The organism is Gemmatimonadota bacterium (genome assembly GCA_009692115.1).
Classification (GTDB): Bacteria; Gemmatimonadota; Gemmatimonadetes; order Gemmatimonadales; family GWC2-71-9; genus SHZU01.
Genome location: SHZU01000005.1, coordinates 1 through 114433, shown reverse-complemented (window position 1 = coordinate 114433; position 114433 = coordinate 1). Strand labels below are relative to the sequence as shown.

Annotated in this window: 108 protein-coding genes, 1 tRNA gene, 1 other RNA gene and 2 pseudogenes (1 of these 112 cut by a window edge); 59 read left to right on the top strand and 53 right to left on the bottom strand. The window is 63.8% G+C overall.

Translation table 11 applies throughout. From position 1 onward, the window contains the following. Positions 1–139 carry the beginning of an elongation factor P gene (efp, locus tag EXR94_07705; GenBank protein MSR02609.1) on the bottom strand. 428 nt of this gene lie to the left of the window's left edge, so only the first 139 of its 567 coding nucleotides appear in the window; the start codon lies at positions 137–139; the stop codon falls past the left edge of the window. 205 nt (positions 140–344) lie between these two features. Between efp and EXR94_07700 the strand changes: the two genes are divergently transcribed. Then, complete coding sequence (locus EXR94_07700; GenBank protein MSR02608.1) at positions 345–812, top strand: sel1 repeat family protein; 468 nt, start codon at positions 345–347, stop codon at positions 810–812. Continuing rightward, a complete protein-coding gene (locus EXR94_07695) occupies positions 809–2779 on the top strand; it encodes a hypothetical protein (GenBank protein MSR02607.1) in 1971 nt (656 codons plus the stop codon). Before EXR94_07700 ends, EXR94_07695 begins: the two co-directional genes overlap by 4 nt. A gap of 3 nt (positions 2780–2782) precedes the next feature. Here the strand turns inward: EXR94_07695 and EXR94_07690 are convergent, their stop codons facing one another. The 3 genes from EXR94_07690 to EXR94_07680 all read right to left on the bottom strand — a co-directional run bounded on the left by EXR94_07690 (position 2783) and on the right by EXR94_07680 (position 7638). Continuing rightward, positions 2783–4984, bottom strand: a complete 2202-nt coding sequence (locus EXR94_07690; protein ID MSR02606.1) for a TonB-dependent receptor — start codon at positions 4982–4984, stop codon at positions 2783–2785. Between the two features lie 32 nt (positions 4985–5016). Further along, entirely contained in the window at positions 5017–6300 is a 1284-nt protein-coding gene (locus EXR94_07685; GenBank protein MSR02605.1) for an MFS transporter, read from the bottom strand. Between the two features lie 69 nt (positions 6301–6369). Next, complete coding sequence (locus EXR94_07680) at positions 6370–7638, bottom strand: Gfo/Idh/MocA family oxidoreductase (GenBank protein ID MSR02604.1); 1269 nt, start codon at positions 7636–7638, stop codon at positions 6370–6372. 93 nt (positions 7639–7731) lie between these two features. Here EXR94_07680 and EXR94_07675 point away from each other — a divergent pair, with 93 nt between their 5' ends. The 4 genes from EXR94_07675 (at position 7732) to EXR94_07660 (ending at position 11881) form a co-directional block, all read left to right on the top strand. Then, the gene (locus tag EXR94_07675; protein MSR02603.1) at positions 7732–9228 is read left to right on the top strand and encodes a serine hydrolase; all 1497 of its coding nucleotides are present in this window, start codon (positions 7732–7734) and stop codon (positions 9226–9228) included. A 71-nt stretch (positions 9229–9299) separates the two neighbouring features. Then, a complete protein-coding gene (locus EXR94_07670) occupies positions 9300–10181 on the top strand; it encodes a sugar phosphate isomerase/epimerase (protein MSR02602.1) in 882 nt (293 codons plus the stop codon). A gap of 6 nt (positions 10182–10187) precedes the next feature. Beyond that, a complete protein-coding gene (locus EXR94_07665) occupies positions 10188–10856 on the top strand; it encodes a methylated-DNA--[protein]-cysteine S-methyltransferase (protein MSR02601.1) in 669 nt (222 codons plus the stop codon). A gap of 32 nt (positions 10857–10888) precedes the next feature. Continuing rightward, the gene (locus EXR94_07660; protein ID MSR02600.1) at positions 10889–11881 is read left to right on the top strand and encodes an aldo/keto reductase; all 993 of its coding nucleotides are present in this window, start codon (positions 10889–10891) and stop codon (positions 11879–11881) included. Here the strand turns inward: EXR94_07660 and EXR94_07655 are convergent. Beyond that, complete coding sequence (locus EXR94_07655) at positions 11748–12446, bottom strand: DinB family protein (protein MSR02599.1); 699 nt, start codon at positions 12444–12446, stop codon at positions 11748–11750. The genes EXR94_07660 and EXR94_07655 overlap by 134 nt on opposite strands. Before the next feature lie 56 nt (positions 12447–12502). On the opposite strand from EXR94_07655, the gene EXR94_07650 reads away from it, so the two are divergent. Next, positions 12503–12922 (top strand): hypothetical protein, encoded by a 420-nt coding sequence (locus EXR94_07650; GenBank protein ID MSR02598.1) that lies wholly within the window; start codon positions 12503–12505, stop codon positions 12920–12922. Beyond that, positions 12828–13316: a DUF393 domain-containing protein gene (locus EXR94_07645; GenBank protein MSR02597.1), complete on the top strand. Its 489-nt coding sequence runs from the start codon at positions 12828–12830 to the stop codon at positions 13314–13316. Before EXR94_07650 ends, EXR94_07645 begins: the two co-directional genes overlap by 95 nt. On the opposite strand, the gene EXR94_07640 is transcribed toward EXR94_07645, so the two are convergent. Next, positions 13313–14008, bottom strand: a complete 696-nt coding sequence (locus tag EXR94_07640; protein ID MSR02596.1) for a DJ-1/PfpI family protein — start codon at positions 14006–14008, stop codon at positions 13313–13315. The genes EXR94_07645 and EXR94_07640 overlap by 4 nt on opposite strands. Positions 14009–14278: 270 nt before the next feature. Between EXR94_07640 and EXR94_07635 the strand changes: the two genes are divergently transcribed. Beyond that, positions 14279–14497, top strand: coding sequence for an alpha/beta hydrolase (locus EXR94_07635; GenBank protein MSR02595.1), 219 nt, complete (start codon positions 14279–14281; stop codon positions 14495–14497). Between the two features lie 32 nt (positions 14498–14529). Next, positions 14530–15051, top strand: a complete 522-nt coding sequence (locus EXR94_07630) for a dihydrofolate reductase (GenBank protein ID MSR02594.1) — start codon at positions 14530–14532, stop codon at positions 15049–15051. On the opposite strand, the gene hrpB is transcribed toward EXR94_07630, so the two are convergent. From hrpB to EXR94_07605, 5 genes are all read right to left on the bottom strand, one after another. Continuing rightward, positions 15048–17534 (bottom strand): ATP-dependent helicase HrpB, encoded by a 2487-nt coding sequence (gene hrpB, locus EXR94_07625; GenBank protein ID MSR02593.1) that lies wholly within the window; start codon positions 17532–17534, stop codon positions 15048–15050. The genes EXR94_07630 and hrpB overlap by 4 nt on opposite strands. Further along, the gene (locus EXR94_07620; protein MSR02592.1) at positions 17531–18697 is read right to left on the bottom strand and encodes a class I SAM-dependent RNA methyltransferase; all 1167 of its coding nucleotides are present in this window, start codon (positions 18695–18697) and stop codon (positions 17531–17533) included. The genes hrpB and EXR94_07620 overlap by 4 nt, the downstream gene beginning before the upstream one ends. Before the next feature lie 69 nt (positions 18698–18766). Next, positions 18767–19777 carry a fatty acid desaturase gene (locus EXR94_07615; GenBank protein ID MSR02591.1) on the bottom strand — a complete coding sequence of 337 codons (1011 nt, stop codon included), beginning with the start codon at positions 19775–19777 and terminating at the stop codon, positions 18767–18769. An 87-nt stretch (positions 19778–19864) separates the two neighbouring features. Beyond that, the gene (locus EXR94_07610; protein MSR02590.1) at positions 19865–20065 is read right to left on the bottom strand and encodes a hypothetical protein; all 201 of its coding nucleotides are present in this window, start codon (positions 20063–20065) and stop codon (positions 19865–19867) included. A gap of 783 nt (positions 20066–20848) precedes the next feature. Then, positions 20849–20921, bottom strand: a tRNA-Phe gene (locus tag EXR94_07605). Between the two features lie 92 nt (positions 20922–21013). Between EXR94_07605 and EXR94_07600 the strand changes: the two genes are divergently transcribed. Then, entirely contained in the window at positions 21014–22243 is a 1230-nt protein-coding gene (locus tag EXR94_07600; protein ID MSR02589.1) for an alkaline phosphatase family protein, read from the top strand. A gap of 10 nt (positions 22244–22253) precedes the next feature. Here EXR94_07600 and EXR94_07595 read toward each other — a convergent pair whose 3' ends face one another. Next, the gene (locus tag EXR94_07595) at positions 22254–23072 is read right to left on the bottom strand and encodes a hypothetical protein (protein MSR02588.1); all 819 of its coding nucleotides are present in this window, start codon (positions 23070–23072) and stop codon (positions 22254–22256) included. Positions 23073–23306: 234 nt separating this feature from the next. On the opposite strand from EXR94_07595, the gene EXR94_07590 reads away from it, so the two are divergent. The 12 genes from EXR94_07590 (at position 23307) to EXR94_07535 (ending at position 33370) form a co-directional block, all read left to right on the top strand. Then, positions 23307–23948 (top strand): uracil phosphoribosyltransferase, encoded by a 642-nt coding sequence (locus EXR94_07590; protein ID MSR02587.1) that lies wholly within the window; start codon positions 23307–23309, stop codon positions 23946–23948. 12 nt (positions 23949–23960) lie between these two features. Next, positions 23961–24170, top strand: a complete 210-nt coding sequence (locus EXR94_07585; GenBank protein ID MSR02586.1) for a hypothetical protein — start codon at positions 23961–23963, stop codon at positions 24168–24170. After that, positions 24155–24769 (top strand): YdcF family protein, encoded by a 615-nt coding sequence (locus tag EXR94_07580; GenBank protein ID MSR02585.1) that lies wholly within the window; start codon positions 24155–24157, stop codon positions 24767–24769. Before EXR94_07585 ends, EXR94_07580 begins: the two co-directional genes overlap by 16 nt. A 7-nt stretch (positions 24770–24776) precedes the next feature. After that, on the top strand, positions 24777–25322 hold the full coding sequence (locus EXR94_07575) for an NUDIX hydrolase (protein MSR02584.1): 546 nt from the start codon (positions 24777–24779) through the stop codon (positions 25320–25322). A gap of 74 nt (positions 25323–25396) precedes the next feature. Then, positions 25397–26452, top strand: a complete 1056-nt coding sequence (gene holA, locus EXR94_07570) for a DNA polymerase III subunit delta (protein ID MSR02583.1) — start codon at positions 25397–25399, stop codon at positions 26450–26452. Then, entirely contained in the window at positions 26434–27309 is an 876-nt protein-coding gene (locus tag EXR94_07565) for a hypothetical protein (GenBank protein MSR02582.1), read from the top strand. The genes holA and EXR94_07565 overlap by 19 nt, the downstream gene beginning before the upstream one ends. Positions 27310–27311: 2 nt before the next feature. Beyond that, positions 27312–29915 (top strand): DNA mismatch repair protein MutS, encoded by a 2604-nt coding sequence (mutS, locus tag EXR94_07560; protein ID MSR02581.1) that lies wholly within the window; start codon positions 27312–27314, stop codon positions 29913–29915. Then, on the top strand, positions 29912–30319 hold the full coding sequence (locus tag EXR94_07555) for an energy transducer TonB (GenBank protein ID MSR02580.1): 408 nt from the start codon (positions 29912–29914) through the stop codon (positions 30317–30319). The genes mutS and EXR94_07555 overlap by 4 nt, the downstream gene beginning before the upstream one ends. Before the next feature lie 16 nt (positions 30320–30335). Next, positions 30336–31352, top strand: coding sequence for a D-alanine--D-alanine ligase (locus EXR94_07550; protein MSR02579.1), 1017 nt, complete (start codon positions 30336–30338; stop codon positions 31350–31352). Further along, on the top strand, positions 31346–32173 hold the full coding sequence (locus EXR94_07545) for a rhomboid family intramembrane serine protease (GenBank protein ID MSR02578.1): 828 nt from the start codon (positions 31346–31348) through the stop codon (positions 32171–32173). Before EXR94_07550 ends, EXR94_07545 begins: the two co-directional genes overlap by 7 nt. Before the next feature lie 50 nt (positions 32174–32223). After that, complete coding sequence (locus EXR94_07540; GenBank protein MSR02577.1) at positions 32224–33168, top strand: hypothetical protein; 945 nt, start codon at positions 32224–32226, stop codon at positions 33166–33168. A gap of 7 nt (positions 33169–33175) precedes the next feature. After that, positions 33176–33370 carry a CDGSH iron-sulfur domain-containing protein gene (locus tag EXR94_07535; protein MSR02576.1) on the top strand — a complete coding sequence of 65 codons (195 nt, stop codon included), beginning with the start codon at positions 33176–33178 and terminating at the stop codon, positions 33368–33370. Positions 33371–33392: 22 nt separating this feature from the next. On the opposite strand, the gene mnmE is transcribed toward EXR94_07535, so the two are convergent. The 5 genes from mnmE to EXR94_07510 are packed head-to-tail and all read right to left on the bottom strand — an operon-like array spanning position 33393 to position 37218. Beyond that, the gene (gene mnmE / locus EXR94_07530; protein MSR02575.1) at positions 33393–34733 is read right to left on the bottom strand and encodes a tRNA uridine-5-carboxymethylaminomethyl(34) synthesis GTPase MnmE; all 1341 of its coding nucleotides are present in this window, start codon (positions 34731–34733) and stop codon (positions 33393–33395) included. A gap of 12 nt (positions 34734–34745) precedes the next feature. After that, the gene (gene yidC, locus EXR94_07525; protein MSR02574.1) at positions 34746–36455 is read right to left on the bottom strand and encodes a membrane protein insertase YidC; all 1710 of its coding nucleotides are present in this window, start codon (positions 36453–36455) and stop codon (positions 34746–34748) included. A gap of 24 nt (positions 36456–36479) precedes the next feature. Then, on the bottom strand, positions 36480–36737 hold the full coding sequence (gene yidD / locus EXR94_07520) for a membrane protein insertion efficiency factor YidD (GenBank protein ID MSR02573.1): 258 nt from the start codon (positions 36735–36737) through the stop codon (positions 36480–36482). After that, positions 36707–37060, bottom strand: coding sequence for a ribonuclease P protein component (gene rnpA / locus EXR94_07515; protein MSR02572.1), 354 nt, complete (start codon positions 37058–37060; stop codon positions 36707–36709). The genes yidD and rnpA overlap by 31 nt, the downstream gene beginning before the upstream one ends. Further along, the gene (locus EXR94_07510) at positions 37057–37218 is read right to left on the bottom strand and encodes a 50S ribosomal protein L34 (GenBank protein ID MSR02571.1); all 162 of its coding nucleotides are present in this window, start codon (positions 37216–37218) and stop codon (positions 37057–37059) included. The genes rnpA and EXR94_07510 overlap by 4 nt, the downstream gene beginning before the upstream one ends. 132 nt (positions 37219–37350) lie before the next feature. Between EXR94_07510 and dnaA the strand changes: the two genes are divergently transcribed. Continuing rightward, complete coding sequence (dnaA, locus tag EXR94_07505) at positions 37351–38745, top strand: chromosomal replication initiator protein DnaA (GenBank protein ID MSR02570.1); 1395 nt, start codon at positions 37351–37353, stop codon at positions 38743–38745. A 232-nt stretch (positions 38746–38977) separates the two neighbouring features. Then, a complete protein-coding gene (gene dnaN, locus EXR94_07500) occupies positions 38978–40084 on the top strand; it encodes a DNA polymerase III subunit beta (GenBank protein MSR02569.1) in 1107 nt (368 codons plus the stop codon). Here the strand turns inward: dnaN and EXR94_07495 are convergent, their stop codons facing one another. The 4 genes from EXR94_07495 to EXR94_07480 form a co-directional block, all read right to left on the bottom strand. After that, positions 40085–40918, bottom strand: coding sequence for a monofunctional biosynthetic peptidoglycan transglycosylase (locus EXR94_07495; protein MSR02568.1), 834 nt, complete (start codon positions 40916–40918; stop codon positions 40085–40087). 132 nt (positions 40919–41050) lie between these two features. Beyond that, on the bottom strand, positions 41051–41839 hold the full coding sequence (locus EXR94_07490; protein ID MSR02567.1) for a hypothetical protein: 789 nt from the start codon (positions 41837–41839) through the stop codon (positions 41051–41053). Between the two features lie 100 nt (positions 41840–41939). Then, positions 41940–42327: RNase P RNA component class A (rnpB, locus tag EXR94_07485), an RNA gene on the bottom strand. A gap of 19 nt (positions 42328–42346) precedes the next feature. After that, a complete protein-coding gene (locus tag EXR94_07480) occupies positions 42347–42808 on the bottom strand; it encodes a hypothetical protein (GenBank protein ID MSR02566.1) in 462 nt (153 codons plus the stop codon). 71 nt (positions 42809–42879) lie between these two features. Here EXR94_07480 and EXR94_07475 point away from each other — a divergent pair, with 71 nt between their 5' ends. Further along, a complete protein-coding gene (locus EXR94_07475) occupies positions 42880–43809 on the top strand; it encodes an AraC family transcriptional regulator (protein ID MSR02565.1) in 930 nt (309 codons plus the stop codon). Here the strand turns inward: EXR94_07475 and pyrE are convergent. Together pyrE and EXR94_07465 are read right to left on the bottom strand one after the other, a co-directional pair. Next, the gene (gene pyrE / locus EXR94_07470) at positions 43799–44356 is read right to left on the bottom strand and encodes an orotate phosphoribosyltransferase (protein MSR02564.1); all 558 of its coding nucleotides are present in this window, start codon (positions 44354–44356) and stop codon (positions 43799–43801) included. The two genes, EXR94_07475 and pyrE, sit on opposite strands and share 11 nt — an antisense overlap. Then, a complete protein-coding gene (locus EXR94_07465; GenBank protein ID MSR02563.1) occupies positions 44353–45252 on the bottom strand; it encodes a serine/threonine protein kinase in 900 nt (299 codons plus the stop codon). The genes pyrE and EXR94_07465 overlap by 4 nt, the downstream gene beginning before the upstream one ends. Positions 45253–45352: 100 nt before the next feature. Between EXR94_07465 and EXR94_07460 the strand changes: the two genes are divergently transcribed. Both EXR94_07460 and polA read left to right on the top strand, forming a co-directional pair. After that, positions 45353–46717 carry a GWxTD domain-containing protein gene (locus EXR94_07460; GenBank protein ID MSR02562.1) on the top strand — a complete coding sequence of 455 codons (1365 nt, stop codon included), beginning with the start codon at positions 45353–45355 and terminating at the stop codon, positions 46715–46717. Between the two features lie 78 nt (positions 46718–46795). Beyond that, complete coding sequence (polA, locus tag EXR94_07455) at positions 46796–49600, top strand: DNA polymerase I (protein MSR02561.1); 2805 nt, start codon at positions 46796–46798, stop codon at positions 49598–49600. 2 nt (positions 49601–49602) lie between these two features. Here polA and EXR94_07450 read toward each other — a convergent pair whose 3' ends face one another. Further along, a complete protein-coding gene (locus tag EXR94_07450) occupies positions 49603–51870 on the bottom strand; it encodes an MMPL family transporter (GenBank protein ID MSR02560.1) in 2268 nt (755 codons plus the stop codon). Positions 51871–52013: 143 nt separating this feature from the next. Between EXR94_07450 and EXR94_07445 the strand changes: the two genes are divergently transcribed. From EXR94_07445 to EXR94_07435, 3 genes are all read left to right on the top strand, one after another. Further along, positions 52014–52430 (top strand): hypothetical protein, encoded by a 417-nt coding sequence (locus EXR94_07445; protein ID MSR02559.1) that lies wholly within the window; start codon positions 52014–52016, stop codon positions 52428–52430. After that, a complete protein-coding gene (locus EXR94_07440) occupies positions 52402–52614 on the top strand; it encodes a matrixin family metalloprotease (protein ID MSR02558.1) in 213 nt (70 codons plus the stop codon). The genes EXR94_07445 and EXR94_07440 overlap by 29 nt, the downstream gene beginning before the upstream one ends. A 96-nt stretch (positions 52615–52710) precedes the next feature. Next, on the top strand, positions 52711–53007 hold the full coding sequence (locus EXR94_07435) for a metal-sulfur cluster assembly factor (GenBank protein ID MSR02557.1): 297 nt from the start codon (positions 52711–52713) through the stop codon (positions 53005–53007). Here EXR94_07435 and EXR94_07430 read toward each other — a convergent pair. Beyond that, a complete protein-coding gene (locus tag EXR94_07430) occupies positions 53004–54155 on the bottom strand; it encodes a ribonuclease D (protein MSR02556.1) in 1152 nt (383 codons plus the stop codon). The genes EXR94_07435 and EXR94_07430 overlap by 4 nt on opposite strands. 113 nt (positions 54156–54268) lie before the next feature. On the opposite strand from EXR94_07430, the gene EXR94_07425 reads away from it, so the two are divergent. Next, positions 54269–55474, top strand: coding sequence for an alpha/beta fold hydrolase (locus EXR94_07425; protein ID MSR02555.1), 1206 nt, complete (start codon positions 54269–54271; stop codon positions 55472–55474). 162 nt (positions 55475–55636) lie between these two features. Here EXR94_07425 and EXR94_07420 read toward each other — a convergent pair whose 3' ends face one another. From EXR94_07420 to EXR94_07410, 3 genes are read right to left on the bottom strand one after another with little or no spacing between them, the layout of a single operon-like run. Further along, the gene (locus EXR94_07420; protein ID MSR02554.1) at positions 55637–55900 is read right to left on the bottom strand and encodes a ferredoxin family protein; all 264 of its coding nucleotides are present in this window, start codon (positions 55898–55900) and stop codon (positions 55637–55639) included. A gap of 25 nt (positions 55901–55925) precedes the next feature. After that, complete coding sequence (locus EXR94_07415) at positions 55926–56603, bottom strand: dienelactone hydrolase family protein (protein MSR02553.1); 678 nt, start codon at positions 56601–56603, stop codon at positions 55926–55928. Positions 56604–56649: 46 nt separating this feature from the next. Next, positions 56650–57210: a peptide deformylase gene (locus EXR94_07410; GenBank protein MSR02552.1), complete on the bottom strand. Its 561-nt coding sequence runs from the start codon at positions 57208–57210 to the stop codon at positions 56650–56652. Between the two features lie 187 nt (positions 57211–57397). Between EXR94_07410 and sufB the strand changes: the two genes are divergently transcribed. From sufB to EXR94_07315, 19 genes are all read left to right on the top strand, one after another. Beyond that, positions 57398–58834, top strand: coding sequence for a Fe-S cluster assembly protein SufB (sufB, locus tag EXR94_07405; GenBank protein ID MSR02551.1), 1437 nt, complete (start codon positions 57398–57400; stop codon positions 58832–58834). Next, a complete protein-coding gene (gene sufC / locus EXR94_07400; GenBank protein ID MSR02550.1) occupies positions 58779–59612 on the top strand; it encodes a Fe-S cluster assembly ATPase SufC in 834 nt (277 codons plus the stop codon). The genes sufB and sufC overlap by 56 nt, the downstream gene beginning before the upstream one ends. After that, positions 59609–60913, top strand: coding sequence for a Fe-S cluster assembly protein SufD (sufD, locus tag EXR94_07395; protein ID MSR02549.1), 1305 nt, complete (start codon positions 59609–59611; stop codon positions 60911–60913). The genes sufC and sufD overlap by 4 nt, the downstream gene beginning before the upstream one ends. Positions 60914–60918: 5 nt before the next feature. Then, on the top strand, positions 60919–62187 hold the full coding sequence (sufS, locus tag EXR94_07390; GenBank protein ID MSR02548.1) for a SufS family cysteine desulfurase: 1269 nt from the start codon (positions 60919–60921) through the stop codon (positions 62185–62187). Continuing rightward, a complete protein-coding gene (locus tag EXR94_07385; protein MSR02547.1) occupies positions 62184–62654 on the top strand; it encodes an SUF system NifU family Fe-S cluster assembly protein in 471 nt (156 codons plus the stop codon). The genes sufS and EXR94_07385 overlap by 4 nt, the downstream gene beginning before the upstream one ends. Further along, complete coding sequence (locus tag EXR94_07380) at positions 62644–63066, top strand: BrxA/BrxB family bacilliredoxin (GenBank protein ID MSR02546.1); 423 nt, start codon at positions 62644–62646, stop codon at positions 63064–63066. Before EXR94_07385 ends, EXR94_07380 begins: the two co-directional genes overlap by 11 nt. A gap of 6 nt (positions 63067–63072) precedes the next feature. Then, positions 63073–63360, top strand: a complete 288-nt coding sequence (locus EXR94_07375; protein ID MSR02545.1) for a hypothetical protein — start codon at positions 63073–63075, stop codon at positions 63358–63360. A gap of 228 nt (positions 63361–63588) precedes the next feature. Beyond that, positions 63589–64542, top strand: coding sequence for an ATP-binding cassette domain-containing protein (locus EXR94_07370; protein MSR02544.1), 954 nt, complete (start codon positions 63589–63591; stop codon positions 64540–64542). A gap of 4 nt (positions 64543–64546) precedes the next feature. Further along, positions 64547–65866 carry an ABC transporter permease gene (locus EXR94_07365; protein MSR02543.1) on the top strand — a complete coding sequence of 440 codons (1320 nt, stop codon included), beginning with the start codon at positions 64547–64549 and terminating at the stop codon, positions 65864–65866. A 91-nt stretch (positions 65867–65957) separates the two neighbouring features. Continuing rightward, positions 65958–67805: a tRNA uridine-5-carboxymethylaminomethyl(34) synthesis enzyme MnmG gene (gene mnmG / locus EXR94_07360; protein ID MSR02542.1), complete on the top strand. Its 1848-nt coding sequence runs from the start codon at positions 65958–65960 to the stop codon at positions 67803–67805. A gap of 224 nt (positions 67806–68029) precedes the next feature. Beyond that, positions 68030–68830, top strand: coding sequence for a ParA family protein (locus tag EXR94_07355; GenBank protein MSR02541.1), 801 nt, complete (start codon positions 68030–68032; stop codon positions 68828–68830). Then, entirely contained in the window at positions 68827–69708 is an 882-nt protein-coding gene (locus tag EXR94_07350) for a ParB/RepB/Spo0J family partition protein (protein MSR02540.1), read from the top strand. Before EXR94_07355 ends, EXR94_07350 begins: the two co-directional genes overlap by 4 nt. Further along, a complete protein-coding gene (locus tag EXR94_07345) occupies positions 69705–70496 on the top strand; it encodes a M23 family metallopeptidase (protein MSR02539.1) in 792 nt (263 codons plus the stop codon). Before EXR94_07350 ends, EXR94_07345 begins: the two co-directional genes overlap by 4 nt. 3 nt (positions 70497–70499) lie before the next feature. Beyond that, positions 70500–70901, top strand: a complete 402-nt coding sequence (locus tag EXR94_07340; GenBank protein ID MSR02538.1) for a polymer-forming cytoskeletal protein — start codon at positions 70500–70502, stop codon at positions 70899–70901. Then, positions 70852–71859 (top strand): BMP family ABC transporter substrate-binding protein, encoded by a 1008-nt coding sequence (locus EXR94_07335; GenBank protein MSR02537.1) that lies wholly within the window; start codon positions 70852–70854, stop codon positions 71857–71859. The genes EXR94_07340 and EXR94_07335 overlap by 50 nt, the downstream gene beginning before the upstream one ends. Beyond that, positions 71856–72641 carry a Nif3-like dinuclear metal center hexameric protein gene (locus EXR94_07330; protein MSR02536.1) on the top strand — a complete coding sequence of 262 codons (786 nt, stop codon included), beginning with the start codon at positions 71856–71858 and terminating at the stop codon, positions 72639–72641. The genes EXR94_07335 and EXR94_07330 overlap by 4 nt, the downstream gene beginning before the upstream one ends. After that, a complete protein-coding gene (locus tag EXR94_07325; GenBank protein ID MSR02535.1) occupies positions 72608–74038 on the top strand; it encodes an ATP-binding cassette domain-containing protein in 1431 nt (476 codons plus the stop codon). Before EXR94_07330 ends, EXR94_07325 begins: the two co-directional genes overlap by 34 nt. Further along, positions 74035–75057 carry an ABC transporter permease gene (locus tag EXR94_07320; protein ID MSR02534.1) on the top strand — a complete coding sequence of 341 codons (1023 nt, stop codon included), beginning with the start codon at positions 74035–74037 and terminating at the stop codon, positions 75055–75057. Before EXR94_07325 ends, EXR94_07320 begins: the two co-directional genes overlap by 4 nt. Before the next feature lie 10 nt (positions 75058–75067). Next, positions 75068–75934, top strand: coding sequence for an ABC transporter permease (locus EXR94_07315; protein MSR02533.1), 867 nt, complete (start codon positions 75068–75070; stop codon positions 75932–75934). On the opposite strand, the gene EXR94_07310 is transcribed toward EXR94_07315, so the two are convergent. Then, the gene (locus tag EXR94_07310; protein MSR02532.1) at positions 75935–77152 is read right to left on the bottom strand and encodes a S58 family peptidase; all 1218 of its coding nucleotides are present in this window, start codon (positions 77150–77152) and stop codon (positions 75935–75937) included. 78 nt (positions 77153–77230) lie between these two features. Between EXR94_07310 and EXR94_07305 the strand changes: the two genes are divergently transcribed. Continuing rightward, a complete protein-coding gene (locus EXR94_07305) occupies positions 77231–78145 on the top strand; it encodes an alpha/beta hydrolase (GenBank protein MSR02531.1) in 915 nt (304 codons plus the stop codon). Between the two features lie 3 nt (positions 78146–78148). Here the strand turns inward: EXR94_07305 and EXR94_07300 are convergent, their stop codons facing one another. Further along, a complete protein-coding gene (locus tag EXR94_07300; GenBank protein MSR02530.1) occupies positions 78149–79303 on the bottom strand; it encodes an aminotransferase class I/II-fold pyridoxal phosphate-dependent enzyme in 1155 nt (384 codons plus the stop codon). 87 nt (positions 79304–79390) lie between these two features. Here EXR94_07300 and EXR94_07295 point away from each other — a divergent pair, with 87 nt between their 5' ends. Next, complete coding sequence (locus EXR94_07295) at positions 79391–81715, top strand: hypothetical protein (GenBank protein ID MSR02529.1); 2325 nt, start codon at positions 79391–79393, stop codon at positions 81713–81715. A 206-nt stretch (positions 81716–81921) separates the two neighbouring features. Here the strand turns inward: EXR94_07295 and EXR94_07290 are convergent, their stop codons facing one another. After that, positions 81922–82920: an MBL fold metallo-hydrolase gene (locus tag EXR94_07290; GenBank protein ID MSR02528.1), complete on the bottom strand. Its 999-nt coding sequence runs from the start codon at positions 82918–82920 to the stop codon at positions 81922–81924. Between the two features lie 66 nt (positions 82921–82986). Here EXR94_07290 and EXR94_07285 point away from each other — a divergent pair, with 66 nt between their 5' ends. Continuing rightward, the gene (locus EXR94_07285; GenBank protein ID MSR02527.1) at positions 82987–83865 is read left to right on the top strand and encodes an alpha/beta hydrolase; all 879 of its coding nucleotides are present in this window, start codon (positions 82987–82989) and stop codon (positions 83863–83865) included. Positions 83866–83868: 3 nt separating this feature from the next. Here the strand turns inward: EXR94_07285 and EXR94_07280 are convergent, their stop codons facing one another. The 12 genes and pseudogenes from EXR94_07280 to EXR94_07225 all read right to left on the bottom strand — a co-directional run bounded on the left by EXR94_07280 (position 83869) and on the right by EXR94_07225 (position 96647). Further along, complete coding sequence (locus EXR94_07280; protein MSR02526.1) at positions 83869–85395, bottom strand: amidohydrolase; 1527 nt, start codon at positions 85393–85395, stop codon at positions 83869–83871. Between the two features lie 5 nt (positions 85396–85400). Further along, positions 85401–86999 carry a hypothetical protein gene (locus tag EXR94_07275; protein MSR02525.1) on the bottom strand — a complete coding sequence of 533 codons (1599 nt, stop codon included), beginning with the start codon at positions 86997–86999 and terminating at the stop codon, positions 85401–85403. Positions 87000–87139: 140 nt separating this feature from the next. After that, positions 87140–88156 carry a 2-oxoacid:ferredoxin oxidoreductase subunit beta gene (locus tag EXR94_07270; protein ID MSR02524.1) on the bottom strand — a complete coding sequence of 339 codons (1017 nt, stop codon included), beginning with the start codon at positions 88154–88156 and terminating at the stop codon, positions 87140–87142. A gap of 2 nt (positions 88157–88158) precedes the next feature. Further along, entirely contained in the window at positions 88159–90015 is a 1857-nt protein-coding gene (locus tag EXR94_07265) for a 2-oxoacid:acceptor oxidoreductase subunit alpha (protein ID MSR02523.1), read from the bottom strand. Between the two features lie 71 nt (positions 90016–90086). Continuing rightward, complete coding sequence (locus EXR94_07260) at positions 90087–90464, bottom strand: hypothetical protein (GenBank protein ID MSR02522.1); 378 nt, start codon at positions 90462–90464, stop codon at positions 90087–90089. A gap of 5 nt (positions 90465–90469) precedes the next feature. Then, positions 90470–90658 carry a hypothetical protein gene (locus tag EXR94_07255; GenBank protein MSR02521.1) on the bottom strand — a complete coding sequence of 63 codons (189 nt, stop codon included), beginning with the start codon at positions 90656–90658 and terminating at the stop codon, positions 90470–90472. Between the two features lie 10 nt (positions 90659–90668). Then, on the bottom strand, positions 90669–91193 hold the full coding sequence (locus EXR94_07250; GenBank protein ID MSR02520.1) for a DinB family protein: 525 nt from the start codon (positions 91191–91193) through the stop codon (positions 90669–90671). A gap of 1 nt (position 91194) precedes the next feature. Then, a complete protein-coding gene (locus EXR94_07245) occupies positions 91195–92592 on the bottom strand; it encodes a class A beta-lactamase-related serine hydrolase (protein MSR02519.1) in 1398 nt (465 codons plus the stop codon). A gap of 8 nt (positions 92593–92600) precedes the next feature. Next, positions 92601–95387 (bottom strand): insulinase family protein, encoded by a 2787-nt coding sequence (locus tag EXR94_07240; GenBank protein ID MSR02518.1) that lies wholly within the window; start codon positions 95385–95387, stop codon positions 92601–92603. Between the two features lies 1 nt (position 95388). Then, positions 95389–95793, bottom strand: a complete 405-nt coding sequence (locus EXR94_07235) for a hypothetical protein (GenBank protein ID MSR02517.1) — start codon at positions 95791–95793, stop codon at positions 95389–95391. A gap of 287 nt (positions 95794–96080) precedes the next feature. Next, positions 96081–96272 (bottom strand): annotated as a pseudogene (locus EXR94_07230) (DUF433 domain-containing protein). Positions 96273–96281: 9 nt separating this feature from the next. Next, complete coding sequence (locus EXR94_07225) at positions 96282–96647, bottom strand: hypothetical protein (GenBank protein ID MSR02516.1); 366 nt, start codon at positions 96645–96647, stop codon at positions 96282–96284. A 44-nt stretch (positions 96648–96691) separates the two neighbouring features. Here EXR94_07225 and EXR94_07220 point away from each other — a divergent pair, with 44 nt between their 5' ends. Both EXR94_07220 and EXR94_07215 read left to right on the top strand, forming a co-directional pair. Continuing rightward, positions 96692–97405 carry a copper homeostasis protein CutC gene (locus EXR94_07220; GenBank protein ID MSR02515.1) on the top strand — a complete coding sequence of 238 codons (714 nt, stop codon included), beginning with the start codon at positions 96692–96694 and terminating at the stop codon, positions 97403–97405. Between the two features lie 30 nt (positions 97406–97435). Further along, positions 97436–97702: pseudogene (locus EXR94_07215) on the top strand (carboxypeptidase regulatory-like domain-containing protein). Positions 97703–98152: 450 nt separating this feature from the next. Here the strand turns inward: EXR94_07215 and EXR94_07210 are convergent. The 3 genes from EXR94_07210 to EXR94_07200 are packed head-to-tail and all read right to left on the bottom strand — an operon-like array spanning position 98153 to position 100863. Next, a complete protein-coding gene (locus EXR94_07210; GenBank protein MSR02514.1) occupies positions 98153–98794 on the bottom strand; it encodes a gluconate 2-dehydrogenase subunit 3 family protein in 642 nt (213 codons plus the stop codon). Next, positions 98794–100566: a GMC family oxidoreductase gene (locus EXR94_07205; GenBank protein MSR02513.1), complete on the bottom strand. Its 1773-nt coding sequence runs from the start codon at positions 100564–100566 to the stop codon at positions 98794–98796. Before EXR94_07205 ends, EXR94_07210 begins: the two co-directional genes overlap by 1 nt. Before the next feature lie 12 nt (positions 100567–100578). Further along, positions 100579–100863, bottom strand: coding sequence for a hypothetical protein (locus tag EXR94_07200; protein ID MSR02512.1), 285 nt, complete (start codon positions 100861–100863; stop codon positions 100579–100581). Positions 100864–100923: 60 nt separating this feature from the next. Here EXR94_07200 and EXR94_07195 point away from each other — a divergent pair, with 60 nt between their 5' ends. Further along, a complete protein-coding gene (locus tag EXR94_07195) occupies positions 100924–102279 on the top strand; it encodes an amidohydrolase family protein (GenBank protein ID MSR02511.1) in 1356 nt (451 codons plus the stop codon). A gap of 83 nt (positions 102280–102362) precedes the next feature. Here the strand turns inward: EXR94_07195 and EXR94_07190 are convergent, their stop codons facing one another. The 3 genes from EXR94_07190 to EXR94_07180 are packed head-to-tail and all read right to left on the bottom strand — an operon-like array spanning position 102363 to position 109371. Further along, entirely contained in the window at positions 102363–104012 is a 1650-nt protein-coding gene (locus EXR94_07190; protein MSR02510.1) for an amidohydrolase, read from the bottom strand. Further along, positions 104009–106063 (bottom strand): penicillin acylase family protein, encoded by a 2055-nt coding sequence (locus tag EXR94_07185; GenBank protein ID MSR02509.1) that lies wholly within the window; start codon positions 106061–106063, stop codon positions 104009–104011. The genes EXR94_07190 and EXR94_07185 overlap by 4 nt, the downstream gene beginning before the upstream one ends. Beyond that, a complete protein-coding gene (locus tag EXR94_07180) occupies positions 106060–109371 on the bottom strand; it encodes a hypothetical protein (protein ID MSR02508.1) in 3312 nt (1103 codons plus the stop codon). The genes EXR94_07185 and EXR94_07180 overlap by 4 nt, the downstream gene beginning before the upstream one ends. A 138-nt stretch (positions 109372–109509) precedes the next feature. Between EXR94_07180 and EXR94_07175 the strand changes: the two genes are divergently transcribed. Together EXR94_07175 and EXR94_07170 are read left to right on the top strand one after the other, a co-directional pair. Beyond that, entirely contained in the window at positions 109510–109803 is a 294-nt protein-coding gene (locus EXR94_07175; GenBank protein MSR02507.1) for a hypothetical protein, read from the top strand. A gap of 40 nt (positions 109804–109843) precedes the next feature. After that, a complete protein-coding gene (locus EXR94_07170) occupies positions 109844–110662 on the top strand; it encodes a hypothetical protein (protein MSR02506.1) in 819 nt (272 codons plus the stop codon). Here the strand turns inward: EXR94_07170 and EXR94_07165 are convergent. From EXR94_07165 to EXR94_07150, 4 genes are all read right to left on the bottom strand, one after another. After that, a complete protein-coding gene (locus EXR94_07165) occupies positions 110521–110922 on the bottom strand; it encodes a DUF4440 domain-containing protein (protein ID MSR02505.1) in 402 nt (133 codons plus the stop codon). The genes EXR94_07170 and EXR94_07165 overlap by 142 nt on opposite strands. A gap of 167 nt (positions 110923–111089) precedes the next feature. Then, positions 111090–112058: an alpha/beta hydrolase gene (locus EXR94_07160; protein MSR02504.1), complete on the bottom strand. Its 969-nt coding sequence runs from the start codon at positions 112056–112058 to the stop codon at positions 111090–111092. Between the two features lie 225 nt (positions 112059–112283). Next, a complete protein-coding gene (locus EXR94_07155) occupies positions 112284–113168 on the bottom strand; it encodes an alpha/beta hydrolase (protein ID MSR02503.1) in 885 nt (294 codons plus the stop codon). Further along, positions 113165–114430, bottom strand: coding sequence for an amidohydrolase family protein (locus EXR94_07150; GenBank protein MSR02502.1), 1266 nt, complete (start codon positions 114428–114430; stop codon positions 113165–113167). Before EXR94_07150 ends, EXR94_07155 begins: the two co-directional genes overlap by 4 nt. Positions 114431–114433 lie beyond the last annotated feature (3 nt).

Genomic DNA, 114433 nt, shown 5'->3' with positions numbered 1-114433 from the left:
TCCTGAGCTTCCGAAGCTTTGCCTGGACCAACGCCCGGAGGTTCCCCGGCGTATGATGGTGGAAATCGAGGACCCGGCACGGTTCGCCGTTGAACATGAGGGTCATACCGCGCCGCATGTTGCTCGCAATGATTGCCATACTGGTGTTACCGTTACGGGTGACAGGTGGCTGGTGACTGATAGCCTGTAAATATAACCCCAACAACGGGTTGGGGCGAATTGTGAGGATTTCGGCCGAGCTCGCCGGATTTCACCGGTTGGCCCCGCCAACGTCCAGAAACCTCGGCCCTTGCCGAACTCTCTTTGTCCTGGGAAACTTGTGGCGTGAGTACCGTCACCAAGGCGTGCCCTTCCTGCGCCCACCCCCTCCCTGCCGAAGCGGCGTTCTGCATGATCTGCGGAGCGGCACCGGCGTGACTGCTTCCGATTCCGCCACCGCGTACTGGTATCGCAAGGCCAGCGGCGGCGGCGACCCGCAGTCCGCCTTCCGGCTCGCCCTGAGGTACGGGGCTGGGACCGGCGTAATCCAGAACGAGGTCGAAGCCACCAACCTGATGCGGAAAGCCGCGGAAGGAAATGTGGACGACGCGTGGCCTCTCTTGGCCGAGCGCTACGAGCAGGGCCGCGGGGTCGAGAAGAGCGAAGACGAAGCCGCGCAGTGGTTCAGCAAGGCCGCGCAGCTCGACCACCCCGGGGACGGGGCGGTATCCCCAAGGATGACGGTGTCGGCCTCCAATGGCTTGAAAAGGCCGCAGCCCAAGGACCCGAAGAAACCAAGAAGGAGGTGGCCAAGCGCCGCCGACCTTGAGTGAGAGCCGTGTCCGCTAGAACCTGCCCAACCTGCAATCTTCCCCTCGCCCACGGCGCAGCCTACTGTGCGCAGTGCGGGTCCCCGACCGCTACCCAGGTCATCGGGGAACCGGAGGGCGTTCGGGATCCCTCTCTGTCGGCGAGTTACGAGAACGCGCCGGAGCGCCTTGGCCGGGCCCTCGGTCCAAACTTTGAATTGGGCCGGCTGATCGGACGAGGAGGCTACGCCGAGGTCTTCGCGGTCCGCGACCTCAAGTTGAAGCGCGAACTCGCGGTCAAAGTGCTCCGCCCCGACCTGATCGTGACTCCGGCATTGCTCGAGCGATTTCGCCGGGAAGCTCTGGCCGTAGCCGCGCTCCAGCATCCGGCGATCGTGCCGGTCTATGATGTCGGTGAGGCCGGCGGGATTTGCTACATCCTGATGCCGCTGATCAAAGGGGAGAGCCTCAAGGCCGTGTTGCAGCGCCAACGCCGGCTTCCGATCGAAGAGGTGCAGCGGATCGTGCTCGAGGCGGCCAACGCGCTGGCGGTGGCCCACGGGTTCAACGTGATCCACCGCGATATCAAGCCCGAAAACATCATGCTCGAGGGTGTCGAGCGGCACGTTCGACTCATGGATTTCGGGATCGCCAAGGCGGTCGATTCGAGCGAAAAGGAACTCACCGGCACCGGCGTCGTGGTGGGGACACCGCAGTACATGAGTCCCGAACAGGCCAGCGGCGAACCCACCATCGATCACCGCAGCGACCAGTACTCCCTGGCCGTCGTTGCCTACCAAATGCTGGCGGGCCGGGCTCCGTTCGAAGGCGAAACCGCTCGGGCCATCATCGCCAAGCAACTGCTCGACCAACCACCCCCACTCGCTACGCTAGTCGAGGACCTGCCCCTTCATATTGCCGCCGCCCTCTACCGGGCAATGCAGAAGAACGCCAAGCATCGATTTGATTCCATCAAAGACTTCGCGACCGCCCTCAAGGACCGCGGGTTCGTTGGACCCATCGAGGAGGAAAGAGCCCCCGTTCCGGGTCCGGTCCGGAAGCCCACGCGTCGGGCAACCTGGATTCCCATGCTCGCGATCGTTGCCGTCGTTGCCGTGGCGGTATCACAGTGGCCAACTCCAGGTCCGATGCCGAGCCCGACGATCGTTCGAGACACGGTTCGAATCCCGAGCCCCCAAGTGCCGGGCGTTCCACCGGCAACCACCGAAACCGCCGCGCCAAAGCCCGCACCCCCGCCGGGACCGCGGCCTGACTCCGGCACCAAGATTCCCGCCACGATCGGAGTGCTCGGCGCCGAAGGCTCCGCGACGAAACGAGAGCCCGAAGCGCCGACCTGTGTCGCGCTCTACGAACGGGGAGACTTCGAAAAGGCCCTTCCGGTCTGCGAAGCGGAGAGCCGGGCCGATAACGTCCGATCGAGCCGGCTGGCCGGAAAGATCCTGAGCGCTCGATCCGACGATGAACGGGCTGTGCCGCTGTTTGAGAAAGCGGCCCGTGGAAACGACGCCGAGGCCCAGTTTTGGATGGCGAGGCGCCTGGAGGCCTCGGACCCGTCGGGCGCAACCCAGTATTATCTCGAAGCCGCAAACAACAATTTTCGGGCGGCCTATCCGTTCATCGCAAGCCGCCTCGACCAAGGGCTCGGAACTGCGAAGAGTGAGGCTAAAGCGCGCCGGTGGTATCTGCTCGCGGCAGGCAACGGAGACCGGGCCAGCCAACTCCGATTGGCGAAGATCTACTCGGAGAGCGCCGATCGGACCGTTCGAAGCGACTCGCTCTCGCGATTCTGGTATGGGCAGGCCGCGACCGGCGACAACCCGAGCCACGAAGCCGAGTATCGGCTCGCGTTGATCTACCTCCAAGGTCGGGGGGTCCGAAAATCAGAGGAGGACGGACTTCGCTTGCTCAGGCGCGCGGCGGATGGGGGGCATGCCGAGGCGAGAAAAGAACTCGACAAGCGAACCGACTAGGACCTACCAATCAACCAGCCCGCCGAGGCTGATCACCCGACCCCGAAGCGGGGCCCACGGAGTCGGGGTGCGACGGCCTCCGGCGACCGGGGCGGTAAAGAACACGGCGTGATAGTCGGCCAACCTTACGTCCAGCAAGTTCTCCGCGCTGAGATAGAGACGGGCTCGCCCCGATCGTTGGGACACCACACCGTTCATGAGTCCATAACCCGGGGCCGTCGTGAGGAACGGGTTGTCGGTAACCGGCTGGGACCCGACGTACCGTACGTCGAGGCTTACCGTGGTACCGGCGCCGCCAGGGGCATGCCACTGAAACGAGAGGCCGAACGTGTGTCGGGGCGTCAACTCGGCATCGCGACGAGTAGCCGCTCCGGGTACGCCCTCGGTGGCGGCGATCAGGCCGACAAATCCCTCGATAACCACCGGATTCTTGTTGTATTCGACCCGAAGCTCGGCCGACGCCGCTCGGGTGGGCTCGGCCACATTGATCAGCCGGAGGCGAAACGCCGTGTCCCCCGCAAACGGCACCGCCCGGATCGGGAGACTCACGCGGGTAAGGGCAACCGATCCGGCCACCTGAATGCGGCGGCGCCGCCACTGAAGATCGATCCCGGTCGACCGAGACCTCGACGCTTTCGTTGTGACTGGAAGCATGGCATGGAAGCCGAGCGTCTCGGCCGCATCGGCCAGGGGCGTTGCCGGGTTGTACCCGCCGGCCGCGAACGCCCGCAGTTCGAGCTGGCCCGAGGGCCGGAACAACACATCAGCCCGGGGCATGCACTGGGCACCATGGAGATTGTGATCATCGCACCGCCCCGCCACCGTGGCGGTGAGGTCTTCGCCCAATGCCTTGGTGACCGTACCAAACACCGAGGGAATCTGGTGGGTAAAATCGAACCCGGCGAAGTCCCGTTGCCGGAGCGTTTCGCGGAGATAGCCGATCCCGGACACGACGTCGACAGGTCCGATGGCGTCGTGGTATGAGAGTTCGGCAAAGATCGTCGATCGGCGGTCTCGCTCCAGGACCTCGTCAAACGCGTGGCGAATGGATTGGCTCACGGCCGAGAATTTGAAGTTGAGGGTCCCGAAGTTTCCCAGGCTCCGGCGGGCCACCAAACCGGCATCGAATCGACGGGCCCGGCGTTCTTCTCGATAGAGGTTGGCGCCCGTATTGGTAAACAAGAAGCCGCCGGTCCGGTCTTCGGACATCGCGCCGACGGTTGCCATCAGACCGTCGCCGTTCGGGCGCTCGAGATAGACCCGGGGGCGAACCGACAATCGAATTGCCCGGGGAAATTCGCCCCAGCCGTCGCCGTCCGAGTCAACGAGCCGCTGCTGGTGGAAGTCGGCGAACAGGCTGGCCGAGAGCGTGGACGATTGGCGCCGCGAGCCCCAAAAGAGGACGTCACCGCCCTTTTCGGACGATTGGTTGATGCCCAAACGGACTTGATCACGCTCGGGCCGACGGGCCACCAAGTTGACCAGTCCGCCGCCCGAGCCGCCCGTGGCGAACACGGTGGCCGGGCCACCAATCACCTCGACTTGGTCGAACTCCAGCGGCGACAATTGCAGCAGCCCAAAGGCGCCCGGCTGGGCTCCGAGGAGAGGTAGGCCGTCGACCAGGACACCGGCGGATGGCCCGCGGACCCCGTTGAGCTGGAAAGCGCTCGCATCCACCAACCCACCTTGACTCTGCACGATCAGTTGTGGTCGTCCCGGAAACAGCCGAGTCAGATCGGTCGGATAGCTGATCGCTCGAAGGTTCAGTTCCTCCCGTCCAAGAATCCGCACGGCGACGGGTTCGGACGCCACGGTTCGATCAGCCCTGGTCGAGTGGACCGTGGCGTCTGAGCGGTGGCCGTTCATCGGATCGAGGGCAAGATCGTAGCGCTGGGTAACGTCCGGAACGATGGTGATTTCGAAGGTGTTGGGACGGTATCCGGGATGGGAGACGAGCACCGACACCAGGCGGGCGGGCAGCGTAATCCGGGCCTGGCCCGAGTCATTCGTCACGCCGCCGAGCCGGTCGGATCGAATGAAGGCACCGCGGAGCGGGAGGGAGTCCGGCCCGCGGACCGTGACGACCAGAGTGCCGATGGCTTGCTGGGCGGACGCCGTCGTGGTAAGGACGACCACGAGGATGACCAAAAACCGCCACCACCGGTGGCGGTGAATCAGGACGGTCGAATCAGCGCGGGCTGGCATCGTGGAAATGTAAACGAGGCGGCCGTGGTGGCCTAACGTTCACCCCTGGCCAGCGGCGGCCGCTCTCGAAAGGCCGCCAGGAACAACAGGCCGGTACCCAGACCGATGAAGGCGACCACTCGCCAGATCGCCGCGAAGTCGACGCCGGTCGGGGTCGCGTAATGATTGGCGAGCCACCCCGAGAGGATGCCGCCGAGGACCGGGCCACCGCCCAGGATGATGATGCCGAACACCGTCTGAACCGAATTGCGGATGTCGGCCGGCGCGATCCGGTCGGCATAGATGTAGGCCCCGGCAAAGAAACAAGCATAGCAGACACCGTGCAGCGCCTGGCTCGCCACCTGCACGGCAACTGGAAGGGACGGTACGCTCCACACCATGTAGCGAGCGAAGTAGGCGAAGGCGCCAATCGCAATGACGGTTTTGAACCCGAACTTCGTCAGAGCCCAGCCGAGGAGACCCATGACCAGAATTTCACTGAACTGGCCGATGGTCATAGCCGGACCAATCTGGCTGTCGAGGAGACCAAGGTGGGAGAGAAACGGAGGGGTCTGAATGAAATAAATCTGGTGGATGATACTGATCGGAAGACTGGCCGCGACGAGCACCGCAAACGAGGGATCCTTGAGGAGGCGAAAGGCCTTGGCGAAGGCCAGCGGCTCGACGGAATCACGTTTGGGCGGGGTGGCCGGCAAGAACCAGCAGAACGCGGCGTACGCCCATGAGATCAAGGCGGAGAATCGAAGGGAATCGGCGAGACGCGCAGTGACGCCATCGTTCTCGGGGCCGACCAGGAAGGGCGGCATCCACTGCCAGTGGAGGTTGTGCTGGAGATAGAGCATCGGAAAAATCCAGCTCACCGCAATCCAGCCGATCGTGCCCCAAACCCGGACCTTTGGAAACTGCCGATCTCGATCGTCGAGATGGGCGAAGGCCATCGAGTTCGAGAGCGCGAGGGTCGGCATATAGACGACGCTGTAGAGGATCGAAAGCCAGAGCCAGGAGGAGAAGGTGATTTGGGAAGCGGTATACCACTTGAGGCCGCCACCGATCAGTAGAAGAGCCGTCAGGAAGCGTTCAGTCCGGAAGTACCGGTCGGCGAGTTGGCCGGCGATAAACGGGGAGGCGATAGCGCCGATCGAACCGGCGAGTCCGAGAATCAGGCCAATTTGGCCACCGGTGAACCCAAGCCCCCCGTCGGCGGTCGGCGCGGAGAGGTAGCGACCAGCTAAGGGAAGCCACGCACCCCACACGGCGTACTGGAGGAACATCATGATCGACAGGCGACCGAGTTTCCCAACGGAGCGTTGCGGCATTGGGTTCCGTATGTAAAGGACTATTTCGTTATGTCTATCGTTATTCGCCGCAAGATGTTGGCAAATTCACTACCGCCGCCGACCCGTCGTAGCCCGAGGGAGTTTTACCCCTCGTTTCGCCACGTCAGGGACAAAGCGGTCCAACCCGGACGGCGGGAAGGCCAGGGTCTTTCCCTGCTCCGCGCTCTGATACGCCGCCATCAGCATCCGCACCACCTCAACCCCGTGATCGAAGGTCAGGACCGGCTCCTCCTTCCCCAGGAAGGCCCGAACAAAGTGCCGGTTCTCGCCTTCATAACCGTAGGCCACGGCTTCCTGGGCGACGACCGGCATCAGCCCCATCTCGGCGTTCTGCTTCTCGACCAAGTCTTCCCCGGTCTTGCCTTGGACTTCGCGGCTGAAGAAGAGCTTGAGCCCGGTGTCAAGCGTATTCCACGCCATTGAATACTCGGGCCCCAGCAACTCGGCCGAGAGCCGGAGCCCGGCACCCACGAAGCTCCAGGAGGTGCTGGCCTCGCCGAAGACCCGGTAGCCATCCGCGGTTTCAAACTCGATCATGACACTCGCAAAATCTTCGGCTGGTTCGCGAGCGTAGTCGACGGCGGGTCCCATGACCTTCTTGAGCCGCTTGGCATATTCGGGCCGCGTCCATTTGAGACTGGCGATGTGGCCGGTAATCCGGACTGGCTTGACCGTGCTGATGTCGTCGCCGGGTTTGGTCAGGAGGTGGCGGACCACCAGCGCCGAATGACACATCATGTCGTTCAAGACCCCGCCACCCTGAAGCTTGCCCCGCCAGAACCACGGCATATGGGGTCCGCTGTGCTCTTCGGCGGCCCGGGCCAGGTAGGGTCGTCCAGTAATCGCCGCGCCACGGGCCCACAGGAGTTCCCGTCCCCGTTCGACCTGCGGAGAAAAGCACTGGTTTTCAAGGTACCCGTGCTTTAATCCGGCCCGCTTGACCAGGGCGGTGACCTGCTTGGCCTCCGCGACGTTTCGGGCCAGCGGCTTTTCGCAGGCGATTCCGGTCAATTCGGCCCGGCCCCGGAGAATCGGATCGACCAACTCCTCCACGTTCTCGATTCGGGCGTGGTTCGGGCCGCAGAGCCAAATGGCATCGATGGCCGGATCAGCCACCATCTCGGCAATCGACCGATATGGCTGGCAGGATCCGACGTCGAGCGCGCGGGCGTACCGGGCGGCACTCTCCGCGTGCTGATGATTCGGGCTGTAGACGCCGAGCACGTCGGCGTCGCGAATCCCGGTCCACGAGAGCATATGAAAGCGGGCGTTGAACCCGCTGCCGATGAAGCCAACGCCGAGTCGTTTGTTTGCCATAGGGACACAAGCTAGCACGGCGGCCCGGGGTCGCAACGTCAGTCGCCGCCGAGTTCCCTTAGATTGGATCGCACCCACCCAACCGAGTGTCCCATGCGCGTCGCGTTGCTGCTCTGCTCGTCCTTGCTCGTCGCCCCGGCCCTCATGGCCCAGGCGGATCCCAGGATTGCCGGATTTGAGGCCTACGCCGCCCAGGCCGCCAAGGATTGGGGCGCGGTCGGACTGGCGGTGGCGGTCATTAAAGACGGGAAGACGATCTTCGCGAAGGGTTTTGGGGTTCGGGAATTCGGAAAGCCGGACGCCGTCAACGAGCATACCCTCTTTTCGATTGGCTCGACCACCAAAGCCATGACGGCTGCCGCGATCGGGATGTTGGTCGACGAGGGGAAGCTCCGGTGGGACGATCCCGTCACCAAGCACTTGCCCTGGTTCCAGGTCAGCGACCCGTACGTGACGAGAGAGATTACGATCCGCGACCTCTTGGTCCACCGAGCCGGCCTCGCCAACGGTGATGTGTTGTGGTATCGGACTACGGCATCACCCGCCGAGGTCATCCGCCGCGCCCGGTTCATTCCGATGGCCTACTCCTTTCGAGCCGGATTCATCTATCAGAACGTCATGTACGCCACCGCCGGCGCCGTGGTGGCCGCCGCCAGCGGAATGACCTGGGAGCGCTTCATCGAAACCAGGATTTTCGCACCCCTCGGCATGAGCCGCACCGTGGCCACCCTGGCGGGAACAGCCGGCAAGCCTAACGTCGCCGCACCGCACCAGAGAGTCGGCGGCGAGATCCGGGTCATCAGCAACGCCGCGGTGGACTCGGTGGCGGCGGCCGGGTCGGTTTGGTCGAGTGTTTCGGATATGGCTCGGTGGGCCGCGTTTATCATCGACAGCGGGAGGGCGAACGGTCGTCGCCTGCTGAAACCCGCCACCTGGGCTGAACTCCTGAAGGCCCAAACCATGGTCCCGCCGTCCGAGTTCTATCCCACCCAACAGCTCACCAGGCCGCACTGGATGACCTATGGGCTCGGTTGGTTTCAGCACGATTACCAGGGCCGGATGCTTCAGTTCCATACCGGGAGTATCGATGGAATGGTGGCGATCATCGGGGTGATCCCCGAAGAGCGACTGGGCATTTACGTTCTCGGAAACTTGGATCACGTCGAGGTGCGCCACGCCCTCCTCTATCGCGGTCTCGACACCTGGCTCGGCTTGCCGGCCCGGGATTGGAGCACCGATCTTCGGACTTTGTACGGCGGCCTGGCCGCGGCCGGGGACAGTGCGCTCGTAAAGACCCAGCGGAACCGGATCGCAGCCACCAAGCCGTCCCTCGACGTGAAGGGCTATGCGGGCACCTACACTGACTCATTGGTCGGACCCCTCGAGGTTCGGATTGAGGATGGCGGTCTCGCCCTCCAATTCGGGTCAGAGCAGCACGCCAAAATGAGCCACTGGCATTTCGATACCTTCGAGGCCCGCTGGGACAATTCGTGGCAGGGGACTGACCTGGTCACCTTCACGATGAACGGCGCCGGCGTCGTCGATGGCCTCCGATTCGCCGGGCGGCGGCTCGGCAGGTCCAAGCCGTAGGAAGTGATCGTTTGGTCGTGCGGCGGCCACCAGAACGCTACAATTCGACCAACCCGAACGGAGAGACTCCCATGGATCGACGGGAATTCGTGGTCGGGGCAACCGCCGCCTTGGCGTTGCCCTCCCTGCCGCTGTTTTCAACTGCTGCGGCGCCCTTCAAGATTTCGCTGGCGCAATGGTCGCTCCACAAAGCGCTGTTCGCGAAGGAACTCGATCACCTGGATGTCGCGCGGGTGGCCCGGCGGGACTTCGGGATCGAGGCCATTGAATACGTCAATGTGTTCTTCAAAGACCGGGTCCGGGACGCCGGCTACCTCGCGGAAATGAATCGGCGGGCGGCGGACGAGGGTGTCTATCAACATTTGATCATGTGTGACGGCGAGGGTAACCTGGGCGACCCGGACGCCACCAAACGGCTCGCGGCGGTCGAGAATCACCGCAAGTGGCTCGAAGCCGCTAAGACCCTCGGCTGCGCCACGATCCGAGTCAACGCCCAAAGCGCCGGCAGTCCGGACGAGCAGCAACGGTTGGCCGCCGACGGGCTTCGGACGCTGACCGAACTCGCGGCGCCGATGGAGCTCAATGTGATCGTGGAGAACCACGGGGGCCTGTCGTCCCACGGAGACTGGTTGGTCGGCGTGATGCGAATGGTCAACCACCCGCGCTGCGGCACCTTGCCGGACTTCGGCAACTTTTACGAGTATGACCGGTACCAGGGCACCGAGGACATGATGCCGTTCGCAAAGGCGGTCAGCGCCAAGTCCCATGACTTCGACAGCCTCGGCAACGAAACGACCAAGGACTACCGCCGCCTGCTTGGCATCGTCCTCAAAGCCAATTTCCATTCGTGGATCGGGATCGAATACGAAGGCGAGCGGCTCCCGGAGCGGGAGGGGATCGGCGCAACACTTCGCCTACTGAAGCGCCATCAGGCGGAGTTGGCGACCCAATGAGCGACCATGCCTGCCGCGAGTTTCTCGCCTCCGCGGTCGGCGACGGTTTCCCGGGCGACGTACGACGCCGGGTTCGGGTCGAGCAGCCGGGTGTATGAGCAGGCCGGGGCCCGGTTCGGCATGACACCGGGTCGCCTGGCGAGGGGTGGGTCGGGGATCGAGATCCGGTTCACGATCACCGATTCGCCGTACGGCCGCTTGCTGACGGCAGTAACCGATTGGGGTGTCTGTGCCGTGCTCCTTGGGCCGGACGACCCAACCCTGGTTTCGAACCTGGCCGCCGAGTTCCCCAATGCCGCTCGGAATCGAGTTGACGACGGCGCCGACGGATGGCTCACCGACCTCGTAACCAAAGTGGCGGCTCAACTCCGCGGGGAACTCCCGGCAGGGCCGCTCCCGGTGGACCTCATCGGAACTGCCTTCCAGCAGCGGGTGTGGCGAGCGCTCACCGAGGTGCCGCGGGGCCGGACCCAGTCGTACCGGGACATCGCGGTCGCCATTGGGCAGCCCAAGGCCGTGCGAGCCGTGGCGGGCGCGATCGCTCGCAATCGAATTGCGGTGGTCGTTCCCTGCCACCGGATCATCCGCGACGATGGCTCCGTCGGAGGCTACCGGTGGGGCGTGCCGACCAAACGACAGATTTTGGCCAGCGAGAAACCGCACCTCGACGATTGACTCCGACCGACCGAGGACGGTATCTCTCGACCATGCAATACACCACTCTCGGATCGTCCGGCCTGACGGTTTCTCGGCTCTGTCTCGGCTGCATGAGCTATGGGACACCGGCGTGGCGGCCCTGGGTCCTCGACGAAGCGGCGGCCCGCCCGTTCTTTCGGCGAGCCGTCGAACTCGGCATCAATTTCTTCGATACCGCCGATATGTACTCGCTCGGCGTGAGCGAGGAGGTGACCGGCCGTTTGCTTCGTGAATATGCCCGAATGGACGAGGTGGTGGTCGCCACCAAAGTCTTCTTCGAAATGCGGGCGGGGGCGCCCAATACCGGCGGCTTGTCGCGGAAGCACATCGTCCAAGGCTGCGAGGCCAGTCTCAAGCGGCTCGGCGTCGACACCATTGATCTCTATCAGCTTCATCGGTTCGACCCAGCCGTCCCACTCGAGGAAACCCTGGCGGCCCTCGACTGGTTGGTTTCCCAGGGAAAGGTTCGCTATCTCGGCGCCAGTACGACCTACGCCTGGAAGTTGATGAAGGCGCTCGCCCTCGCCGATCAGCGCGGGTGGGCCCGATTCGTCTCGATGCAGAATCACTACAACCTGCTTTATCGGGAAGAAGAGCGGGAAATGGTGCAACTCTGCCTCGACCAGGGGATCGGGATGATCCCGTGGTCCCCATTGGCCCGGGGTCTCCTGGCTCGGGGACCAAGCCCCGGACCGACGACGGCGCGGGGCGGTTCGGACCAGCTCACGGGTCAGCTGTACGACCATGCCGGCGACCAGGCGATCATTGCCGCCAATGCCGCCGTGGCCGCCGCCCGGGGTGTTTCGCCGGCGGAGACGGCGTTGAGTTGGGTCCTGTCCCGCCCGGGCGTCTCGGCCCCAATCGTCGGCGTCACCACGCTAGAACAGCTCGAGAGTGCGGCCCGGGCCGTCGAGCTGCGGCTGACCCCCGACGAGTGCGCAACCCTGGAATCGCCCTACACCCCGAGGTCACTCCGAGGGTGGTACGAGGGCCGACGCTCCTAAGCTCGAGGACCGGGCTCGGACCTCTTCCTCCGTCAGCCCGAATATCTGAGGGGTCTTGACCCCGAGGATGGGCTTCGTGCTCCACCATCGCCCGGAGCCATTTGTAGGTGGTTATGGGGGTGCCGGCCGGCGTGACCGACTTGCCGGCGAGTTGCTTGGGCGGGAGGCCCGCGAAGATGGCGCAAGACTCCGCATGCATCCGATCGAGATACCCAAGAACTTCGTCGAGGCCCGTGGCCAGTTCCTCACCAGGGCCGGGATACCGACTCGGACGACCCTGGACGTTCTCGCCGTACATCCACCGCTCGATGGCGGCAAGATGGCGAACCAGATCGCCCAGGGTCCATCGATCGGCGGCCGGAGCCCATTCGAGGCGGTCGGCGGGAATCAGCAACACCAACCGGCGGGTCCGGTGACGAACGCCCCGCCAGTATTCCACGAACTCCGCGGCATCGCGAGTAACCATCGGACCTCCCCGCTGACTTGCGTACGGTTCGAATTCCGAGGATAATCTGGCCAGCGCCAAACCCGGAGACCGGTTGACCATTTGTCGCCGATCGTGCATAGTGTCGCGGTTGATGATGCGGCGTACTTTCGACGAGCAGCGCGACGGAGACCAGAATGATGATTCAACAGCCTGATCGAGTGGGGCAGTATCTGCGGCGGCGCGGCAGTGCGCCAAGCGTCGTCAAAGGCGGCCTGAAGGGCCTCCTGGATCACTGGGAAAGCCTGGTGGCCGCCGTCGAGGAAGGGTACAACCTCGCCTTTGACGATTATCTCAACGACATGGACCTCCGCGACACCCTGGCCGGGGCCCTCGAGGTGACCGACGCCGAGGACCGGGCGGCGGCCGACAAACGACTGGCGACACTCGACGAGCAATTCATCGACATGACGGTGGAATGTGCCCCGGTCCGGGGCGAAAAAAACGCCCGCGAAAACGGCCATGATCCGACCGAGCAGTGGTGGTTTTTCAGGCGGCCCAAGAACCCGGCCCCGGATTTCGAAGAGGAGCTCCGCGAAGCTGGCCTCATCGTCTAGCGAAGCACCTATTCTCCTCTACGACGGCCACTGTGCGCTCTGCAACGGCTGGGTTTCCTTCTTGCTGAGGGTCGACCCCAAGGGGTCTCTTCGATTCGCTCCGCTCGCGGGGCCAACGGCCCAAGCTCGCCTCATCGGCCACCCGGAGCTCGCCGGGATCGATTCGGTGGTCCTGATTGAAGGACCGGCGGCCACCGCTCGGTCCACGGCCGTGTTACGGGTCGTCCGCTACTTGGGCGGGTTCTGGCGGGTGGGCTTGATCGGATACCTGATACCCAGGGAAATTCGGGATTCCCTTTATGATGTCGTGGCGTATTGGCGCTACCGGGTGTTCGGCCGGTACCCCGCCTGCCCCGTCCCGCCGCCGGCCACCCGGACCCGGTTTCTTCCCTAGCGAGGCAGTCGCAGTGCCGCCCGGGTGGCAAGAACGGTCCTGGCATCCAGATACTGGGCTCCCTGGCGCCGTACCGCGGCAACGACTTCAGCCGGCGCCCGGAGCGGAGACCCGGCGTCGAATGGGGGAGCCGGATCGTATTCCAGCATCAGTTGGATCTGCTGAGCCACCTCGTCGCCGGCGATGGCCGCCGCGACCACCAACCCGAAATCAATCCCGGCCGTCACACCGCCACCCGTGATCCGGTTCCGATCGATGACCACCCGCTCCCGAACCGGGACGGCACCAAACAGGGCCAGGAGGTCCATCGACAACCAGTGGGTCGAGGCCCGATAGCCACCCAGGAGTCCAGCCGCCCCCAGGAGCAGCGAGCCGGTGCACACCGAAGTAACGTACCGCGCGTGCTCGCCCTGGGCCCGGAGAAATCCAAGCAAAGCATCATCCTCGAGCATCTGGTTCACTCCCGGGCCGCCCGGAACACAGATCACGTCACATGCCGGCGCGTCAGCGAAGGAAACGTCAGGCAGGACGCGAAGGCCGGTGTCGCTGGTCACCGCCCCGAGCCCGGCCGCGACCGCGACGACCCGGGCGTTGGGAATCCGGCCGAAAATCTCAAACGGCCCGGTCAGATCCAATTGGGTGAAGTTCGGGAATAGCACCATCCCGATGATGGGAAAAGGCGGTGAGGTCATGGCGATCAAACTACCCGAATCCCTGCCGATCAGCCAAACCCAACACCCGGTGGATTTCTATCTCGCTCCGGACCCCGCGAGGCCGCGGGAAGCCCGATGGTTCCCTTCATGAAGTGGCACCGGTCGAACTGGCAGCCACCCCGCTTCGGGCCCTCCGGACTCGAAACAACTTGAAGACCACCGCGGTCGAGGATGTCGCCATCGGCTGTGTCGACGCCATTAAAGACGAGGCGGATCGGGCCACCTTCACCCGGATCCCAAGACACCTTGGTGACGGGCGCCTCGTTCGGCGACTATTCCGTGCGGGTACCGACGCTGGTCATCTGGGGCGAACAGGACGAGGCCCTCCTCACCGAGAATTTGGTCGGGCTCGACGCGTTCGTTCCGGACCTCACGATTCACCGAATCCCCGAAGGAACCCATTGGGTGGTCCACGAGTACCCCGAACAGGTGTCCGGACTGATTCGACGGTTCATCGCCAAACCCTGACGGCGGCCAGAAGCCATCGACGAGGAGCCCCCATGCGATGCATTCGCTATTCTGTGGCCATGAGCCTCGACGGCTACATCGCCGGACCTCTGGGGGAGTACGACTGGATTCCAATGGACCCTGATATCGATTTCGGGGTGATGTTCAGCGCGTTTGACACCGCGCTGATGGGTCGGAAGAGTTACGAGGTTGCCCGACAAATCGGCAATGTCGGCATGCCGGGTATCCGATCGATTGTGGTTTCCAAGACGCTGGTCCAAGCCGACCATCCTGACGTCACGATCATGAACGACGTCTCGAAACCGGCGTTCGATGCCTTGAAACAGCAGCCCGGTAAAGACATTGGGCTCTTTGGCTGGGGATCGCTGTTCCAGGGTCTGCTGGGGGTTGGAGTCGTCGATTCGGTTGAAGTGGCGGTCGTCCCAATTCTGCTGGGAGCCGGCATCCCGCTCCTCCCCTCAGGGGCCGTCCGGGGACAGCTTGCCCTCACCAAGACCCATGTCTATGAGAAATCCGGCATCGTCGCGCTCGACTACCGGGTCCTGACCGCCTAGGCCCTGCGCTTGGTGCGGCGGGTCGGAGTGGCCTCGAGTGGGTTGTCGGGCCACGGGTGTTTCGGATAGCGGCCCTTCATCTCGCGGCGAACGTCGAAGTAGCTGGTTCGCCAGAATCCGGCGAGGTCGCGCGTGACCTGAAGCGGGCGGCCGGCCGGCGAGAGGAGATGGACGGTGACCGCCAATCGTCCATCCGCGATCGTCGGAGTCGTCGTCTCACCGAACATCTCTTGGAGTTTGACCGCCAGCACCGGCGCCGCCGGATCCCGGTAGTCGATCTCGATTTTCGATCCCGTCGGCACCTCATACCGGTCAGGTGCCATCCGATCCAGACGATTCCGCTGGTCGGCCGCCAGTCGCCCCAAGAGCAATTGGCCGCAGTCGATTCGGCTCACATCGCCGGTGTGCGCTGAGGGACCCAACCAATGCTCGAGCTCGGCCAGGAGACACTCGTCACTTTGATCGGGCCAGGCCGGATCCACCTGATGCAGGCAGGCCAATCGCTGCCGCACTTTGATCGCCGACGCCGACCATGGTAACACGGCAATCCCATCCCGGCGCACGCCTTCGAACACGGCGGAGCTGGCCAGCACAGGGTCAATGGCTCGCACCGGCCTTTCCTCGATCACCAGCGCGCCCAGCATCAGGCGCTCGACCGCCCGCACCGAGCGCCTGCTCCCGTTCCATTCGACCGCCTGCTCCAATCGGCCGTCGGCCACCACGAGTGCCTTGAACGTTTCGGCATCGAGCGGCGCGGCAATTGAAATCCGGCTTTCCACCCCCGCATCATCCAGTTCAGCCGCGACAACGTAGTCGGATCGTGCCAATGGTTGGGTCGCCGGCATCGACGCCCCTCGACCGTTGCGGAGCAGGAACCTGCCGGACTGGCCCGCCCGTCCCTGCCCGACCCGATCGGGGTAGGCCCAGGCCAATAGGCGACCCGCCGATTCGGCCGACGGGCGACCCGATTCCCGAACACCAAGCCGTTCACGCCATACCTTGACCTCGCGACGGCCGCGGGCAACAGCCCCCCAGTCGACATCGAACCCAAGCGGGAGACGTTCCGAGGCGATCGCGTCGATTCGGAGCCGGAGATCGACATCGGGGATCTCATGGGGATGGGTCCGGCGGGCAATGTCCCGGTCCGACAGGACGACCGCCATCACCGCCGCCAAGCCACCGAGCCCAACCTGGCTCGCTCGCACCGCCATGTGGGCCAGACGCGGGTGTAACGCCAGTCGAGTCATGGCTCGTCCCATCGGGGTCAGGCGACCCTCCGCATCAATCGCGTCGAGAAGTCTCAGAAGCTCGCGGGCCTGGCCCAACGCCGCCGCCGGCGGCGGATCCAGCCACCGAAGGTCCCGAGCATCCGCGACACCCGCCCCCGCCAGATCCAACGCGAGTGAGGCAAGGTCCGACCCGAGGATCTCGGGGACCCGGTGAGCCAACAGACCGAGATCTTCGCCGGCAGACCAGAGCCGGTAGCAGATGCCCGGCCCGGTGCGCCCCGCCCGGCCCCGACGCTGATCGGCCGACGCCCGGGTGACCCGATTGGTCTCTAACCGGGACATTCCGGTTCTCGGAGAAAATCGCGGGGCGCGGATCTGGCCCCCATCGACAACGATCCTGACCCCCGGCACGGTCAGACTGCTTTCGGCAATCGAGGTAGCCAGAATGATGCGGCGCCCAGTCCGCTCGGCGAGTACGGCGTCCTGCTGTTCGGAACTGAGCATCCCGTGGAGCGGCAGGACCGACGCAGGCACCGCCGGCCCCGTTTCCATGAGAAAGGCCTGAACCCGGTTGATCTCGCCAACCCCGGGAAGAAACACCAGGACATCGCCGTCTTCTTCCGCCACGGCCTCCCGGACCACCGACGCGACGTGGGCCTCGAGCCGTTGCTCGGACTTGGCCGGCCGAAACCGGGTCTCAATTGGGTAGATCCGGCCTGGTGCGTCAATGACCGGCGCGCCACCGAGGACCGCCGCCACGGCCGGCGCGTCGATGGTCGCCGACATCACCAGGAGGCGGAGGTCCGGCCGGAGGATTTCCCTTGATTGCAGCGCCAGCGCCAGGCCGAGATCGGCCGGAAGGCTCCGCTCGTGAAATTCGTCCAAGATTACGATCCCGTACCCCTCGAGCGAAGGATCGTTCTGCAACAGCCGGGTCAGAACCCCCTCGGTGACGACTTCGATTCTGGTGTGGGCGGTGACGACGGTGTCGAATCGGACCCGATAGCCGACCGTCTGCCCCACTCGTTCGTTCAGGTGCCACGCAATGCGGGCGGCCGCGGCTCGAGCCGCGACTCGTCTCGGTTCGAGCATGATGATTCGATTGCCGGCCAACCAAGGGGCATCGAGGAGTCGCCACGGCACGACCGTGGTCTTGCCCGCACCCGGCTCGGCCACGAGCACCGCAGCCCCGAACCCGTCGAGCGCTCGGAACAGCGCCGGCAAGACCCCCTCGATTGGCAACGCCTCGGTCATTCGTCCGGGACCTCGCCCGCAAGGAAGTGAACCGGAATGCCGCCGTTGTCGGTCGTCCCGATGTTCCGCCATCGGAGCCCGACATGGCCCTCGAGAATGCGGTCGGCCGAGATCATGGCAACCCGCCAACCCGGGCACACGCGCCGCAGCACATTCCCAAACTGGGCGTAAAGATCCCGGAGTTTGGTGCGGTCGCCGACCCGGGCGCCATAGGGAGGATTGATCACGATCCAACCTGGCGGGTCCGGCGGTGACAGTGTCGACACCGCCCCCTGTCGCCATTCCACGTCCGGACCCACTCCCGCAGCCAACGCGTTTGCCCGTGAAGCCGCCACCGCGCCGCCATCACGATCGCTCCCGATCAGCGGAACCGGACTCTTCGCGAGCGCGACCGACGCGACCTTAGATCGGATCTTGGCGATGAGCGTCGGATCAACGCCCGGCCATTGCTCGAAGGCAAACCGCCTAGCGAGCCCTGGTGCGAGGCGGCGGGCGATCAGCGCGGCTTCGATCGGGATCGTTCCCGATCCGCACATGGGATCGATCAGCGGCGTCGAACCATCCCACCCGCTGCTGAGTAGTAGCCCGGCGGCGAGCGTCTCGCGGAGCGGCGCCTTGGCGGAGGCGTGGCGGTAGCCCCGGCGGTGCAACAACGGGCCTGAGGTATCCGCGCTGATCGTGCATTCGTCATAGTGAAACCGGACCACGAACCGCTGGATCGTCGTCGGAATCGCGACGTCGCGTTCTTCGAGATCGGCCCCGGCCCGGCTGGCCGCAATGTCGACGCCTCCGCCCGTGGCGAGCACCGCCTTCGCCAGTCGTTCGGCGATGCCTTTCTCGTGGAACAACTTTGATTTCTTGCTGGTCACCCGAAAATGGACGGCCACCCCCTGTCCCAAGAACCGGGGCCAATCGACCCGTTTGGCATGCCGTTCCAACTCAATGAACGAGCGGGCTCGGAAACTGGCGACCCGCACCAGCACCCGGGTGGCGGTCCTGAGGCAGAGGTTCGCCAAGACGATCTGTTCAAACGACGAGTTGAAAGGGCAGCCACCGGCCACTGGTTCCCCGGGCGCCAGACCCAAACGAATCAGTTCGGAAGCCAACACCGGCTCAAGCCCCGGGTGGGTCACCGCGAAGCCGGCAAAAAGAGTCTCGGTCAACTAAAGCCCCGCGATGGCGGAAAAAAAGCAGGGGCGGCTGGTGGCCGCCCCTGCTTCAACTCCCGAACTTTAGCGGTTCGCAAGCCGCTTTCGAAGTTCGCCAAATCCGATCAGCCGGCGGGCGTCTTCATCGTAGAGCTTGAGGCCAAGCGCCCGGATGCCCTGCCAGAAGCCGATGGTCGGCACGTTTTGGAGTTCGGGATGCTCGTCGTGACACTGCTGCAGACGATAGTTCGGGATTCGCGGGCTCAAGTGATGCACGTGGTGCAGCCCGATGTTCCCAGTAAACCACTGAATGACTTTCGGCAGTTTGAGATACGAGCTACCCTTGAGCGCCGAGGTGGCATAATCCCAATCCTGAGCCGGCTTCCAATAGGCGTCCTCAAACTGATGCTGAACGTAGAAAAGCCACACGCCGGCCGACCCGGCCACCATGAAGGCCGGCAGGTAGATGGCGGCGGCCTCGTAGAGCGCCCCCAGGGAACCGAGCAGGACGGCGACCGCGACCAGGGTGATGTTGGTCGCGTGAACATTAAACCGTTCCTTCGCCGTCGTCATCGGGCCGGGGGTCGGAAACCGATGTTTGATAACCAAGAACACCGGTCCGAATACCAGCAGGAAAAACGAATTTCGGTAGATCCGGTACTTAAACCGCCCCATGGGAGACAGGGCCATGTACTCAGTGATGGTGAGAGTGGCGACATCGCCCCAGCCCCGCTTGTCGAGGTTGCCCGACGTGGCGTGATGGATCGCGTGGTCGCGCCGCCATTGGATGTAGGGCGTAAACGTCATGACCCCGGTGATGAAACCGACGATATCATTCCACCGCCGTGAGCTGAAGTACGATCCGTGACCGCAGTCATGCATCACGATGAACGTCCGGATCAGCAAACCACCCGTCGGGATCGCCAGTAAGAGCACCAGCCCGTAGTGGACCTTCATGGCGAGCGTCATCAAGACCAGCCCGATCACCAGCGGAATCATTGTGGTGCAGATTTGGGTGATCGCGGCCCGGTTGATCGGCTGTTGGTACTTGACAACCAACTCCCGCCATCTGCCCGTAACGTCTGAAGTAGTCATGGATCCAGGAGAAAAAGACACCTGCAATCTAATCGATCGAGAGCCTCGGCGGAGGCTCTGCTGCATAACGTGATGCCAAATATGGCTTTACACAAGACGTTGCCGGCCCGGGGTGGTCAGACTATTCCGCGCCTCGGCGGCATCCGGGCGACAATGACAACCGTGCAGATGGTCATTGACGAGCCCCATCGCCTCCATGAAGGCGTACATCGTCGTCGGACCCACGAAGGTCCATCCCCGCTTCTTCAGGTCCTTTGACAGGGCCACTGAGGCCGGCGAGGTCGCCATGCCCGCGAGAACGGTTCGGGTCAGTCGTTTCGGCCGAGTCTTTTACCCGACCCTTGGCCTTAGGGTGCCCTTCGCTGCTTCGCCCGCGGCGTCTGCCGATTCGAGTCGGGGTTTTAGTGGTTTCGGCTGGTGGCACGACGATGACATCCTCGTGCACGGGCACCGATGCTGCGGGGAAACCCACAAAGTCGATAACGGTCTACGATAAGAAGTAGCTACGCAGCCACAAGCACTCTTAAACGAAACGCCCCGATGATGAGTCGGGGCGTTTCTCTTTGGTGCGATGATATTGTGATTCTACGGCTTCTTCGTCGGCTTGAACGCAGTCGAGAGCGTTTGCGCTTCAGCGATTTGTTCTTTGGTCATTTAAAGAGATTCCACCAGTAAGTCATCGAATATCCTAGAGAATGTCTTCGAGTATTCCATTCACTTCACGTTCCATCTCTACTCGAGTTGGTTTCTCCGTGATGAAGGTGGAGTTGATGGTGGTTCTTCGTCTTCCACCCCAACCCGTTTCCAGATTGTCAGACTTGTTGATGGTGGATCTTTTGTGGATGAAAAATCTCTCACTCAGTTCGTCGAGGACTTTCGTCACGATTAGTTGATATTCTTTGGGGTCAGTCGACATCGGGAGTTCTCAGTGTTGGTGTAGTGAAATACTGACTACATCGACTCTCGAGGGTAAGGCAAAGGGGGAACGGATATCCGTTCCCCCTTTTGTGTAGTCGTTGTGTAGTCAGTTTTTATCGACCCGATAGACATCGTAAGTCGTTGTGAAACAAGTGGCTGGGGAGGGAATTGAACCCCCGACACGCGGATTTTCAGTCCGCTGCTCTACCAACTGAGCTACCCAGCCTTGAGGGCGAGGAATATAGACTCGAAGTTGCGCCCGATCTAGCCCCCGTCCATCTTACGTAACTCCTTCACCGACAACGCCATACCGACCGAATGAAAGCTCTCGCCGGACTCGGCTTCGCCCTGGTGATGGGTGGCTGCTCTGCTTTCACCCCTCCCCGGACCCCGCCGAGTCCGGCGGAAGGCCGGGTGTTGATCCTGATTTCGATCGATGGCTTTCGCCCTGATTACCTCAATCGGCCGGCCGCAGTTCGGCTCCGGGAGTTGGCCGCCTCCGGCGTTCGAGCGGAGCAACTGATCCCGGCCTTTCCCACCAAGACCTTTCCAAATCACTACACCATCGCCACGGGCCTCTACCCCGAGCACCACGGCATCGTGGCCAACTCGATGACCGATCCGGACATCGGGCGCTTCACCACCACCGATACGGTCAGCAATCGTGATCCTCGCTGGTGGGGCGGCGAGCCGATCTGGCTGACGGCCGTCAAACAAGGCCGCCGCGCGGCCACCATGTTCTGGGTCGGGTCGGAAGGGGCGATCCAAGGGATTCGGCCGAACTACTGGCGAGTCTTCGACCCCCGGCTCCCAAGTGCCGCGCGGGTTGATCAAGTACTGGAGTGGCTTGCGCTCCCTCCAGGCCAGGCCCCCGATTTGGTCACACTGTACTTCAATCGCGTCGATTTGGTCGGCCATCGGCGGGGGCCCGAGTCGGCGGCCGTTGATTCGGCCATTGGTGAGACGGACGCCGCGATTGGCCGCTTGATCGACAGTCTCAAGAGTCGTGGGCAGCTCCAGAGAACCAACTTGATCGTCGTGTCCGACCACGGCATGACGGCCATCTCACCGGACCGAGTGATCTACCTCGATGACTACGTTCCGATTGAACCCGGAGAGATCGCCGACCTCGCTCCCGCGACCGCGATCGATCCCGGCCCAGGGCGCACCGAGATGATCTTCCGGGGCTTGGTCAATGCCCATCCCAAGCTCAGCGTGTATCGACGCCAGGAAATTCCGGCTCGGTTCCAATTTCAAAGCAATCGGCGCATCGCGCCAATCCTGGCCCTCGCCGACGATGGGTGGACGATCTCCACCCGGCAACGCTGGCGGGTCAGCCCCATGACCGACCTCGGCAACCACGGATACGACAACGCCCTGGCCTCGATGGCGGCGACGTTCATCGCGAGTGGCCCGGCGTTCCGAACCGGCACGGTCGTCCCCCCGTTCCAGAGCATTCACGTCTATGGGTTGATAGCCCATCTGATGGGGCTCCGGCCGGCGGCCAATGACGGAGCCCTCGATTCGGTGCGGGCGGTGCTGCGGTAGTCAGGCCCTCTCAGGGGATCTTCGGCTTCTTGATCAGGCCCTTCAGCCGGCTGGTGGCACCTTGTTTGGCCGCGTCGACCGCCGCGTTCCCGAGCGCCTTCTTCGTTTCCTTCCACGCACCGGCCAGGGCTTTGTTCATGTCGAAGTTCTTCAACATTTCGCAGGCCTGCTTCCTTTGAGCCTTTTCCTCATCGGTCATCGGACGGGCCTCCCCCGCCTTCGGCTCACCGCTCACGGCCGCCTCAGCCTTGGCTTTCTCCAATTCGGCCTTGGCGGCCGCGAGTGAATCCGAAAGCTGTTGGCTGGCGAGGTACCCGACCATGCCACGAGCCGCCGAGTCGGCGTCTTGCCCCGGCATTGACTTGAACTCGATGCCGGCCGGTTTTTCCCAGACGGAACTCGACGGTGCCGAGAGGGGTACTGAGGTGGCGGTCTGTTCGAACCGGAAGCAGACCAGATCGCCGGTGGTCTTGAGGGACACTTGCGGGCCCCGCTTCATTGAGCAGACCTCAAAACTCAGGAACCTGTGGTTCTCACAAACCTCACCGGCAATCGTCTGCTCCCCAAGTTTGTCCCCGAGCGACCCGATCGAGTTGATGTTGAAGGCCTTCGACACTAGCGCCCCGATTTCCTTCATGTTGGCATGGAAGCGTGACTTGCCGCTGCCGTCGAGTCCGTCATACGCCTTGGCGTAGTGGGGCAGCAGATTTGGTCCGGCATACCCCTCCTTCTTGTTCAGATCGGCAGTGTACATCGAGTCTTCGGTGATCATCGTCCAGTCTGACGCCTTGGTTTCCTTCCCCATCATCTTGATCGAGGCCGCCGTCAAAGGCCGTCTCCGAGGTGCCTTTCTGATCGCCGGTCAACTGGTACGTCACCGGGGCTTTGAGGTTCGACTTGGGAAGTTTGAATGGATTCGGCTGGGCCTAGGTGTGGTTGGTCAGAGCGGCCATCAGTACCAAGGTCACGACCTCGCTTTTCATGGTTCGCTCCCAATGTGTTGAGGCGGGCGGGGCCCAGGGGCCCCCTCGCCGCGTGTCCGGGGTGGCCCCATATTCCTGCCATGGTCCACCCGAGCCATCCCAACCTGACTGTCCTCGATCACCCGCTGATTCAACATAAGCTGGCGATCATGCGGGACCAGGCCACCGCCACCAAGAACTTTCGTCAGCTCTTGGGTGAAATCGCCATGCTGATGACCTATGAGGTCACCCGCGATCTTCCGACCGAGCGCTTCAAGGTGGAGACCCCCCTCGAACGGATGGAGGCCAACCGGGTCGCCGGCAAGAAACTCGTCCTGGTCCCCATTTTACGCGCTGGACTCGGGATGGTGGACGGGATCTTGCACCTCATCCCGTCGGCCCGGGTCGGACATATCGGGCTCTACCGGGATCATGAAACCTTGGAACCGATCAGCTACTACTTCAAGATCCCCGAGGGCCGAGATCGCGATTTTTTCCTCCTCGACCCGATGTTGGCGACCGGGGGGTCGGCGATCGCGGCGGTGGCCAAACTCAAAGAAGCCGGAGCGGGCCGGATCCGGTTTCTGTGTCTGGTCGCCGCTCCGGAAGGGGTTCGAGCCCTCGAGGCCGCCCATCCCGAAGTGCCTGTGTATACTGCGGGGCTCGACCGAGAACTCAACCAATCGGGATACATCCTCCCGGGTTTGGGCGACGCCGGCGATCGGCTGTTTGGCACCCGCTAGAAAGGGATCGTCGTGAGTATCCGCGTAACATTCTGGGGAGCCGCTGGAGAAGTGACGGGCTCGATGCACTTGGTTGAGGCGGCCGGCGCCAAGGTCTTGCTCGACGCCGGCCTGTTTCAGGGTAAACGGACCGAGGCCGCAGCTGCCATGGCCATCATTCTCAAAGAGTGCGGCGTCGGCGAGGTCACCATCCCCCGCCTCGGTGAATCATTTCTGCTGTAATCCGTCCGCTCAGGCGGGTGGTAGCCCGGCTCGGCACGGCGATCGGGGTGGCCTACGCGGCGGCCTTTGCCTGGGTCTACACGGTCAGCCGCGACGACCAGCAACGGCCGGTCGATGCCATCGTCGTCCTGGGCGCAGCCCAGTACAACGGTCGACCGTCTCCGGTACTCAAGGCCCGGGTCGACCACGCCTTAGCCCTCTACCGGCAGGGCCTGGCTCCGAGAATCGTTCTGACCGGTGGAACCCACCCCGGCGACACCCAGAGCGAAGCCCAAGTCGAAGCGGCATACTTGGCGGGGTCCGGGGTTCCGCCGGATTCTTTGGTCTCCCTTCCAGAAGGAGAATCCACCGAGGCCTCGATGGGGGCGGTCGGGCGTTGGGCGATCGGAGCCAATGCCGAGCGGGTCTTACTGGTCAGTGACGCCTTTCACCTCGGTAGGCTTCGGATCGAGGCCACCAGGTGGCCAATCCAAGCCTACACCAGTCCGGCCCCCGCCAGTCCAATAGCCCCAGGAAGCCAGGCGGAGCTCGGCTATCTCGCCCGCGAAGCCGCAAAAATCCCCGCGGTCTGGATCCGGGCCATGATAAGTACTAGATAGGACTGCTATGCTGATTTCATCCCAACGAGTCTTTAGCGGACGGGTCATCAAACTGGACCAGGACGCGGTTCGGTTTCCAGATGGTTCCGAGGGATCCCTGGACATGATTCGGCACCCGGGGGCGGCGGCCGTTATTCCGATGCTCGACCGAGTCACCGACCCCGACCCCCGGATCGTCCTGATCCGACAATTTCGGCACGCCGCCGACGGTCTCATCTGGGAAATTCCCGCCGGGACCCTCGGCCCCGGTGAGGCGCCTGAATCCTGTGCCCATCGCGAGTTGGTGGAGGAAGCTGGATATCATGCCGGTTCGCTGGCGTTCTTGACCGACATCTTTACAGCCCCGGGGTTCACCGACGAGAGGATCCACCTGTACCTCGCCACCGACCTCACCCCGGGTGCGGCGGCCCCGGAGCAGGATGAGTTCATTTCGATCCACGAATTTCGCTGGTCGGCGATCGGCCAGATGATCCGCCGGAGGGAGATTCGTGATGGAAAATCCCTCACGGCCCTGCTCTTCGTCCAAAGTTTCCTGAGGGGACTGAACCGGTAGCGCTGCCTCGCCGGCAGTCGATCCCGAGCTTAGATTCTGTCTAGGAAATCGACTCAAAGGGTCGGACCCCGTCCATGCCGAAAATGACGTACGACGCCTTCTTCAAAGCGCTCCTCAAAGGGGACATTCCGAGCGCCATCTACCTCCACGGCGCCGAAGATGTTCTTAAGGAGGAGGCTGTATCCGAGATCATCGCCCGGACGCTGGAGCCGTCCCTCAAGGACTTCAATTTCGATCAACGCTCCGCCGCCAACCTCGACCCCGAAGCCGCCGAGACTCTCTGCCAGTCGCTCCCCATGATGGCCGAGCGGCGGGTGGCCATCATTCGCGATGTTGAGGCCTGGAACAAGCGGGCCAAAGCCAAGACCACGGTGCTCAGGTATCTCGAGCGGCCCGCTCCCGAAACGATCTTGATCTTGGTCCAAGGCTCCGGCGAAGCGGAGATCGATGACGACCTGGCCGGCCGGACCGTGGCCGTGGCCGCCGAGCTCCTTCCCGAGGACCGCGCCAAGCGATGGTTGTTGCTCCACGCTGAGCGAAGCGGCGTGGTCATCGAGGACCGGGCCGCCCAGCATATGGTGCGGGCCACTGGCGGGGGCTTATCCGCCCTCCGCAGCGAGCTCGAGAAGCTGGCGGGCCTGGCGGGCGAAGGCCCCTTGACGCTGGAGCGAGTCTCGGAGTTCCTCGGCGTCCGGCATGGCGAAACCGCAGCCGACTGGCGGGACGTGGTGCTCGGTGGCGATGGCGGACGAGCGGTGGGCATCTTGCCCCATCTTCTGGCTCAGCCCGGCGTGTCTGGGGTTTCCCTGGTCACCCTGCTCGGCACCAGCGTCGTGGGGCTCGGCCTGGCTCGATCGCTCTACGACCGCGGCACTCGGGGTGGGGCGCTGGCCGGCGCGATCAAACAAACCCTGTTTCGAGCCCGACCGTCGACGCGAATGTCGTATGACGAGGCCGCCGCGGAGTGGAGTCGTCTGGCGCCGTCGTGGTCCCCCCGACGGATTGAGCTTGCCTTGGCCTCCCTCCGGCGCGCCGACGAACGCTGCAAGAGCACCACCGTCTCCGACGAGCAGGCCATTCTCTTTGATCTGGTGATGGAGCTGACCCTGCCATGGCAAGCCGCCGCATGAAGATTCTCGCGCTCGCCCTCGGAGTCCTGACGCTCCCCGGCTTGATGCCGAGTCGCCTGGCGGCCCAGACCAACCCCCGACTGGTTGCGGTGGTCCGGTTGGCCCAGGGGGGCTTAGCAGATTCGGCCCGGGGCATCGTTCGCCGAGCGTTGGCGGGGACCGAACCGAGCGACTCGCTCTATTCCGAACTCCTGTTCACGGCAGGGCTGGTCGCGGCCACCGAGTTCGACCGGCGGATCTCGCTCCGGCGGGTGATCGTCGAATACTCGACGTCCGAATGGGCCGACGACGCCCTGCTGCTCATGGGCCAGGTTGAGTATGCCAACAGCAACCCGGGTGCCGCGCTCTCCCAGTTCTCCCGGCTCCTCGCCGATTACCCGAATAGTTCGCTGATCGCCGTAGCGGCGTTCTGGGGCGCCCGGGCGGCGGGCGATCTTGATAACGGCCCCGAGGCCTGCCGGATCGCGGACCTGGGTTTCGGTTCCGCCACCGACGATGTCGAAGTCAAGAACCAGCTTCAGTATCAGAAACAGCGATGCGCGGCGTTGATTCAGAAGACACCGGCGCCGGTGGCGGACAGCGTCCCACCGCCGGCCGTGACCGAACCATCCCGGCCCACTCCGGCCCCGATCGCCAAGGGATTTCGAGTCCAGGTCATTGCCGCGCCCACCCAGGCCAAGGCCAGCGAAACGATCCGGCGACTCAAAGCCATCGGCTATGCCGCCACGGTCGTTCGTGAAGGCGGGTTCTTCAAGGTGAGAGCGGGTCCCTTCGCCACCCGAAACGAGGCCCAGGCCGCCGTCACCAAAATCCGGGCCCGCCTCGGCGGTCAGTCGTTCGTCGTCGCGGACAAGTGACCCTGTCCCACTCGGAAGACACGCCGCTCCTCAAGCAATACAAGGAGATCAAATCGCACCATCGCGATAAGATCTTGTTTTTCCGGATGGGCGATTTTTACGAGATGTTCTTTGATGACGCCGAGTTGGCCTCGCGGGTGCTCAACATCACGTTGACCGCCCGGGGCGACGGCGTTCCGCTCGCTGGGGTCCCCGTCAAGGCAGCGGCTGAGTACCTGAAGCAATTGGTCACCAGTGGTCACCGGGTCGCGATTTGCGAGCAGGTCGAAGACCCGAGAAAAGCCAAAGGCATCGTTCGCCGCGAGGTCGTAGAGACCGTCACCCCGGGCGCCCTTTTGGAAGAAGATTGGCTGGCGGGCGGCCGCAACAACTTCCTGGTTGCCGTCCACCCAGGCGACAAGCGGAATCCCAGCGCGTTGGCCGGGCTCGCCGCCGCCGATCTCTCGACCGGCGAGTTCGTGCTCGAATCCGTTCCGCGCCACCAGCTGGCGGAAGCCATTGGCCGGTTGGCCCCCTCCGAGGTAGTGTCGGTCGTGGAAGCCGGGCTTGACCTCGAAGCCACGACCATGCGGACCAACCGTGAATGGTGGGAATTCGACGCCGAATTGGCGAGCGAAGAATTGACCCGTCGATTCGCCCTGGCCTCTCTGGACGGCTTAGGTATCGAACCTGAGGACGGCGCGGCGGTCGGAGCAGCCGGCGCGCTGCTCCGCTACCTCGCCGAGTTGCAGCCCAGCGGCCTCTCTCATCTCCTCCGGCCCACGATTCGGCGCTCGGAGCGCTTTCTCTGGATCGACGAAATGACCCGCCGGAACCTCGAGCTCGTGGAGCCGCTTCGGATCGGGGCCCGCGGCACGACACTGCTTGAGTCGCTCGATGCAACGGTCACGCCCATGGGGGCCCGGCTGCTACGCCAGTGGGTGCTCTCGCCCCTCCGGGATGTGGCAATGATCGACGATCGGCTTGATGCGGTCGAAACCGCGGTCCGGCGGTCGACCGAGCGCTTCGACGCGCGCGCAGCGCTCGACGGGGTTCGTGACCTCGAGCGCCTAGCGGGGCGGGCCGCCGCCGGCCGGGCCAACCCGCGGGAATTGGCCGCCCTCCGGGATTCTTGCCATCGCCTGCCGAAGGTGGCGGCCGTGCTTCAGTCGCTGACACCGGCCGACTCCCCGACCCACCCGTTCGCTCGCCTGGCCCAAGAGTTGGATCGGCTCGACGACGTGGCCGCCGTACTCACGACGGCGTTGGAGGATCGGCCCCCGATGAACCTCGCCGACGGCGGGGTAATTCGAGCCGGCTACGATGCCGAGCTCGACGAAGCCCGCGGGCTCCGCGATGGCGGAAAACAGTACATCGCCTCGATTCAGCAGCGGGAGCGCGACCGAACCGGGATTCCGTCGCTCAAGATCGGGTACAACAAAGTCTTCGGGTACTTCATCGAAGTGACCCACGCCCATGCCAGCCGGGTCCCGGCGGATTATGAGCGCCGTCAGACCCTGGCCACCGCGGAACGGTACGTGACGCCTGAGCTCAAGCAGTATGAGGCCAAGGTTCTCGGTGCGGAGGAGCGGATGACGACTCGGGAAGCCGAGTTGTTCGCCACGCTCCGGGGTCAGGTGGGCGGCGCGATTGCCCGAATCCAAAAGACGGCCAGGACCTTAGCCCATCTTGACGTCTGGGCCAGCCTGGCGGAGATCGCAGTCCTCAACCGATACGTACGCCCCCGGGTGCACGACGGCTTTGAGATCGTACTTGACGAGAGCCGGCACCCCGTGATCGAGCGGATGATGCCGCGCGAATCGTTCATTCCCAACGACGTGCGTTTCGAACCCGCCAGTCGGGTCCAGTTGGTCACCGGACCCAACATGGCAGGCAAGTCGACAATCCTCCGCCAGATCGGGCTGGTGGTCATTCTGGCCCAAATCGGGTCATTCGTCCCCGCTCGCGCCGCATCGATTGGCCTGGTTGACCGGCTCTTTACCCGCGTGGGGGCCAGTGACAATCTATCCCGTGGCCAGTCGACGTTCATGGTCGAGATGAGCGAAACCAGTGCGATCCTCCACAACGCGACCGCCAGGAGTCTGGTGCTCCTCGACGAAATCGGCCGGGGCACCTCGACCTATGACGGGGTGGCTATCGCCTGGGCCGTGAGCGAGTACTTACATGATCGGATCGGGTGCAAGACCATGTTCGCCACCCACTACCACGAGCTGATGCAACTGCCCGAACGGTTGGCTCACGCCAAGAACATGAACGTCGCTGTGCGGGAAACCGGCGATACGGTCGTCTTTCTGCATCGGCTCGAACCCGGCGGCACCGATCGATCGTACGGGATTCACGTGGCCCAGTTGGCCGGATTGCCTCGCGAGGTGGTTGGACGGGCCAAAGAGGTCCTCCTGACCCTCGAAGACGAACACCGCGTGGTTCCCGGGAAACCTGCCCGCATCGACGTGGGACAGTTGGCGCTCTTCGGCGGGGAACGGGCAATGCAGCCGGTCGACACCATCCGCGATGAAATCTCCAAGATCGACGTCGATGCCCTCACGCCCCTGGAAGCCTTGAACCGGCTGGCGGATCTCAAGCTTCGGGCGGGACCGAGCCGGTGATTCCGTCCTGGATGTGGCTGGCGGTCCTGATCGGCACAGGATGCAATGCCAAGCCCGAGGCGACCGTGACCCTGCCCGCCAACCGACCAGTTCCAGGCCGTCGCGATGAGCCGCCGATCCCGCTCAACGCCGACGCGCCCGTCGGCTACCCGGAAGCGCTGTTGACCCAACGGATCGGGGGCACGGTTATCCTCCGGGTTGGGGTCGATTCAGCCGGGCTCGTCAAACCGGAGTCAGTGACCGTCCAGGAATCGAGCGGGTATCCTGCCTTGGATTCGGCCGCCCTGGCGGCCGGCCCGAGACTTCGGTACGCCCCGGCCCTTCGGGACGGCAAGCCGGTCGCCACGTTCTTCCTTCAGCCGTTCAGTTTTCGAGCCCCAGGACGCCAAGGAAATCCTCGATGAACCAGTGCGTCGCATCATGAAAGTCACCGTCCTGACGGGTGGCACTTCCGCCGAACGCGACGTGGCGGTCGCCTCGGCGGCACAGGTCGTTGCGGCACTCCGGAGCCGCGGTCACGTCGTGGCGGTCGTCGATACCGCTCGCGGCTTCGTTCCGGAGGCCGCCGAGTCGAAGCTCCTCGTCACCGCGGTCGGCGTCGCACCTCCATCCAACCAGCAGCTGACCGATCTCGAGCGGGGCCTCCTCCTCTCAGGCTTGGCCGGGCTTCCGGTCGTCCGCGACGCGGAGGTGCTGTTCCTTGCCCTCCACGGCGGCCGGGGCGAGGACGGGACCATTCAGGCCGTGCTTGATGTCATGGGAGTTCCATACACGGGGAGTGGCGCTCTTGGCAGCGGCTTGGCCATGGACAAGGACCTCGCCAAGAAACTGTTCCGATCGGCCCAGATTCCAACCGCCGATTGGGTGATGGCCCCCATGACCCGGGAGCGCCTTGGTGACCGGCTCGGATGGCCCCTGGTGGTCAAGCCAAGTAAACAGGGCTCTACGGTCGGGCTCAGTGTCGTCAAAAATCCGGCGGACCTTGGGGAGGCGATCCGCCTCGCCTTTCAGTACGACGACGAGGTGATGCTCGAGACCTTCGTGCCAGGCCGAGAGCTGACCATCGGGATTCTGGACGGCAAGGCCCTGGCAGTTGGTGAGATCATCCCTCGGCACGAGATCTTCGATTATGAGTGCAAATACACCCCGGGAATGGCCGAAGAGATTTTTCCGGCCGACTTGCCCCCAGGGATCGTCGCCCAATGCCAGGCGTTCGGGCTGGCCGCTCACGAGGCCCTGAAATTGGGAGGCTATAGCCGGGTCGATTTCCGGCTTACCCCTGCCGGGGAGCTCAGTTGCCTTGAGGTGAACACCCTGCCCGGAATGACGGCAACCAGTCTAATGCCCCAGTCGGCCCGGGCCGCCGGAATCGACTTCCCTGATCTTTGCGAGCGGATTTGCCTCGCCGCGATAGGTCGTGGTAAGGTTAGATCGTGAAGGAAGACGGCCGGACCGCCAGACTGACCCCTTGGGTCACCCGATTGATCGTTTTCAACGGGGTGGTCTGGGTGTTGTTGGCGACCGTATTCACCGCTCCCCGGTTCTTCGCGGCGCTGCAGTTCGACCCCGAAGGATTCTCCGCCCGGCCGTGGACGGCGCTCACTTATATCTTCGTTCACGACAACATCTTTCACCTCGCGCTGAGCAGTCTGGTCCTTTCCCTTTTCGGGTCGCCGGTCGAGCGTCGGCTCGGCGGGGCCCGGTTCCTTGCCAGTTACCTCTATTGTGGGGTCGGCGCCGCTCTTCTCGCCCTGGGACTCGCGGCCTTAGTTCGTGTCGATCCGTTTTCCGGCTCGGCCGGGGCCACCTTCGGCGTCGGTCTTGGTTGTGTGCTCCTGTGGCCCGCCGCTGAGATTCGGGCGGTCCCGATCAAGGCCGGATCTCTCTTCTGTGGCCTGATCGCCCTGGACATTGCCGTGGGTTTGGCGGGGACCGGTGGCGTCGCCCACCTCGCCCACCTCGGCGGCGCCCTCGCCGGGTACGTCTTCTTTCGCCTTCAGACCCGGGCGAGCCGCCAGCCGACCGCTCGACCGATCCCGATGGCCCGCCGCCCCGTCGTCACACCCATGCGAATGCGGGAAGCGGCCTCGGAGCGGGAGCCTACGGCTCCGGCAGATCATCGCCGCCATGAGGCGAAGGAAGAGGAGGTAAATCAAGTCCTCGACAAGATTGCCCAGCTCGGCATTGACAGCCTCACGTTCCAGGAGCGGAAGGTTTTGGGCGACGCATCGGAGCGAAAGCGGCGCGAACAGCACTGAATTCGCCTTGCCATCTTGATTTTTACTACACGACTGCCGTATTCTGTGCCGTGCTCATCAACCTCCTCCCAGATTTTCTCGACATCCTCGCTTCGTCCAATCGGGAAGCCGCCTACTATCGGTATCTGGAGTCGCATCGCGCCATCCTGTCGGCCTATTGGGGCAACTACGTCCTCGACCTCGAAAGCCCGCACGCAGCGGAGGTCATCGCAACCACGCTTCGCGCCGATCGAACCGACCTGAAGGCCTTGCTGCAAACCGTCAAGATCTCTCAGCAAGTCGAGGAAACGATTGAGCGTGCCACCGATGCCCTCGGCATCGACCGCCCGACAGACGTCTATCTCATGGTCGGGGTCGGCGCCGCGAACGCGGGTGAGCTCGTGGTCAACGGTCGTGGCGCCGCATTCATCTGCGTTGAGCATTTTACCGGCAAGGTCAATCCCACCACCTTTGGGCTCGGCCTCTCGCCGGAATTGATTCCACTGTGGGTGGCCCATGAGTTGGCCCACACGGTGCGTTACACCTCGCCAACGAGCGAAAGCAGTCTCCGGCAACTAGTGGCCGACAACGGCGGGTATTACGACTACTGGGTGGCCGCGGGCCGGGCACCGCTCCGGGAGCACCTCGTCAACGAGGGCTTGGCTGTTCACGCCTCAAGAGTCCTCGCACCCGGACACGACCTCTCCGACTACTTCGGATATCCGAAACGGCAGTTTCAGCGGATGCGGGAGTTCGAGTCGTTCATCCGACGGGCCGCTCACCATGATCTCGACCGCTCCGGGATCGGTCTCCGGCTGCGTTTTCTGTCCGGCGGAATGACACCGGGCGCCCGCTTGGCCCTGGGTCGGGTCCTCCCGGAGCGGTCGGGCTACTACCTGGGCTACCGAATGGTCGAGGCCATGGTAGCCGAGCACGGCCTGCGGACTGCTATCCGGATGCCCGCCGCCGCCTTCGAGGCCGCCGATGACGCGGCCCGTGACGTCCGAACCGCTTGAGGATGAGATGACCGACCCCACCACCATCGCGGTCCGGCCAAACGGCCCGTACCTAATTCAGGGCCAGATCGAGATTCGGGATTCTGAGGGCAACCTCCTGACGCCTCCGGTCAACAACAAGGCCCCCGGAACGGTCAAGCTCTGCGCCTGCGGGCGGAGTCTGTCGAAGCCCTTCTGCGACGGATCGCACAACCGGCCCTGAGTGGCGCTGCCGACTCTTGGGTTTACTTCCCGACGCAAAAGCGAGAGAAGATCAGGCCAAGTACCTCTTCAACATCAATAGCCCCAATGAGTTCATCCAACGAAGCAACCGCCCGGCGAACGTGATGGGCGACTAGAACCGCGTCGCCCGTGGGGGCAAGATGAGGCTTCGCGTCCCCGAGCGCGGCGAGCGCAGCTTCCAGCGACACTCGGTGGCGTTCCCGGGTCAACATTGGTTCGAAATCACCAAGCGGTTGGCTGCCCTCGAACAATCGGCTGACCAACGCGGTTTTGAGGCTCTCCAACCCGACCCGACTCTTCGCTGAGATTGCCAACCCCGGGCTCGAGGCAAGGTCGGCCTTGGTTCGAACCAACAACGTGCGCGGATCGGCAGCTAGAGCCGCTTCCTCCGCATTGAGGGCACGACCCGCCTCGACGCAGAGCAACACCAGGTCCGCTGCCGCCAAGTAGCGCCGGCTTACCTCGATGCCCATCTGCTCAATCCGATCCGCGGACGGTCGGAGGCCGGCCGTGTCGGCAAGCCGAATCGGCCAGCCGGTCAAGTCGAGGTCCGCCTCGATGGTGTCGCGGGTGGTGCCGGGGGCTTCGTTGACCAGGGCTCGCTCCGATCCAAGCATCGCATTGAATAGCGACGATTTGCCGGCGTTCGGACGTCCGGCCAGGACGACCAACGCGCCCCGCCGGACCCGCTCGCCGATCAGGGCGGTCTCCAACAAGCGCCGAATCGCGTCAACAACGGCGTCCAAGCCACCCAGAACAGTGGCTCGTTCCACCGGCCCGTCGTCTTCCTCTGGAAAGTCCAAGTCATAGCTGAGGAGGGCCAGGAGGTCGGTCAGGTTGTACCGAAGGACCTCGAGGCGGCGGGATAATCCTCCGTCAAGCTGCCGCAGGGCGCCGCGACCCTGCGCGACGGTCGTGGCGTCGATGAGGTCGCCCACAGCCTCTGCCTGGAGCAAATCGATTTTGCCGTTCAGGACCGCTCGGCGGGTGAATTCCCCGGGACCGGCAAGGCGGGCCCCGGCTTCGCACAGGACGCCGAGTAGTTGGGCCGGGACCAGTAAACCCCCGTGACAACTGAACTCCACCAGATCTTCACCGGTGTAGCTGGCAGGAGCCTGGAAGAACGTGACCATGAGTTGATCGACGGGATGGCCCGACGGGCTATAAGCCGTGGCCAGTTCGACCTGCCGGGCCCGAATCAGGCGGTCATCTGGCCAACAAAGAACCCGACGCCCCACGTCGAAGGCCCCGAGTCCCGACAGCCGAACCACGGCGAGTGCCGAGCGGCCCGGCGGAGTGGCCAGCGCCGCAATCAGATCGGAAAGCACATCACCACCACCGATCGTTGCGCCGGATCAGCGCTTGGACATACCCTTGGCCTGAACGGACGGCGTTGCCGGCGGAGTCGGCGGCAACCGTCGCACCCGTTCTTGCGCCACCAGCCATTGCTGGGGAATGCTGGCCAGGTTCTGAACCGCATAGTACAGGTTGAGCCCTGATGCGAAATTCAAAAACAACACCAACATCATGATCGGCATGAAGTACAGCATCATCTTCATCTGGGGATTTACCGGCATTCCCATTTGGCCGATCTTGGTGACGCCGAACATCGACACCGCCATCAGAACCGGGATGATGTAAAGGGGGTCCGGCCGCGATAGATCCGGGACCCACAGGAACGCTTGGCCCCGAAGCTCGATCGAGTTCTGGAACACGAAGAACAGCGCGATCAGGATCGGCCACGGAAGTAACACCGGCCAACAACCGCTGAACGGGTTGACGTTGTTTTCCTTGTAGACCTTGAACATTTCCTGCTGAAGGCGTTGCGGATCCTTCTGGTGCTTGTCTTGAATCTCTTTCAGGACCGGCTGAATGGCCTGCATCGCCATACTGGCCCGCATGGCGCGCTGGTTGAGCGGCCAGAGTACCAATCGGATGCCGACCCCGAACACCACCAGGGCCAATCCGTACGCCAAGCCAATTTTCTCGTGGAGCCAGACCAAAAGCCACCGAGCTCCAACAGCCACCGGTCGGATCACCGGCCGAAGCCAGGCCCAGCCATAGGGGTTGACGTCGTCAAAGCCATGACCGAGGGCTTGGAGCCTGGGGTATTCCATCGGTCCGACATACAGCGAAAAACCGATATCGCCGTTCGGCCCGATGCCGACACTGGTCGAGACATCGGCCCATTCCGGCGTCCCATGGGTCCGATCGTTCGTCAACGCCGACACGCCGCCCAGCCGTCCCGGCGGCGCCCGGCCGGTGTCAGACGCGAGGACGCCCGTCACGAAGTATTTGGACTTGAGCGCGACCCAATGGAACGGTCCATTTAACAGGGTGGGCTCGCCGGGCTTCAGTTTCGCGAAGTGGGTCAGCTCGGAACTGGCATTACGGGTCACGACCCCGACTTCACGTGAGTGCTCGACGCTGTCCGATTCGGTGTTGCGAAGCCCGGGGCCCATCCCGATGAGCAACGTGCCGCCGGTCGGCCCAAGGCCCCGTACCGAACCACGGACATCGATCCGATAGTCCTTGGGAGTGAACCCGTAGGTCAAGTCGAGCGCCAGCGTGCTGTCGATCGTCGCCGAAAACGTGAGTCGGCTCGGCTCGGCCCCAGCCGTGACGTCCAGTTGCGGGGCGGAGGGGCGGAAAAGCAGGTTCGACAGCGACACCGTATCCCGGCCGACCAGCAAGGACAGGGACAGAAACTGGCTGGCTGGCCCGAACATCTCGAGTCGCTGGCCCTTTTCGTCTTTCCGCATCGACCGATAGTCGTTCAGAGCCGCTCCCACGAGCCGCCCGCCTCGCGTCGAAAACCGGTACTGATACAAAGCGGATTGGACGACAACCGTGTCCTCCGCGTAACCGGTCGTACCCGGATCGGAAGGGGCAAGACTTGGACGAGTCAGCACCGGCTGCGTCGAGGCCACGGGTGATTCGGCAACCGGGGTGACTGTGGTCACCGACGGTTTGGCCACCGGGCGCACGGGTTTCTTGAGAAACAGCGGCGGCACGATCAAGACGACCATCATCAAGACGATGGCCAAGACGAATCGACGATCCATGGTCGGCGCCGAGGGTTCTAGGGATTAAGGGAGTGGATCATACCCACCCGGATGGAACGGATGGCACTTGGCGAGCCGCTTGAGCCCGTACCAAATCCCGAGAACCAATCCATAACGTTCCACCGCCTCGAGTGTGTACTGCGAGCAACTGGGACTGAAGCGACAGCGGGGCGGAAAGGCGGGCGATACGAACCGCTGGTACCCGCGAATCAGTGCCGCGCCACCCCGACGCGGCCACTGAAAGACCGCGGTCAAGACCCCGGCGTCTTTGATTGCACCCATCCGAGCACCTCGGCTTTGAGGTCACTCGGCCGTGCCGTGTACGTCGCCGGCCGGGTCCGTACCACAATGTCGATCGGCCCTAAGTGCGGTAGTCCCCCCCGCCGCCAAATTTCCTTCAACTGCCTCCGCAAACGATTACGGGCCACCGCATTCGACTGGAACTTCGGGACGATCAATCCCAGTCTTGGATGGCCCGCATCATTCACTAGCCAAGCGATTTCGAGGTGCGTCGTTCGGTGGCGCCGGCCCCGACTCATTACTCGCCGGACGTCATTGGGCGACGCCAGGCGAAGCCGTCGGGCAAAACCCTCGGAGGTCGTCAGCTCCCGCCGTGCTTGGACGGAATCGAAATGGTCAAGCTCCTGCGGCCCTTCTTACGTCGGCGCGCAAGCGTAGCCCGACCCCAGCGAGTTGCCATCCGGGCCCGGAAACCATGCCTGTTGACCCGCTTACGATTCCGCGGGCGATATGACGGCTGCATAGAATCCCCAACACTTCAAGTGAGCCCGGGAAGATAGCGGCTCTATCCGGCTTCGGTCAAGGTTGACTTTTCCACACGCCAGCCGTAAGATCGTCCCCCTTCGCTAGACCCCTGATCTGTATTCGAGGCGAAATGCCGTTGTCCCCGAAAGACGTCTGGAAACGGATCCTCGATGAGGCCCGGCGCGAGCTCACCGAGCAAGCGGTCGAGACCTGGCTGTCGCCGGCTGAGCCCCTCAGCTTCGACGGGGCAAATCTCGTCCTCGGGCTCCCGGACGAATTTGCGGTCAAGTGGAATGAAGCCAAACACTCGGCTATCCTCGCCAAGATTGCTGAAGTCGTTTTAGGACATGCGGTTGGGGTAAGCTTTCGAGTGCCGGATGACCGGCGCCAACGCCCCCAGATTGATTTCTTCGTGGCGCCACCGCCCGAGCCGATCACCGCACCGATCCGGACCACCCAGTCACCCCTGCCCCTCAACGAACGGTACACGTTTGACTCCTTTGTCATCGGGAAGTCGAACGAGCTCGCGGCTGCGGCCGCCTACGCGGTGGCCGAAGCCCCGGGCCGGACCTACAATCCGCTGTTCATCTACGGGGGCACTGGGCTCGGCAAGACCCATTTGATGCAGGCCATTGCCCACGCCGTCATTCGGAAGAATCCTGCGACCCGGGTGACCTACATTGGAGCCGAGCATTTCATCAATGAGGTCATTGAAGGGATCCACGGGCGTACCATGCCCGATCTCCGGCGACGATATCGCAGTGAAATTGACCTGTTCTTGGTCGATGACGTCCACTTCCTCGAGGGTAAGGAAGCGACGCAAGAAGAGTTCTTTCATACGTTTAACACGTTGTACGAGTCCCAAAAACAAATCGTGCTGACCTCCGATCGGGCTCCGAAAGAAATGCCCGGCCTCGAAGATCGGCTAGTCAGCCGGTTCGGATGGGGCATGGTGGCCGACGTTGGGATGCCGGATCTCGAACATCGGATTGCCATTCTCCGCAAGAAGCAGGAACAAGATCACCTCGAAACGACGATACCTGACGACGTCCTCACGTTCATTGCCGAGCATGTCTACTCGAACGTCCGCGAGCTCGAGGGCTCGATCATCAAATTGTTGCTCTATGCCTCGCTTCGGCACCGGGAAATCTCCGTCGACCTGGCCCGCGAAGCCCTGGCCGACCGAATCCGGCCGAGCCAAACCACCAGTGACGACCGACCCAAGGCCTTGCCCTCGATCGATAAGGTGCAGGACGTAGTGGCCCGACGATGGGGGGTCACCCCGGAAGGTCTCCGTTCCAAGGCTCGGATCAAGAGTCTCACGGTGCCTCGGCAGATCGCCATGTACTTGGCCCGGGAGGTCCTCAATATGCAACTCGTCGAGATCGGGCAGGCGTTTGGGGGACGGGATCACTCGACCGTGATTCATAGCGTAGGCAAGGTCCAGCGAGAGTTGGCCCGTGATCGGGGATTCCGGGATCGCGTTGATTCCGCTCGAGTGGAGTTAACCTCATCGGTCGTGTGAGTTGGGTGTGTGAAGTGTGGATCATGGGGATATTCAGGTGCGTTTTTCAGACCTTTCCCCGCTGTACACACAGGATGAGGACGTCGCCTGGAGAGCAACTCGCTTAGCCATAAGGGGTTGGTTTGGTCATCAACAATGGACCCTCTCTACGACTACTACTGTTTTATTATATAGGTACTGCTTTTCTAATAGCCCGTGGTGATAACTGAGGCCGGCTGGAGAGTAAACCGAAATGAAGTTCACGATTACGCGGGAAAAATTACACGAAGGCCTTGGAGCGGTTGCCGCCAGCATTCCATCCAAAACCACGCTGCCGGTGCTCTCCAATATCTTGGTCGAGGCCACGAAAGACGGTCTTCGGCTCTCGGGAACCGATCTCGATATTGCGGTCAGTACGATCATACCAGCCCAGGTGGACCAGGAGGGTGCTACAACCCTCCCAGCCCGAAAGCTGGTGGAGATCGTCCGCGAACTGCCGAGCGCCGCCATTCGGTTCACCGCCTCGGGGGAACAGCGGGTCCAAATCGAATGCGGCCGGTCGCGGTTCAAGCTTCTCGGGCTTTCGCGTGATGAATTTCCAGCCTTCCCGGCGGTTAAGTTCGAAGGGGCTTGGAAAGTGGCGGCCAACGACCTCCAGAAACTGATCGGACACGTGGCGTTCGCCGCCAGCACTGAGGAAAGCCGGCCGATTCTCAACGGCGTGCTCTGGGAGCTTCGAAGCGATCGGATGCGGATGGTAGCCACGAACGGGCACCGACTGGCCCGGATGGATGTCCCGTTGAAGGGCTCAGGTCAGGCGGACCTGATCGTGCCGCCGAAAGCCCTAGACCAAATTCGGCGGCTCTACAAACCCGAGGAGGAAATCGAGATCGCCCGGAGCGACAATCACCTCGGATTCCGATCAGCGGGTACCCAGGTGTACACCCGGCTTATCGAAGGCCCGTACCCGAACTATGAACAGGTTATTCCCAAGGAAAACGACAAGATCATGACGGCGGACAAAGCGGCCCTCGCGGCCGCCCTCCGTCGGATGAGTATCGTCGCCAGCGATCAAACCCACCGGATTCGGATGGCCTTCGCCAACGGGACTTGTAAGCTGTCGGTGACGACTCCAGATCTGGGCGAGGCCCAAGAGGAAATGACGGTCGCGTATGAGGGCGACCCGCTGGAAATCGGATTCAACGCGGCCTATGTGCTTGAGGTGCTCAAGTACATGCCGACCGACGAGGTCCGGATGAGCTTTAAAGCCCCAGAGCGGGCCGCGACCTGTGAACCGGTCGGTTGGGATGACCCGGCCAGCTATCTCTCGCTGGTGATGCCTTTACGGCTGTTGGATTAACTATCGGGAGCTGGTGGAGTCGGGCTCCATCGGCTCTTTCCCTTCGGGCGGTTCGCCGTCGTCCGGAACCTGAATCGGTTCACCCCGCAGCCGGCGCAGGATGAATTGCTGCCGCCACCGCATCCGTCCGGATCTAAAGGCTGGATTCGACCGGAGCGGAAACGGAAGTGACCCGGCTAGGGCGGCCGCCTGTTCCACTGTCAATCGATCAGCGGATCTGCCGAAGTAGGCCTGGGCGGCGGCTTCGACGCCCCAGACTTCCGGTCCGAACTCCACGACATTCAGATAGAGTTCGAGAATCCTGGTCTTGGACATCGCCATCTCGAGGCGATAGGCCGTCAGGGCTTCTTTAAACTTCCGAAGCGGGTTGCGAGACGGGGAAAGGTAGAGGTTTTTCGCCAGCTGTTGAGTAATCGTGCTCGCTCCTCTGATTCGGTCCCGCCGCGACCAGGCCGCCCCAACCACTCGGCGAAGCTCAGTCCGATCCCGGGGATCTTTCAGTTCAAAATCCTCTCGGCGGTAGCCAAGGGCTTGTCGAATTGCCTGGAAATCAACCCCGCCATGCTCGAAGAAGCGGTGGTCCTCGGCGATCAGAACGGCTTGGGGGACAGCCGTTGCGATTCGATCAAACTCGACCGGATCGTAGAGCCTTGGGAGGGTGCCGTCGATGGCTTGGCGCCGACGCTGCCCGTGACGGGCGAGACTATCGGCCTGATCACCCCGCATCGCCATGAAGGCCGTTTGTCGGGGCCAGTTCCAGCGGTACCAAATCGGCGGAGGCCAAACGGCGAACATCCAAAACCAGAAAAGTGATCCGAGGACGAGTGACGCCATCAGAATTCGACGGAATCGCGATCGCTTGGGGGCCGAGGGTTGCCCGGGTCCGGGAACTCCCGAAGGCGGGTTCATTAGGAAGGCGCCCGGTGCCGACGAAACCGGGCGCCGTGACATCGTCAACCCAATCGCTTACTTGGCAACGGAGATGGTGGTGGTCCGCTTGATGACAACCGGGATCGGATCAGGTGCCATCGGGGTCCGCACGAGACTCTTCCCGTCGGAGGACGATTCACCACCGAGGAACCGGCCGTTCGATCCGACAAAATACGAACTGGTTGCGGTGTCTTTCAGTTCGACGTCCATGGTGCCCGCCATTGGATTTTCCATGGTGCCGGCCCCGGTGGTCGAGGAGGCCGCATCGATCCGAGCTGCTGGCTGCCCGTCACGCGTCACCGAACCCCCGTGGGTGTAGTTGGTGATGGTCATGGACTTCATGGTCTGAGCCGGCGTCTTGGTGTCGACGGTGGCCGTATCGAGCCAAGAATCGCCGGCCTTCGCGCCCGGTTTGACGATCGGGAAGAAGCGAGCCATCGTCCCTTTCAGCTGTGACACCATGTCGTTCGAATCGGCCGAGGTCGCGGTGACCTTGCCCCGGCCCCATGCGTCGACCGTGCCGTGCAGCCATGCGCCTTGGGCTTTTTGGATCATTTCCGGGGGGACCGGTGCCGTTGACGTAAGGCTATCGATCACGACGTGCATGATCTGCCCGCCGATCGTATCCGTGAGCGTCACGGAAATGATCGCATGCTGGTCAAAGGATGTGGTTTGATTGCCCTGCCCCATGGCGCTGAGGTCGACAATCTGTTCGAGCTTGGTATCGATTCGGTACTTGGTGGTGCTCGGGGCCTCCGGCGCGACGGCCGCCATCGACCCCCAAATCACGAACGGAACCGCACCGGCAATGAATCGACCAGACATAATTTTCCTCCAAGAAGATCAACGTCCTCGGAACGCCCCGCGTTGGAACGCCCGTCAGAGCCAGAACAACCCCCCGTCCAAACCTGGGCGTTAAGGGGGTTGTTGGGGGTCGACCGTAAGCCGAGTTCTGTTCGGACGCCCGAAGGCATCCGGATAGTCATCTCTCTAGGGCGACCGTTACCAGGCGCCTCCAGCAGCCTACCCGCGGCTCGTCCCGAAGGACGTGGTCGGTGTGGGTCGCACCTCGCCGCTTATTTGGCCTTGCTCCGACTGGGGGTTACCGTGCCGTTGCTGTTACCAGCAACGCGGTGGGCTCTTACCCCACCTTTTCACCCTTACCCCGTGGGCCTAAACCCAAGGGGCGGTTCGTTTTCTGTGGCCCGATCCGTCGCCTTTCGGCGCCCAGGCGTTACCTGGCAGTCTACCCATTGGAGCTCGGACTTTCCTCGGGGACGAAAACCCGCCCCGCGACTACCTCGTCGGCCCCCGGGGCATAAGGTAATCGGATCACCGCCCTTCGGCAGTTCCGGTCACGGCGGCCAACCGCTGCCGGGCCTGCTGCACGACCGTCAAGAGCTCGACATCGGCCCCGGCCCATCGGTCGATGACGGCCCGACACTCACCGGCCGCCGCGGCAAATTGACCGGTGCGTTCGAGGGCCTGACCGCGGAGGAGCCGGACCCTGGGGAGCAGGACCCATCGCGAATCAAATCCTCGGGAACTGAAACTGGGCGGAGCGAAGTCTTTCAAAACCTCGATCACCTTCGGATAGTCGCCCAGTTCGAAATAGGTGTCCGCGATGATTGGCCGGACGTCGCCGTCCCACTCCCAGGAGCCGGTTCGGCCGGCACCGGAACCGAGGGAGGCGAGGAGGGCTCGGGCGGCGGCCGCATCCCCTGCCCTCGCGGCGATCAAGGCCCTGATGCGCGGTTCGGAAGGACAGTCGCGTTTTGACTCGATCTGAATCATTTGGGTGGGTCCGGCATTTTACCCTTCGTTGAGCCTCCGGGTGCAGCTTCGAACAGACTTCGAACCGGAGAATGAGGATGTTGCCTGAACGAGGATGTCTGACGGTCGCCGCCGTGGTCGCGGAAACCGACCGGCCGGGGCTTGATGCGGCGGGCCTCGGGTGCTTTGCCGTGGTACACCGGTCCAGTTTGCCGGCGGCGACGCGGGTGATTCGGGAACATCCGATCGATGCGGTGGTGTTCTCGGTCCACGAGTGTGCCGGGCAGGCGGTCGAGGACATCGACAACCTCGTGCGTCGATTCCCCGACATTCCAACCGTGGCGCTGGTGACCCGAGCCGATCCAGCGGCACCGGAAACCCTCCTGCGGCTAGGGGCGACGGGGGTGCGTCACGTCGTGGATGTCAGCGGCCCCAATGGCTGGCGGCGACTCCGGCAACTACTGGCCGAACCGGCATCCCGTCCCGCCGCCCGCATTCTCGCGCGGGTGCTCGACTCGATCCCTGACGTTCCGGCGGACGCGAGGATGTTCCTCGAGATGATGATCCGGCTCGCTCCCTCGACCTCGGTGGCGCGCCAACTGGCGGCCCACGCCCGAATGCGGCCCAGTACCATGGTGTCGCGGTTTGCCAGGGCCGGACTACCGTCGCCGAAGACATACATGGCGGCCATCCGCTTGGTGTATGCCGCCCAGTTTTTCGAGAACGAAGGCCTCTCCATCACGGATGTGGCCTACCGGCTTGAGTGTTCCTCGCCCCAGAGCTTCGGCCGGCATCTTCGAGCCATGCTTGGGATTACCCCGGGTGAGTTCCGCCGCCGGTTCACGTTTGACTCGGCGATTGAACGGTTCGTTGCGTTACTGGTTGACCCGTATCGACTGGCGTGGGGCGAATTTCATCCGATGGAGCTTGGTCGGCCGGGCCGGCCCCCGGTATCGGGATCGGCGGGCCAAGAGAGACGTTCCAGGGTTCTCGGCGGATTAGTCGCGAAGACTACCGTTTAGCGATGACCCCCAATCTTGATATAGTAGTAATACAAGCAACCTCTACGCCGAGCCGCTCGACGGCTGCAATCCCGCCCTGCTCTCGATCAACCACCGCGAGGACACCCAACACGAGGCCGCCTTCCGCCCGCACCGCCTCAACGGCCTGGATCGCCGAGCCACCCGAGGTCATGACGTCCTCAACGATGACCACGGCAACGCCGAGCTCGAAGTTGCCTTCGACTCGCCGCTTGGTGCCGTGCTCTTTGGTGGCTTTTCTGACACTGAATCCGTCGATGATGGGCGGCGAGTCCAGGCTCGCTCTCGCGATAGCGTAGGCCACCGGATCAGCCCCCATGGTCAGGCCACCAACGGCGGCCGGCTTCCAGCCCCGGTTTCGAACCGACTCAAGGCCGAGGGTGCCGATGAGGAACTGGCCCCTGGCGGCCATCGTGGTTTTTCGAGCGTCGATGTAGTAGGTGGACTTCCGCCCCGAGGCGAGGATGAAATCCCCGAAGACCAGGGACCGCTCCCGCAGGAGCGTCTCGAGTTCACTGAGAGCGCTCATTTCTTGCGACGACGAAACAGGGACGAAAAAAATCCGCCCTTCCCCTTTTCATCTTGTTGAGCCACTTCGCAGAAAGCCGTAGCGAAGTCACTGACCGTCTTCCAGCGTTTCGAAAGGTCGCGGTCCAGGCCTAGCATCACGGCCGTTTCCAGTTCGCTGGAGAACTTGATCGCTTTGTTGGCCTGGGACAGAGGGACCGGCTGTTTTGATAGTAGTTGCTGAAACAACTCTCGTGGGTTTTTCCCGGGGTATGGCAACTGGCCGCTGAGGAGGTGGTACGCGATCGTGGCCAAGCTATAGACGTCTGCCTGCTCCTTGACGAGCTCACCGCTCAAGGCCTCGGGGGCGACGTACTGGAGGGTGCCGACAAAGAACCCGGCCTTGGTGAGCCGTTGCGATGGGTCGTCCTCGGCATCCCGCGCGATCCCAAAATCTAAGAGCCGAGCCGTCTGGGATACCGGGTCGTACATGATGTTGGCCGGCTTCAAGTCGCGGTGGATGATGCCGGCCCGGTGGGCAACGACGAGGGCGTCGGCCAGTTGCCGAATGATCTTGGCGGTCAAGTCAGGGGCTAGCGGGCCGGTGGCTGTCAGGAAGTTGGCGAGCGGCTCTCCGGCGGCCCATTCGAGGGCCAGATAAAACATTCCCTCGGCCTCGCCGTAGTCGTAGGTGTTGACGATGTTCGGATGGTCGAGGCGAGCGCCAAATTCAGCCTCTCGGAGAAACCGCTTGACCGCGACTGGGTCTTGGCTCGTCCGGGAACGGAGCACCTTGACGGCGGCGAGGCCGCGCGTGGGGTGCTGGGCGCGGTAGACTGTCGCGGTTCCACCCTCGCCAACGAAGGCGAGAAGCATGTAACCGGCCACGGTTCGGCCGACGAGGTTATCTTGGCTCATTGGATCGGTTCAACGTATACGCCGCCCAAGGGCTTAAGCAAGGAGCCGGGACCTTCTCCGTCGCGGTTCTTCCACTAAGCTATTGAAGGATTCCTGCCGCATGAAACGTCGCCCCCGCTTCCTGAACGCGATAGCCCTGCTTCTGATCGGCACCGGGTGCTTGTCCGGTCGAGGGGTTCCACCGGGGACACCGGGGACCGCCACCGACCAGACGTTGACCGAGTTGTTCAGCTTGTCGACGGTTTTTCAGCGGCTCGGCCGCCTGGCGGGGACCGGCCCGATTCCGTTCGTCGGCAATGTGGCGCTGCTCGCCGGTCGAGGTGACTCGACCATGATGACGGTCGGACTGTCGTTCGAGAATCGAGCCATCTCGTTTCAGCGCGATCAGGGGACCTTTGCGGCCCGGTTCCGGGCGGACATTTCCCTGACCAGGACCGGCGCCCCGCCGATCACGGTCAGCAAGACGGAGGTCGTTCGGGTGGCCTCGTTTCAAGAAACCCAGCGGAACGAAGAAACGATCTTCTTTACTCAATCCTTTCTCCTGGCGCCGGGTAGCTACACGGTGGCGGTCGTGGTTCGTGACCCGGCATCGACGGCGGCCAGCCGGGTCGAGAAGGTGGTGGAGGTACCGGCCTTTCAGGCTGGTTCGATCTCAGCGCCGACCATGGTCTACGAGGTCCGGTCCCGGACATCCGTTACCGACTCGCTCCACGCCATTCTGAATTCCCGGGGCACGGTGTCGCATGGCGGCGGCGACACGTTGTTCATCTACGTGGAGGGATACCGGTTCTCCGGTCCCACGCAGATCCCGGTGACGGTTCGGGATGATCGTGACAGCGTGGTGTATCGCTCTGAAGTCCAATTTACCGGCGGCAAGAGCGTCGAGGGCCGGTTGGTCCGGTTCGGCTCGGACGCGCCGCCGCTTGGTGAGCTCAAGATCCAGTTTGGCGAGGGGCCCTCGGCTCGGAGCGTTCAGGCCTTGGTCTCCTTTGCGAAGGGCTGGGTCGTCACCAACTACGAAAACCTATTGACTCTGCTGCGATTCTTTCCGTACGAGCCCGGGTTGCTGGGTAACCTCAGGAGTGCCAAGCCGGCCGATCGGGCGAAGTTGTGGCGCCAGTTCTTTGCGGTGACCGACCCGATTCCCGAGACCAGCAACAACGAAGCGTTGGACCGGTACTTCACCCGGATCGCCTTTGCCAATGAACGATTTCGGGATGAGGGCGGGGAAGGGTGGCGGACTGATCGTGGCGAGGTCTTCGTGACCCTGGGCGAGCCCGACCAAGTGTTGGAGAACCCGCCGTCTAGTGATCGACGGATCATCCGATGGTACTACAACGAATACCGGGCGGTGATCGATTTCGAGGGAACGCTTGGCTTTTCCCGGATGCGGTTGACGCCGAACTCTCGCTCGGAGTTCGCTCGGGCGCGGTCGCTGGTGGTACGCGACGCCCGAAACCGATAGTCGTGTTGTCGAAACAATTGCGGGGCGATCGGGGAATTCCCGGTCGCCCCTTCGTTTTTTCAGCTTACCTTTCTGTCTATGTCAGCTTCTGAGATCCCCAGGCTGTTCCTGATCGACGGCCACGCCCTGATCTACCGGTCCTTCTTCGCCATGATCAGCCGGCCGCTGCGAACCTCCCGCGGAGAGAACACGTCGGCGGCCTGGGGTGTCGTCAATTTTCTACTCCGTCTCCAGTCGAAATACCGCCCGGAGTACCTGATCTGGGTTCTCGATAAGGGAGATTCGTTCCGATCGGCGATGTATCCCGAGTACAAATCGACGCGGCAAAAACTGGACGCGGAACTTCAACAGGACTTCGACCTGGCGTTGGAGCAAACCCGCGAAATCCTCAAGGCCTTTGGGGTGCCGGTCGTAGCGATCGACGGATACGAAGCCGACGATGTCATCGGGACCCTGGCCAGCCGAGAGGCTGATCGAGGCGTGCAGGTCGTCATCGTGTCGGGCGACAAGGATTTCTACCAGTTGATCGGGCCCCGGATTGCTCTCCTCAACCCGGGCCGGGGGGGGCCGGCTGGGGTCGAAGAACATTGGGTTGACGAATCCAACGCTTCGGAGCGGTTGGGGGTCGAGCCCTCCAAGGTGATCGACTACCTGGCCCTGGTGGGTGATGCGTCCGACAACGTACCGGGGGTGCATGGGGTCGGGGAGAAGACGGCGGTGCTGTTGCTGGCTGAGTTCGGGGATCTCGATACCATCCTGACCAAAGCCGGCGAGGTGAAGGCCAAACGGGCCCGTGAAGCCCTCCTGTCCGAGGCTGACCAAGCCCGGCTATCCCGACAGTTGGTGACGATCAGGAAGGACGTACCAGTCGGAATTGAACTCCGCGAGGCGGTGCGCCAGGAGCCGGATCCCTTGGCTCTTCGCACGGTCCTGACTCGCCTGGAGTTCCACTCACTGGTCACCCGGCTTGGCTTGGCCGCTCACCGTGAGCCGGCGGAGGGATTGGCGGCTCAGGCCGGGGCCGACGTCGTGCCGGCTGCAGCTCCGGCCGCCGAGGTGAAGGTCGTGGACGATCCTCTGGCCCTGGCGGACATGCTGACGGACCTTCGAACCGCCCCGTTGCTGGCCCTGGACGTCAGAACGAGTGCCGGCGAACCTCATGACGCCAAGTTGGTCGGACTCGGTCTGGCGGCGAGCCTGAGTCGAGCCTGGTACCTCCCGTTTGGGCATCGACCGGCTGACGGCGAGCTGGCGGCGCCGGTTGACGTCCAGAACCTGCCGGCGCTCAGCGACTCGGCCTGTGTCGATTTGGTTGCGTTGCTTCAGGATCCTCAGGTGGCCAAGGGTGGACACGATATCAAACGGGGCTGGCAGGTGCTGCGAAACCACGGGGTCGAGTTGGCGGGGGTGGCATTCGATTCGATGGTGGCGAGTTTCGTTTTGGACCCGGGTCGCCGGTCCCATGGACTCGATACCCTCAGCGGCGATCTGCTCGGCCGGGTGATACCAACGCTTCCCGATCTTGGGCGCAAAGGTAAAGTGCCGGTTCCGTTCAGCGAGGTGGCGGTGGCGGTCGCGGCAGGATTGGCCGCGGTGGATTGTACAACGATATTGGCGCTGGAGGCGTACTTCACGCCGCGGTTGGCGGAAACCTCTCTTCAGCCGTTGCTTCGTGACATCGAGATGCCATTGGTGCGGGTCCTGGCGGACATGGAATGGGTCGGTATCCGAATCGACACACCGGTATTCGAACGACTCTCGCGTGAACTGACGGAGGATCTGAAGCGGCTCGAAGCCGCCATCGCCAAAGAGGCCGGCGGCTCGGTGAATCTCAACAGCCCGAAGCAGTTGGCGGTGTTTTTGTTTGAAAAGCTTCGGTTGCCGAGCCTGAAGAAGACCAAGACCGGCCCCTCGACTGATGCCGATGTCCTCGAGCAGTTGGCCGACATGGGCCATGTCGTGCCGCGGCTGTTACTGGAGTACCGGGAGCTTCAGAAACTCAAGTCCACGTATGTGGATGTGCTTCCGAACCGAGTCAATCAACGAACTGGCCGAATCCATGCCAGCTTCAACCAAACCGGTGCCGCCACGGGCCGGCTTTCCTCCTCGGAACCCAACCTCCAGAATATCCCGATACGGTCGCCGAGGGGCGAAGCGATTCGCCTCGGGTTCATTCCCACGGCCGGGTGGCGCTTCGTGGTGGCGGATTACTCGCAGATCGAACTCAGACTGATGGCCCATTTGTCAGGCGATCCGGCGTTCGTCGAGGCGTTCAACGCCGGCGAGGATATTCACCGCCAGACCGCCGCCCTCATTTTTGGGGCCGATCGGACCGCCGTCACCCCGGAGATGCGAAGTCAAGCGAAGACGATCAATTTTGGTACGATCTACGGCCAGGGGCCTTTTGCGTTATCGAAGCAACTTGGGATTTCCCTCGAGAGCGCCAAGACGTTCATTGCGGACTACTTCCAGCGATTTGCCGGGGTGCGGGCCTATCTCGATCGCCAAATCGAGGTGGCCCGGGCCCAAGGGTATGTCGAGACCCTGTTCAATCGCCGCCGGTACATTCCGGAGATCAAGGACAAGAACTTCAATACCCGCGCCTTCGGCGAACGGCTCAGCCAGAATTCACCCCTTCAGGGCTCGGCGGCGGACCTGATCAAGATCGCGATGATCCGACTGTCTGAGGCGCTCCGTCAAGGGTCGTTCGAGGCGAGGATCTTGGTGCAGGTTCATGACGAGTTAGTGCTCGAGGTCCCCGAGGCCGAGATCGAACGGGTCGTGCCAATGGTCCGAGATTGTATGGTGGGCGTCGCCGAACTCAAGGTGCCGCTGGTTGTCGATGTTGGGGTTGGATCGAACTGGCTGGAGGCCAAACACTAAGGCTAGTGGAGTCGTTCCGGTGGCTGGCGCCGGCCGCCGGGCCACCAGTTCCAGCGTCCCATGAGGTGCATGAAGGCCGGAACCAGGACCATGCGGATGACGGTGGCGTCGAGCAGCACCGCGACCGCCAATCCAAAACCCAGGAACTGCATGATCAGCACCTGGGCAAAGGCGAACGCCCCGAAGACGAAGATCATGATCAGGGCCGCTGAACTGATGACCGATGCGGTCGCGCTCAACCCCTCCATCGTCGCTTCGGTATTCTTCCCGGTCCGGTCGAATGCTTCTTTGATTCGGCTGAGCAGGAAGACCTCGTAGTCCATGCTGAGTCCAAACACCACGGCAAAAACGAACACCGGAACCAGCACGAAGATGGCTTCCGTCGGGCCGGTCAGTCGCAGAAACTGACCGCCGATCCCGAATTGAAACACCAAGACCAAGATGCCGAAGGTCGCACTGACGGAGAGTGAGTTCATCAAGACGGCTTTGACCGGAACGAGTACCGATCGAAAGGCGATGGCCAGCATCAAGCCCGTCGCGCCAAGGACCAGCGCAACCAAGCCCGGAAACCGGCGCAGCATCTCGGCCTGGAGATCGACGCTCGCCGCAACGTAGCCCCCGACGAACACTCGGCTGTCCCGGAGCTGACGGATGCTCTGACTGGAAGCAAGCCCCCGAATCCGGGCCACGACGGACATGGCCGAGGTCAGGGACGTGGTATCGCCGAGAATGACATCGACGAGCGCAAGTTGGCCGTCGCGGCTCAAATAGGCATCCAGAAAATCGCCGTGGCGGGCGCGGGCGGAATCGAGGTCGGCATAGAGGAGCGAGTAAGCGAGGATCGAGGTCCCGGGCTCGAGGTCGACAATACTGCGAACCTCGACGACCCGGGGATCGGCCCTCATTGAGTCCGAAAGGGCTCGGAGGCCACGGAGCTTGACCGCCTGAGTGGCCGATTGTCCTGACGGCACTTCGACGACGATGCGGAGCGGGGTGATGTACCCTGACACGCCCATCCGCGAGAGGGCCTCGACTCCGGCGCCGGCTTCGGTCTGGCTGGGCCACCAGTCGCGGGCCGGGAGGCCGATTCGAATCCAGAAGACCGGTAGAGTGAGTACCCCGATAATCGATCCCCCAACCAGCAGAGCCCTGACGGGGTGGCGGGCAAGGGAACGGGCCCACTTTTCCCAAATCTGCGGGGCGTGATACCAAGTGAGGCGTCGAGCCAACCAGCGGGGTTCGTCGATCGAGCGGCCCAGGGCCGCCAGAAGCGCCGGAAGCAGGGTGATGCAGAGCAAAACGGCTACTCCAACGACAATCAAGCCGCCGATCCCGACGCTTCTGGTCTCGACCATCGGCGTCAGCAGGAGGGCGCCAAACCCGACCACGACGGTCAACCCTGAGTTGACGACAGCGATGCCCGCGGTCATCAAGGTTCGCTCCGCCGCCTCGCGTCGCCGGTATCCGCGGGCCAGTTCCTCGCGAAAGCGGGTTACCATCAGCAGGGAATAGTCGATCCCGACGCCCAGTCCGATCATCGTCGTGAGATTCAGGACGAAGACCGACATCGGCATTGTGGTGGCCAGGACGCCGACGATCGAGAGCGACACGGCAATGGCAAGGACCCCGATGCCGAGCGGCAGCAAGGCGGCGACCAACGCTCCAAACGCCAAAACCAGGATGACCAGGGTGATCGGGAGGAGTCGAAGTTCGAATCGCTTCCCGTCCTCGGCGCTCACGGTCCGGACGTCGAGGTCAAGGGCGGCTCGGCCGGTCACGTGCATCTTGTACGATGGCCGGTTGGGTACTTGGGCCAATACCTGGTTGAGCTTGGCCCGTATGTCGGGGATCTTGGCTCCAACGCTGTCGGCCCGAAGGCGGAGGGAGACCAAGAAGAAAGTCGCCCTCCCGTCGTTGGAGACGAACAACGTATCGCTCCGGGTCAGATACGAGACGACGTTTTGGACGTAGGCCAGCCGGGCGGCCGTCTTGGTCAGCGTATCGAGGACCGCTCGCCCCGGTCCCTCGGCGAACGACGTAGGACCCTCGACGGCCACCGCCAGAAACTCACCGAAGGGCCGAGCGAATCGGGTAGACAGCAGCCGATCGGCGGTTCGGGCTTCAGTCATTTCATCGGCTCCGCCTTGAAGCGCGAGGCGGTTCGGCGTCTTCGGGGCCTGGATGAAGGCGATGAGCCCGACGATCGCCCAGACGGCGATAACGATCCAACGCCATCGCACCATTGCTTTGGCGAAGCTCGCGATGATCAACGGGGTCTCCAGCGCACGGAGGGGGGATCGTTTCGTTGGATGAAAGGCTGCAAACGCTGGCAATGTAAAGGGTTCCGATGGGCCAAGCCAGGAACCGAGCAGCCAAAAATGAACCGGGCTCCCATTTTGCAGCCTCCCAGACCGTGGCGAGAATCTTCTTGTGGTTGACGGTCGGCTTGGGGGTGCTGCTGATCTACGGCCGGTGGGCCGAGCGGCCCATCCCGACCGTGACGATTTCGGTGGCCGAGCCCAAGCCCGCTGCGCCGGTTCCGGCGCTTCCTCCGGTCACCGCTTTGGCCGCCGGTGGTTCGGTCAACGAATCCCGTCCGGAGCATCGGACCCCGCTGATCGCTCAGCTCGCCAGGATCGAAGTCCGTCGCCGCCTCGCGCTAGCCGGCCCCACGGTGTATCTCGACTCCTTGCTCGTCGGCCCGGACTCGGCGATGGGGCGAAGGTACCGTGCCCAGGGTGTTGATCGGAAGGCCGCCAAACGCCGATCCGGTGGTGGAGGCCGTGGGCGAGGCGCTCCGGATGTGGGAAGACCTGTGGCTCGGGCCTGAGGAAACCCGGTCGGTCGCGCTTCCCGAGTTCGGACACGCATTGGGTCTGCCTCATTCGGGCCGGCCAAGCGATATCATGTTTCCTACTGTGTCGGTACTCCGGTTGTCCGATCGAGACCGTTCGTCAGCCCAGCTACCCTATGCGATTCCACCGGGTGCCCTTCGCGAGCCAAGACCCCCATGACCTTGGGGTGGATTGTTCTGCTGCGTCGCCGGCACCATCGTTCGCTGCTTGTCGCCACCGCTTTACCAAGACGGGGCAGATCGATACCTTGAGGGTATGGTGACTCCTGAGATCGTTCGCAAAGCGCTTCGGCAAGTCAAAGACCCCGAATTGGGTCTCAATATCGTGGACATCGGGCTGGTCTATGACATCGAGGTCTCCGAACAGGGAGACGCCCACGTCAAGATGACCCTGACCTCGCCGGGATGCCCGTCGGGGGCGGAAATCATGGAGGACGCCCGGCTGGTTGTCGAGCAGGTCGAGGGGGTGAACAGCGCTGCGATCGAACTCGTCTGGGAGCCCTACTGGACCCCGGAGCGGATGGACCCTCGCGTCCGGGCCTTCCTGGGCTAGGCCTTCGCGCTAACCAGCGCGATCACTTCCTTTCCGAACTCGCCGACCTGCCATCGCCGGATTCCCGGGACCAACAGGAGTTCCTCGGGGCTCGTCGGGACCGCCCGGGCCACTCCATCGAGGGTCGCGTTCGGTGCCAGCAGGCCCGGGGGCAGGTTGATTCGGGTGGCCAACGCCGCTCGCCATGTCTTCAGCCGCTCAACTCGGACATCGAACGCCGGGTCCGGCCGGTAGCGCGGATGGCGCGGAAACGCTGGGAGATCGGCGTCCGGTACGGTCAATCCCCGCTCGATCGCTTCCAGGATCTCCGGCCCGCGTCGGGCCGCGTTATCCGGCCCAATTCCCCGGATCCGTTCCAACCCTTTGAGATCGCGAGGCGGTTCGCCGGCCAGGGCAATCAACACCTCGTTGCCGAGGACGCGAAACAGGGCCCGGTCGAGCCGCTCAGCGACGCCATCCCGCCAGACGTGGAGTTCCCGGAGCACAGCGAGGCCTCGGGGATTGAGGTCACGGGCTCCCTTGATCTTAAGGAAGGTCTGCTCCGGCGGTTCCTGGGTGGGCCACTCCACGGCGGTCAGCAATCGGCACTCTTCCTCGACCCAAGCGAGCCGACCGATCGCGTCCAACTCGCCGAGAAAGGCAATCCGGAGGTCGGGGAGGTAGTGGGTATCCGTGGCCGCATAGGTGAGCATGTCCGGTGTCAACGGCCGGGCTGACCAATCGGCCCGCTGGAATCGTTTGTCGGTTCGAATCCCGAACCGGCTCTCCAAGATCGCCCCAAGGCCGATGCCGGGCAGGTTGAGGAATTGGGCGGCGACCCGGGTGTCGAACAAATCACGGATCCGAAGACCTGCTTCGCGATACATCAGCCGCAGGTCGTAGTCGGCGTCGTGAAAGATGAACTGGGTGCCGCCATGGTCGAACCAGGGACGCAGCGGCTCGAGGCCGCCGGTTCCGACTGGGTCAACGATGACGGTCTGCTCAGGTGTCGATAACTGGAGGAGGTAGACCCGATCCCGGAATCGATGGAAACTGGCGGCCTCGGTATCCATCCCGACGACCGCTTCGCGCTGCCAGCCAGTCACTAAGGCTTCAAAGGCCGGCCGGTCGGCGATCAAAAGGGGGTCTGGGGCGGTTCTGGAGGACATCGGAGGACTCCGGCAAGCAGCTTGCAGTCAGGGGGTCAGGGTAAAGTAGCGACGAGGGCCACCCCTGGCGTAGTTTTGATGGCCTGGTCCAATTCAAAAAGAAGCGAGTCGGATTGACGCGAATCCCGGAAGCCGACGTCGAGTTCACGATCCACCCCGACGACTGCGACGCGGCGGGGACCGTGAGCCATGGGGCATTCCTCAAATTGTTTGAACGGGCCCGCTGGGAACAACTGGAGCGGGGCCCCGGGGTCGATGTGTTTACCCGCGACGCGCTCTGGCCGGCGGTTCGACGGAGCGTCCTCGACTTTCACGCCCCGGTCCGGGTCGGTGCGTCGCTCCGGTTCCAGCAGGTGCTGACTCATTGGGGCCGGACCAGTTTTACGATCCGGCAAACGGCCCGTCGAATCACCGATGACACGGCGTTGGCCACGGCCGAGTTCCTCTTCGTGTGTGTGGATCAGTACGGGCAACCGCAACCGGTTCCCGACGCGGTTGGCCGGTTCTACAGCGCCCGGCCCAGTGCCGACCCGATCGACCGAATCACGGTCAACGGCGTCAGCCTGGCGGTGGAGACGCGCGGCTCCGGGTTGCCGATCGTGTTCCTCCATGGTTTTCCCCTCGACCGGACTATTTGGCGCCACCAGCTCGACACTCTGAGCGGATACCGGCGGATTGCCTATGACTTTCGAGGCATGGGCCGATCGGATGCCCCCGATCTGGGCTATTCGATGGCGATGTACGCCGATGATTTGGCCGCGCTGCTGGATGCCCTTGGCGAGGATCGGGTCGTGTTATGCGGACTTTCCATGGGTGGCTACGTGGCGTTCGAGTTTCTCCGGCGGCATCGAAGCCGGGTGCGGGGTCTCGTGCTGATGGATACCCGGGCTGAGGCAGACAGCGCGGAGGGCCGGAAGGCGAGGGATGGATTGGTGGCGAAAGTCAGGGATTTGGGGGCGATCGCCGCCGCTGAGGCGATGTTGCCGCGGTTCTTCACCACCACGGTGCCGGCCGACATCATCGAGTCGGTGCGCGAGATGATTCTCCGAGCCCCGGTTCCTGGCATCATTGGGGCCCTCACGGCGATGCGGGAGCGGTTGGACAGCTCCCCGTTGTTGTCAGGACTAGTCGGGATTCCGACCCTCGTCGTGGTGGGTCAAGAGGACATCATCACGCCGCCCGGCGTGTCGGAACAGATGGCCGCAATCATTCCCGAGTCCCGCCTTGTCGAGATTCCTGGATCGGGACACCTGCCGTGCATCGAGCAGCCGGTGCCTACCACCCGGGCAATTCTCAAGTTCTTGCAGAGTCTGCGATGAAACCATCCGGCGGGCTTGAGCGTCTTGATCGGTAGGCGGTCTCGAACACGAGTAATCTTCCCGTGTCACCGCCACGCCGCAGTACGGATGTCCATTCCTGTGCCCCGGGTCGGGTGATACCGATCCCGGGGCAGGCGTCGCTGGGGAAACGCCGACCGGCCGTTACTGCTTGGGCCGGCCGGGTGGCGTCGGGGAGGTGAATACCTCTTTGTTTTTCGCGATCGAGGGGGCCATGTTCTCGGGCACCTCTTCCTCGGGGAAGATCGCGCTGACCGGACATTCGGGCTCGCAGGCACCGCAGTCAATGCACTCGTCCGGGTGGATGAAGAGCTGGTCTTCTCCCTCGTAGATGCAATCAACCGGGCAAACGTCGACGCAGGCCCGATCCTTCACTCCGATACACGCTTCTGTGATGATGTACGTCATCCGACTGCTCCAATTTCAGTTCGTCTTAGCCCAAGTGCAGGCGGAGGAATGCCACGGTTCGCTCCCAAGCTAATCGGGCCGCCTCAGGGTGGTAGACTTGGGGTCGGGTGTCGTTGAAGAAGGCGTGGTCGGCCTCGTAGTAATGGGGTGCGAATTGTCCCCCTGCTCGGTTGACTGCCTCGGCTAGGTCGGCGATGGCCGCGGCCGGGATGGAACCGTCTCGGGTGCCAAAATGACCGAGCACCGGGACCCGGAGGCGGGCTGGGTCGATCGGGACCTTGGGGTGAATCCCGTAGAAGTCGACCACGCACCCGATTCGGTCTGGGTATGCCATTCCCGCGTAGAGCGCGAGTTGGCCCCCCATGCAGAACCCCAGTGCGCCGACCTTGCCGGACAGGCTCTTTGAGCAGGCGAGCAGGTAATCGGCTCCGCCGCGGAGGTCGGCTCCTGCTCGGTCGATGTTGAGCGCCATAAAGAGCTTCGCCGCCGCATCAGGACTCTGAGTGGTTTCACCGTCGTAGAAATCGGGCGCCAAGGCAACATATCCAGCGGCGGCGAACCGATCGGCCACTGCGGTGATGTGGTCGACTAAGCCCCACCACTCCGGGATGACGAGGATCCCGGGGCCGATTCCAGACGCCGGCTTGGCCAAGTAGCCGGTGGTTGAGTGGCCGTTGGCCGGATATCTGACGATCTCGCCCATTGTGGCTCGCTGTCGGCGGGGAGAGCCAATATAACAATCGGGCGGTTCAGATATGGGCCGTCAATTGCTCATGGCGTGGTTCGGGCTCTCCAGAGCGATCGCGGGAGGTGTACCAACGGTTCCATTCCTCTCTTAGGCAGAATGAGTCCATTCCGTGCGCCCGATCCACGGCCAGAACCCCGTCCAAGTGGTCGATTTCGTGCTGGAGGAGCTCAGCCCGATCGCCCTCGAGATCGACCTCGTGAAATTCGCCCTTGAGGTCTTGGTAACGGACCCGAACCCGATACGCTCGGTGGACCCGGATCAGCAAATTCGGGAAAGAAAAACAGTCATCCCAGACCGAAAAGTCTTCGGTGCCGATGTCGACGATCTCGGGGTTGATCAGAGGCCACGGGCGGTCCATTTCGAGGTAGATGATCCGGACCGGAGCGCCGATTTGGGGCGCAGCAATGCCGCGGCCGGTTCCGAAGCGGGACTGCCAATCCCGGAGGGTATCCCGAAGGTCGTCCACGATCATTCGGACGGCCGCGGAGCCGGGCTGGGTAATTGGCTCACATCGGGCCCGAAGGACCGGGTCTCCAAGGAGTCGAATTCGATGGATAGTCATGTCACCTAATCTCGGAGGTCGGCTGTTTCTGGCAAGATGTCTCATAGTAGTACTATAAACAACCACGCGCTGGGCGCAGGAGGTCATGCTGCCGCCGCACCCTGGCCTGACAGGCCCCGTTTGACAATTCCGACCTTTTTACTTAGGATTTCGAATTCGAGACGAATCTTCTGGGTGGAGAGTAGCCGTGAGCGAGTCGGTCGAGACCTTGATCAACCGGGAATATCAGTGGGGGTTCGTGACGGACATCGAGTCCGAATCGCTCCCGCCGGGTCTCAACGAGGACGTCATCCGTCTGATTTCGGCCAAGAAGAACGAGCCTGCCTTTTTGCTGGAATGGCGGCTCAAGGCCTATCGGAGTTGGCTCAAGATGTCGGAGCCGCATTGGCCGAACGTCACGTATCCTCCGATCGATTATCAGCGGATTGTCTACTACTCGGCTCCCAAGACCACCAAGCCGCTCGGCAGCCTCGACGACGTTGATCCGAAGCTGTTGGAGACCTACACGAAGCTTGGGATTCCACTCACCGAACAAAAGATCCTTTCCGGCGTCGCGGTCGATGCCGTGTTCGACAGCGTGTCGGTCGGCACCAGCTACAAGAAGCAGCTCGGCGAGATGGGAATCATCTTTTGCTCGTTCTCCGAGGCGGTGCGCGAGCACCCTGACCTGGTTCGGAAGTACCTCGGGTCAGTGGTGCCGACGAGCGACAATTTCTTCGCGGCCCTCAATTCGGCGGTCTTCACCGACGGGTCCTTCGTGTACATCCCGAAGGGAGTCCGTTGCCCGATGGACCTCTCGACCTACTTCCGGATCAACGCGGCCAACACCGGACAGTTCGAGCGGACCCTGATCATCGCGGACGAAGGGGCCTACGTCAGCTATCTCGAGGGATGCACCGCTCCCAAACGGGACGAGAACCAGCTCCATGCGGCTGTGGTAGAACTGGTGGCACTCGAGGGGGCCACGATCAAGTACTCAACGGTTCAGAACTGGTATGCCGGGGACGAAGACGGCAAGGGCGGGATCTACAACTTCGTGACGAAACGAGGGAAGTGTGCGGGCGACCGCAGCAAGATCTCCTGGACGCAGGTCGAAACCGGTTCTGCGATTACCTGGAAGTACCCATCGGTGATCCTGCAAGGCGATCATTCGATCGGGGAGTTCTACTCGGTGGCGGTGGTCAACGGGCGGCAGCAGGCCGATACCGGAACCAAGATGATCCACATTGGGCGGAACACCAAGAGCACGGTTGTGTCGAAAGGCATCTCGGCGGGACGGGGCCAGAATAGTTATCGCGGGTTGGTGAAAATGATGCCGCGGTCGGACGGGGCTCGCAACTACACCCAGTGTGACTCGATGTTGATCGGGAATCGCTGTGGCGCCCACACGTTTCCGTATATCGACGTCCAGAATCGGACCGCCGCGGTTGAACACGAGGCCTCGACATCGAAGATCGGCGAAGATCAGATGTTCTACCTGAGGCAGCGAGGGCTCAACACGGAGAACGCAATTTCCATCATCGTCAACGGGTTCTGCAAAGAGGTCTTCCGCGAGCTCCCAATGGAGTTTGCGGTCGAGGCTCAGAAGCTGTTGGGGATCAGTCTCGAAGGCAGCGTCGGATAGGAGCAGTGCAGTGGCACCTCTACTCGAAATCAAGAATCTCCGGGCCGGTGTGGCCGACAAGGAGATCCTCAAAGGAATCAATCTCGTCGTCAACGCCGGCGAGGTTCACGCGATCATGGGTCCGAATGGCTCCGGGAAGAGCACGCTCGCCCAGGTCGTTGCGGGCCACCCGGCCTACGAGGTCACTGGCGGGCAAATCCTGTTCGGCGGAATCGATCTCAGCGAACTGGAGCCCGAAGAGCGGGCTCAAGCCGGCGTGTTCTTGGCATTCCAGTATCCGGTGGAAATTCCGGGTGTGACCAATGCCTATTTCCTCCGAGCTGCCTACAATGCGCTTCGGAAGTCTCGGGGGTTGGAGGAAATGGACCCGATCGACTTCATCGACCTCCTCGAGGAGAAGCTCAAGCTGGTCGAGTGGGGCGCGGAGATCATGCAGCGGGCCGTCAACGCGGGTTTCTCTGGCGGTGAGAAGAAACGGAACGAGATTCTCCAAATGGCCGTGCTCGAGCCCAAACTCGCCTTGCTGGATGAGACGGACTCGGGGCTCGACATCGACGCCCTTCGGATCGTGGCCAACGGGGTGAACGCACTCAAGCGTCCCGATAATGCGTATGTGGTCGTGACTCATTATCAGCGGCTCCTCAACCATATCGTCCCGGATTTCGTTCATGTTTTGGCGGACGGACAGATCATCAAGTCGGGCGGCAAATCGTTGGCCTTGGAACTCGAGGCCAAGGGCTATGAGTGGCTCACCGGGGTAGCCGAGGCCGTGACGTGATCGAGAGTTACGTTCGGCAGTTCGAGGCTGCCGCGGCCAACGGTGGAGCCAAGGCGCCGGATTGGTTGAAGGGGATTCGCCAAGGCGCAATCGACGGCTTCCGCCAGTCGGGCTTTCCGTCGACGAAGGACGAAGAGTGGCGTTTCACCTCCGTCGCTCCGATCGCCCGGGGTGGCTTTGTCGCGCCGGCCAAGCCCGGGGCGCTGTCATTGGCCGACCTGGCGCCGTTTCTCTTCGACCACGCCGAGTGGCCCCGGTTGGTCTTCGTCGATGGCCGGTTCGACTCGTCGTTATCCAACGCGGCGACCGAGCCGGGACTGACTGTGACGACGATTTCCGAGGCTCTGGCCGCCGAGCCGCAGTTCATGGAGCAGCACTTCGGCCGGCATGTCCGACCGGATGAGACGCCGTTCACGTCGCTCAACACGGCCTTGGCGCGGGACGGAGTGGTGGTTCGGACCAGTCCCGGCGCCGAGGTCCTGGTACCGGTCCACATCGTGTTCGTCTGCTCCGCGGCGGCTGACGGGATCGTGACGCATCCGCGAGTCTTGGTCGTGGCCGGCGAGCGGTCGCGTTTGCAGATGGTTGAGAGCTATGTCTCGCTCTCGGATCGGACCCGCTATTGGACTAACGCAGTGGCCGAGGTGTCGATGGGGGCCGGATCCTGGGTCGAACATGGCCGGATTCAGCGCGAGAGCGAAGCTGGGTACCACATTGGGTTTACTCACGTCGACCAGGCGCGCGACAGTCACTATCGTTCGTTCTCGCTGGCCATGGGTGGGGCGCTCGCTCGGCACAACCTTCACACCAGGCTCGGCGCACCGAATACCGAGGCCCTGCTGTACGGTTTGTATATTGGCCGGGGCGATCAGCTCATCGATACCCATACGACGATCTACCACGACGAGCCCAATTGTCGGAGTTGGGAGGTCTACAAGGGCGTTCTCGATGACCGGGCGCACGGGGTTTTCAACGGCAAGATTTTCGTGACGCCGGAAGCTCAAAAGACCGATGCCAAGCAGACCAACCGGACCTTACTCCTTTCTGACTCAGCCAGGGTCGATACCAAGCCGCAGCTCGAAATCTTTGCCGATGATGTGAGGTGCACCCACGGTGCCACCGTCGGGAATCTCGATCCGATGTCGGCGTTCTATTGCCAAAGCCGGGGCATCCCCGCCGATGTCGCGCGGCGATTGCTGACCCATGCGTTCGCCGCCGAGGTCCTGAACGAAGTGACCTCCGAACCGATCCGGTCCGCGCTCAATCACGTAGTGTACGAGCGGCTCGGAGTCGCTCGGTAGCCGTGATGCCGGATGCGGTGGTAACCGGGGCGGCCCCTGCGGCAACCGGCGCTCGGTGGGATCCGCTGGCCGTCCGGGGTGATTTTCCGATGCTGGCTCGGTCGGTCAGAGGGCATCCGATTGCCTATCTCGACAACGCTGCGACGGCTCTCAAACCGGACGCGGTGGTCGACGCGTTACTAGTGTATTACCGGGAGATGACCGCCAACGTTGCCCGAGGCGTGCATTCGACCAGCCAAGACGCTACGGAGCGCTATGAGTCGGTGCGGGCGCTGGCCGCTCGGTTCATGGGTGCCGCCGGTGCGCATGAAATCGTATTCACCGCCGGGACCACGGCCAGCATCAACCTCGTGGCGCAGAGCTATGGCCGGTCGGTGCTGCGGGCCGGCGACGAAATCTTTGTCACCGAGATGGAACACCACTCGAATCTGGTGCCGTGGCAGTTGGTGGCCGAGCAAACGGGGGCCCGGATTCGGGCGATTCCCTGTACCGATCGGGGCGAGTTGGATCTGGACTGGTTCGAGCGGGAGCGGTCGGATCGCACCAAGATCGTCGCCATCTGCCACGTGTCTAATGTGCTTGGGACGGTCGTGCCCGTGGCCAGGGTGGCGGCGCTGGCGCACGAGATGGGGGCGATTTGTGTGGTGGATGGGGCCCAAGGGGCGCCCCATCTCGAAATCGACGTGCAGGCGCTTGGTTGTGATTTTTACGCCTATTCGGTTCACAAACTGTTCGGACCGACCGGCTTGGGGGTCCTCCATGGGCAGAGCCGGATCTTGGAGCGGATGCCGCCCTGGCAGGGCGGCGGGGGAATGATCGCACACGTCGAAATTTCGCGATCGACGTACGCCCCGCCTCCGGCCCGATTTGAGGCGGGGACTCCGCCGATCGGCGAGGTGTTTGGCCTCGGGGCGGTCATCGAGTATCTGGCCACGTGGGATCGGGAATCAGCCCGGCGTTACGAAGACGGATTAGTGGCGCAGGCCGTGGAACGGCTGGAGGGGCTCGATGGGGTCCGCGTTCATGGTCAGGCAACGCCGAAGGTAGGGGTGGTGAGTTTTTCGGTGGATGGCGTCCACCCGCACGACGTGGGGACGGCGCTCGACGCCCATGGCGTGGCGGTCCGGGCGGGGCACCATTGCGCCCAGCCGCTGATGGCCAAGCTCGGGGTAACCTCCACGGTTCGGGCCTCCTTTGCGCCCTACAACACCGCCGCTGAGGTGGATGCGCTCGTGGCCGGTGTCGCGGCGGCCCAAAAGGTCTTCGGGCGGTGAGCGACCTCGATGAGTTGTATCAGTCCCTGATTCTCGACCACAACAAGTCGCCGAGGAATTTTCGGCAACCGACGGCAGTTTCCGGCCACGCCGAAGGTTGCAACCCGCTCTGCGGTGATGTCTTCAATGTGTGGGTCGAGGTTCAGGGCGGGGTGGTGACGGACGTCTCGTTTCTGGGCCAGGGTTGTGCGATTTCAAAGGCATCGGCGTCGATGATGACCACGACGGTCAAGGGGAAGCCCTTGGCCGAGGTCCGGGCGCTGTTTGATCGATTTCATCAGGTGGTTACCGGGAAGGTGTCGATAACCGGCGATGACAAGAAAGAAGCCCGAAAGGCCTTGGGCTGTTTGAGTGCGTTTGCGGGGGTGTCCGCGTTTCCGATTCGGGTGAAGTGTGCCACACTCGCGTGGCACGCCATGATGAAGGCCGTCGAGGACGGAACAGGGGGAAGACCAGATGCCGTATGAGGAACGTTTGGTGGGGCCGATGCGGGCGGAATTGACCGGATTGGGCGTGAAGGAACTTCGGACGGTCGCCGAGGTTGACCAGGTCCTTGGTGATCCTGCCGGGACTCAACTGGTATTCGTGAATTCGGTGTGCGGGTGCGCCGCCGGCTCGGCTCGGCCGGGGCTGGCGCGCGCGCTGCAGGGTCCGGTGACACCGGCCAGTGTGTTCACCGTGTTTGCCGGCCAGGATTTGGAGGCCACGGCCCGGGCGAGGAGTTACTTCGCTGACTATCAGCCGAGTTCGCCGTCCGTCGCATTGTTGAAGGACGGTGCGGTGGTGTATTTCCTCCACCGCTATCAGATCGAGGGGCGGGGTCCCGAGGCGATCGCCGCGGAGCTGAATGCGGCGTTTTCCGCTCATTGTGTAGCCTAGCCGGCCATGAGCGGCCATGTGTTTCATCCGGGGCACGAGGAGCTGCACGGGATAACGGTGGTGTTGGATGATGAGGCGGGCAGGACCTACGTCGGGCGTTACCACGAGGCCACGCCCCGGGGTGTGGTATTGCATGACGTGGCGGTCCGAGAGACGAGTGCCGAAGCGTTGGACCGGATCACCTGGCTCAAGCGGCAGCTGAGGTTCGGGGTCCAGGTGATGCACCGCACTCTCCTAATCCCTAAGGCGGCGGCGGTTGGGCCGGTCATTCGACTGACGGACTTGGTTTTGTAGTAGTATCTAATACGACGGCGACATGTAAAGCATCATTGAAACCGGCAAGTACGATCCGAGCCTGCCGCTGGCTTTTTCGATGGCGCGGTTGTTCAGCTGCGCCATTGAGTCGATCTTCGATCCGGACGGTTTGATATGAAGCCGGAGGGTTCCGAGATGGCCGGTGCGGGGACTGGCAGCGGCAAACAGTAGGAGCGGCTGGCACACTCAACTCAAGGTACGGACCAGATGGCGGAGACGGTAATTGCCGTCAACGGAGTAACCAAGCGGTTCTCGGGACATACGGCGGTGAAGAATCTGTCGATGACAGTGGCGCGAGGTGGGATCTTCGGTTTGCTGGGCCCGAACGGCGCGGGCAAGAGCACCACGATTCGGATGATCATGAACATCTTCATGCCCGACGAGGGTCAAGTGGCCGTGCTGGGATCGACCGCCGGGAGCCGCGGCCTTTCGTCCCGGATCGGGTATCTCCCTGAGGAGCGCGGATTGTACCCGAAAATGAAGGTGATTGATCAGATCATCTTCTTGGCGGAGACCAAGGGGATCCCGCGGGCGGTTGCCCGGAAACGGGCAGTGGAGTGGTTGGCGCGCCTCGATTTGAGTGATTGGACGGCCAAGAAAGTTCAAGATCTTTCGAAGGGGATGCAGCAGAAGATCCAGTTCATCGGGGCGCTTCTTCACGAGCCGGAGTTGGTCATCCTCGACGAGCCGTTCAGCGGCCTCGACCCGGTCAACAGCAAGACGATGCGGGAGATCGTGGTGGACATTGCCCGGCAGGGCCGGACCGTGTTGTTCTCCACGCATATCATGGAGCACGCGGAAAAAATGTGCGATCACATCGTGATCATCGCTCATGGGGAGAAGCGAGTGGATGGGACGTTGGCAGAGATCAAACGGGAGTTCGGAGGGCAGCACGTGGCTTTGACGTACACCAGGAATGCGGAACGGGCCGCGCGGGTGTTGGCGGACCGGACCCTGGTGTCGAAGGTATCGGATTTTGGGGCCACGGCCGAAGTGGCGTTGGCCGCCAACGAGTCGGGTGACCGGCTGCTCGAGGCGTTGGTTCGGGAAGGGGTGGGGCTTTCCCGATTCCAGGTCATGGAGGCGTCGCTGCAATCGATTTTCGAGGCGCGAGTCGGGGTCGACGGGGCCCGTCCGTTTGCCATCCGAGAGGAGTCGTAATCCGATGAACAAAATATTTGCGGTAATTCGTCGCGAATTTGTGGAGCGGGTTCGCACCAAAGCGTTCGTAATCGGCACGCTGCTTGGCCCAGTCTTCTTTGTCGGGATGGCCGTGGTGCCGGCACTCTTGCTCAGTCGCGAGACGACCGGCCGGAAGGTGGTGGTCATCGATGCGGGTACCGGCGAGTTCGGCGCCAAGGTCACGACGGCCTTGGCCGCGGCCAAGAAGGGGTCGGGGGCGGACGCGGAGGCCAAGTTTGTCCTCACGTTGGTGGTGGCCGGGACCCGAGCGGAGGAGGTTCGGGATTCTTTGGTCCGGATGACGGGCCTCTCGAACCGCGCGGAGGGGTCGATCGATGGGATCGTGATGGTATCCGAGAGCGGGATCGCCAAGGGCCAGGCAAGCTATCTCGGCGTGAATGTCGGGAGTCCTCGCGATATGGAGGATCTCCGGGGGATCCTGAACCCGGTGATGATGACGGAGCGACTCCAGCGGGCCGGCGTGGACCCGGTCGTGGCTCTCGGTGCGGTGGTGCCGCTCAGCTTGGAAACCCGGAAGGTGTCGGAGGGCAAGCTTACCAATGAGAGCGGGGGGGCGACCTTCGCGTTGGCGTACGCGATGGGGCTCATTCTCTACATCTCGTTGCTGCTCTACGGCACCCAGGTGATGTCGTCGGTGATCGAGGAGAAATCGAACCGGATCATGGAAATCCTGGTGTCGAGTTTGACGCCGTTTCAGTTGTTGCTCGGCAAGGTGGTCGGGGTGGGTCTGGTCAGTATGCTTCAGATCGGGGTGTGGACGACGGCGGCAAAGCTGCTACGGGACTTTCAGCCGCAGATCATGAAGGCCTTTGGGGTGTCGGCGGCAGCCGGCGGCGGGATGCCGTTCATGTTGCCGTCGATGCCCACCGACCTGTTGGTGATTTTCTTGATCTACTTTGCGCTCGGGTTCTTACTGTACTCGGCGGCCTACGCGGCCATCGGCTCGATGTGCACGACGATCCAAGAGACCCAACAGGCGCAAATGCCGGTGATGTTGTTCATCATCATGGGCCTGATGAGTATGTTCGCGTTGTTGAACGAGCCGAACGGCACCTTGGCGCGGGTTCTCAGTTTGATTCCCCCGCTCGCTCCGTTCGTTGTACCGGTCCGGCATTCGATCGCCCCGATTCCGATCGGGGAGTTGCTGCTGTCGATTGCCTCGACGGTGGCTGGCCTGCTGCTGATCGTATGGATGGCCGCCCGGATCTACCGGGTGGGGATCTTGTCGTACGGCAAGAAGGCCTCCGCCAAGGACTTGTGGCGCTGGGTTCGAGCCAGCTGAAATCGGTGGGGGCAGGTGGTGGTCGTCTGGGGCGGGGGAATGATCTCCTCCGCCCTTCTGTTTTTCGGGCCGGCGGGTAGTTTCCCGGCCTATGGAGTTCGATGTCGTGGTTGTCGGGGGTGGCCATGCCGGGGCGGAGGCGGCGGCCGTGGCGTCCAGAATGGGCGCCCGGACGTTGTTGCTGACCCAGAATCTCGAGACGATCGGCCAAATGTCCTGCAATCCGGCGATTGGTGGGATTGCCAAGGGGACCGTGGTTCGGGAGGTGGATGCGCTGGGGGGAATCATGGGTCGGGCGACGGACCGGGCCCGGATCCAGTTCCGGATGCTCAATCGGTCCAAGGGGCCGGCGGTTTGGTCGCCGCGGGCCCAGTGTGACCGGGGGCTCTATCGGCGGGCAGTGCGGCTGGAACTCGAGCGGATGCCTAACGTTCGGTTTTCGCAGGGGACGGTCTCCCGGTTCCTGATTGAGTCGGGTCGGGTGGTTGGGGTTGAGACGATGGATCGCCGTCGGCATCGGTGTCGGTCGGTGGTCTTGACGGCCGGGACCTTCCTCAGAGGCCAGATCCACATCGGGTTGGATACCCGGGTTCCAGCCGGGCGGGCCGGGGAGCCACCGGCGGTTGCTATCGCGCAAGACGTTGAGGCTCTTGGGGTTACGATAGAACGCTTCAAAACTGGAACCCCGCCGAGAATCGATGGGCGGACGGTTGACCTGGAGCGCCTTGCCCGGCAGGATGGGGATCAGGCCGGCTATTGGTTCTCGAGCTTCGTTCGGCATGAGCATCCGTCCCAGCTCCCCTGTTACTTGACCCACACCGGCGAGCGGCTTCGGGACATCATTACGGAGCACCTCAAGGAATCGGCGTTATACGGGGGGGCGATCAGTGGCCGCGGGCCGCGGTATTGTCCGTCGATCGAGGACAAGATCGTTCGGTTTCCCGATGCCGCTCGTCACCAGGTATTTCTGGAACCCGAGGGGCTCGACACCGCCGAGATGTACGTCAACGGGCTTTCGACGTCGCTGCCCCCCTCGGTTCAAGTCGAGTACCTCCGGTCAGTGCCGGGGTTGGAGCGGGTGGAAATGACCCGACCCGGTTACGCGATCGAATATGACTACTTCCCGCCGACCCAGTTAGACCGGACCCTCCGGCTCAAGGCGATTGAGGGGCTCTACTTTGCGGGCCAGGTCAACGGAACCACCGGCTATGAAGAGGCAGCCGGCCAGGGGGTCGTGGCCGGACTCAACGCTGCGGCGTCTGCTCTCGGTCGCGACCCCATCGTGTTTGGGCGCCAGGACGGTTTTATCGGGGTTCTGGTCGATGACCTGGTGACCAAGGGGGTCGATGAGCCCTACCGGTTGTTTACGTCCAGGTCCGAGTTTCGGCTGATGCTCCGGCAGGATAACGCTCTCAGGCGTTTGTTCAGGATCGGTGACTCGGCCGGCCTGTATAGCGAGGACGAACGACGGGTTGCCCTGAGTCGGTTCGAAGCTGAACAAGCGGCATTGGATCGGGCGAACAGCCGGTCGATCCATCCTGACCAGGCGAATCCAGTCCTTGACCTCGCGGGCCTCTCCCTGATCACCGAGCCGGTGCGGATCGCGGAACTCGCCAAACGGCCGGGGGTACCCCTTGCCACCCTTTTGGAGGCGGCCGGACTCGGTGCCGGCGAGGCGTCGGAGTGGGCCGACGTCGAGATCAAGTACTCCGGGTACTTGAGCCGGGAGCAGCTGATGGCGAAGAAACTCGAAGAGATGGAGAGCTTTGAGATTTCGGAGTTTTCGTCGTACATGTCATTGAAGTCCGTTTCCTTCGAGGCCCGCGAGAAGCTGACCGCTCGGCAACCAACCACGCTAGGTCAGGCGTCAAGGATCCCAGGTATTTCTCCTAGCGACCTCCAGTCCCTTGTGATGGAGATCGCCAAGAGGCGTCGGTAAGCCGCCGCTCGTTTCACGTGAAACACCTTCGCACCAACTCCCGGCCATCGGCAAAACCATTCGAGTGCAAGGGCACCAACCTCAACAAGCTGTTTCACGTGAAACATCGGATTGCGGATTGATCAATAGGTAGTAGGTTTATCAGGACGACAGGTCTCGGTTACAAAACCCGGTAGTTACTATGTAAGTCGTTGTCAATAAACGTTTTACTGATTTTGGTGTCAATGGCCCGTATCATCGCGATTGCAAATCAAAAGGGTGGAGTCGGAAAGACAACCACCGCGGTCAACCTGGCGGCCTCCCTGGCGATCGCTGAGCGACGGACTCTCCTGGTTGATGCTGACCCACAGGCGAACGCCTCGAGCGGGGTTGGGATTCCCAAAGGAACCGATCGCGTCTCCCTCTATGACGTCATCGTGGACGGGAGGTCGCCGGCGGAGGCGGCGATTCCAGACGCTGAACTCCCCTATTTGGCGACGCTCCCATCGACGCAAGACCTGGTTGGGGCGGAGCTTGAGTTGGTGTCACTGCCGAATCGGGAAACCCGGCTTCGGGATGCGCTCCGAGGAATCAGTGCGTCGTATGATTTCATACTCATTGACTGCCCCCCTTCGCTTGGCTTGATCACCCTCAACGTGCTGACCGCAGCCCATGGGGTGCTGATCCCGATTCAATGCGAGTACTACGCTCTCGAGGGTATCTCCCAGCTGCTCAACACGGTGCGGGTGGTCCAACAGAACTTCAACCCTGAATTGGCCATCGACGGCGTCCTGCTGACGATGTACGACTCCCGACTCAACCTCTGCCGGCAGGTGGCCGAGGAAGCCAAGGAATACTTCGGCGCCAAAGTGTTCAAGACCGTTATTCCGCGGAACGTCCGGCTGGCCGAGGCGCCGAGTTTTGGCAAGCCGATCTTGATGTACGATGTGCAGTCGGTCGGTGCGAAGGGTTATATCGCCGTGGCCCAGGAACTGATGAAGCGAGTTGAGCGAATGGACGCTACCGTTCCGATGGAGGGCGCATGAGCGAATCACGACGGTTAGGCAGAGGACTCGAGTCGCTGCTCGGTCCGATGTCGAAGGAGCAGGCGGAGGCCCAGGGTGCCTTACGGGAGATTCCCGTCGCCGCGATCGACTCCAACCCCTATCAACCGCGCCGGGAGTTCGAGCCCGAGGCCTTGAAAGAGTTGGTTGACTCGATCGAAGCCTCGGGGCTACTCCAGCCGATCATAGTCCGGGCCAAGGGCGCCGGGCGGTACGAGTTGATTGCCGGGGAGCGGCGGTGGCGGGCGGTCCGGCAGCTCGGGTGGCAGAAGGTGCCGGCCGTGCTCAAGGACGTCGACGATCAAGCGATGTTGACGTTGGCACTGATCGAGAACCTGCAGCGGGACGACCTGTCCCCGCTCGACGAGGCGGTGGGGTACGAGCGGTTGGTCAAGGAGTTTCATTTGGCCCAATCCGAGGTGGCCCGGCTGGTCGGGAAAGACCGTGCGACGGTGGCCAACACGCTTCGTCTCCTCAAACTGCCGGCCGACATCCAGGTACTGGTTCAGCATCGAACGTTGACTGAGGGTCATGCGCGGGCACTGCTCGGGCTTACGGACGAACAATTGTTGTCGCGGATGGGCCAGGACGCGGCCGAGCACGGCTGGTCGGTCCGGGAACTCGAGGCCCGGGTGCGAGGCGAAGTGCCTGGTCGGCGAAAGAAGGCCGGCCATCCGGTTGAGAAGGCCCAAGATCCCGAGGTTCGCCGGGTGGAGGAAGCCCTCCGCCAGCGGCTCCAGACGGATGTTCGGGTTACCGCCCGGCGGCGGGGACGGGGTTTTGTGACGATTTCCTACTACTCCAACGATGACCTGGCTCGGGTGCTCGAGACCGTGCTCGGCGCCCCCTTCGACGGATGACCAGCCGGCGGCGCGGCGTCACCATTACCGTGTTGCGAGACGATGAACTGGTGTCGGCGGGTTACCGATTTCCGACCTGGTTGTTGCGGCTCGGGGTCGTGGCCGCCATCGTCATTGGCGTGCTCCTGGTGCTTGGGGTCGCGTTCTATGCGCCGATCGCCCGGCAGGCCGCCCGAGTACCGGGTCTCGAACGGGAGTTAGACCGGCTCACGATCGACAATGAGCGGATCCGGGAGCTGGCGTTGGCGCTTGATCGGGTCGAAGCCAACTACGGCAAACTTCGGCGAATGGTCGGCGCTGACATCGCTCCCGATCCGGTGCAACTGGCGTCGGTGTTGCCGGTAGCGCCGGACGTCCTGGTCCTCGCTACCGGTGAGCGGCCCCGATATGAAACCGGCCCATCGATCCCGAGCCACTGGCCGCTCGACGAACGGGGCTATGTCACGCGGGGCCAAAATGCTGACTCGACGGACGAGGCTCACCCGGGAGTCGATGTGGCGGTGCCGGTGGGTACGCTGGTGCGGGCTACGGCCGGCGGGACCGTTCTTCAAACCGGAAATGACAAAGAGTACGGGTATTTCTCATTGATCCAACATCCCAACGGGTATCAGTCGATGTATGGCCACATGTCCCGGGTGGTGGCCGTTCCAGGCGCCCGAATCCGGGCGGGCGAAGTGATCGGTCGGACCGGAAACACCGGCCGGTCATCGGCGCCGCACCTACACTTTGAGATTCGGCACAACGGGATTTCGATCGATCCACTCACCCTGATTCGGGAGAACCGATAGCCGATGGGCATCTTTTCCAATCCGCCTTCGCCGAGTGGCGTGCCCGTCCGGCGGCGGGCCGATCCGAACGCGATCTCAATCGTTGCCCCCGATATGGCAGTGACCGGCGACCTCCGCGCCGACGGCGTGGTCAGGATCGAGGGCCGGGTGTCAGGCAATGTCAACGCGGCCCATCAAATCCTGCTGTCGCCGGGCGGCGTGGTGGAGGGGAATCTCGAGACTCGCGAAGCCGTGCTCGGCGGAGTGGTCTATGGTACGGTGACCGCCACCGAACGGGTTGAGGTCCAAGCCACGGCCCAGGTCAATGGCGACATCGTGACGCCGCGGCTCCTGATCCAGGAGGGTGGCCAACTCAATGGAGGCATTCGGATGGAGGCCGCGGCGGAGTTACCGACTGATGGGTAGACGGCTGGCTGGATTGGTGGTTGGCTTCCTGGTGCTCGGATGCGGAAGGCGGGGCACCGAGCCGACCGGGCTTCGGGTCGCCCTGATCACCCCCGGTTCCATTGCCGACGCCGCTTGGAACGCCGGTGCGTTTGAGGGTTTGCAGCAAATCAAGGATTCCTTGGGCGTCGTGGTGAGCCATCAAGAGGCGCGCACGCCTGGGGCTCAAGAAGAAGCCCTGCGGGCCTACGCAGCGGACGGGTACTCGCTGATCTTCGGCCACGGGTTTGAATTTCAGCAGCCGGCCGAACGGGTGAGCGCCGAGCACCCAAAGGCCGTGTTTATCGTGACCTCCGGTGAACGGGTCCAGGGGAACGTGGCGCCGTTGGTGTTTCGAATCGAGGAAGGGACGTTTCTCGCCGGGATGATGGCCGGGGCGCTCACGAAAACCGGCAAGATCGGCTTCATCGGCGGGATCGAGCTTCCGCCGATCAAACGCGGGTATCAGGGTTGGGTGGCCGGGGCGCAGCGGATGAACCCTTCGGTGGAAACCCGGGTGGCGTACCTGAACACGTTCGACGATGCCGCGGCCGGCCGAGAGGCGGCGCTCGCGATGATCCAAGTCGGGGTCGATTTGTTTCACCACAATGCCGATGAGGCGGGCAAGGGAATCTTCCAAGCGGCCAAAGAACATCCCGGGGTGTTCGTCTTCGGGGCCAACGCCGACCAGCGTGGCTTGGCTCCCGAGCGAGTCTACGGTTCGGCGATCATCGACTTACCGCGGGCGTTTCTGGCCGTGGCGCGGGAGGTGAAGAGCGGAACCTTCGTGCCCAAGGTGGAGTCGTTCGGCCTGGCCGGCGGGGTGATTCGCTATGTGGCCAATCCGGGCCTGGCTGCGAGCATACCCGCGTCGCTGGTTGCGAAGGTGGTGGCGGCCGGCGATTCGATTGTCGCGGGCACATTGTCGCCGATCCCATGAGCGCCCCGGTCGAACTTCAGACGGTCGCCGGCTACCTGGATGGATACCTCCGAGTGCGGGAGGTCCCTGACGAACCGGGGGCCGTCAATGGACTGCAAGTCGAGAACTCCGGTCTGGTCGGCGGTTTCGTGGCCGCCGTCGACGCTTCACAGGCCACGATCGACGGGGTGATCGAGGCCTGCTCGCGGTTCGCGCCGCCGCCGTTGCTGCTGGTTCACCACGGACTGTTCTGGGACGGCAACATCCCGGTCACGGACCGCCGCTATCGCCGGCTGGCCGGGCTGCTTCGGGCGGATGTACCGCTCTACTCCGCCCACATTCCGCTTGACGTGCACGGCGAGGTCGGCAACAACGCGGTCCTGGCCGCGAGCCTCGGTCTGACCGAGTGCCAGCCGTTCGATAGCTACCGTGGTGCGGCGCTTGGGATTTGCGGCCTGGCCCCGGGCGGCTTGCACCGGGACCGTTTGGTGGAGCTGCTCGACACCTCACTCGGCACCGTGGCCCGGCTGATTCCCGGCGGGCCCCCGATCGTCCGGCGGGTGGGAATTATTACCGGGGGTGCGGGGTCCCGGATCGGCGCGGCCCGAGATGCCGGTCTCGATACCTTCGTCACCGGCGAGGGCGCCCACCAAACCTACTTCGACGCCATGGAGTTTGGCGTCAACGTGATCTACGCCGGCCATTACGCCACCGAACAGGTGGGTGTCAAGGCGCTGGCCCTGCACCTGGCGACGCGATTCAATCTGCCATGGGAATTTCACCACCATCCGACGGGACTTTGACGCCGGTTCTCGAACTCCACGGGATTCGGAAACGGTTCGGCTCCGCCATCGCGCTGGACGGGGCCGATTTCGTTCTTGCCCGCGGTGAGGTTCACGGATTGTTGGGAGAGAATGGGGCTGGCAAATCGACCCTGATGCACTTGGTTTTTGGCCTCATCCAGCCGGATGACGGCACGATTGCCGTCCGCGGTCAGATGGTGGTGCTCCGGGAACCGGCCGGCGCCAAGCGACTCGGGATCGGCATGGTGCACCAACACTTCACGTCCATTCCGGCACTCACGGTGCAGGAAAATCTCTGGCTCGCGGCCGGTCGCTACGGGGCGGCTGTGGGGACGGTTGCGGGCGCCGGGCGCCCCGACACGGCCCTGGGTCGATTGCGGCGCCGGCTTTGGGAAGGCCTCGATCCGTCGATCCGAGCGGAGGCCCTGCCGGTCGGCGCCAAACAGCGACTTGAAATTCTGCAGGCATTGGCCACCGATGCCGAGATTTTGTTGCTCGACGAGCCGACCGCTGTCTTGGCTCCACCAGAAGTGGCCGGCCTTCTGGCCCTGCTTGGCGAGTTTGCCAGGGGTGGTGGTTCGGTGGTGTTCATTACCCACAAACTCGACGAAGTGCTCGCGGTGGCGAACCGGGTGACCGTGCTACGGCGAGGCCGGGTCAGTTTTTCCGGTCCGGTTGAGGAGTGCACCTCGGCGGGGTTGGCCCGCGCGATGGTCGGTGAGGCCGACGCAGCTCCCCTGTCGCGCCCCGTTGTCCCGCTCGAGGGTACGGCTGGCGGGTCAACCGTCCCAACGATCGCGGGTCTCGAGCTCCGGGGTGGTGAGATCGTTGGGCTGGCGGCGGTCGAGGGCAACGGCCAACGCGAGTTGCTCCGATCCCTCGGTGGTCCCGGGACCGCTTTCGTTCCCGAGGATCGGACCACGGAAGGGCTGATCGGTGGATTCAGCCTGACGGAAAACCTGGTGCTCGGCCTGTCGGGCGACGCTCGATGGGTGAAAGGACCCTGGTTGGATTGGCCGGCGGCCGGCCGGCGCATGGACGCGTTGCTGACCGAGTTCGGGATTCGAGCCAGCGGTTCCGACGCCCCGGCCCGGTCGTTGAGTGGCGGAAACCAACAGAAAGTGGTGTTGGCCCGGGCTTTTGAGGCCAAGCCCCGACTCCTCGTCGCAGAGAACCCGACGCGGGGGCTCGATATCCAGGCCACCGCTTTCGTGCACCAGCAACTCCGGGCCTATACCAGGGCGGGCGGCGCGGTGGTGTTCTATTCAACCGATCTCGACGAAGTCCTGGCCCTGGCCGATCGGGTTCTGGTCGTGGTTCGTGGCGCGGTGATTCCGGTGCTCGCCGGGGCTTCTCGATCAGCGGTCGGGGCGATGATGCTCGGCGTCGGCGAATGACCTGGCTTCGGCGGGCGGCGGTGCCGGTCGGCGGCGCCGTGGCCGGATTGGTCATCCTGAGCCTTGGACTTGCCCTGCTCGGCTATGACGCCGGGGCAGCGTTAGGTGCGCTCTGGCGCGGCGCGTTCGAATCGTGGTACACCATCAGTTCGGCGACGATGGTTCGAGCAGTGCCGTTGATAACAATCGGTCTCGGCCTCGCGATTTCCTTTCGGGCCGGCGCCCTCAACATTGGCGCCGAGGGCCAATTCGCGGTCGGGGCGATGGCGGCGACCGCCGTTGGGTTGGCCACGGCCGGTTGGCCGGCACCTCTTGGCCTCACAGCCACCCTACTGGCCGGGGTCCTGGGTGGCGCGGCCTGGATCCTGGTACCGGTGGCGCTTCGGTTCCGATTTGGGGTGCTCGAGGTCATCAGCACGCTGCTGCTCAACTTCGTGGCGGAGGCCCTGATCAGCTATGCGGTTCAAGGTCCGCTGCAGGAGGCCAAGGGCACCTATCCGCAGAGTGATGCGCTCGGGGCCTCGGTTCGATTGCCACTGATTTCCGGGACTCGGTTGCACGCCGGCTTCTTTCTGGTCTTGGTGCTCGGGGTTGTGCTCTGGGTGGTGTTCCGGCGGAGCGTCTGGGGTTTTCGGTTGCGGGCCGTAGGTGAAGCGCCCCGGGCAGCCGAGCTCGCGGGCGGGATTCGGGTGGAGCGAACCGTGGCGGTGGCGCTGCTCTGCTCGGGGGCGTTGGCCGGCCTGGCGGGGGCGTTCGAGGTATCCGGCGTTACCTATGCCCTGTACCAGAACCTGTCGCCGGGGTACGGGTTCACGGCGATTGCGGTTGCCCTGATTGCGCGAACCGATCCGATCGGGGTGGTAGTGGCCGGCTTGGCCTTCGGGGCGCTCGACGCCGGCGCGGCCGCCATGCAGCGGGATGCCGGGGTGCCGGCGGTTGCGGTTTCAATCGTCCAGGCGGTGATCATCGTCGTGGCGCTGCTGAGTGTTCGGCGCGGCCCCGGTCCGGCGCCGTCATGAGGCTGATCTGATGGATCCGATCATCGGCTTGGTGGCGGCCGCCGTCCGCATTGCCACGCCGCTGCTCTGGGCTTCTCTGGGCGAGGTGATTGCCGAGCGAGCCGGGGTGATCAACTTGGCCGTCGAGGGATCGATGCTGGTGGGGTGCTTGGCCGCGGTGTTTGGGGCGCTCAGTGGTGATCCGTGGTTGGGGGTGCTCGCGGCGGCCGGGGCGGGCATGGTGGTTTCCGGCCTTTTTGCGGCGATAGCAATCTGGGGCCGGACGGACCAGATCATCGCCGGTACAGCGGTGACCCTGGCCTCGGTCGGAGCGACCGGGGTGTTGTACCGGCAACTACTCTCGACCCACGGTGCCGAGCTTCAGCTGCCGATGCTCGGTCCGGTCCTGTTCCGGCAGCCGGCTCCGACCTACCTGGCGTTGGCGGCAGTTCCGGTGGTTTGGTGGGCGCTCTACCGTACCACGGTAGGGCTACGGCTCCGGGCCGTGGGTGAGGCGGCCGACGCCGCTCGGGCGATCGGGATCAACACCCGCTGGTATCAAACGATTGCCGTGATGATCGGGGGTCTTTTTGCAGGGATTGGCGGGGCGACGTTGGTGTTGGCTCAGGTGGGTGCGTTTGCCGAGCGGATGACGGCCGGCCGGGGGTTCATCGCCATTGCGGTCGTGGTGCTTGGGCGGTGGCAGCCGGCCGGGGTTCTGGGGGCGGCGCTGGCCTTTGGGGCGCTGACGGCGCTACAATTCGGGTTCCAGGCCATGGGGCTCGAAGTGCCCTACCAGTTCTTCGTCATGCTTCCCTACCTGGTTGCCCTCGGGGCCCTTACCGGGGTGGCGGGCCGGGTGCGGCCACCCCGAGGTTTGGGCCGAACGGCTCCCTGATCAGCGAAGTCGCCCGTACTTCCGCAACGCGGCAAGAAGGCGATCGTGGGGCAGGGCATAGACCCGCCGGCCATTGGCGCCGGTCATGGTTTCGGCGGCCAGCATGGCGTTCAAGATGGCTTCGGAGGTGGCGTCAATCGTGGCCTCGAAGACCGGATTGATGGTTTCGTTCGGGATCGATTGCACGGTGGCCACCTTGTCGGAGGCACCAGCGGCCGGATTCGCGGTGGAGAAAGCGATGAAGATATCGCCGGAGGAGTTGCCGCCGATCCCGCCCATCCGACCGATGCCTAACGCCGCTCGCTTGACGACCCGTTTCAGCTGATGGGGCAGGAGCGGGGCGTCGGTGGCGACGACGACGATAATCGAGCCGACATCGCCCAAATCCGCACCACCCCCACCGTTTGGGGTGCAGGCCGCCCGCTCGGCGACGGTTCCGTCGGCGAGCGGTACGAAACAGGGAAGCAGGTCGGGGATTTCTTGTCCCACCGGAACACCAGCGACGGAGAATCGCGCCCGCCCGCCGTAGTTGCACTGGACCAGCACCCCGATGTGATAGGCTTGCCCAAGGACCGCGATCCGGCGCGACGAGGTGCCGGTGCCCCCTTTGAACTGGTTGCAGGTCATTCCGGTCCCACCGCCGACATTCCCTTCGGCGACCGGGCCGGATTTCGCGTTATCGATGGCGTCCGCGGCGTGTTGCTTGGTGACGTGGAACCCATTGATGTCGTTCATTCCGCCGTCCCAGGTTTCCCCGACGACCGGCAATGACCACGAGAACTCCTTGCCTTTCTTGACCGCCCATTCGATGGTGGCATGGTGAACGACGCCAACGGAATGGGTGTTCGTGATCATAACCGGGCCGCCGAGAAACCCGGATTCCTCGACCCAGGTGGTGCCGGTTAATTCGCCGTTGCCGTTCAGCGTAAACCACGCGGCGTAGACCTCTGAATCGCTGGTTTTGCCCCGAGGCAGAATGGCGGTGACGCCGGTTCGGACCGGGCCTTTGCCGACTACCAGCTTGCCTTCGCCCGAGATCAGGGTGGTCATCCCGACCTCGACGCCGGGGACGTCCGTAATGGCATTGAGTGCGCCAGGGGTTCCGTCGAGCGGAATCCCAAGCTCGCGGGCACGTTGCTTGGTTTGCCCGCCGGCCAAGCCGGCGAAGAATACGGTTGCGAGGGCGACAAGGCTGAGGTTTCGGCGAAGGTTGGGCATGATGCAATCTAGTGCCGGGCCGGATGGGCGTTAAGTTGGTTGGGATGAGGACTGGCCGTATTCTCGGGGAGGGGTCGGATGGCGATCCAGGCTGATAGGACGATCCGGTTGCCGGACGGCCGGATGCTCGGCTACGCCGAAACCGGCGATCCCCAGGGTACGCCAGTGCTTCATTTTCACGGGAGCCCGAGTTGCCGCCTCGACGCGACGGCACCCGAGTTCGACGCGATCGCCGAGCGGCTGGGGGTCCGGGTGTTGGCCCTTGACCGCCCCGGCGTGGGACTGTCCGACCCCAAGCCGAACCGGACCATTCTCGATTGGCCGGCGGATGTCCTGGGGTTTGCCCAGGCAGTGGGACTCTCCCGGTTCTCCGCGTTAGGGGTTTCGGGCGGCGCTCCGTACGCGGCCGCCTGCGCCCTTCGAATCCCTCATCGACTTCGCTCGGTCGGGATTGCGTGTGGGGTGGCGCCGATGGACGTACCCGACGGGCGGCAGGGGATGAGTCGGCAGAATCGGACCATGTTTTTTCTGGCGCGGTGGTTTCCGTGGGCCTTGCGGCGGATGCTCCGAACGATGGCCGCGATGGCGGCCACTCAGCCGACGACCTTCTTCAACCGATTGGGCGAATCGATGCCCGAGATCGACCGACAGGCCCTCGCGTTTTCAGCCCGGCGCACCCACTTCATCGCCATGGTTCGGGAGACGTTTCGGCGGGGGGAGGAGGGCGGATTGACTGATCTCAGACTGGCGAGCCGAGGATGGGGTTTCCCGTTGAGCCAAGTGCCGATCGTGGTGAACCTGTGGTTCGGTGGCCAGGACATCAACGTGCCGCCCGCGGCCGGCCGCTATCTGGCCGCCGCGTTGCCACGGTCGGAGGCTCGATTCTATCCGGAGGAGGGTCACGTGTCTCTGCTCTTCAACCGCTATGAGGAGATCCTGACCGGGCTCTTGGCAACCGCCCAGCGTGAGGAGGGCCGCCCGGTTTGGATCTAGCGCTTACAGCCTCTCGAGCCGGGCCACCGCGGCTTGCAGCAGGTCTTCCGTCTTACAGAAGGCGAATCGGGTGTAGTCCCTGCCTGCCGCCGGATCCGAGAAGAAACTGGTTCCCGGTACGGTGGCCACGCCGCCCTCGATCGTGAGCCACCGGGCAAACTCATCGGACGGCATCTTCTTGATGTTTGCGAACCCAGCCAAGATATAGTAGGCGCCTTCGGGGGCCTGGCAGGTGAATCCCGCTTTCCGAAGCGCGGCGACGAGGAGATCGCGGCGATTCCGGTAGTCGTGTTCGAGATGGAGGTAGTAGTCCCGGCCCAGCGTTTCCATGGCGACGGCCAGGGCCTCCTGGAGGGGCGCCGGGGCGCCGACGGTCAGGAAATCATGGACCTTTCGAATGGCGTCGGTGACAGCTGCCGGTGAGATGACGGTCCCGATCCGCCAGCCGGTGATGCTGTAGGTTTTCGACGCACCGCTGATGGTAATCGTGCGGTCCCGCATTCCGGGCAGGGTGGCCATGGGAATGTGTTCGCCGTCATAGCGGATATGCTCATAGATCTCGTCGGTAATGGCCCAAACGCCGTGCTGCTGGCAGAGGTTCGCGATTCCGGTCAGCTCTTCGCGGGTCAGGACCCGGCCGGAGGGATTGCCGGGGGTGTTGACGATGACCGCCTTGGTTTGGTTGGTGAAAGCTTTGGCTAACTGGTCGAGATCGAGTGCTTGTCCGGGCATCAAAGGGACGAACACCGGCTTGGCTTCGCAGAGAATTGCGTCGGGCCCGTAGTTCTCGTAGAACGGCTCGAAGACGATCACCTCTTCGCCGGGGTTGACGAGGGCCAAGAGAACCGCGGCCATGGCCTCGGTGGCGCCGCAGGTGATCGTGATCTCGGTTTCGGTGTTGACCGTCATGCCATACCAATCGGCGTACTTCTTGGCCAGGGCGTTCCGGAGCCGTTTGGCGCCCCAAGTAATGGCGTACTGATTGATATCGGCGTGGATGGCCGCGGCCGCGGCCTCCTTCAGGATGGTCGGGGTCGGAAAATTCGGAAACCCTTGGGCTAGGTTGATGGCCTGATGCTGATCCGCCAGCCGGGTCATGCCCCGGATCACGGATTCGGTGAACGAATGGGTCCGGCGGGCCGTCAGCGGTTGGGTCATAGGGCCGATGCACAGGGTTGAAGTGGAATCCTACCGCGGTCACGGTTCCAATATAGTCCGGGACCCGGGTCAGCTAGATTTGCCGCCATGCCATTTTTTTTGACCGCGCTTTTCGTACTGGCCCAGGACACCTCGCTCGTATTCAGCGGCCGGAACCGACAGCTCAACGTCACGCTCCCACGGGTCGACACGACGATAGCGATCGACGGAGACCTGAGCGAGCCGATTTGGCGCCGAGCCTCCCGGCTCACCGATTTCTCTCAATATCAGCCGGTGGATGGCCGGCCGGCTGCCGAGCCAACGGAGGTCCTGGTGTGGTATGCCAGTGACGCGATCTACTTCGGGATCCGAGCCCGGGGAGGCGAGGGAAACGCGATTCGGGCCACCCAAGCCAATCGGGACAACATCGGCGCGGAAGACCACGTGCAGATCCTGCTCGATACCTACAATGACCGACAGATCGCCTTTCTGTTCGGGGTGAACGCGCTGGGCGTTCAGCAGGACGGGACCCGGAGCGACAATTTCGGGGGCGGCGCGGGCGGCCGATCGGGAAGCGGCGGGTTCGGCAACCTCAACCCACTGGAAGGCAACGTCGACCTCAACCCGGACTTCGCTTTTGAATCCAAGGGTCGGTTGGTCGACGGTGGGTACGACGTCGAGGTGCGGATTCCCTTCAAGAGCCTCCGTTACGGTGAGGGGGCAACCCAAGATTGGGGCATCAACGTCCTCCGACGGGTTCAACACAGCGGAGTTCAAGACAGTTGGGCCCCGGCGGTCCGGGGCAACTCGAGGTTTCTCGGCCAATCGGGCACGTTGGTTGGACTGCACGATTTGAAACGAGGCTTGGTCCTAGAGGTGACCCCGACCGCAACCACCCGGCTCGACGGGGTGCCGGGTCAGAACGGCAAGCGGGAGTATGATCACACCGCGGAGTTTGGGGCGGACATTCGGTGGGGGATCAGCCAGAATCTGACTTTGAACGGGACGGTCAATCCCGATTTTTCACAGGTCGAAGCCGATGTCGGGCAGGTGACGTTGAATGAACGGTTTGCGTTGTTTTATCCAGAAAAACGGCCGTTTTTCCTTGATGGTCTCGAGTTGTTCGACACCCCAAGCCAGTTGATTTACACCCGCCGGATTGCGAACCCGGACGTCGGGATCAAATTGGCCGGCAAGATCGGGCGGTTCAATGTGGCGGCCATGACTGCCCTCGACGGGCAAAATCAGTCGGGCACTGGTGACCGGAGCCCGGTCTTCGCGGTGACTCGGCTTCGGACTGATTTGGGGAAGAGTTCGGCGATCGGCGCGGTTCTCACCAGCCGGGAGGAGGGGCCCGACCATTTGCGGTTGGCCGGGGCTGATTTTCGGACTTACTTCTCCAAAGTGTATTACGTGGAATTGCAGGCGGTTCAGTCGTGGACGACGGCGGGGATTGGCAGTGCGAGCGGACCGTTGCTCCACGCCACGTGGGACCGGACGGGCCGGGGGTGGGGGTTCAACTATTCGGTGAAGGCGATTGGGCCTGATTTTGCGGCCGCGGCCGGTTTCGTCAACCGTCCAGGAGTGATCGAGGCCAACGCCTTCAATCGGCTGTCGGCGTACGGCAAACCCGGCGCACTCGTCCAGACGATGGGCGCTTTTTTTGGAGCCGGCCGAATCTGGGACTACCGGCGGCCCGGCGACGGGACGATCGAGGGAAGCGAGTTCATTTTTCCGAGCGCGACCCTGCGGGGTGGGTGGCAGTTGAGCGGATCATTGTCCCGCAATTTCTTCAACTACGATGCGCCATCCTATCAGGGTCTCGAGGTCGTGACTGCGGCGGGCGATACCGCAGCCTTCGTCGTCCCGGGTCGAGAATCCAACCAAATCAGCGGCAGCTTCACCGTCACGACGCCGACGTTCCAGCACTTCACCGTGTCGGCGACGGTCAGTGCCGGCGACACCCCGATTTTCCGGGAGGCAGCTCCCGGTCGGAGCCGGCGGATCAACGCCACCGTCGATTTGCGTCCGACCACGGCGCTTCGGGCGGCGTTTCAGTTAACCCGGCTGATGATCGACCGTCAGCGGGACGGCTCGCGATTTTCGGACGAGACGATTCCCCGGCTCAAAGTGGAATACCAGGTGAGCCGGGCGATCTTCTTCAGGGCGATTGGTCAATACAGCTCCCGGGCCCGGTCGGCCGGCGTTGACCGGACCGGTCGGCCGATTCTGGTTGGTGGCGTCCTCGATTTGGGGTCCGATTCGAACGAGTTCCAGATGGATTGGCTGTTCAGTTATCGGCCGAGCCCGGGGACGTTGTTGTATCTCGGGTATGGGTCGACCTACACGGAATTAGACCCCAGGCGGTCGACGGGGCTTCGGCGCGGACCCGATGGATTGTTCGGCAAGGTGAGCTACTTGTTCCGGATGTAGCAACGCCCGGAGGGCCTCGGACGTATTTGGGGGCAGCTTCCAGCTTCCCTCCAGCAATCGAGAGACCCGAAGACGACCGTTGATCGAATCATGGCAATCAGCGCCTTGATCGCCGGCGCTGGGTCGATCGTCGGATCGGGCCACCCGGGCCCACTTGGAGGACGGGCTGGTGCAGATCGACCGGATCCTGAACCCCAGGCGATAGCTCAGGGCCAGGTGGTGAGACCGGACCCTCCCCGGGTCCGGTCTCCTTTTTTTCCGTCAAGCAGCGGTTCCGACGTCAGGATCGAGAAATCGCCAAATCCAAACACCAGCCGATTACCCGATTCCTCGGTTCCTTTGACCGCTCCGGATCGGACGCTCCGGATTGCCTCGAGGGCCAAATGGAGGTGGGCGGGATCGGCGGAGATGGTGTTGTGGGCGGGGAGCAGCCGGGTGAGGGCCGGGGCCAGGGTCACCAACTTCTCGAGTGATTGTTCGTAGCGGTCGAGGTCGGTCTCGGGTACGTACAGCCAAATGGTCGCATCGTAGTAGGAGTCGCCGGTCCAGAGGAGCCCGTTGCTCCGATCGAGCAGCGCGACGGCGTCGGGCGTGTGGCCCGGTACCTGGATGATCTCCAGCCGCCGGCCGCCGAGGTCGATGGTGCCGCCATCGGCAACGAGTTGGGTTGGCTGCCAGGGCTTGGTCCGAAAGCCGGCGGTATCGAGCCCGGCCGGGGCGCCGTGGCAGAAACTCCCGGTCGCTACCTCGCCGGCCAATTCGGGGTGGAGAAAGCCCCGTTGGTTGGCTTTGGTATACGGCGTGTCCAATGCCAGCACCTGTTCAAACTCGGCGTTGCCCCCGACGTGGTCGTAGTGGGTATGCGAGTTGAGGACGCGGATCGGCAATTTGGTGAGCTCTTCGACCACCGGGCGAATGGGCACCATGCCGAGGCCGGTATCGAACAGCAGGGCTCGCTCGGATCCGACAATCAGGTAGGAAATTGCCTCCTGGAACTGATTGGCCTCCACCAGGGCGAATACGCCGGGTTCGACGCGATACACGTCGAACCACTGCGAGGTGACCGCCACTCGTTCGAACACCTGATTGGCCGGCCGCGGGACGTCGGCGCACCATCGTGTGGCGGCCGGTTTGGTCGGCCCGCAACCCGCCAGGGCGGTGACGGCGATCAGCGGGGTGAGGCGACAGCGGGGGAGGGATGGCATGGCTGGAATCTGGACCCTTTGACGGTTCTTCTGCCAGGGGCGGTGCGAGGATAAGATAGGGGCGCCATGATACTGTTTCCTGGGTTCGAAGTCCGGTGGTTCGAGGTAGGCGACGTGGTGATCCACGGCGTCGTTGGCGGGTCAGGTCCGCCGCTGCTGCTCTTGCATGGGTACCCCCAGACCCACACCATGTGGCACAAAGTGGCGGCCCGGTTGGCGGAGCACTTCACGGTCGTGGCCACTGACCTCCGCGGCTATGGGGGAAGCAGCAAGCCGGAGGGCTTGCCGGACCACAGTAACTATTCGAAGCGGGTCATGGCCGAGGATCAGGTGCGGGTGATGCACTCGCTCGGGTTCGACCGGTTTCGGGTGGTGGGCCACGATCGCGGTGGCCGGGTCGCGCATCGGATGGCCCTCGACCACGGGGGGCGGATCGTTCAGTGGGCGGTGCTCGATATCGTGCCGACCCGAACGATGTATCTCCGAACCGATCGGGTGTTCGCCGAGGCTTACTATCACTGGTTCTTTTTGATTCAACCGGCGCCGTACCCTGAACGGATGATCGGGGCGGATCCCGATTTCTTCCTGACGACCCATCTCAGCAGCCGGCACGCAGGTCTCGAGCCCTTTGACCGGCTGGCGCTGGCGGAGTACCGGACGGCATTCCGGTCCAGCGCCTGCATTCACGCAACCTGTGAAGACTACCGGGCGGCGGCGAGTATTGATCTGGTTCACGACGACGAGGACCTCAGCCGGCCGGTGCGGGCACCGTTGTTGGTGTTGTGGGGCCAATACGGGATCATCGAACGGTGTTTCGATCCCATTGAGGACTGGAAGGAGCGGGTGGTGTCGGTGACGGGTCGGTCGATCGAGTGCGGTCACTACCTGGCAGAAGAGGCACCGGCTGAAACCGCCGCTCTGTTGCAGCGGTTTTTTGAGTCGTAGCCGCTACCGCTGTTTCTTGGCCCGCTCCTGCCGGGCCTTGGCGACGAGGTCTTTCACTTCCTCCATCAAGCGGGCCCCGTTGTAGGGAATCCCATCCTTGATGGTCCATTCGACCCCGCCGGCTTTGACTTCCTTGCCGTTCCTGATTGCGGTGGTTCCGGTCGGATAGAAGACCTTCAGATCTTCGAGCGGGTTGCCGTTCACGACGATGAGGTCGGCAAGGAAACCGACGCGGACCCGGCCGAGATCGGCCTCGGCACCGAGGATCTTGGCGTTGTTGGCGGTGGCGTGCTGGATGACCTTGAGCGGAGTGAACCCCGCCTCCTGGTGGAGCTCCAATTCACGGATCACGCCAAAGCCGTACATCTGATAGATGAAGCCGGCGTCTTCCCCGACCCCGATCAAGCCGCCCCGACGCCCGAAGTCCCGGAGGGCCGCCATCCAGAGTCGATAGTTTTCCTTCCAGTAGGCCTCGTCGACCGATGACCAGCCGATGAAATAGGAGCCGTGGTTGGCCGGGTTCGGGCGGAAATAATCCTCCAGGGCTGGGTGGAGGTAGTCTTTGAACCAAGGCTGGGTTTCGGCCCGCTGGAGATCGCGGCTTGCTTCGTAAATGACCAGGGTTGGATTCCAGGCCACGTTGCTGTCGACCATGGCTTGGAGAATCTTGGTCAAACGCTCCGGGTTAGCCTCGCGCCAAATTCGGCCGGCATACCGGAAGCGATGGGTTTCGTCGTTGTAGTTGAAATCGGCGGGAAACCGCTGAACCCCATCTTCGAATGCGGCGTCCGGGACGCCGTACCAATGCTCGATGCTCCGGGTTCCGAGCCGGACGTCGTCCCAGGCCGTGGTTTCCTCGACGCCGACATGGTGGGCCACCGGGAGGCCCAGTTTTTTCGCCTCGTCCGCCATGGCGGCCATCAGATCGCGCTCCATGCCGCCGATCTTGATGCCATCGACGCCCAGGGCTTTGACCTCGCGAACCCGGGCCCGAGCTTGGTCGGCGGTGCGAAGCGGGGCGCCGCGGGTGTAGCCGGCGTAGATGTAGAGCCGAGGGGCTTCGATCTTTCCGTGGGCGCTCTTTTCCTTGAGCTCGAGGAACTCCTTGGCATCGCCGCCGGAGCTGACGTCGCGAACGGTGGTGACGCCCGATGCCAGCCAGAGCTTGAACTGGTAGTCGTAGGGCTGAGGAACCCCGGCGCGTTCGTTCTGGAGGTGGCCGTGGGAATTGATCAATCCGGGTAGGAGGTACTTCCCGGTGCCGTCGATTTCGGCATCGGCGGCCGGGCGGCGTGCCCGGCCGGATTGCACCGCCACCGGGTCGAGGGCGGCCAGGTCCACGATCCGGTTTCCCTCAACCACCACATCGTAGGGTCCCTCGGCCGGGGTTCCGTTGCCTTGGACAACCAGCACGTTCCGAATGGCCAGCCGACCTCCGGGTCGTTTGCCGTGGGTCACGTTCTTGGTTTGGGCGGCCGCCGTCGGCGCTGATCCGAGGGCCACCAAGCCCAGCAGGAGAAGACTGTTCATTTTGGTCATCGAAGGGCTTCGGTAAGGGGCCGGCCATCAAGTCGTTCCAGCGGTTTGATACGGAGCACGCTGGCCAAGGTTGGTGCAAGATCGACGGTCCGAACAAACCCGGGGTATCGACCCGGCTTGAACGGGGCGCCATAGAACAGGAGCGGGACGTGGGAGTCGTAGTCGTGGGGCGAGCCGTGAGTGGCGATGATCGGATAGTTGTAGATGTCGCCTTCTCGGAGAGTTACCACGGCCGCCGGCAGCATGTCGTCGGGGAACATCTGGAGCCAACGTCGGGCAATTTTGTCCGCTCCGGGGCCCTGGTGAACGAGGTCGTCGAATCGGTCGACCCGGAGGACGCCGGGGACGAGCTTTGCCGCCGCCATGAACACCTGGGCGACTCGGTCGACGGTGAGACCCTTGGGTCCGAGCTTGGCCGGGTCGACAAAGAAGGCACCGCTCTCGATGCCGAGGGCGGTGCTGTCACCGCCGGCTGCTTTCACGGCGGCCTTGGCGGCATCGAAGGCGCCCCCCATGTCGACCCGAAGGCCGCCATGAAGTTCGGGGATGAATCCGCTGCCGTGGTCGGCGCTCAGCGCGAGGATGACCGTACTCGGGTCGCGAAGCGTGAACAGGGTGTCGAGGAAGGCGCCAAGGACCCGGTCGAGGCGGAGAATCTGGTCGTGATGCTCTTTGGATTCCGGGCCGTAGAAGTGACCGATGTAGTCGGTGGCCGACAGAGAAACCGCCAAGACGTCGGTGGCGCCCCGTTGGCCGAGTTTTTGTTGGCGAAGCCCCTGCAACGCGAATCGCAGGGTCATTTCATCGACCATCGGAGAGAACCGCACTTGGAAGGCCGCGGCAGCGGAATCCGCTGGAAACTGGTGCGGAAACATGAAGTTCCGGCCAAAGCCCTCATAGGCCACGCTATCCGGTTCCGGGTAGTCGGCGGCGGGTCGAAGGGTGGTCCATGCCTGGCCGGCATAGCGATGAGGGAGTCTCAGGGCATTGAATTCCGAGACCCAGGCCGGGAGGGTGTCGTGGTACCAGGTGCTGGTCGTAAAGAGGCCGTTGTTGGCGTACCAATAGACCTCTTGTTTGGAGCGACCGATCGGCAGAATGGCGGCCCGGTCCTTCGCTGACACCGAGAAGGCCTGGGTGGCGGGATCAACCGCGGTGAGCCAATCGGTGACCGTGGTGCCGCGAAACCGGAATGGCGCCGCCCCGAGGTCCTTGGCGCCGATCAACGGCCAGTCGGTGGAATTGACGCCGGCGAGGTTCCGGGTAATGCCGGTGCTTCTGGGGAACCGGCCGGACAGGAAGGTTGCGTAACCGGGCGCGGTTTCGGTGATCGCATGGTCGTGGTGGGCGTCAAGGAACATCGCGCTCCCTCCGAAAAGCCGCGCCAGGCCGCCCGAAAGCTGGTTCTTGAACCGATCGTAGTAGTCGGGTCGCATTTGGTCGATGGTGATCAACACCACCAACGCCGGCCTTGGCTGGGCCGGGGTGGGCGGTGTGGTTCCCGGCGCCGGACCGCCGGCGGTCTTCGAACAGGACGCCACCAGGAGAGCGATCAGTGGCAGGACCGCGGGGCGTGAAACCAAGGTGACTCTCATCTGGGGATAATACGACGCGCGGGAAGCGGGCGGAACCCGGGCCAAAGAAGCCACCGATTATCTCGATGGCTTCTTCCATGACATCAAGCGTCCGAAAGACTTCGACGATGCGCTCGGCTACGCCTGCCAGGGCCGGTCGGTTAGCCGGCTACAGTCCAGGTCCGGCCGCTGTGCATCAGGGCCGCGAGGTCCTTGGGGCCACCGGTCGCTGACTTCATCTGAGCAAAGACCACGTCCTCGTAGGTCGGCGCCGGGTCGCAATAGAGGACGCCGAGAACTTGAGGAAACACCGGCGGATGGAGCGAACCCAGGAGCGAGGCCAGGGTCCGGTTCGTCTCGTCGTGGACCAAGATGTCCGACTCCGTGATCCCGTTTTCACCGATAGTCACGACTTCGAGTTCCAGGGCCGCCGGTTTGAGCCGGAGGCCTTGATTTTTTTCTTTCCCAAATACCAGTGGCTTCCCGTGTTCGGCCAGCAATTGACGGTCCGGCGCGACGCTCTTGTCGGTGAACTCGTCGAAGACGCCGTCGTTGTAGACCACGCAGTTCTGGAAGATTTCGACGAAACTGGTGCCCCGATGAGCGTGTGCCCGCTTCAGCACCGTGACGAGATGAGCCTGCTGGGTGTCGACCGTGCGGGCCACGAAGCGGGCGCCGGCTCCCAGAGCGAACAAGGTCGGTGAGAGCGGGGAATCGAGCGAGCCCAGGGGCGTCGAGGGCGACCGGGTTCCGACCCGTGAGGTCGGGGAGTACTGCCCTTTGGTGAGCCCGTAGATCTCGTTGTTGAACAGCATCAACTGGATGTCGACATTGCGGCGAAGGATATGGAGCATGTGGTTGCCGCCGATCGAGAGGCCATCCCCGTCGCCGGTGACCAGCCAGACATCGAGGTCGGGGCGGGCGAGCTTCAAGCCGGTGGCTACCGCCGGCGCCCGGCCGTGAATGGTATGGAACCCGTAGGTCGAGATGTAGTAGGGGAACCGGGACGAGCACCCGATGCCCGACACGAACACCGTCGACTCTTTGGTGGCGCCGATGTCGGCCAAGGTCCGTTGGACCGCCTTGAGAATGGCGTAGTCACCGCAGCCCGGGCACCAGCGGACTTCTTGATCTGACTCGAAATCGGAGGCCTTGAGCGGTACTGTCGTGGTGGTCATGATCACTTCTCCAATCGGGTGCGGATGGCCGTCACCAGTTCGCTGATCTTGAAGGGCTTGCCGGTAACCTTGGCCAGTTTTTCGGCCGGAATCAGGTACTCGCTTCGGAGCACCGTCACCAGCTGGCCGTTGTTCATTTCCGGGACCAGGACCCGGTCAAACCGTTTGAGCAGGTCGCCGAGGTTCCGGGGGAATGGTTTCAAGTACCGAATGTGGATGTGGGACACCTCCTGGCCCTCGGCGCGAAGGGTCCGGACTGCTTGGTGAATCGGGCCGTAGGTCGAGCCCCAGCCAACGACCGCCATCGTCCCGGTATCCTCACCCAAGGCCACAGCCTGGAGCGGAATGTCGTTGGCAATGCCGTCGATTTTGGCGGCCCGGACGTCGGTCATCTTCTGGTGGTTGTCCGGATCGTACGAAATGTGTCCGCTGTCGTAGTCCTTCTCGATGCCGCCGATCCGGTGCTCGAGACCCGCGGTGCCGGGGAGGGCCCAGACCCGGCCCAACGTGACGGGGTCGCGCAGGGAGGGGTGGAATCCCACGGGATCGGTGCGGAATTTGACCGGGAAGCTCGGCAGTTCGTTGACGTCGGGAATGAGCCACGGCTCGGATGCGTTGGCCAGATACCCGTCGGTGAGCAGCATGACCGGCGTCATGTATTTGGTGGCAATCCGGACCGCCTCCATCGCGACCTGAAAACAATCCGACGGCGTGGCCGTCGAGATCACCGGCAGCGGCGTGTCGCCGTTCCGGCCGTAGATGGCTTGGTAGAGGTCGGACTGCTCGGTCTTGGTCGGGAGACCCGTGGAGGGCCCGCCTCGCTGGTTGTTGATCACGATGACCGGCAATTCGGTCATCACGGCCAGACCGATCGCTTCAGTCTTGAGGGCAATCCCGGGTCCGGAACTCGAGGTGATGGCCAACGCCCCTCCGAAGGCCGCCCCGATGGCGGCGCACATGGCCGAAATCTCGTCCTCGGCCTGGAAGGTGACGATCCCGAACTGCTTCAATCCGGCCAGCGAGTGCAGCACCGGCGAGGACGGCGTAATCGGATACGACGCCATGACCACGCGGTCGAGCTTGGCGGCTTTGGCCCCGGCCACCAGGCCCCAGACCAGCGAATCGGTGCCGGTCACGGTTCGGTAGGTCCCGGGCGCGGCACTGGCCGGCGCTACGCTATAGGACGGGGCCGAGAGCTCGGTGGTCTCACCAAAGGCATGGCCGGCGTTCAGGGCCGCAACGTTGGCCTTCGCGATATCGGGCTTCTTCGCAAACTTCCGTTCCAGCCACTCAATCGTGTGGCTCCGGTCGCGGCCGTACATCCACAGCATCAGGCCGAGGGTCCACATGTTCCGCGAGCGGAGGGCCTCCTTGGCGCCCAAACCAAACGGCTTGACCGCCTCGGCGTTCATCTTGGTGACGTCGAGCTTGAGCACCCGGTAGTCGGAGAGCGATGGATCGTCGAGCGGGTTGGCCGTATACCCGGCTTTGGTCAAATTCCGGGCGGTGAAGGTGGCGATATCGCAGACCAATACTCCGCCCCGCTGGAGGTCTTTCAGGTTGGTCTTCAGGGCCGCGGGATTCATGGCGATCAGGGCGTCGAGCTCGTCGCCCGCGGTCATGACCTCGCTGTTGCCGAAGTGGATCTGAAACGCAGAAACCCCGAACGTGGTGCCCTGAGGGGCCCGAATTTCCGCCGGGAAGTCGGGAAACGTGGCCAGATCGTTGCCCGCCAAGGCGGTTTCCACGGCGAATTCGGAGCCGGTAATCTGCATCCCGTCTCCGGAGTCGCCGGCGAAGCGAATCACGACAGCGTCCCGGGGGATCCGGATCGGGGGGGTTGGGCTGGTGGTTGTCATTGGATGCCTCAGTGAAAAATGGACGCCTTCAAACTACCGCCCTGGCGGCCGTTCCGCCTCTGGGCTCCGGGTTACACCGGCAGGGGCACCCGCTCGCTCTCGCTGATCCGGCTGACGTCTACTTTGGTGACCACGCCCGACTGATCGGTCTCGGAGACATTGGCGAAGCGGGCCCCCCAGACGATTTCGTCTCCCGGATAGGATATCCGGGTGGGCACGGTCTGGCCGAAGACCTCCTCCACCGCGGTCAGCAGCACGAACAGCTCCGGGGCCCGGGCCGCCAAGCCCCCCGCGTCCCAGCCAAAGAACGGGCTTTCGCTGGTAATGGGATGGACGATGGTCCAAGTGGTCGGCATGAAGACGACGTCGTTCCGTTCCAGGCTCAGTGGTTTGAAATCACGACCGGACCCATCGGCCTTGAGGAGCGAAATGTTGATCACGGCGGCCACCTGGATCAGCTGGTGGTCAGGAGGTAGTTGTACACCCCAACCGATTCGATAAACCGAAGCCCGACTCGCCGGGCCGAGAACGTCCCGTCTCGCTGCAGGAGCCGGCTTCGACCCGAGCGGCTCAAGACCCCGCCAAACCCTAGGTCGGACGGGGGAAGGCTCGGAGTGGCGGGAATCCGTTCCGGCTCGGTCATACCGCGGAGATCAGAGGTACCGCTCTTTGAGTACCTGGAGGTGGTGGGTCACGTGACCCGCCAGAATGTGGGCCAGCGCGCGGACCGAGACTTCTTTCCCGCTCGCGATGCCGCGGCGGGTCCGGGCCTCGACCGGCAAGCCGGACAACAGGGCCAGGCTCCCGCTCCGGACCGCGACCCACTCGTCGACCAGGCTCGTCAGGGACCGAGCGTTGAACTGGCCGGGTTCAATCCACCCGTTTTCATCGAAACTGGGGAGCGGCGTGGGGTCAGCCCTGGCAAAGCTCACGATCCGGTAGGCAAAAACCCGCTCAGCGTCGAAGAGGTGCCCGACACACTGCTTGATGGTCCATTTACCGGGGGCGTAGGCGAACAGGGCCTTTTCTTCGGACAGCGGCCGGAGGAGGTTCATGACCTCAGGGATCTGCTCCGCCATGATGGTCAAGAGATCGCCGGCTGGCACCTTGTTGATATAGCTCCCGTAATACGGCGCGAACTCGTCGTCGGCGGGTCGATCATACTTGGTCGTTGTCATGTTACCGTCTCACGAAGCGAAGATTTTGAACCCGGCCGGCTCCCAAGCGGAAGCCGTCGGCGCGGCCGTTCTCGGCTCGCGAAAACTTCAGGATGATCCCCATCGGCCCCGTGAACTCATCCTTCCCGGTGGGCCGCAACGTAATCGGCGCTCGCTCTCCGACGAGGGCCGTCAGACCGGAATCGCTGGCGGTCAGGCGGTAGGTCACGTCGAGTTCCTGACTGTAGTAGGCCCCGGCGACGGCGGCCAAGTCGGCCGCGGCGGCGGGCACGGCCGGCTTGGTGGTGCTGCCGGGGCCTCCTTGGGCGGTCAGCTGAATCGGGCCGGGCTTGGCGCCGATGAACACATCGGCGACTTGTTGGCCAAGAGCGATGGTGTTGGCGGTGGCGACATTGCAGAGCAACGCCAGGGAGAGTCGCCGAGCCGGCCAGCGCGCCAGATAGGTCCGATAGCCACCGGTGGCGCCGCTGTGCGAGATCTCGGGCTCGCCGCGGTACGACGTCATGAACAGGCCGGCGGCGTAGTCGATCTCCTTACCGGCGGTGAGCCGCCCCTGTTGCTGCATCAGGTTGACCCACGGCTGGCCGCCGATGGTTGGGTGGGTCAAGTGCTCGTTCCATTTGAGGAGATCGCCGACCGTGGTCAGGAGGCCGCCCGCGCCATAGACGCTCATGAACGGCATGTCGACCCGGTAGCTCCCGCGGTCGGTCCGGCCGTAGGCCGTGACCCGGCCCGGCACGACCCGATTCCAGTCGTCCCGCCACTGAGTGTGGGTCATGCTTAACGGCTTGAAGAAGACGTCTTGGGAAACTTGGGCCAGCGGCTGCCCCGTTACCCGCTCCACCACTTCGGCCAGCAGCAGGAACCCGGAGTTGCTGTAGAGGAACGCCGAGTTCGGCGGAAAATTGAGCTCCTGTTGCCGGTACACCATCGCGAGGGCCTGGTCCATCGTGTAGAGATGGGTTCCCGGTTCGACGCCGGCCAGCGAAAACAGGGTCCACATGTCGCGGATGCCGCTGGTGTGATTCAATGCCATCCGAACGGTGATCGGACTCCCGTAATCGGGAAGCTCCGGGACGTATTTGCGGATCGGGTCGTCCAGACTCAACTTCCCCTGAAGCGCCAAGTACGTGATGACCCCGGCCGTGAATTGCTTGCCCACCGAACCGGACTCGACCACCGAGAACTCGGTCATCGGCGCTCCCGATTCGAGACTGGCCATGCCATAGCCCCGCCGGAAAATCGGGCTGCCGGCCCGGTCGAGGCCGATCGAGCACCCCGGCGCGTCCGATCGATTGAGCCCAGCAAATACTTGGTCGATCATAGCCGCGGTGTCCGCCGAGATCTGAGCACTGATCCGGACGGGTACCACTAGCAACACAGCAACGAGCCATCGCATCGGTGAGCTCACGGGGTCGGTTTCGATTCCGGTAAAAGGGTGACTCGAACGTAATTCTTCCGGTCGAGATACCGAAGGGCCGCCTGTTTCATCCGCTCCGGTGTCAGCAGGGGCAAGAGATCACTCGAATCGAGAATCACCTTCGGATCATCGCCGTTCTGGTCAACGGCCGCCAACTGGCCGAGCCAGAAGCCGTTCTCCTTGAGGTCGGTTTCGCGCGATCGAATCGTCGTTTCGCGGATCTTGGCCAGGTCTTTCTCGGTGGCACCCTGCTGTTGCAGGGTGTCGATCTGGGCAAATACCGCGGCCAGCAATTGGGGGACCCGATCGGGAGCCGATCCGAAGCTCACGCTCACGGTGTATTCCTCCCTGGGAATCCGGCTCGGCGCGGGGGTAACCGAAACGCCGTAGGTGCCGCCGAGTTCCTCGCGGAGCTGCTCGCGGAGCTTGATGTCCAGCACGTCGGCCAGGCTCCGGAGGACGAACCGTTCCTGTCGCGAGAACGAAAATGGCCCGGAGAAAACCAGCTCGGTCTGACTCTTGGGTTCGATGCCCCGCCGGACCTCGCGTTCCACCACACCGGTCGGCGGCTTGATCCCGAGATCGCGCCATCGCTCGCCCCGCCGGGTGGCGGGGAGGTTCCCGAGGTAGTGTTCCACCAGCGGCTTGACCTGTTCCAGGGTCAGCGATCCGACCAGCACGAAGGTGAAATCGCCGGCATCACTGAACCGGTCGCGGTATACCGCCAACGACCGGTCGAGGTCGAGCGAGTCGATGATGACCGGGGCCAGCGGCCGGCTCCGGGGGTGATGGCCCGACATCGTCGCCACCAACGTATCGCGGAGTGCGATGGCCGGGCTCGCGCCCCGGTTGGCCAACTGGGCCCGGGCGTTAGTCTTGAAGGCCTCGAAGGCCTGCGGGTCCCGCCGGGGCGCGGTGAAATAGAGATAGGTCAGCTGGAACATCGTTTCGAGGTCCTGGGGCGAGGCTTGGCCGCGGATGCCCTCCTGATACGCGCCCAGGAACGGGGCCACGAACACCGATTTTCCGGCGAGCTTCTTCTGCAGCTCGATCAAACTGAAATCAGCCAAGCCTCCGAGCGACACCAACTGGGTGGCGAAGACGGCGGCGGTGAAGAGGCTGTCGGGCGTGAGCGAGTTGCCGCCGGGGCTGAACCCGGAGAACAACACTTCATCGGCCTTGAACGTGGTCGGTTTGACGATGACCCGGATCCCGTTCTCGAGAGTCCACCGGGTGACGCCGAGCAAGGAGTCCCGGGTCTCACTGACCACGGGACGATTGACCAGCCCGGCCTCGACTAACGGGGCGGCGGAGACCGTCTCCTGATAGGCCGCCACGTCGGTGCCCCGAACCCGGTCGAACAAGGCCAGCAACTCCGCGGCAACCGGCACCTTGACGCTCGGCTTTTCCGGCGCGTTCACCAGCAGAATTCGGTCCTTCAACTTGAGCCATTCCTGCGCGGCCCGATTCACTTCCGGCAAGATCACCGTTGGAAGCATGGCCTTGATCATCGCAAACTCGGCCGCGATCCCCGGCGATGGGTCACCGGTCAGGAAGTGCTGAATGTACTCCTCGACGAAGGAGCCCGACTCGGTCTTGTCGCGCTCGGCAAAGGCTTGTTCGTAGCTTCGGAGGTAGTCCTGTTTGGTGCGCTCGAGCTCCGGGCCGGTAAAGCCATGGCGGTCGACCCGCTCGACTTCGGTCAGAACCGCGGTCAGGCCCCGAAGAATGCCGGTGTCGGCCACCGCGGCACCGAGTGAAAAGGCCTCGGTGCCCCGGACGAAACGGCCCGGCCCGCCGCCGGCCCCGATGAAGGGCGGGTTCGGCTGTTGGGAGAGTTCGGCCAGCCGCTGGCCCAGCATCGAGGCGTAGAGCTCGCCGACCAGCGATTTCCGATAGGCCGCGCGGCTCGGATCGACCCGTCCGGGGCGAAGGTAGTAGGCCCCAACCGACGTGCTGGTCGCCTCGGCGTCGGTGGCAATCGCGACGGCCGTGGAATCGCGGGCCGGCACCGAGTATTCGACCCGGGGCCGCCGGACCCGACGGGCGGGAATCCGGCCAAAGTGGGTTCGGATCAGCTGAATGATCTGCCGGGGCTCGAAGTCGCCGACGGCCACCACCGCCATCAGGTCGGGCCGGTACCAGTCGCGGTAAAACCGGGTCAGCGCCGCGGGGTTGAACCCTTCGAGGGACTCCTTGGTCCCGATCGGCAGCCTGTCCTTATATCTAGAACCCCGAAAAATGACCGGAAACTGCTTCTTCTGCATCCGGTTGTCGGCGCCCTGGCCGAGCCGCCACTCCTCGACCACCACGCCGCGTTCCTTCCGGACTTCCGCGGTGTCGAAGCTGATGCCGTCTGCCCAATCCTCGAGGATTTGAAAGCCCTTCCGCACCAAATGGGCGCTGTCGGTGGGCACCAGCAGCTGGTAGATCGTCTCATCGAATCCGGTACTGGCGTTCAAGTCGGCGCCGAACCGCATTCCGATCGCTTCGATGTAATCGACCAGCGCCTGCTTCTTGAAGTTCCGGGTGCCGTTGAAGGCCATGTGTTCGACGAAATGGGCCAAGCCCAACTGATCGTCGTCCTCCATGACCGAACCGGTGTTGACCACCAAACGGAGTTCGGCCCGCTTTTCCGGACGGGTGTTCTTCCGGACGTAGTAACGGACCCCGTTCGGCAGCCGGCCGGTGGTAACGGCGGGGTCGAGCGGGAGGCGGCCGGCCGGGGCGGCCTGGACCAGGGCGAGCACGAGCGACAGAGTGAGCACGGGCAACTCAGGGCAGGAGAGAGAAAGCGCGTTGGCTGGTGGCGGTGGTGCCGCCGGCTCGTGCTTCCAGACGAAGAAGATACTGACAGGGTTTCTGGGTGCGGAGGTCGAGTCCGAAGGGGCCGCCGGACAGGGAGTCGCGGGTTGATCCGGTGGCTTTCCGATCGATCAAGACCACCTGCTCGGGAGAGCCCCGGTGCCTGCCGTAAAGTGGAAACACGGCAACGCGCTCCACGTCGTCCAAATCACGCCACACGCCCGCGACTACGATCGGAAGTCGGTGTCGGCGATCGGACTCGAAGCCCTCTTGGGCGCTCCGGGCCCGGCTGACGGCTCGCCCGGAGTCGGGCGCCAGGAGTTGACTCGGGTGTGGTGGTTGGGCGGCGAGCACCGCGAGGAGCAGCCAATCCATCGCGATCAGCGAAAGAGATGCTGGTACCGGCGTTTGAAATCCGCCTTGCGGGCGGCGGCGTCGGTGCCGGCCAGACCTCGGCAGCGCTGGGCGGCGTGGGCGTCCCATCCTTCGGGCCAGGACTTGAACACGAGAGTGCGGCAGGCCGGGCAGCGGACTTTTCGGCCCACGACGAGGGAGGCGCTCAGTTCCTCGCCGTTCAGGATGGTGCCGCCTTGGTCGGTGCGAGGCAGGAGCGACGCTTGTTCGATGACCGGTTCGAGCGGGGTCGTCGCGATCAGGGCTTCGAGCCCGAGGGCGCAGGCCGCCTGGAGGACGTCCCGAGAAACTTGGGGATACCGGCGGTTGAACTCCTCGAGCGATCCGCCACGGTCCAAGTGATCGACCAACGCCTTCACCGGAACCTTGGTCGCGGCGAAGACGGCGGTGCCTTGGCGGACGCCGGGTGCCCGGCTCACGACCTGGTGCAGCGCCCGCACGGCAAATCCCTACTGCGACCGGAGCGAGCGGGCGACCAGACCGAGTCCAGCCGCCAGGGCGCCGAGCATCATCAGGGTATTCAAGAGGCTGGTTGGCTGGAAGAAAAGCCGGAGGTTGGCGATGACGCCGACCAAGATGATCAGCATCCCGCCGAGGGCCAGGAACCACCCAGCAGCCGACTTGCCGCTGAAGAACAGGATGCCGATGCCGATCAGGAGCGGAATCAGCGACAATCCGAAGGCGTTGTAGCCGTAGACGGACCAGTAATTGGTGGTGACGGTGACTTGGCTCAGGACGAGGTAACCGCCCCCGACGACCAGGGCCAAGCCGCCGAGGGTGCCGCTGGCGCCGTTGGTGCGGACAGGATCGGTCATGGGGCCGCTTTCACCGCCAGGGGAATGGTTGCATCTTGGAGACAATGCTAACGCGAACTCGCCCGTTGGTCGAGGTAGCCGTCGATTCGGTGGCTGCGGCTGTCATGGCGGCCGGATTGGGGGCCGACCGGCTTGAACTCTGCCAGGATCTCGAGCTGGGCGGGACGACGCCGAGCTTGGGGTTGATCGAGGCGGTCCGGGAGCGGGTGACGATCCCAATGGCGGTGATGATCCGGCCCCGGGGCGGGGAATTTGTTTATGGCCTGGATGAGATGCTGGTCATGACGGCAGACATTGGGCATGCGATCCGGGCCGGGGCCAACGGCGTGGTGGTTGGGCCATTGAACGCCGGCGGCGGGATTGACCGGGAGGGATTGAAGCGGTTGGTGGCGGCGGCCGGGCCGGTGCCGGTGGTGTTTCATCGGGCGTTCGATTCGGTGGCGGAACCGATTGAGGCGCTCGAGGTTTTGATGGCGGATGGCGTGGCTCGGCTGCTGACGGCTGGGGGAGGGGCTTCGGCCTATGAGGGGCGGGGCGTGATCGGTCGGCTGGTCAGGCGGGCGGGGACCGACCTAACGGTGATCGCGGGCGGCGGGGTAATGGCGGCGGAGGTCGTCGGGTTGGTGGAGGCCACCTCGGTGCGGGAGGTCCACCTGTCCGGGATTCGGCTGGAGCGGGTGGCGGACGGGGTGTTTGGGATGACGCCGGTGCCGAATCCTGGTCGGCTGAGTGGAGTCATCGAAGCGCTGGGCCGGTGAAGAAGACGCGATTGATGGTTCTGGCCGTGCTTGCCGGGTTCCTCGCGGCCGGGCCAGGGCCAGCGGTCGCTCATCGTCGGGGTTGTTCGTGATCCGAGTGGCGCCCCGATTGCGGATGCGGAAGCCGTCGTGCTCCACGGCAAGAGCCAAGACCGGGCCAATGACCGGGGGTGGTTCGTGCTCGACTCGCTCGAGGCCGGCGCTGACCTGCTGATCGTCCGGGCGATCGGTTACCAAGTTCAGCGGGTGCCGCTCACGCTCGGCGTTGCCGACACCCTGGAACTCGCAATCGTGCTCAGGTCGCAGGTCCAGGTCTTGCCCAAAGTCATCGTGAAGGCGTTTGGCCGGAAGCTCACGGGGATCGCAGCGGTTTCGGCGCGGCGGATGATGCTGAATGGGGCCCCGGCCTCGGGGCTGGTTACCCGAGAGGATATTAAAACCTGGGGCAAGTTCGATTCGGCCAACGTCCTTCGGCGAGCCGGGCTCCGAGTCGTTGGAGACATTGCGTACTGCGCCGAGCGGGGCGACCTCAGCATGATGGTGTTCCTCGACGGCGCCCCGATCTATCTCCACCCCGCACAGGACGGACTCGGCGTCAGCGTTCGGTTACTGCCGCCTGAGCAGGTCGAGGCCATTGAAGTCTATCGATCCGTTGCGGCCCGGCCCGTGACTACCGGGAGCCCCTGCGGACCGAGCTCGAGCACATGCGTCACGAACAACGCCGAGCCTAGGAAGGCCAAGCGCGGCTCATTCGAGCCCCAAGTGCTTGAGCACCTCGGGCGGGGGACCATCGAACCTCGGAAGTGCGACGTTGCCGATGTACTGGAGGTCCTTCATCCCTTCGGTCGTCGTGTAGAACCCCGTGGCCGCCAGATCTCGGACCAAATCGAAGAACCGGGCCGCCACTTTGAACCTCGGCTTCGCCTTGGGTTCGTAGCAAATGTCGTCACAAATCCGGTTCCGCTCCACCTCCGTCAACGCCGCAAACGCCTTCCGGAACCGACGAGCCGCCTCGGCGTCGAGCCAGAGGAGCCCCGCGCGGATCTGCGCCAGTCCGCCGCGCTGGTAGTCATATGGCGCGCTGGCCCACTCGTTGATGAAGTCCGGAACTCCGACCTGGCTCGCCGCCGGGCTTTTCTCGTCGGCCGGGATGATGGTGTCGCAGAGGGCCGTCAAGACGGTCAGTTCCTCGGCCGTCATCACCTTGGCCCACGGGGTTTTGGGTTGCACCAGGTCCGGATCCGAGGGCGTGCCGGCCGGCCCGGTCCACGGCGGCCCTTCGACCGGTGCCGACGGCGTCTCGGCCGGCCGGCATCCCGCGCTCTGGGCCAGGATCGGTAACGCTGCCGCCGATCCGCCTAACGTCTTCAGGAGCAAGCGGCGATCCATCAGATGGCCCCCCGTTTCATTTCCGCCAAGATGTGATCGGTGGTCCGCCAGGCCAGGGCCAGAATCGAGATCGTCGGATTTTTGTCGGCGTTGGACACGAACGGTGCGCCATCGGTCACGAACAAGTTCTTGACGTCCCACGACTGGCAGTGGGCGTTCAGCACCGAGGTCCGGGCGTCGTCGCCCATCCGCACGGTGCCGACCTCATGGATGATCTGGCCCCCCTTGGCGATCACCTTCGACCCGTCGGTCTCGACCTTGCCGCCCACTTTCCCCCCCATGCCCTCGATGATCTGAGCAAAGGTCTTGACCATATGGGCGGCCTGGTTGGTCTCGTGAGCACTCCACTTCCAGTGGAACCGGAGCACCGGAATGCCCCATTGGTCCACCACCGTCGGGTCGAGTTCGCAGTAGGAGTCGTCGTTCGGGATCATCTCCCCGCGGCCGTCGAAATACACGAAGGAGCCGTAGTACCGCCGAGCTTCCTCTTTGAACCGCTTGCCGTAGGCGCCGTTGGTGTAGTTCTCGAGACCCCAGAAAATTCCGGCGTCGGGCATGTCGCGGCCGCCGCCGAACTCGACGTGATAGCCGCGGGCAAAGTCGAGTTTGCCGGCCGCCTGCTCCTGGTAGAGCCACCAGGGCGTGTACATGTGGAGCCGGCTGGTGCCTTCGTTGTTGTGGGGCGGGAGATGCTCGAGCGCGGGGATCTGCCCTCCGATCCCGGCCCCGACCGTGTCCATCAACCCTTTGCCGACCAGCCCGGTGCCATTGGCGATGCCGTCCGGAAACAGCGGGGATTTCGAGTTGAGCATGATCCGGGCGGTTTCGCAGGCGCTCGCGGCCAGCACCACGATTCGAGCCCGGGCGTGCTGATCGGTGCGGGTGGTCTTGTCGATATAGTTGACCCCGGTGGCCCGGCCCCGCCCGTCGACCGTGACCTCCCGGACCATGGCGTTGGCGATGATGGTCAGGTTGTTGGTGGCCATTGCCGGCGGAATCAGAACCGTCGTTGACTGAAAATTGGCCTTGATCGAGCAGCCGCGGCCGCAGCCGGTGGCGTAGAAACAGGCCTGCCGGGCTCGCATCGCATCCCGGACCACCCGCTGCGCGAGCGGGTTCCCCGGAAAGAGCTTGGCCGGCCACCGATCGGCGTCCTGCTTTTGGGTCAGGACCGCAATCGGCGCCGGAATGACCGGAATCCCGAGCGGCCCGCAGGTCTTCTTGGTCAAGAGGTCAAAGGCCCGGGGCTTCGGGGGCGCCATCTGGCTGCCGTTCCTGGATACCGGCGTGTTCTCCAGGCTCTGGTCGTGGGCGTAGACCCCGATCAACGCTTCGGTCTTGTCGTAGTAGGGCTCCAGCTCGTCATAGGTCAGCGGCCAATCGATGCCTAACCCGTCGCGCGAGCGGGGTTTGAAATCATAGGGCCCCATCCGGGGCGCAATCCGGCCCCAGTGATTGGTCCGCCCGCCGAGCATCCGAGTTCGCCACCACATGAAATCGGACCCGGGCGCCACCGTGTAGGGCTCACCGGGTACCCGCCAGCCACCGTCGACCGTCGCGTCATAGAAACCGAACGGTTTGTCGGCGGTGCCGTCGCCCCGGAGCGGAGCGTCCTTGGGCAATTGGAACATCGGTGTCTCGCGGACCGGATCGTAGTTCCGGCCCGCTTCGAGCAGAAGGACCTTGAGGCCGTTGACGGCGAGTTGAAACGCGGCCATACCGCCGCCCGCGCCGGAGCCGACCACAATGGCGTCATACTGCTGCTGTTTCAATGACGTTGCCTCCTATTGAGATCCGCCGGCCGCTTTGAGAAATCGCTCGGTCAGCACTTCCAGCCGATCGTCGCCCCGTTCGACGGCCTCGCCGAGAATCAACCGCATCGGTGCCACCAACCGGCTGTCGCCCCACAGGTGACCGGTGGCCTCCTCGGCGCTGGCGGTGTCGCCTTGGTTGGCGCCGGCCAAGAGGGCCCGGGCGGCGGCGAGCGGAAAGCCGGGATCGTCCGAGGGTGGCAGTGGATATCTCGGGGGCGGGCCATCGCTGTCTTCTTTGGTAAATGCTCGTGACACCGCGACGCCTCCGGTTGCTCCAATCTATTGCTCCGGAACCGAGGGCGATACCTTTTCCCGATGCATATCCTTCGTCAGTGGGTCCTCGGGCTCGGCGTTCTCCTGGGGTTCTCCGCTACCCCGGTTCAGAGTCAAACCCGGGCTTATCGGTTCGGGAAAGTTGTGACCGGTTCCGGCCCGGTCATCGAGAATGGCGTGGTCGTCGTCGCCGGCGACCGGATCGAGCGGGTGGTGCCCGCTGGTTCGGCCGGGCTCCGGGGTATTCCGGTGACCGATCTCCATCGGTGGACGGCGGTTCCCGGTCTAATCGATGCCCATGTCCATATCACCTATTGGTGGGACCGAAAACCCGGGACCAAGCCCTGGGACCAGCTCGATAAACGCCCGGCGCCCACCTTGTTGGTCCTGGCCCAGGAGAACCTCCGGCGGACCCTCGAAACCGGGGTGACCACGGTTCGCGATCTCTACGCCCCCGACAAGACCAGCATCTACCTCCGCGACCTGATCAACGACGGCCGGGTGGTCGGCCCGCGGATGTTCGTGGCGGGTTGTGGACTGGTGAAGAAACCGGACGGGACCTTTTGCGGCGCGGTCGGCCACGGCGCGGCGGCCGTCGCGGCTGGGGTCATCGGTCAGATTGACCAGGGCGCCGACCTGATCAAGATCTTCGGGTCGACCGGCAGTGCCGACGATCTGTCCGGCACGCCAACCTTCACCTACGACGAGTTCAAGGCGGCGGTCGACTCGGCCCACGGTCGAGGCAAACGGGTGACCGTGCACTCCTACGGTCCCGAGGCCGCGAAGGACGCGGTCAGGGCGGGGGCGAAGTCGATCGAACATGCGGTCGATCTCGACAACGAGTCCCTGGCCGAGATGGCCCGGCGCGGAACCATTTACGTCCCCACAATCGACCACAACCGATATTATGCCGACCACCGGGCCGAGTATGGATACTCCGAGCAGAACGCCGCCGACTTGCGGGCGTTCGTGGTGCGGAACCTCGAGACCGCGCGGCGGGCCCACCAGGCGGGCGTCCGACTGGCCATGGGCTCGGATGCGGTATTCACCGGATTTGGCGAAAACACCCTGGAGCTGGAGTGGTTTGTGAAAGCCGGGCTTAGCCCCGCCGAAGCCCTGGCCACCGCCACCACCACGGGGGCGGTGCTGGTGGGTCAGGACAGCACGTTAGGCCGACTCGCGCCTGGTTACTATGCCGATATCGTCGCGGTCGAGGGGAATCCGCTTGCCGACATCACGGCCATTACTCGGCGGGTTCGCTGGGTCATGAAGGGCGGCCGGGTTGTCGTAGACACCGAAGCGTTGGACCCTCAGGTCCGCCGCTCCAGCCGCGCGGCGTCGGCCTCGAGGGCATCGACGAAGATGGCTCGAAACAACAGGCCCAGGCGCGAGGAATAGCGCCATCGCCCGGGCAGAGCCTCGCCGGCGAGGGTGGTTTCGAGCGTGCGAGATGTGGCGAACCGGGGTCACGACGTGAACTTTCAGGACTCGTACACCCAGCGCCCCCCGACCATCGTTCGCTCGATTGGAATCGTCACCAGCGAACTCGGTGGTTCCCGATACGGATCGCGGCCCAACACGACCAGGTCGGCCAGCTTGCCGCTTTCGAGTGAGCCCTTGAGGTGTTCTTCGTACGAGGCGTAGGCGCCGTGCACCGTCGCCACTCGGATGGCCTCGTCGACGGTAATCTTCTGACGGGCGCCCCAGACCGTGCCTTTCATGTCGGTGCGAGTCACCATCGACTGCAGCCCCATCATCGGTTCGAACGGCCCGGGCGGGTAGTCCGAGGCAAAAGTAGGGCGAATCCCGGCGTCGAGAAAACTCCGGAGCGCAAACATTCGGTCGAGCCGGGCCGCCCCGTACTCCTTCATCTTCTCGCCATGCCAATAGACGTAGGTCGAGAACGGGGTTGGGATCGCGCCGATGGCCTTGATCCGGCGGACCAAATCCTCGTTGATCAGGGTACAGTGCTCGAGCCGGAACCGGGGGTCTTTCCTCGGATACTCTCGTTGGAGTCGTTCATAGAGGCCGAGCACCATGTCGATGGCGACATCGCCGTTGCTATGAACCCCGATTTGAAGATTGGCGCGGTGGGCCTTTTCGAGCAGCGGCCAAAGTTCCTCGGGCTGGCTGACCAGGATGCCGAAGTCGCTCGGCCGCCCGGTGTAGGGCTCGGACATCCGGGCGGTCCGCTCCGAGATCGAGCCGTCGCACACCGCTTTCATGCCGCCGAGCCGGACCCATTCGTCGCCCGCGCCCTGCCGGAGGCCGGCGGCAATGATCTTGTCGATTTCACTCGAATAGATGAGCCCGTAGACCCGGGTGCCGAGATCGCCGGCGGCCCGGGCGTCTTGGTAGGCTCGCCAATCGGCGATCGACGCACTCGCGTCGTGAACCGAGGTAATGCCGGCCTTCGCCAACATCTTTGAGATGATCTTGACGCCCGTCTGCCGGTCGGCCGGGGTCTCCTTGACCGGCACGATCCGGCTGACCAGATTGACCGCGGTTTCCGCCAACCGCCCGCTCGGCGCGGCCGAGGCGTCTCGATCGATCATGCCACCGGCCGGGTCCTGGGTCGACGCGGTGACCCCCGCTCGGTCGAACGCGATCGAGTTGCAGTAGGCCGTGTGGCCACCGCGATGCTGGATGAACACCGGATGATTGGGGGCCGCGAGGTCGAGGTCCGCCCGCGATAACGGGCGGCCCTCGACGGTCTTGGTGTCGTCGTACTTGAAGCCAAGCACCCACTCGCCGGCCGGAGTTTTGGCGGCACGTTCCCGGACTGCGGCTTGGATCGCGGCAATCGAACGCAAGTCGCAGTCAATCCGGACCAAATGTTGGAGACCCGAGTCCGCCGGGTGAGAATGGGCGTCGATGAACCCCGGCACCACGGTCTTCCGGGCGAGGTCGATCCGTTTGGTGAGCGGCCCCGCCAGCCGCCGGATCTCCTCGTTGCTGCCCACCGCCAGGATCCGGTCACCCAAAATCGCGAGCGCCGTGGCTCGCGGCCGCGCCGGGTCCATGGTGACGATGTTGCCGTTGACGAGAATCGTGGCCGGCTGTTGCCACTTGAGTACGCCGAACGGAACGGCGGCCAAGGAGGCAACGAAATCGCGACGATGGTAGGTCATTTGGTTTCTCCTGCGCGGTAGCGCTTCACGGCAGTTCGTTCCACGTCGGCGCGGGTAAACGCTACCGGTTTCAAGTCACCGAGCGCAAACCGCTCGGCCTGATCGGCATACAATGGAGAGTCGACCCGATTGGACTGGCCGTAGGCCAGGACCGAAAACGCGCGCGGCACGTCGCCGAACTCGACCACCAAGATCCAACCGTCGCCGCCTTGGGCGGATCGTTTCCCGTCGGGCTCGTCTCGGAACGAGAGGACTCGAAAACAGCCCAAGTCGCCCGAGCAGCCACCGACCGGAATGTCCCGCCCGCCGAGCCGGATGCGATGGGCCTCACCCCAGGCTACGTCGATCCGGCCATACCGCCTCAGCACCGAATCCGCGGCCACTGTGAGCGCGGCCACCGCCTCACTCGGATTGGCCAATCCCCGCGGGGTGCTGATCGGCTCGGTAATCGACCACTCCACGGCAAACGGCTGCTTGACTCGGGCGGTGTAGTGGCGCCACCAGCTCTCGAACAGGACGCCCCCGCGCGACTGCGGCGCCACCGACCGGTCCCAGGCCGCCAGGACCGCCACCGCATCGGCCGGAGGAGCCGGCACGGCCGACTCCGCCGCGCGGAGCAACTCGGGAAGCATCCGTTCGGCCAGCAGCATCCGATAGCTGTGCTTGGTTCGAATCACATCCTCGAGCGAGAATTTGTCCTCGGGATATCGAATCATGTCGAGCGCGTGCTGGCTTCGCAACCGGAGACTCGGCCGCTCGACGTTGGGCGGAAACCGGGCCGGATCGAGCGGTGCTTCGAGATTGGCGAAGTGCGGCGAGTCGTTTTCGTTGTGGAGGTAGCCCGTGGCCGGGTTGGTGACCATCGGCATCGAATCCCAGGGCACCAGGCGCGAGAACATTCCGCGGCGGGTCCGAGCCGGTACGATGAGCGAGTCGCCCCCGGGCGGGTGAGGCAACGCGGGCAGCGCCCCGTTCCAGACATAGAAAATGTTCCCGGCCCGGTCGGCGTAGGTCAGGTTGGACGTGGTCCGGGCCCGGATCTTCATGGCCGCTTGCCATTCGGCCAACGAGGTGGCCCGCATCATCTTCAAAAACTGCTCGCCGCCCCGCCACTCGCCCGCGCTGGCGGTTTTCAGGATGTAAGCCGTGCCGTCTTTCCGGCCGATGACCGGTCCGAACGGCGAAGACCAGACCTCCCGGGTCTCGCTCCCGGCCGCAACCAGGGTCTTGGTCAGCGGTACCGGTCGCCCGTCGACAATGATCCGGTCTTGCCGCCCCCGGGCCAACGGCACGGCGTAGAGTTCGTCATTGTCCACCGCGTTGTTGGTGGTGGCCCATCCCAAATCGCGGTTGAACCCGCCCACCACCGCGAAGGCTCCCCCGATTCGGAAATCGCCGTAGAAGTCGAGCTGGCCGGGAATGACGAGGTGGGCTTCGTAGTAGCCGGCGTCCCAGGACAGGTGTGGGTTCCGGAGCAGGATGGCTCGGCCCGAGGCAGTGCGTGAAGGCGCGAAGGCCCAGGCGTTGGACCCTTCGTCGTCATTGCGAGTGGCGGGTGGATTGGTCTTCCGGTTGAGCAGCCGCCGGGCTCCGCTGATGTCGGGAGCGGCTATTTCGCGGGCCAGAACGTCCCAGCCTTGAAACACCGGCTCGATTTGCGGGGCGAACTCAGTGGGGTGCCGGGTCACGTAATCGTTGATGGCCTCCGCAAACCCCTGGTACATCTGGCGGGTGGGAAGTTCCAATCGCGGCCACACCAGCTTGGCGAGCGCGTGAATTGGCCGGCGGGCGAAATCCTGTGCGAGGCTGTCGGGGCCGTAGACGAGGCCCATCTCACCCCGACCGCTGATCACGGCGTTGACGACCCGGACTCCGTAGTCTTCCAGTTCGACCCAAGCGAGACCATAGCCGGCCTGCCGAAAATCGGCGGCGTAGATATGGGGAACCCCGTGCTCGGTCCGAATGATCTCCGGACGGGCTTGGGCCCGGCCCTCGCTTCCGGACAGCGCGAGCGCCAGGCCGGCGGTGGCCACCAGCGTAGTCGGGTTCATGGCCGGATCGGCTTGTCGTCCTGTTTCAGGGCATCGGGAATCAGCCAATGCCCGGTGCCGTACGATTTCTGCCGGGGCCAGACCTCGTTCAGGGTCTCGTCATCGTACACGACGCCACCCTTGACCACATACATGATGTCGGCGGTGTTCCGGATGTTGTCCAGCGGATTCGTGTTCAGCACCATGAAGTCGGCCAACTTGCCGACTTCGATCGAGCCGAGATCCTGCTCCTTGCCGATGAATCGGGCCCCGTGGAGGCTTGCCACCTCCAAGGCTCCCATCGGTCCGAGCGCCGAGGCGGCCATCCAGGTTTCCCAGTGGGAGCCGAGTCCGTTGTGTTGGCCGTGAGCGCCGATGGTGCCGAAGCCGCCGGCCGCGATGATATCGGCCAAGCCTTGAGCAATCCACGGGAAGCTGTAGTCGGTGGCCGGCCGCATCATCCGTTCCCGGGTCTGCGGAATGAACTGCATCCACGGGATGAACCGGCGGGTCTTCTGATCTTTCCAGACTTCGGACTCTTGATACCAGTACTCCTCGTTCCAGGGGCCCGGGCCGCCCACCATGAAGGTCGGCGAGTAGGTGGCTTGGGCCTTCCCAAGGAAGGTGGTGAAGTCGCCATAGAGCGGGGTGTAGCTCATCGGGTGTTCGAACCCGGTATGCCCGTCCATGATCATGCCTAACGTGTACTCGAGGTTGTCGTTCTCGGATGTAACTTGGAGGCCGACTTTCCGGGCCACCTCGGTGACCCACTGGCGCTGTTCGCGCCGGGGTTGGAGATACTGCTTGAGCGACACCGCGCCCCAGCTCGCCAGTTTCTTGATGCCCGCCTCGGCCACCTCATACGACGTGAAATCCTCTTGGCGTGACCCGTCGCCGGCGTAGAGCGGATCGCCGGTGCTGAACACCCGCGACCCGATGATGGTCCCGGCATCGACCATCTCGGCGGTGGGGAAGAGGTTCTCGGACCACATCGACGGATCCATCGTCGTGGTGATGCCGTAGGCCAGGAAGATGGCCCCCTCGTAATTCTTCTGCGGAATGATTCCCCGGTGCTCGCGGTAGTTGTGGGAATGCACGTCGATGAAGCCGGGAACGATGGTCTTCCCGCCCGCGTTGAAGACCCTGGCGCCGGCCGGCACCGGGCAGCGGCCCACGCAGCTGATCCGGCCACCGCGCACCACCACGGTACCGGTGACGACCTGCCGCTTGGCCAGAGTGATGATCCGGGCGTTGGTGAACGCCGCCGTGCCAGCCGGAATGTCGCGCGGGACGACCAGTTTGATCTCGGTGGTGTCGGCCCGCTTGGTGTCGACGCCGTAGGTGAAGTAGCGACTCGCGCTCCCGAACTCCACCGTGCTGTTGTCCCGCCACCGTGGGAAGAGCCCGCCTTCCTTGCTGAGTTTCGTGGTCGGGAGCTTGGCCCGGGCCCGGTCGATCCGGACCGGCGCGCTTCCGCTCCCCGCATACGGAAACGGCGTCACATAGACGTTGTCTGATTCCTGGAACGCGATCCACTTCCCATCCGGCGAGGCAACCACTTCGTCGGCGTAGGGGAAGGTGAAATGGGCCCGGCGGTCGAGGCCGTCCGGCCGGATCGAGAACAGGGTCGACTCGAGGCCGGTGGCGGTGGCGGCCAGTTGGGGATAGAAGATCCGTCCCTCCGGGCCATAGGAGGCCCGGACAATCTGACTCCGGATATTGTTGAACGCGCTCCCGGCATTGCCGTCGAGCGAGGAATTGACCCGGGCCACGAAGTTGGTCGCTCCGCCGGCCGCCGGCACTCGGACCAAGTCCCAATAGGCGTTCCACACCACGCCGCGGCCCCGCCGGCTTTCGCCCGCACCGCGCGCCACGACCAACTCGGCGCCGTCCTGACTCCAGGCCGGGTTGATGTACTCGGCTGGCTGGCGGGTCAGCGCCTCGGGGGTGCCGCCGCTGGCTCGGATTCGGTAAAGGTGGCCGCCGATCGAGTCGGTCCAACTGGTAAACGCGATCCATTGTCCGTCCGGCGACCAGGCCGGGGCGTATTCAAACGGCTCGAACCCGGCCCCGGTCAGCCGGCGCGGGGTCCCGCCGGGCCGGTCCATCAGCCAGATCCGGCCGACCGCCTGGAACGCCAGTTTCTTCCCGTCGGGCGAGGCCGTTTGCCACCGTGTAAAACGGACTGGAAACGGATCGTCGGTAATCCGGCTCTGGGTGTTGGCCAACTCCGAAATCGTCCGATCAACCTTGGCGGTGAAGGGAATGGTGGAGACGGTACCCGAGGCCACGTCGAGCCGCCGAATCTGGCCGCCCTGAGTGACGACGATCGTCCGCCCGTCGGCGCTCCACGAGTAGCCCGGGAACGGCCGGAGCACCTTCCCGCCCTCGACCATGTCTTGTTCCACCGGGTCCATGGCCAATCGCTCGGCGCCGGTTTCCAAGTTCCGGAGCCAGAGCGCCGAGCGGGGGCCGAAGGTGTGCCCCTTCCAGGAAATCGTCCCGTCCGGAATCCGCCGGACGAACGCCAGCCACGTGCCGTCGGGTGAGACCTCGGGCGCAGCCATCCCGCCGCTCGAGGTCTGGACCTGTTGCGACTGCTCCCCGAAGGAGATCGGGATGATCTCGCCGGTCTTGAGGTCGAGCCGCCGGACCTGGGCCGAGCCGCCGAGGAAGTCCGGCCGGCCGCCATACCCAGCCTGCCACGAACCGGCGGAGGCTTGATAGTAGAGGTACCGTCCGTCGCGGGAGACGCTGGGCCACGTTGCGCCGGGTTGCCGGGAACTGGCCAGCAACTCGACGCCGGTGCCGCCGTCCTTGTGATACATCCAGAGTCCGCCGCTGCCGGGTTGCCCGCCGGTGGGCAGCCCTTGGCGGACCACCACGATGTACTGGCCGTCGGGGGTCCACGCCGGCATCGACACCCGGACCGCATTGTCAGTGAAGACCGCTCGGGGTTCGGTGCCGTCGGCGTTCATGACCCAGAGATTGTTCTGGCCTTTTCGATCCGAGACGAAGGCAATCAGCTTCCCGTCCGGGGAGATCCGCGGGTGGGTGTTGATGGCGATGCCGGTGCCTTGGGTCAAGGCCGTGGCCGGTCCGCCGGTGGCCGCCATCCAGTAGATGTGGCCGAGCAAGTCGAACGCCAGCCACTGGCCATTGGGGCTTTGGTCGACCGACATCCAGGTGCCCTCGGTGGTGGTGAAGGCGATTGTCCTGGTTTTGCCGCGGGGTTGGGTGACGTCCCAGGTGGCTTTGTCTTGGGCGGCGAGGTTGCCGACGAGCAGGACAGCGGCCAAGGCACCGGCGAGGGCGGATCGGTGGTTCATGCGGATCTCCGAGGGCGGAACGGTGGTGGCGCGAATACCGCCAGGGAAGAATCTAGAGCGGACCGGCTGGCGCCGCCACGCCGCCGAAGCCCAATACCAACCTCCTGACGATAGTCGTTATAACGACCATATCTCGGCATGACAAGAACGATCGCCGAGGTTCTGAAGCGGGCCAAGCCGTTTGCGTTGCCCGAGCAGGAAGCCTTGCTCGGCTTGCTCACGGTCGCCGCCCGTCTCAACGAACCATGGGTCAAGGTCCTCAAGAGCACCAGCAGTCTGACCGCCAGCCAGTACAACGTCCTCCGGATTCTCCGGGGCTCCCATCCAGCCCGGCTGGCAGGCAGCGACATCGCCTCCCGGCTGATCGACCGCGATCCTGACGTGACCCGGCTACTCGAGGCCATCATTGCAGAACTGGGCACGGATCCCTGAATAATCAAACGGCGGCCCGTGGTGCAGTTGCCCTGTCGCGTTGGAGGAAGCGTCACATGTCAGACCAGAAGATCATCGCGGTCTCACCGACTGCCGCCTCGTCTACCTCTGGGCCGACGGGGTGTATGTGAAAGCCGGGCTCGACACCAGCAAGGCCGCGCTCTTCGTGCTGATCGGCACCGATGCCGATGGGCAGAAGCACGTCCTGGCCGTCACCAGCGGGCAGCGGGAATCGACGGAGAGCTGGGCCGCTGTCCTCCGCGACCTGAAGCGGCGTGGTCTCTCGGCGCCGAAGCTCACGATCGCCGATGGCCACCGTCTACCCCGAGGGCGCGGAGCAGCGCTGCTGGAATCCCAAGCTCCGGAATGCCCCCGACGCGGTGCCCAAGAAGCACCAGCCCGAGGTCAAGGCCGCGCTCCAGACGATCGCGCGGGCCGACTCGAGCGGCATTGGACGCGGATGACGGCGGACTACGCCTTCCCCGCCGAGCACTGGCCCCATCTGCGCACCACTAACGTGATCGCATCGCCGTTCGCCGCGGTCCGGCTCCGCCCGTCGGCCGCCCAGCGCTTCAAGTACGTCGAGAACGCCACGGCGCTGCTCTGGAAAACTTTGCTGGTCGTCGAGAGCCACTTCCGGGCGCTGAACGCGCCCCACCTGTCCGGCGCACCCGACGCGCGCCCCGCCATGCTCCGGGAACTTCCGAATCGCGCGCCCTACCTCGCGCCCATGACGTCTCGAAACTTCGCCGTGTCCAAGTACTGCTGGAACCGGGTTGCCTTGCCGTCCTTAACGTCCCAGACGTGGCACACCTGCACGTCCATGCTCTTCCCGGTCGCCTTGTACGTTCCGCTGTAGCGGGCTTCGACAATCACGCTGCCGCCAGCATCGTGGAACAACTTCGGATGGACGGCGAACCCGTCCCACTCTGTGCCCAGTCGCACGAACAGATTGTTCAGGATGGCGTCCGGCCCAACCCATGCTTCGCCGCTTGGCATGTACGGGTTGCTTTCCGCCTCATGCCAGTGGATGTCAGGACTCATCCCACCAAGAACGGTCGGGACCTCTCCGCGGCCAAACGCCTCGTAGAGATTTTTCACGAGGTTCACGTTGTCCATACTCTCTCCTCTGATGTGAATTGCCGTGCACCGGTGATTCGGCGGTTCCGTTCAGCGGCACCCCGGGCTATTCAGACACCAAACGCTCTCACGCCCCAACCGGTCGTCTGGCTAACTTTGTTTTAGACCGCCTCGCGGAGCCGGACGGTCGAGCGGCCGACCGCCGCTTAGCGAAGATACCGAGCGAGGAACGCGATCACCAGCTCGACATTGGCCGGCGTGGTGAACGACGGGCCTCCATGCCCGTCCTGTGGGAAAAGCGTCCAGCTCGACCGCGTCGTGTCACTCGTCAGCGCGCGCAGGCCGTCGCGCAGACGCACGCTTTGACGCGTCGGCACCATGCAATCCCGGCCGCCATGCTGCAAGAGGAAGGGCGGGTCGTCGACCGTCAGCCACGTCACCGGACTGGCATCGCGGGCCACGATGGGCACGCTGGACGGCCGCGCGCCAAGAAAGAGGCCCTCCGGGGAGGTGGGACTGTCATGCCCGGTGCCGCCAAACAGCGGACAGCCCTGCGCAGCGTTGTCGGTATCCATCGTCAGTATCTCCGTTGGTGCGAACCAACTGACGACGGCTTGCACCCGGGCCGACTGCGCACTGTTCCCGAGCGCGGGGTCATCAAACATCGCGATGTCACCGGTTACGCCGACCAGCGCGGCCAAGTGCGCGCCTGCCGAGCTCCCCCAAAGCGCTACCCGGTCGGGCAGCAGCGCGTACCGCGCCGCATTCGCTCGCAGATGGCGAATCGCGGCCTTCACATCTTGGACCGCAGCCGGGTAGCGCGCGACCCCGCTGAGCCGATAGTTGAGTGAGGCGAGCGCAAACCCGCGAGTCGTCAGTAGTTGGACCGAGAGCGTATCAAGGACCTTATCGCCTTGGAACCAGCCGCCGCCATGGATCCAGATCACCAGCGGAAAGGGGCCGGCCCCCGTGGACGGAAGATACAAATCGAGCTTCTGCGCCGGATCCAGCGCCGCATAGACGACGTCCAGCTGCTGCCGCACGAGGACGGGCGAGGTCAATCCGCCAGGCGATTCGGTGGCAGCCGCGCCACAGGCCAGCGCGAGCACGCTCCCCAGAATCGTGAGCACGGCGCGCCACGATCGACCAACGATTCGGCTTTCAAGCATGGCCATCCCTTGCGGTGGAGATGTTCTAACGGATCCAGCTTCTGCTGCGGGCGCGCCATCGGGGCTGAGCGGCCGCGGCAACGATCAATCACAACATGGCGCCGCGGCCGCGACTTGGCGAGCGGCGAGCCGCGCGCCCGGCTGCAGCAAGCTGTGGTTAGGCGGCAGTTCGCACGTCAGAGTGGTCGGCTCCGAGTTGTGACCACCACGTTGCAAACGCTGTGCATGCTGTCACGGCGCCATCACCTGTTGCATCAGGCCGGCAGGATCGCCAAACGCGAACAAGTGGGCCGCCTCGGGCTCGATGTGCAGCGTCGCTCCCGGAACCTCTGCAGCTACGTAGCGCGCGATATCGACCACCACGTTGGCATCCCGCTGTCCGTGCCAGACTCTCACCGGCACGCGAACCTGGGAGAGATCGAAGCCCAGCGGGCGGCCGTACAGGCCCATCTCGTAAACGAAAATGCTCATGCCTTGACGCATCGCGTCGAGAGCTGGCGGACCGAAGGACAGTTCGCGCATCTCACGGCGCTCCAGTACGCGGCGGTCCGCTTCGGGCCTCCCTTTGAGCCGCCGTTGCAATGCCGCGTCGTTCAGTGCGCCCTGAGCGCGCATGCCGCGTTCCATCATCCACACGGCCAGGCGCGGCATGTGGCGCGTGAGCCAGAAGATCAGCCGGACGGACCGCGACATTTTCCTGAACAGCTCCGGTGGCACTGGGACCATACCGCAGACCATGACCACCCGCTCGATCCGGTCGGGGAGTCGGTAGCCACAAGCCAGTGCATAGCCCCCACCGCCGGACATGCCGGCGGCGCTGACGCGCGTCAGCTTCAGATGGTCGAGCAGCTCACGAACGTCGTCCACGTGGTTGAGGAAGGTGAGATCGGCCCGCGGATCGGAATGTCCATAGCCGGGCCGATCTGTGACGATCAGGCGGATCCCTGCCGTTCGCGCTGCGGCATCGAACCAGTACGCCTGGGATCGCCCGGTCCCGGTACCGGTCAGCAGGAGCAACGGCTTCCCCTGCGGGTCACCGACCTCTGCGTAGGCCAACCGGCGGCCGTCGCTCAGGGTCAATGATGCGAGAGACTGACTGGTGTTCATTTCGCTCATCGGTTCTCGTCCTTGTACACCGCGCCGTCGCACATGATCAGCGAAAGATGTCGACCCTGCGCGGCAAGCAGTTCGATGTCGTCCAGCGGATTGCCGCGGACGGCGATCAGGTCGGCCCGTGCGCCGACCCGGATGCAGCCGATCTCGCCGCTACGATTGAGAATCTCGGCGTTCGTGGAGGTTGCCTGCCGGAGAATCTCCAGCGGCGTGAAGACGTCCCTCCGCAAGCCGAACTCGGTGCCGTGACGGGTGTGCTGGGGACCGAGCAGGTCAGTACCAAATCCGATCTTGCAGCCGGCCTTCTTCATCCGCTCCATGCCGCTTTGCGCGTGACCGATCACCTCGCCGACCTTTCGCACGCTCGCCGCTGGCAGACCGTACTTGGCGCCATCTTCATGGAACGCGTAGATCACCGCCATGGTCGGCACCAGATAGGCCCCCTGCTCGGCCACGTAACGCGCGGTGGCGTCGTCGATCAGCGTGCCGTGCTCGATGGTGCGAACGCCCAGACGGACACTCCGTTCGATGGCGGCAGCCGGGTGACAGTGCGCGGCGACGTACCGGCCGTGGCGGGTCACCTCGTCGCAGATCGTGCGGATCTCATCGTCGGTGAACTGCAGGTTGTCGACGGGGTCGTTCGGCGAGGCGACGCCCCCGGAGGCTACGATCTTGATATGGTCGGCGCCGCGCCGCAGCTCGTCGCGCACCGCGCGGAGCACCGCGTCCGGGCCATCGGCCAGCACGGCCAGCTTCTGGTCGATGGCACCACAGTTACAGAGCAGGTGATCGTGGTCATCCTCCTGGCCGGGACGCCAATCGGCATGCCCTCCGGTGGTCGAGAGCAGCCGGCCGCCGTAGAACAATCGTGGCCCCGTGACCAGGCCGTTGGCCAGCGCCTGCGCCAGCCCGTAGTCGCCACCGCCAACGTCACGGATGGATGTCACACCGTAGCTGAGCATGTGACCCAGAAAGCCATGAGCATACTGCGCCAGGTAGGTCCATGGCCGGCGCATGTTGCTGGTCAGATTCAGCTCCGAGGCATACACATGCACGTGGGCGTCGATAATGCCGGGCATCAGGGTCTGCCCAGCCAGATCGATCTGCGTGGCAGTGGCCGCGGACAGCCGGGGAGCGATATCGACGATCCGGCCGTTCTCGATCACGACGTCGTCCTCGGTCAGGTTCGGACTGCTGCCGTCGAAGACGGCGGCATTCCTGAGCAGGTAGCTGGTCACCGTACCGATCCCTCTCCCCTCTGCCATGAC

What these genes read in the sequence shown, in the direction of transcription:
- EXR94_07375 (MSR02545.1), top strand. Translation starts at nt 63,073, where the DNA reads ATGAGCGGCCATGTGTTTCATCCGGGGCACGAGGAGCTGCACGGGATA.
- EXR94_07480 (MSR02566.1), bottom strand. Translation starts at nt 42,808, where the DNA reads ATGATTCAGATCGAGTCAAAACGCGACTGTCCTTCCGAACCGCGCATC.
- EXR94_07645 (MSR02597.1), top strand. Translation starts at nt 12,828, where the DNA reads ATGATCCGACCGAGCAGTGGTGGTTTTTCAGGCGGCCCAAGAACCCGG.
- EXR94_07330 (MSR02536.1), top strand. Translation starts at nt 71,856, where the DNA reads ATGAGCGCCCCGGTCGAACTTCAGACGGTCGCCGGCTACCTGGATGGA.
- EXR94_07460 (MSR02562.1), top strand. Translation starts at nt 45,353, where the DNA reads ATGAAACGTCGCCCCCGCTTCCTGAACGCGATAGCCCTGCTTCTGATC.
- sufS (MSR02548.1), top strand. Translation starts at nt 60,919, where the DNA reads ATGCCGGATGCGGTGGTAACCGGGGCGGCCCCTGCGGCAACCGGCGCT.
- EXR94_07410 (MSR02552.1), bottom strand. Translation starts at nt 57,210, where the DNA reads ATGACTATCCATCGAATTCGACTCCTTGGAGACCCGGTCCTTCGGGCC.
- EXR94_07495 (MSR02568.1), bottom strand. Translation starts at nt 40,918, where the DNA reads ATGGCGTCACTCGTCCTCGGATCACTTTTCTGGTTTTGGATGTTCGCC.
- pyrE (MSR02564.1), bottom strand. Translation starts at nt 44,356, where the DNA reads ATGAGCGCTCTCAGTGAACTCGAGACGCTCCTGCGGGAGCGGTCCCTG.
- yidC (MSR02574.1), bottom strand. Translation starts at nt 36,455, where the DNA reads ATGGATCGTCGATTCGTCTTGGCCATCGTCTTGATGATGGTCGTCTTG.
- EXR94_07195 (MSR02511.1), top strand. Translation starts at nt 100,924, where the DNA reads ATGCATATCCTTCGTCAGTGGGTCCTCGGGCTCGGCGTTCTCCTGGGG.
- EXR94_07220 (MSR02515.1), top strand. Translation starts at nt 96,692, where the DNA reads ATGCTAACGCGAACTCGCCCGTTGGTCGAGGTAGCCGTCGATTCGGTG.
- EXR94_07640 (MSR02596.1), bottom strand. Translation starts at nt 14,008, where the DNA reads ATGACCTCACCGCCTTTTCCCATCATCGGGATGGTGCTATTCCCGAAC.
- EXR94_07345 (MSR02539.1), top strand. Translation starts at nt 69,705, where the DNA reads ATGACCAGCCGGCGGCGCGGCGTCACCATTACCGTGTTGCGAGACGAT.
- EXR94_07465 (MSR02563.1), bottom strand. Translation starts at nt 45,252, where the DNA reads ATGAGCCAAGATAACCTCGTCGGCCGAACCGTGGCCGGTTACATGCTT.
- EXR94_07150 (MSR02502.1), bottom strand. Translation starts at nt 114,430, where the DNA reads ATGGCAGAGGGGAGAGGGATCGGTACGGTGACCAGCTACCTGCTCAGG.
- EXR94_07355 (MSR02541.1), top strand. Translation starts at nt 68,030, where the DNA reads ATGGCCCGTATCATCGCGATTGCAAATCAAAAGGGTGGAGTCGGAAAG.
- EXR94_07280 (MSR02526.1), bottom strand. Translation starts at nt 85,395, where the DNA reads ATGAACAGTCTTCTCCTGCTGGGCTTGGTGGCCCTCGGATCAGCGCCG.
- EXR94_07415 (MSR02553.1), bottom strand. Translation starts at nt 56,603, where the DNA reads ATGGGCGAGATCGTCAGATATCCGGCCAACGGCCACTCAACCACCGGC.
- EXR94_07250 (MSR02520.1), bottom strand. Translation starts at nt 91,193, where the DNA reads ATGACAACGACCAAGTATGATCGACCCGCCGACGACGAGTTCGCGCCG.
- EXR94_07655 (MSR02599.1), bottom strand. Translation starts at nt 12,446, where the DNA reads ATGCACGATCGGCGACAAATGGTCAACCGGTCTCCGGGTTTGGCGCTG.
- EXR94_07275 (MSR02525.1), bottom strand. Translation starts at nt 86,999, where the DNA reads ATGAGAGTCACCTTGGTTTCACGCCCCGCGGTCCTGCCACTGATCGCT.
- EXR94_07685 (MSR02605.1), bottom strand. Translation starts at nt 6,300, where the DNA reads ATGCCGCAACGCTCCGTTGGGAAACTCGGTCGCCTGTCGATCATGATG.
- EXR94_07370 (MSR02544.1), top strand. Translation starts at nt 63,589, where the DNA reads ATGGCGGAGACGGTAATTGCCGTCAACGGAGTAACCAAGCGGTTCTCG.
- EXR94_07565 (MSR02582.1), top strand. Translation starts at nt 26,434, where the DNA reads ATGGCAAGCCGCCGCATGAAGATTCTCGCGCTCGCCCTCGGAGTCCTG.
- EXR94_07475 (MSR02565.1), top strand. Translation starts at nt 42,880, where the DNA reads ATGAGGATGTTGCCTGAACGAGGATGTCTGACGGTCGCCGCCGTGGTC.
- EXR94_07235 (MSR02517.1), bottom strand. Translation starts at nt 95,793, where the DNA reads ATGGATTGGCTGCTCCTCGCGGTGCTCGCCGCCCAACCACCACACCCG.
- EXR94_07290 (MSR02528.1), bottom strand. Translation starts at nt 82,920, where the DNA reads ATGCCATCCCTCCCCCGCTGTCGCCTCACCCCGCTGATCGCCGTCACC.
- EXR94_07180 (MSR02508.1), bottom strand. Translation starts at nt 109,371, where the DNA reads ATGAACCACCGATCCGCCCTCGCCGGTGCCTTGGCCGCTGTCCTGCTC.
- EXR94_07350 (MSR02540.1), top strand. Translation starts at nt 68,827, where the DNA reads ATGAGCGAATCACGACGGTTAGGCAGAGGACTCGAGTCGCTGCTCGGT.
- EXR94_07435 (MSR02557.1), top strand. Translation starts at nt 52,711, where the DNA reads ATGGTGACTCCTGAGATCGTTCGCAAAGCGCTTCGGCAAGTCAAAGAC.
- EXR94_07615 (MSR02591.1), bottom strand. Translation starts at nt 19,777, where the DNA reads ATGACTACTTCAGACGTTACGGGCAGATGGCGGGAGTTGGTTGTCAAG.
- EXR94_07225 (MSR02516.1), bottom strand. Translation starts at nt 96,647, where the DNA reads ATGACCGATCCTGTCCGCACCAACGGCGCCAGCGGCACCCTCGGCGGC.
- EXR94_07690 (MSR02606.1), bottom strand. Translation starts at nt 4,984, where the DNA reads ATGCCAGCCCGCGCTGATTCGACCGTCCTGATTCACCGCCACCGGTGG.
- EXR94_07255 (MSR02521.1), bottom strand. Translation starts at nt 90,658, where the DNA reads ATGACCGAGCCGGAACGGATTCCCGCCACTCCGAGCCTTCCCCCGTCC.
- EXR94_07175 (MSR02507.1), top strand. Translation starts at nt 109,510, where the DNA reads ATGACAAGAACGATCGCCGAGGTTCTGAAGCGGGCCAAGCCGTTTGCG.
- EXR94_07165 (MSR02505.1), bottom strand. Translation starts at nt 110,922, where the DNA reads ATGGACAACGTGAACCTCGTGAAAAATCTCTACGAGGCGTTTGGCCGC.
- EXR94_07310 (MSR02532.1), bottom strand. Translation starts at nt 77,152, where the DNA reads ATGCCCAACCTTCGCCGAAACCTCAGCCTTGTCGCCCTCGCAACCGTA.
- EXR94_07650 (MSR02598.1), top strand. Translation starts at nt 12,503, where the DNA reads ATGATGATTCAACAGCCTGATCGAGTGGGGCAGTATCTGCGGCGGCGC.
- EXR94_07210 (MSR02514.1), bottom strand. Translation starts at nt 98,794, where the DNA reads ATGGATCGCCGCTTGCTCCTGAAGACGTTAGGCGGATCGGCGGCAGCG.
- EXR94_07440 (MSR02558.1), top strand. Translation starts at nt 52,402, where the DNA reads ATGTGGGAAGACCTGTGGCTCGGGCCTGAGGAAACCCGGTCGGTCGCG.
- EXR94_07380 (MSR02546.1), top strand. Translation starts at nt 62,644, where the DNA reads ATGCCGTATGAGGAACGTTTGGTGGGGCCGATGCGGGCGGAATTGACC.
- EXR94_07490 (MSR02567.1), bottom strand. Translation starts at nt 41,839, where the DNA reads ATGTCTGGTCGATTCATTGCCGGTGCGGTTCCGTTCGTGATTTGGGGG.
- EXR94_07335 (MSR02537.1), top strand. Translation starts at nt 70,852, where the DNA reads ATGGAGGCATTCGGATGGAGGCCGCGGCGGAGTTACCGACTGATGGGT.
- EXR94_07325 (MSR02535.1), top strand. Translation starts at nt 72,608, where the DNA reads ATGGGAATTTCACCACCATCCGACGGGACTTTGACGCCGGTTCTCGAA.
- EXR94_07610 (MSR02590.1), bottom strand. Translation starts at nt 20,065, where the DNA reads ATGGCGACCTCGCCGGCCTCAGTGGCCCTGTCAAAGGACCTGAAGAAG.
- EXR94_07300 (MSR02530.1), bottom strand. Translation starts at nt 79,303, where the DNA reads ATGACCCAACCGCTGACGGCCCGCCGGACCCATTCGTTCACCGAATCC.
- EXR94_07535 (MSR02576.1), top strand. Translation starts at nt 33,176, where the DNA reads ATGACCGACCCCACCACCATCGCGGTCCGGCCAAACGGCCCGTACCTA.
- EXR94_07670 (MSR02602.1), top strand. Translation starts at nt 9,300, where the DNA reads ATGGATCGACGGGAATTCGTGGTCGGGGCAACCGCCGCCTTGGCGTTG.
- EXR94_07430 (MSR02556.1), bottom strand. Translation starts at nt 54,155, where the DNA reads ATGTCCTCCAGAACCGCCCCAGACCCCCTTTTGATCGCCGACCGGCCG.
- EXR94_07680 (MSR02604.1), bottom strand. Translation starts at nt 7,638, where the DNA reads ATGGCAAACAAACGACTCGGCGTTGGCTTCATCGGCAGCGGGTTCAAC.
- yidD (MSR02573.1), bottom strand. Translation starts at nt 36,737, where the DNA reads ATGGGTGCAATCAAAGACGCCGGGGTCTTGACCGCGGTCTTTCAGTGG.
- EXR94_07550 (MSR02579.1), top strand. Translation starts at nt 30,336, where the DNA reads ATGAAAGTCACCGTCCTGACGGGTGGCACTTCCGCCGAACGCGACGTG.
- dnaN (MSR02569.1), top strand. Translation starts at nt 38,978, where the DNA reads ATGAAGTTCACGATTACGCGGGAAAAATTACACGAAGGCCTTGGAGCG.
- EXR94_07365 (MSR02543.1), top strand. Translation starts at nt 64,547, where the DNA reads ATGAACAAAATATTTGCGGTAATTCGTCGCGAATTTGTGGAGCGGGTT.
- EXR94_07340 (MSR02538.1), top strand. Translation starts at nt 70,500, where the DNA reads ATGGGCATCTTTTCCAATCCGCCTTCGCCGAGTGGCGTGCCCGTCCGG.
- EXR94_07510 (MSR02571.1), bottom strand. Translation starts at nt 37,218, where the DNA reads ATGCAGCCGTCATATCGCCCGCGGAATCGTAAGCGGGTCAACAGGCAT.
- EXR94_07285 (MSR02527.1), top strand. Translation starts at nt 82,987, where the DNA reads ATGATACTGTTTCCTGGGTTCGAAGTCCGGTGGTTCGAGGTAGGCGAC.
- EXR94_07160 (MSR02504.1), bottom strand. Translation starts at nt 112,058, where the DNA reads ATGGCCATGCTTGAAAGCCGAATCGTTGGTCGATCGTGGCGCGCCGTG.
- polA (MSR02561.1), top strand. Translation starts at nt 46,796, where the DNA reads ATGTCAGCTTCTGAGATCCCCAGGCTGTTCCTGATCGACGGCCACGCC.
- EXR94_07315 (MSR02533.1), top strand. Translation starts at nt 75,068, where the DNA reads ATGGATCCGATCATCGGCTTGGTGGCGGCCGCCGTCCGCATTGCCACG.
- hrpB (MSR02593.1), bottom strand. Translation starts at nt 17,534, where the DNA reads ATGACCGAGGCGTTGCCAATCGAGGGGGTCTTGCCGGCGCTGTTCCGA.
- EXR94_07420 (MSR02554.1), bottom strand. Translation starts at nt 55,900, where the DNA reads ATGACGTACATCATCACAGAAGCGTGTATCGGAGTGAAGGATCGGGCC.
- EXR94_07155 (MSR02503.1), bottom strand. Translation starts at nt 113,168, where the DNA reads ATGAGCGAAATGAACACCAGTCAGTCTCTCGCATCATTGACCCTGAGC.
- EXR94_07265 (MSR02523.1), bottom strand. Translation starts at nt 90,015, where the DNA reads ATGACAACCACCAGCCCAACCCCCCCGATCCGGATCCCCCGGGACGCT.
- EXR94_07305 (MSR02531.1), top strand. Translation starts at nt 77,231, where the DNA reads ATGGCGATCCAGGCTGATAGGACGATCCGGTTGCCGGACGGCCGGATG.
- EXR94_07575 (MSR02584.1), top strand. Translation starts at nt 24,777, where the DNA reads ATGCTGATTTCATCCCAACGAGTCTTTAGCGGACGGGTCATCAAACTG.
- holA (MSR02583.1), top strand. Translation starts at nt 25,397, where the DNA reads ATGCCGAAAATGACGTACGACGCCTTCTTCAAAGCGCTCCTCAAAGGG.
- EXR94_07185 (MSR02509.1), bottom strand. Translation starts at nt 106,063, where the DNA reads ATGAACCCGACTACGCTGGTGGCCACCGCCGGCCTGGCGCTCGCGCTG.
- EXR94_07590 (MSR02587.1), top strand. Translation starts at nt 23,307, where the DNA reads ATGGTCCACCCGAGCCATCCCAACCTGACTGTCCTCGATCACCCGCTG.
- EXR94_07320 (MSR02534.1), top strand. Translation starts at nt 74,035, where the DNA reads ATGACCTGGCTTCGGCGGGCGGCGGTGCCGGTCGGCGGCGCCGTGGCC.
- EXR94_07190 (MSR02510.1), bottom strand. Translation starts at nt 104,012, where the DNA reads ATGACCTACCATCGTCGCGATTTCGTTGCCTCCTTGGCCGCCGTTCCG.
- EXR94_07630 (MSR02594.1), top strand. Translation starts at nt 14,530, where the DNA reads ATGCGATGCATTCGCTATTCTGTGGCCATGAGCCTCGACGGCTACATC.
- EXR94_07295 (MSR02529.1), top strand. Translation starts at nt 79,391, where the DNA reads ATGCCATTTTTTTTGACCGCGCTTTTCGTACTGGCCCAGGACACCTCG.
- EXR94_07245 (MSR02519.1), bottom strand. Translation starts at nt 92,592, where the DNA reads ATGCGATGGCTCGTTGCTGTGTTGCTAGTGGTACCCGTCCGGATCAGT.
- EXR94_07675 (MSR02603.1), top strand. Translation starts at nt 7,732, where the DNA reads ATGCGCGTCGCGTTGCTGCTCTGCTCGTCCTTGCTCGTCGCCCCGGCC.
- EXR94_07600 (MSR02589.1), top strand. Translation starts at nt 21,014, where the DNA reads ATGAAAGCTCTCGCCGGACTCGGCTTCGCCCTGGTGATGGGTGGCTGC.
- EXR94_07270 (MSR02524.1), bottom strand. Translation starts at nt 88,156, where the DNA reads ATGACCACCACGACAGTACCGCTCAAGGCCTCCGATTTCGAGTCAGAT.
- dnaA (MSR02570.1), top strand. Translation starts at nt 37,351, where the DNA reads ATGCCGTTGTCCCCGAAAGACGTCTGGAAACGGATCCTCGATGAGGCC.
- EXR94_07660 (MSR02600.1), top strand. Translation starts at nt 10,889, where the DNA reads ATGCAATACACCACTCTCGGATCGTCCGGCCTGACGGTTTCTCGGCTC.
- EXR94_07665 (MSR02601.1), top strand. Translation starts at nt 10,188, where the DNA reads ATGCCTGCCGCGAGTTTCTCGCCTCCGCGGTCGGCGACGGTTTCCCGG.
- mnmG (MSR02542.1), top strand. Translation starts at nt 65,958, where the DNA reads ATGGAGTTCGATGTCGTGGTTGTCGGGGGTGGCCATGCCGGGGCGGAG.